General features: G+C 65.1%; 116 protein-coding genes and 3 pseudogenes (1 of these 119 cut by a window edge). 76 read left to right on the plus strand and 43 right to left on the minus strand.

All coding sequences use genetic code 11. The features are described from left to right. A partial coding sequence (locus FHR20_RS20325; RefSeq protein WP_243857689.1) for an integrase occupies nt 1-1,046 on the plus strand: 1,046 nt, incomplete at its 5' end. 121 nt (nt 1,047-1,167) lie between these two features. On the opposite strand, the gene FHR20_RS20330 is transcribed toward FHR20_RS20325, so the two are convergent. From FHR20_RS20330 to FHR20_RS20360, 7 genes are all read right to left on the minus strand, one after another. After that, nucleotides 1,168-2,430, minus strand: coding sequence for a hypothetical protein (locus FHR20_RS20330; RefSeq protein ID WP_007683327.1), 1,263 nt, complete (start codon nt 2,428-2,430; stop codon nt 1,168-1,170). A 281-nt stretch (nt 2,431-2,711) separates the two neighbouring features. Next, the gene (locus FHR20_RS20335; protein ID WP_007406376.1) at nt 2,712-3,116 is read right to left on the minus strand and encodes a copper-binding protein; all 405 of its coding nucleotides are present in this window, start codon (nt 3,114-3,116) and stop codon (nt 2,712-2,714) included. Then, on the minus strand, nt 3,113-6,256 hold the full coding sequence (locus FHR20_RS20340) for an efflux RND transporter permease subunit (protein ID WP_007406408.1): 3,144 nt from the start codon (nt 6,254-6,256) through the stop codon (nt 3,113-3,115). The genes FHR20_RS20335 and FHR20_RS20340 overlap by 4 nt, the downstream gene beginning before the upstream one ends. After that, nucleotides 6,253-7,743 (minus strand): efflux RND transporter periplasmic adaptor subunit, encoded by a 1,491-nt coding sequence (locus FHR20_RS20345; protein WP_007406384.1) that lies wholly within the window; start codon nt 7,741-7,743, stop codon nt 6,253-6,255. The genes FHR20_RS20340 and FHR20_RS20345 overlap by 4 nt, the downstream gene beginning before the upstream one ends. Beyond that, on the minus strand, nt 7,740-9,002 hold the full coding sequence (locus tag FHR20_RS20350) for a TolC family protein (protein WP_013039107.1): 1,263 nt from the start codon (nt 9,000-9,002) through the stop codon (nt 7,740-7,742). The genes FHR20_RS20345 and FHR20_RS20350 overlap by 4 nt, the downstream gene beginning before the upstream one ends. A gap of 63 nt (nt 9,003-9,065) precedes the next feature. Further along, nucleotides 9,066-9,323, minus strand: coding sequence for a hypothetical protein (locus FHR20_RS20355; RefSeq protein ID WP_007683334.1), 258 nt, complete (start codon nt 9,321-9,323; stop codon nt 9,066-9,068). 77 nt (nt 9,324-9,400) lie between these two features. Then, on the minus strand, nt 9,401-9,763 hold the full coding sequence (locus FHR20_RS20360; protein ID WP_007406428.1) for a hypothetical protein: 363 nt from the start codon (nt 9,761-9,763) through the stop codon (nt 9,401-9,403). A 261-nt stretch (nt 9,764-10,024) separates the two neighbouring features. Here FHR20_RS20360 and FHR20_RS20365 point away from each other — a divergent pair, with 261 nt between their 5' ends. From FHR20_RS20365 to hutC, 20 genes and pseudogenes are all read left to right on the plus strand, one after another. Continuing rightward, a complete protein-coding gene (locus FHR20_RS20365) occupies nt 10,025-10,363 on the plus strand; it encodes a hypothetical protein (RefSeq protein WP_007406371.1) in 339 nt (112 codons plus the stop codon). Nucleotides 10,364-10,503: 140 nt separating this feature from the next. Further along, nucleotides 10,504-10,983, plus strand: coding sequence for a heavy metal-responsive transcriptional regulator (locus FHR20_RS20370; RefSeq protein WP_007406417.1), 480 nt, complete (start codon nt 10,504-10,506; stop codon nt 10,981-10,983). Then, nucleotides 10,980-11,201, plus strand: a complete 222-nt coding sequence (locus FHR20_RS20375) for a hypothetical protein (protein WP_007406426.1) — start codon at nt 10,980-10,982, stop codon at nt 11,199-11,201. Before FHR20_RS20370 ends, FHR20_RS20375 begins: the two co-directional genes overlap by 4 nt. Nucleotides 11,202-11,260: 59 nt before the next feature. Continuing rightward, a complete protein-coding gene (locus FHR20_RS20380; RefSeq protein WP_007406382.1) occupies nt 11,261-11,581 on the plus strand; it encodes a hypothetical protein in 321 nt (106 codons plus the stop codon). A gap of 23 nt (nt 11,582-11,604) precedes the next feature. After that, the gene (locus tag FHR20_RS20385; protein ID WP_030089529.1) at nt 11,605-13,515 is read left to right on the plus strand and encodes a 2Fe-2S iron-sulfur cluster-binding protein; all 1,911 of its coding nucleotides are present in this window, start codon (nt 11,605-11,607) and stop codon (nt 13,513-13,515) included. Beyond that, nucleotides 13,515-14,243, plus strand: a complete 729-nt coding sequence (locus tag FHR20_RS20390; RefSeq protein ID WP_126001929.1) for a hypothetical protein — start codon at nt 13,515-13,517, stop codon at nt 14,241-14,243. The genes FHR20_RS20385 and FHR20_RS20390 overlap by 1 nt, the downstream gene beginning before the upstream one ends. Beyond that, nucleotides 14,240-14,962, plus strand: a complete 723-nt coding sequence (locus tag FHR20_RS20395) for a hypothetical protein (protein WP_007406380.1) — start codon at nt 14,240-14,242, stop codon at nt 14,960-14,962. The genes FHR20_RS20390 and FHR20_RS20395 overlap by 4 nt, the downstream gene beginning before the upstream one ends. Beyond that, complete coding sequence (locus FHR20_RS20400) at nt 14,949-15,392, plus strand: DUF1622 domain-containing protein (protein WP_007406411.1); 444 nt, start codon at nt 14,949-14,951, stop codon at nt 15,390-15,392. The genes FHR20_RS20395 and FHR20_RS20400 overlap by 14 nt, the downstream gene beginning before the upstream one ends. Nucleotides 15,393-15,406: 14 nt before the next feature. Further along, the gene (locus FHR20_RS20405; RefSeq protein ID WP_015449267.1) at nt 15,407-15,847 is read left to right on the plus strand and encodes a four-helix bundle copper-binding protein; all 441 of its coding nucleotides are present in this window, start codon (nt 15,407-15,409) and stop codon (nt 15,845-15,847) included. A gap of 254 nt (nt 15,848-16,101) precedes the next feature. Further along, entirely contained in the window at nt 16,102-17,403 is a 1,302-nt protein-coding gene (locus FHR20_RS20410) for a glycoside hydrolase family 130 protein (RefSeq protein ID WP_438830636.1), read from the plus strand. Between the two features lie 228 nt (nt 17,404-17,631). Next, nucleotides 17,632-17,922 carry a hypothetical protein gene (locus tag FHR20_RS20415; protein WP_007406388.1) on the plus strand — a complete coding sequence of 97 codons (291 nt, stop codon included), beginning with the start codon at nt 17,632-17,634 and terminating at the stop codon, nt 17,920-17,922. A 318-nt stretch (nt 17,923-18,240) separates the two neighbouring features. After that, nucleotides 18,241-18,642 carry a hypothetical protein gene (locus FHR20_RS22735; protein WP_015449265.1) on the plus strand — a complete coding sequence of 134 codons (402 nt, stop codon included), beginning with the start codon at nt 18,241-18,243 and terminating at the stop codon, nt 18,640-18,642. Between the two features lie 147 nt (nt 18,643-18,789). After that, nucleotides 18,790-19,118 (plus strand): annotated as a pseudogene (locus FHR20_RS23255) (hypothetical protein). A gap of 252 nt (nt 19,119-19,370) precedes the next feature. After that, a complete protein-coding gene (locus FHR20_RS20430; protein ID WP_037447974.1) occupies nt 19,371-20,891 on the plus strand; it encodes an aldehyde dehydrogenase family protein in 1,521 nt (506 codons plus the stop codon). A 26-nt stretch (nt 20,892-20,917) separates the two neighbouring features. Then, the gene (gene adhP, locus FHR20_RS20435) at nt 20,918-21,943 is read left to right on the plus strand and encodes an alcohol dehydrogenase AdhP (protein WP_004212676.1); all 1,026 of its coding nucleotides are present in this window, start codon (nt 20,918-20,920) and stop codon (nt 21,941-21,943) included. Between the two features lie 25 nt (nt 21,944-21,968). Beyond that, nucleotides 21,969-23,675 (plus strand): copper resistance system multicopper oxidase, encoded by a 1,707-nt coding sequence (locus FHR20_RS20440; protein ID WP_015449263.1) that lies wholly within the window; start codon nt 21,969-21,971, stop codon nt 23,673-23,675. After that, nucleotides 23,672-24,658 (plus strand): copper resistance protein B, encoded by a 987-nt coding sequence (locus FHR20_RS20445; protein WP_015449262.1) that lies wholly within the window; start codon nt 23,672-23,674, stop codon nt 24,656-24,658. Before FHR20_RS20440 ends, FHR20_RS20445 begins: the two co-directional genes overlap by 4 nt. Continuing rightward, the gene (locus FHR20_RS20450) at nt 24,652-25,893 is read left to right on the plus strand and encodes an MFS transporter (RefSeq protein ID WP_015449261.1); all 1,242 of its coding nucleotides are present in this window, start codon (nt 24,652-24,654) and stop codon (nt 25,891-25,893) included. The genes FHR20_RS20445 and FHR20_RS20450 overlap by 7 nt, the downstream gene beginning before the upstream one ends. A gap of 68 nt (nt 25,894-25,961) precedes the next feature. After that, nucleotides 25,962-26,399 carry a DUF411 domain-containing protein gene (locus FHR20_RS20455; RefSeq protein ID WP_004213035.1) on the plus strand — a complete coding sequence of 146 codons (438 nt, stop codon included), beginning with the start codon at nt 25,962-25,964 and terminating at the stop codon, nt 26,397-26,399. A gap of 140 nt (nt 26,400-26,539) precedes the next feature. Beyond that, on the plus strand, nt 26,540-27,280 hold the full coding sequence (gene hutC, locus FHR20_RS20460; RefSeq protein ID WP_004213136.1) for a histidine utilization repressor: 741 nt from the start codon (nt 26,540-26,542) through the stop codon (nt 27,278-27,280). A gap of 3 nt (nt 27,281-27,283) precedes the next feature. Here hutC and FHR20_RS20465 read toward each other — a convergent pair whose 3' ends face one another. From FHR20_RS20465 to FHR20_RS20515, 11 genes are all read right to left on the minus strand, one after another. Further along, nucleotides 27,284-28,018: a PepSY domain-containing protein gene (locus tag FHR20_RS20465; RefSeq protein ID WP_037447984.1), complete on the minus strand. Its 735-nt coding sequence runs from the start codon at nt 28,016-28,018 to the stop codon at nt 27,284-27,286. Beyond that, a complete protein-coding gene (locus tag FHR20_RS20470; protein ID WP_243857691.1) occupies nt 28,015-28,491 on the minus strand; it encodes a hypothetical protein in 477 nt (158 codons plus the stop codon). The genes FHR20_RS20465 and FHR20_RS20470 overlap by 4 nt, the downstream gene beginning before the upstream one ends. A gap of 1 nt (nt 28,492) precedes the next feature. Next, on the minus strand, nt 28,493-28,900 hold the full coding sequence (locus FHR20_RS20475; RefSeq protein ID WP_016743851.1) for a response regulator: 408 nt from the start codon (nt 28,898-28,900) through the stop codon (nt 28,493-28,495). Between the two features lie 81 nt (nt 28,901-28,981). After that, the gene (locus FHR20_RS20480; protein ID WP_037447987.1) at nt 28,982-29,605 is read right to left on the minus strand and encodes a response regulator transcription factor; all 624 of its coding nucleotides are present in this window, start codon (nt 29,603-29,605) and stop codon (nt 28,982-28,984) included. Continuing rightward, on the minus strand, nt 29,595-31,130 hold the full coding sequence (locus FHR20_RS20485) for a PAS domain-containing sensor histidine kinase (RefSeq protein WP_030089528.1): 1,536 nt from the start codon (nt 31,128-31,130) through the stop codon (nt 29,595-29,597). The genes FHR20_RS20480 and FHR20_RS20485 overlap by 11 nt, the downstream gene beginning before the upstream one ends. A 58-nt stretch (nt 31,131-31,188) precedes the next feature. Continuing rightward, on the minus strand, nt 31,189-31,662 hold the full coding sequence (locus FHR20_RS20490) for a DUF305 domain-containing protein (RefSeq protein ID WP_015449253.1): 474 nt from the start codon (nt 31,660-31,662) through the stop codon (nt 31,189-31,191). 90 nt (nt 31,663-31,752) lie between these two features. Further along, nucleotides 31,753-32,940: a copper resistance protein B gene (locus FHR20_RS20495; RefSeq protein ID WP_167301444.1), complete on the minus strand. Its 1,188-nt coding sequence runs from the start codon at nt 32,938-32,940 to the stop codon at nt 31,753-31,755. Then, complete coding sequence (locus tag FHR20_RS20500) at nt 32,937-34,889, minus strand: copper resistance system multicopper oxidase (RefSeq protein ID WP_015449251.1); 1,953 nt, start codon at nt 34,887-34,889, stop codon at nt 32,937-32,939. Before FHR20_RS20500 ends, FHR20_RS20495 begins: the two co-directional genes overlap by 4 nt. Nucleotides 34,890-34,956: 67 nt before the next feature. Then, nucleotides 34,957-35,523, minus strand: a complete 567-nt coding sequence (locus FHR20_RS20505) for an RNA polymerase sigma factor (protein ID WP_017501305.1) — start codon at nt 35,521-35,523, stop codon at nt 34,957-34,959. Continuing rightward, nucleotides 35,520-35,960, minus strand: coding sequence for a periplasmic heavy metal sensor (locus FHR20_RS20510; RefSeq protein ID WP_026109207.1), 441 nt, complete (start codon nt 35,958-35,960; stop codon nt 35,520-35,522). Before FHR20_RS20510 ends, FHR20_RS20505 begins: the two co-directional genes overlap by 4 nt. Beyond that, complete coding sequence (locus tag FHR20_RS20515) at nt 35,960-36,229, minus strand: hypothetical protein (protein ID WP_037447996.1); 270 nt, start codon at nt 36,227-36,229, stop codon at nt 35,960-35,962. The genes FHR20_RS20510 and FHR20_RS20515 overlap by 1 nt, the downstream gene beginning before the upstream one ends. A gap of 132 nt (nt 36,230-36,361) precedes the next feature. Between FHR20_RS20515 and copC the strand changes: the two genes are divergently transcribed. From copC to fabI, 9 genes are all read left to right on the plus strand, one after another. Continuing rightward, a complete protein-coding gene (copC, locus tag FHR20_RS20520; protein WP_007406420.1) occupies nt 36,362-36,739 on the plus strand; it encodes a copper homeostasis periplasmic binding protein CopC in 378 nt (125 codons plus the stop codon). 4 nt (nt 36,740-36,743) lie between these two features. Next, nucleotides 36,744-37,688 (plus strand): copper homeostasis membrane protein CopD, encoded by a 945-nt coding sequence (copD, locus tag FHR20_RS20525; RefSeq protein WP_037448002.1) that lies wholly within the window; start codon nt 36,744-36,746, stop codon nt 37,686-37,688. Nucleotides 37,689-37,724: 36 nt separating this feature from the next. Continuing rightward, complete coding sequence (locus FHR20_RS20530; RefSeq protein ID WP_020820524.1) at nt 37,725-38,399, plus strand: class I SAM-dependent methyltransferase; 675 nt, start codon at nt 37,725-37,727, stop codon at nt 38,397-38,399. A gap of 107 nt (nt 38,400-38,506) precedes the next feature. Continuing rightward, complete coding sequence (locus FHR20_RS20535) at nt 38,507-40,864, plus strand: heavy metal translocating P-type ATPase (RefSeq protein ID WP_167301445.1); 2,358 nt, start codon at nt 38,507-38,509, stop codon at nt 40,862-40,864. Then, the gene (gene cueR / locus FHR20_RS20540) at nt 40,861-41,259 is read left to right on the plus strand and encodes a Cu(I)-responsive transcriptional regulator (protein ID WP_007406402.1); all 399 of its coding nucleotides are present in this window, start codon (nt 40,861-40,863) and stop codon (nt 41,257-41,259) included. Before FHR20_RS20535 ends, cueR begins: the two co-directional genes overlap by 4 nt. Before the next feature lie 403 nt (nt 41,260-41,662). Then, nucleotides 41,663-43,384: a PHA/PHB synthase family protein gene (locus tag FHR20_RS20545; RefSeq protein WP_037448009.1), complete on the plus strand. Its 1,722-nt coding sequence runs from the start codon at nt 41,663-41,665 to the stop codon at nt 43,382-43,384. A gap of 3 nt (nt 43,385-43,387) precedes the next feature. After that, nucleotides 43,388-44,815, plus strand: a complete 1,428-nt coding sequence (locus tag FHR20_RS20550; protein WP_021245224.1) for a bifunctional enoyl-CoA hydratase/phosphate acetyltransferase — start codon at nt 43,388-43,390, stop codon at nt 44,813-44,815. Continuing rightward, a complete protein-coding gene (locus tag FHR20_RS20555) occupies nt 44,808-45,998 on the plus strand; it encodes an acetate/propionate family kinase (RefSeq protein WP_037448015.1) in 1,191 nt (396 codons plus the stop codon). Before FHR20_RS20550 ends, FHR20_RS20555 begins: the two co-directional genes overlap by 8 nt. Further along, nucleotides 45,995-46,768, plus strand: coding sequence for an enoyl-ACP reductase FabI (gene fabI / locus FHR20_RS20560; RefSeq protein ID WP_037448018.1), 774 nt, complete (start codon nt 45,995-45,997; stop codon nt 46,766-46,768). The genes FHR20_RS20555 and fabI overlap by 4 nt, the downstream gene beginning before the upstream one ends. 27 nt (nt 46,769-46,795) lie before the next feature. Here fabI and FHR20_RS20565 read toward each other — a convergent pair whose 3' ends face one another. Continuing rightward, nucleotides 46,796-47,161, minus strand: a complete 366-nt coding sequence (locus FHR20_RS20565; protein WP_125964309.1) for a hypothetical protein — start codon at nt 47,159-47,161, stop codon at nt 46,796-46,798. Between the two features lie 329 nt (nt 47,162-47,490). Here FHR20_RS20565 and atpD point away from each other — a divergent pair, with 329 nt between their 5' ends. The 10 genes from atpD (at nt 47,491) to FHR20_RS20615 (ending at nt 55,728) form a co-directional block, all read left to right on the plus strand. After that, nucleotides 47,491-48,903, plus strand: coding sequence for a F0F1 ATP synthase subunit beta (atpD, locus tag FHR20_RS20570; RefSeq protein WP_037448022.1), 1,413 nt, complete (start codon nt 47,491-47,493; stop codon nt 48,901-48,903). Next, the gene (locus tag FHR20_RS20575) at nt 48,900-49,310 is read left to right on the plus strand and encodes a F0F1 ATP synthase subunit epsilon (protein ID WP_037448025.1); all 411 of its coding nucleotides are present in this window, start codon (nt 48,900-48,902) and stop codon (nt 49,308-49,310) included. The genes atpD and FHR20_RS20575 overlap by 4 nt, the downstream gene beginning before the upstream one ends. Then, nucleotides 49,307-49,582: an AtpZ/AtpI family protein gene (locus tag FHR20_RS20580; protein ID WP_021245229.1), complete on the plus strand. Its 276-nt coding sequence runs from the start codon at nt 49,307-49,309 to the stop codon at nt 49,580-49,582. The genes FHR20_RS20575 and FHR20_RS20580 overlap by 4 nt, the downstream gene beginning before the upstream one ends. Beyond that, nucleotides 49,579-49,845 (plus strand): ATP synthase subunit I, encoded by a 267-nt coding sequence (locus FHR20_RS20585; protein ID WP_017501319.1) that lies wholly within the window; start codon nt 49,579-49,581, stop codon nt 49,843-49,845. The genes FHR20_RS20580 and FHR20_RS20585 overlap by 4 nt, the downstream gene beginning before the upstream one ends. After that, complete coding sequence (locus FHR20_RS20590; protein ID WP_021245230.1) at nt 49,842-50,543, plus strand: F0F1 ATP synthase subunit A; 702 nt, start codon at nt 49,842-49,844, stop codon at nt 50,541-50,543. Before FHR20_RS20585 ends, FHR20_RS20590 begins: the two co-directional genes overlap by 4 nt. Beyond that, nucleotides 50,540-50,782, plus strand: coding sequence for a F0F1 ATP synthase subunit C (locus FHR20_RS20595; RefSeq protein WP_017501321.1), 243 nt, complete (start codon nt 50,540-50,542; stop codon nt 50,780-50,782). The genes FHR20_RS20590 and FHR20_RS20595 overlap by 4 nt, the downstream gene beginning before the upstream one ends. Nucleotide 50,783: 1 nt before the next feature. Further along, nucleotides 50,784-51,533, plus strand: a complete 750-nt coding sequence (locus FHR20_RS20600; protein ID WP_037448029.1) for a F0F1 ATP synthase subunit B family protein — start codon at nt 50,784-50,786, stop codon at nt 51,531-51,533. Next, complete coding sequence (locus tag FHR20_RS20605; protein WP_306303067.1) at nt 51,505-53,037, plus strand: F0F1 ATP synthase subunit alpha; 1,533 nt, start codon at nt 51,505-51,507, stop codon at nt 53,035-53,037. Before FHR20_RS20600 ends, FHR20_RS20605 begins: the two co-directional genes overlap by 29 nt. After that, nucleotides 53,034-53,882, plus strand: a complete 849-nt coding sequence (locus tag FHR20_RS20610; protein ID WP_021245233.1) for a F0F1 ATP synthase subunit gamma — start codon at nt 53,034-53,036, stop codon at nt 53,880-53,882. The genes FHR20_RS20605 and FHR20_RS20610 overlap by 4 nt, the downstream gene beginning before the upstream one ends. Before the next feature lie 79 nt (nt 53,883-53,961). After that, on the plus strand, nt 53,962-55,728 hold the full coding sequence (locus FHR20_RS20615) for an oleate hydratase (protein ID WP_037448033.1): 1,767 nt from the start codon (nt 53,962-53,964) through the stop codon (nt 55,726-55,728). Nucleotides 55,729-55,871: 143 nt separating this feature from the next. On the opposite strand, the gene FHR20_RS20620 is transcribed toward FHR20_RS20615, so the two are convergent. The 5 genes and pseudogenes from FHR20_RS20620 to FHR20_RS20640 form a co-directional block, all read right to left on the minus strand. Further along, the gene (locus tag FHR20_RS20620) at nt 55,872-56,492 is read right to left on the minus strand and encodes a response regulator transcription factor (RefSeq protein WP_030541612.1); all 621 of its coding nucleotides are present in this window, start codon (nt 56,490-56,492) and stop codon (nt 55,872-55,874) included. Nucleotides 56,493-57,085: 593 nt separating this feature from the next. Next, a pseudogene (locus FHR20_RS20625) lies at nt 57,086-57,282 on the minus strand (hypothetical protein); the annotation flags it as partial. 169 nt (nt 57,283-57,451) lie between these two features. After that, nucleotides 57,452-58,336: a ribose-phosphate pyrophosphokinase gene (locus tag FHR20_RS20630; RefSeq protein WP_062787958.1), complete on the minus strand. Its 885-nt coding sequence runs from the start codon at nt 58,334-58,336 to the stop codon at nt 57,452-57,454. Further along, nucleotides 58,333-59,871, minus strand: coding sequence for a thymidine phosphorylase family protein (locus FHR20_RS20635; protein ID WP_126001928.1), 1,539 nt, complete (start codon nt 59,869-59,871; stop codon nt 58,333-58,335). The genes FHR20_RS20630 and FHR20_RS20635 overlap by 4 nt, the downstream gene beginning before the upstream one ends. Continuing rightward, the gene (locus tag FHR20_RS20640; protein WP_206431194.1) at nt 59,868-61,328 is read right to left on the minus strand and encodes an MBL fold metallo-hydrolase RNA specificity domain-containing protein; all 1,461 of its coding nucleotides are present in this window, start codon (nt 61,326-61,328) and stop codon (nt 59,868-59,870) included. Before FHR20_RS20640 ends, FHR20_RS20635 begins: the two co-directional genes overlap by 4 nt. Nucleotides 61,329-61,601: 273 nt before the next feature. Between FHR20_RS20640 and FHR20_RS20645 the strand changes: the two genes are divergently transcribed. From FHR20_RS20645 to FHR20_RS23260, 3 genes are all read left to right on the plus strand, one after another. Continuing rightward, complete coding sequence (locus FHR20_RS20645) at nt 61,602-61,844, plus strand: DUF2933 domain-containing protein (protein ID WP_241213494.1); 243 nt, start codon at nt 61,602-61,604, stop codon at nt 61,842-61,844. Continuing rightward, the gene (locus FHR20_RS20650; protein WP_126001926.1) at nt 61,841-62,584 is read left to right on the plus strand and encodes a methyltransferase family protein; all 744 of its coding nucleotides are present in this window, start codon (nt 61,841-61,843) and stop codon (nt 62,582-62,584) included. Before FHR20_RS20645 ends, FHR20_RS20650 begins: the two co-directional genes overlap by 4 nt. Nucleotides 62,585-62,985: 401 nt before the next feature. Continuing rightward, nucleotides 62,986-63,333 (plus strand): winged helix-turn-helix transcriptional regulator, encoded by a 348-nt coding sequence (locus tag FHR20_RS23260; RefSeq protein ID WP_126001925.1) that lies wholly within the window; start codon nt 62,986-62,988, stop codon nt 63,331-63,333. 67 nt (nt 63,334-63,400) lie between these two features. On the opposite strand, the gene FHR20_RS20660 is transcribed toward FHR20_RS23260, so the two are convergent. Beyond that, complete coding sequence (locus tag FHR20_RS20660; protein WP_126001924.1) at nt 63,401-63,811, minus strand: hypothetical protein; 411 nt, start codon at nt 63,809-63,811, stop codon at nt 63,401-63,403. A 502-nt stretch (nt 63,812-64,313) separates the two neighbouring features. Between FHR20_RS20660 and FHR20_RS20665 the strand changes: the two genes are divergently transcribed. Further along, nucleotides 64,314-64,652 carry a hypothetical protein gene (locus tag FHR20_RS20665; protein WP_341786490.1) on the plus strand — a complete coding sequence of 113 codons (339 nt, stop codon included), beginning with the start codon at nt 64,314-64,316 and terminating at the stop codon, nt 64,650-64,652. Nucleotides 64,653-64,664: 12 nt separating this feature from the next. Here FHR20_RS20665 and FHR20_RS20670 read toward each other — a convergent pair whose 3' ends face one another. Next, a complete protein-coding gene (locus tag FHR20_RS20670) occupies nt 64,665-65,960 on the minus strand; it encodes a hypothetical protein (RefSeq protein ID WP_126001923.1) in 1,296 nt (431 codons plus the stop codon). Nucleotides 65,961-66,068: 108 nt separating this feature from the next. Between FHR20_RS20670 and FHR20_RS23090 the strand changes: the two genes are divergently transcribed. After that, nucleotides 66,069-67,049, plus strand: coding sequence for a lytic transglycosylase domain-containing protein (locus tag FHR20_RS23090; protein ID WP_277600216.1), 981 nt, complete (start codon nt 66,069-66,071; stop codon nt 67,047-67,049). Here the strand turns inward: FHR20_RS23090 and FHR20_RS20680 are convergent. Together FHR20_RS20680 and FHR20_RS20685 are read right to left on the minus strand one after the other, a co-directional pair. Continuing rightward, entirely contained in the window at nt 67,036-67,623 is a 588-nt protein-coding gene (locus FHR20_RS20680) for an XRE family transcriptional regulator (protein ID WP_206431193.1), read from the minus strand. The two genes, FHR20_RS23090 and FHR20_RS20680, sit on opposite strands and share 14 nt — an antisense overlap. 102 nt (nt 67,624-67,725) lie before the next feature. Then, nucleotides 67,726-68,190, minus strand: a complete 465-nt coding sequence (locus FHR20_RS20685) for a hypothetical protein (RefSeq protein WP_206431192.1) — start codon at nt 68,188-68,190, stop codon at nt 67,726-67,728. 381 nt (nt 68,191-68,571) lie between these two features. Between FHR20_RS20685 and FHR20_RS20690 the strand changes: the two genes are divergently transcribed. From FHR20_RS20690 to FHR20_RS20785, 20 genes are all read left to right on the plus strand, one after another. Beyond that, entirely contained in the window at nt 68,572-68,892 is a 321-nt protein-coding gene (locus FHR20_RS20690) for a TrbC/VirB2 family protein (RefSeq protein WP_126001922.1), read from the plus strand. Between the two features lie 61 nt (nt 68,893-68,953). Continuing rightward, entirely contained in the window at nt 68,954-69,244 is a 291-nt protein-coding gene (gene traL / locus FHR20_RS20695; RefSeq protein ID WP_010339788.1) for a type IV conjugative transfer system protein TraL, read from the plus strand. Nucleotide 69,245: 1 nt separating this feature from the next. Beyond that, the gene (locus tag FHR20_RS20700; protein ID WP_126001921.1) at nt 69,246-69,812 is read left to right on the plus strand and encodes a type IV conjugative transfer system protein TraE; all 567 of its coding nucleotides are present in this window, start codon (nt 69,246-69,248) and stop codon (nt 69,810-69,812) included. Next, complete coding sequence (locus FHR20_RS20705; protein WP_126001920.1) at nt 69,809-70,612, plus strand: type-F conjugative transfer system secretin TraK; 804 nt, start codon at nt 69,809-69,811, stop codon at nt 70,610-70,612. The genes FHR20_RS20700 and FHR20_RS20705 overlap by 4 nt, the downstream gene beginning before the upstream one ends. Nucleotides 70,613-70,615: 3 nt before the next feature. Beyond that, nucleotides 70,616-71,935 (plus strand): TrbI/VirB10 family protein, encoded by a 1,320-nt coding sequence (locus FHR20_RS20710; protein WP_126001919.1) that lies wholly within the window; start codon nt 70,616-70,618, stop codon nt 71,933-71,935. Beyond that, the gene (locus tag FHR20_RS20715; RefSeq protein WP_126001918.1) at nt 71,922-72,791 is read left to right on the plus strand and encodes a DsbC family protein; all 870 of its coding nucleotides are present in this window, start codon (nt 71,922-71,924) and stop codon (nt 72,789-72,791) included. Before FHR20_RS20710 ends, FHR20_RS20715 begins: the two co-directional genes overlap by 14 nt. Next, nucleotides 72,788-73,834 carry a TraV family lipoprotein gene (locus FHR20_RS20720; protein WP_241213490.1) on the plus strand — a complete coding sequence of 349 codons (1,047 nt, stop codon included), beginning with the start codon at nt 72,788-72,790 and terminating at the stop codon, nt 73,832-73,834. Before FHR20_RS20715 ends, FHR20_RS20720 begins: the two co-directional genes overlap by 4 nt. A gap of 1 nt (nt 73,835) precedes the next feature. Further along, nucleotides 73,836-76,427, plus strand: a complete 2,592-nt coding sequence (gene traC, locus FHR20_RS20725) for a type IV secretion system protein TraC (protein ID WP_126001917.1) — start codon at nt 73,836-73,838, stop codon at nt 76,425-76,427. 3 nt (nt 76,428-76,430) lie between these two features. Then, nucleotides 76,431-76,790, plus strand: coding sequence for a hypothetical protein (locus tag FHR20_RS20730; protein ID WP_126001916.1), 360 nt, complete (start codon nt 76,431-76,433; stop codon nt 76,788-76,790). Continuing rightward, nucleotides 76,783-77,445 (plus strand): type-F conjugative transfer system protein TrbI, encoded by a 663-nt coding sequence (locus FHR20_RS20735; protein WP_126001915.1) that lies wholly within the window; start codon nt 76,783-76,785, stop codon nt 77,443-77,445. The genes FHR20_RS20730 and FHR20_RS20735 overlap by 8 nt, the downstream gene beginning before the upstream one ends. Next, nucleotides 77,426-77,962, plus strand: coding sequence for a S26 family signal peptidase (locus tag FHR20_RS20740; protein WP_126001914.1), 537 nt, complete (start codon nt 77,426-77,428; stop codon nt 77,960-77,962). The genes FHR20_RS20735 and FHR20_RS20740 overlap by 20 nt, the downstream gene beginning before the upstream one ends. Continuing rightward, nucleotides 77,959-78,615, plus strand: coding sequence for a type-F conjugative transfer system protein TraW (gene traW, locus FHR20_RS20745; protein WP_126001913.1), 657 nt, complete (start codon nt 77,959-77,961; stop codon nt 78,613-78,615). Before FHR20_RS20740 ends, traW begins: the two co-directional genes overlap by 4 nt. Continuing rightward, nucleotides 78,615-78,884, plus strand: coding sequence for a hypothetical protein (locus tag FHR20_RS20750; RefSeq protein ID WP_167301446.1), 270 nt, complete (start codon nt 78,615-78,617; stop codon nt 78,882-78,884). The genes traW and FHR20_RS20750 overlap by 1 nt, the downstream gene beginning before the upstream one ends. Next, entirely contained in the window at nt 78,884-79,900 is a 1,017-nt protein-coding gene (traU, locus tag FHR20_RS20755; RefSeq protein WP_126001911.1) for a conjugal transfer pilus assembly protein TraU, read from the plus strand. The genes FHR20_RS20750 and traU overlap by 1 nt, the downstream gene beginning before the upstream one ends. Before the next feature lie 10 nt (nt 79,901-79,910). Further along, on the plus strand, nt 79,911-80,654 hold the full coding sequence (gene trbC / locus FHR20_RS20760; protein WP_126001910.1) for a type-F conjugative transfer system pilin assembly protein TrbC: 744 nt from the start codon (nt 79,911-79,913) through the stop codon (nt 80,652-80,654). Further along, the gene (locus FHR20_RS20765) at nt 80,654-82,492 is read left to right on the plus strand and encodes a conjugal transfer protein TraN (RefSeq protein WP_208413792.1); all 1,839 of its coding nucleotides are present in this window, start codon (nt 80,654-80,656) and stop codon (nt 82,490-82,492) included. Before trbC ends, FHR20_RS20765 begins: the two co-directional genes overlap by 1 nt. Before the next feature lie 24 nt (nt 82,493-82,516). Continuing rightward, the gene (locus FHR20_RS20770) at nt 82,517-82,912 is read left to right on the plus strand and encodes a hypothetical protein (protein WP_241213493.1); all 396 of its coding nucleotides are present in this window, start codon (nt 82,517-82,519) and stop codon (nt 82,910-82,912) included. Nucleotides 82,913-83,143: 231 nt separating this feature from the next. Then, a complete protein-coding gene (locus FHR20_RS20775) occupies nt 83,144-83,968 on the plus strand; it encodes a conjugal transfer protein TraF (RefSeq protein WP_167301447.1) in 825 nt (274 codons plus the stop codon). A gap of 65 nt (nt 83,969-84,033) precedes the next feature. Continuing rightward, nucleotides 84,034-85,434 (plus strand): conjugal transfer protein TraH, encoded by a 1,401-nt coding sequence (locus FHR20_RS20780; protein ID WP_037448255.1) that lies wholly within the window; start codon nt 84,034-84,036, stop codon nt 85,432-85,434. A gap of 23 nt (nt 85,435-85,457) precedes the next feature. Further along, nucleotides 85,458-88,289 carry a conjugal transfer protein TraG N-terminal domain-containing protein gene (locus FHR20_RS20785; RefSeq protein WP_126001907.1) on the plus strand — a complete coding sequence of 944 codons (2,832 nt, stop codon included), beginning with the start codon at nt 85,458-85,460 and terminating at the stop codon, nt 88,287-88,289. An 8-nt stretch (nt 88,290-88,297) separates the two neighbouring features. On the opposite strand, the gene FHR20_RS20790 is transcribed toward FHR20_RS20785, so the two are convergent. Continuing rightward, nucleotides 88,298-88,501 carry a hypothetical protein gene (locus FHR20_RS20790; RefSeq protein WP_126001906.1) on the minus strand — a complete coding sequence of 68 codons (204 nt, stop codon included), beginning with the start codon at nt 88,499-88,501 and terminating at the stop codon, nt 88,298-88,300. 69 nt (nt 88,502-88,570) lie between these two features. Here FHR20_RS20790 and FHR20_RS20795 point away from each other — a divergent pair, with 69 nt between their 5' ends. Continuing rightward, nucleotides 88,571-88,891, plus strand: coding sequence for a hypothetical protein (locus tag FHR20_RS20795; RefSeq protein ID WP_126001905.1), 321 nt, complete (start codon nt 88,571-88,573; stop codon nt 88,889-88,891). Nucleotides 88,892-88,920: 29 nt separating this feature from the next. Here FHR20_RS20795 and FHR20_RS20800 read toward each other — a convergent pair whose 3' ends face one another. From FHR20_RS20800 to FHR20_RS20815, 4 genes are read right to left on the minus strand one after another with little or no spacing between them, the layout of a single operon-like run. Further along, entirely contained in the window at nt 88,921-89,787 is an 867-nt protein-coding gene (locus tag FHR20_RS20800) for a restriction endonuclease (protein WP_167301448.1), read from the minus strand. Continuing rightward, a complete protein-coding gene (locus FHR20_RS20805) occupies nt 89,784-90,668 on the minus strand; it encodes a Shedu immune nuclease family protein (protein WP_126001903.1) in 885 nt (294 codons plus the stop codon). The genes FHR20_RS20800 and FHR20_RS20805 overlap by 4 nt, the downstream gene beginning before the upstream one ends. A 47-nt stretch (nt 90,669-90,715) precedes the next feature. Further along, nucleotides 90,716-91,105 carry a type II toxin-antitoxin system VapC family toxin gene (locus FHR20_RS20810; protein ID WP_126001902.1) on the minus strand — a complete coding sequence of 130 codons (390 nt, stop codon included), beginning with the start codon at nt 91,103-91,105 and terminating at the stop codon, nt 90,716-90,718. Continuing rightward, entirely contained in the window at nt 91,102-91,344 is a 243-nt protein-coding gene (locus FHR20_RS20815; protein WP_126001901.1) for an AbrB/MazE/SpoVT family DNA-binding domain-containing protein, read from the minus strand. Before FHR20_RS20815 ends, FHR20_RS20810 begins: the two co-directional genes overlap by 4 nt. Nucleotides 91,345-91,669: 325 nt before the next feature. On the opposite strand from FHR20_RS20815, the gene FHR20_RS20820 reads away from it, so the two are divergent. From FHR20_RS20820 to FHR20_RS20830, 3 genes are read left to right on the plus strand one after another with little or no spacing between them, the layout of a single operon-like run. Then, nucleotides 91,670-93,349, plus strand: coding sequence for a Mu transposase C-terminal domain-containing protein (locus FHR20_RS20820; protein WP_093064536.1), 1,680 nt, complete (start codon nt 91,670-91,672; stop codon nt 93,347-93,349). Continuing rightward, entirely contained in the window at nt 93,346-94,272 is a 927-nt protein-coding gene (locus tag FHR20_RS20825; RefSeq protein ID WP_093064538.1) for a TniB family NTP-binding protein, read from the plus strand. Before FHR20_RS20820 ends, FHR20_RS20825 begins: the two co-directional genes overlap by 4 nt. 12 nt (nt 94,273-94,284) lie before the next feature. Further along, entirely contained in the window at nt 94,285-95,427 is a 1,143-nt protein-coding gene (locus FHR20_RS20830) for a TniQ family protein (protein WP_137862505.1), read from the plus strand. A gap of 150 nt (nt 95,428-95,577) precedes the next feature. On the opposite strand, the gene FHR20_RS20835 is transcribed toward FHR20_RS20830, so the two are convergent. The 7 genes from FHR20_RS20835 to FHR20_RS20870 form a co-directional block, all read right to left on the minus strand. Then, nucleotides 95,578-96,138, minus strand: a complete 561-nt coding sequence (locus FHR20_RS20835) for a hypothetical protein (RefSeq protein WP_137862506.1) — start codon at nt 96,136-96,138, stop codon at nt 95,578-95,580. Between the two features lie 467 nt (nt 96,139-96,605). After that, nucleotides 96,606-96,875, minus strand: a complete 270-nt coding sequence (locus FHR20_RS20845; protein ID WP_042469217.1) for an HU family DNA-binding protein — start codon at nt 96,873-96,875, stop codon at nt 96,606-96,608. Between the two features lie 207 nt (nt 96,876-97,082). Further along, on the minus strand, nt 97,083-97,859 hold the full coding sequence (gene arsH / locus FHR20_RS20850; protein WP_042469215.1) for an arsenical resistance protein ArsH: 777 nt from the start codon (nt 97,857-97,859) through the stop codon (nt 97,083-97,085). Then, complete coding sequence (gene arsN2 / locus FHR20_RS20855) at nt 97,859-98,293, minus strand: arsenic resistance N-acetyltransferase ArsN2 (RefSeq protein ID WP_042469214.1); 435 nt, start codon at nt 98,291-98,293, stop codon at nt 97,859-97,861. The genes arsH and arsN2 overlap by 1 nt, the downstream gene beginning before the upstream one ends. Further along, nucleotides 98,290-99,576, minus strand: a complete 1,287-nt coding sequence (locus FHR20_RS20860; protein ID WP_042469213.1) for an arsenic transporter — start codon at nt 99,574-99,576, stop codon at nt 98,290-98,292. Before FHR20_RS20860 ends, arsN2 begins: the two co-directional genes overlap by 4 nt. Continuing rightward, nucleotides 99,576-100,004 (minus strand): arsenate reductase (glutaredoxin), encoded by a 429-nt coding sequence (gene arsC, locus FHR20_RS20865; RefSeq protein WP_042469211.1) that lies wholly within the window; start codon nt 100,002-100,004, stop codon nt 99,576-99,578. Before arsC ends, FHR20_RS20860 begins: the two co-directional genes overlap by 1 nt. Nucleotides 100,005-100,015: 11 nt before the next feature. Further along, nucleotides 100,016-100,348 (minus strand): ArsR/SmtB family transcription factor, encoded by a 333-nt coding sequence (locus FHR20_RS20870; protein ID WP_042469209.1) that lies wholly within the window; start codon nt 100,346-100,348, stop codon nt 100,016-100,018. 247 nt (nt 100,349-100,595) lie between these two features. Here FHR20_RS20870 and FHR20_RS20880 point away from each other — a divergent pair. Then, nucleotides 100,596-100,904: pseudogene (locus FHR20_RS20880) on the plus strand (efflux RND transporter permease subunit); the annotation flags it as partial. 60 nt (nt 100,905-100,964) lie between these two features. Here the strand turns inward: FHR20_RS20880 and FHR20_RS20885 are convergent. Continuing rightward, nucleotides 100,965-101,882, minus strand: coding sequence for a cation diffusion facilitator family transporter (locus FHR20_RS20885; RefSeq protein WP_064311253.1), 918 nt, complete (start codon nt 101,880-101,882; stop codon nt 100,965-100,967). Nucleotides 101,883-102,327: 445 nt separating this feature from the next. Between FHR20_RS20885 and FHR20_RS20890 the strand changes: the two genes are divergently transcribed. From FHR20_RS20890 to FHR20_RS20915, 6 genes are all read left to right on the plus strand, one after another. After that, entirely contained in the window at nt 102,328-103,671 is a 1,344-nt protein-coding gene (locus FHR20_RS20890; protein WP_167301450.1) for a TolC family protein, read from the plus strand. Further along, nucleotides 103,668-104,840 (plus strand): efflux RND transporter periplasmic adaptor subunit, encoded by a 1,173-nt coding sequence (locus FHR20_RS20895; RefSeq protein WP_064311257.1) that lies wholly within the window; start codon nt 103,668-103,670, stop codon nt 104,838-104,840. The genes FHR20_RS20890 and FHR20_RS20895 overlap by 4 nt, the downstream gene beginning before the upstream one ends. Nucleotides 104,841-104,843: 3 nt before the next feature. Next, nucleotides 104,844-108,125, plus strand: a complete 3,282-nt coding sequence (locus FHR20_RS20900) for an efflux RND transporter permease subunit (RefSeq protein WP_084445250.1) — start codon at nt 104,844-104,846, stop codon at nt 108,123-108,125. Between the two features lie 14 nt (nt 108,126-108,139). Continuing rightward, on the plus strand, nt 108,140-108,487 hold the full coding sequence (locus FHR20_RS20905) for a DUF190 domain-containing protein (protein WP_064311318.1): 348 nt from the start codon (nt 108,140-108,142) through the stop codon (nt 108,485-108,487). After that, on the plus strand, nt 108,484-109,773 hold the full coding sequence (locus tag FHR20_RS20910; RefSeq protein ID WP_198161971.1) for a sodium:proton exchanger: 1,290 nt from the start codon (nt 108,484-108,486) through the stop codon (nt 109,771-109,773). The genes FHR20_RS20905 and FHR20_RS20910 overlap by 4 nt, the downstream gene beginning before the upstream one ends. 125 nt (nt 109,774-109,898) lie before the next feature. Next, on the plus strand, nt 109,899-110,480 hold the full coding sequence (locus FHR20_RS20915) for a class I SAM-dependent methyltransferase (RefSeq protein WP_232318420.1): 582 nt from the start codon (nt 109,899-109,901) through the stop codon (nt 110,478-110,480). A gap of 74 nt (nt 110,481-110,554) precedes the next feature. Here the strand turns inward: FHR20_RS20915 and lspA are convergent, their stop codons facing one another. Continuing rightward, nucleotides 110,555-111,079, minus strand: coding sequence for a signal peptidase II (gene lspA / locus FHR20_RS20920; RefSeq protein ID WP_064311259.1), 525 nt, complete (start codon nt 111,077-111,079; stop codon nt 110,555-110,557). A gap of 96 nt (nt 111,080-111,175) precedes the next feature. After that, on the minus strand, nt 111,176-112,579 hold the 3' portion of the coding sequence (locus tag FHR20_RS20925) for a cytochrome c/FTR1 family iron permease (protein ID WP_151954923.1). The gene runs 558 nt beyond the window's last position; 1,404 of the gene's 1,962 nt are visible here — the last part of the coding sequence; its start codon lies off the right edge, out of view; the stop codon is at nt 111,176-111,178.

Consider the following 112,579-nt stretch of genomic DNA (forward strand, 5'->3'; position numbering starts at 1 on the left):
TCAAGTCCGACGTCGAGGCGTTCGATGCGTGGTGTAGGCGCAACAACCGGATTGCACTGCCGGCGACGGCCGAGACGGTGGCCGACTATCTCGACTCGCGGGCAGGCAAGGGGAGCCGCCCAGCCTCGCTATCCCGCTACAAGGCGTCGATCGCCAAGATCCATCAGTTGCTCGAACTCAAGGACCCAACCCCCGCGCCGCTGGTGAAGCTGCGGCTGCAAGCGGTGCGCCGTGAGAAGGGCGCAGCGCAGAAGCAGGCAAGGCCGCTGCGGTTCAAGGGGCCGGTGCGCGACGTGGAACGCGACAAGGCGCGTGGTCTCAACGTCCGGTCGCTGCTCGAGAGCTGCGGAAACGATCTGCCGGGGCTGCGCGATCGCGCGCTGCTGTCTGCCGCCTATGACACCGGCCTGCGTGCGTCCGAGTTGGTAGCCGTGGCCATCGAGCATATCGAAGAGGCGATCGATCCCGAGGCGCGGCTGCTGCAGATCCTGCGCAGCAAGGGCGATCAAGACGGGGAGGGGGCAACCGCCTATCTCAGCCCGCGTACCGTGTCGGCGATCGCGGCCTGGACCGAAGCGGCCGGGATCACGGCGGGGCCGCTGTTCCGGCGGGTGCAGGTGCGGCGCTACAAGGCGCGCGCCGCCGTGCGCGGTCGGCCGATCGACAGCATCTCGGGGCGGGAGACCTGGGATCTGCGCAAGACGCTGCCCAGGCCTGCGGTGAAGGCGCGGGTCGAATATGACATCGGCACCGTCGCGCTGCACCCGGGTTCGATCGGGCCGATCTTCCGCTCGATCATCCAGCGCGCGTTCGATCGTGGCGCTCTGCCCGACCTCACAGCCGAGGATCTGGCGCGGCTGCTCAAGGGCATCAGCGCGCACTCGACGCGGATCGGGCTGAACCAGGATCTGTTTGCGAGCGGAGAGGATCTGGCTGGGATCATGGATGCATTGCGGTGGAAGTCACCGCGAATGCCACTCGCCTATAATCGCAACCTTGCTGCAGAGCAGGGCGCAGCGGGCAGGCTGATGGCGAAGATCGGCTGATGGGGTCGCTGGTCGACTCGATTGCAGGAGGGCGTCGCTCCCCAAGCAACCTCATCGGACCGGCATGAGCTTATGGAGCTGGCCGGTGGCCCTTGCCAGCAGCGGCACAATGGTCCGTGTTTCAGGGAAGGGGGCTTGAGATCGCCTTGATGGCCTTCAATCCCGTTCCAAAACGAGCGATCGCGTCCCTGTTTCTCTCCAGCTCGCCATAGGGCAGATAGGCGAAGTCGAGATCGGCAATACGGCTGAAAGCCGGGCGACGGAGTTGCGCGCGAACGTCCTGCTCGCGCGCATTCGGTGCGACCAGGAATAGCCCGGCGGCAGCGTGCAGATCGCTCCCCGACAGCGCCAGATCGAGCATGCGCACGATCCCCGAGTAGATCGAGGTCGAATGTTCAACCTCGAACGCGGCGGCGACGCCGTCGCCACCCTTCGCCAGCCACAACACGTCGATGAGGCGGATCGAGTCCGCTCCGGGAGAGGTCGCAATGGCGTCTGGAAGGCGCTCGAGGCATCCCTGTCCAAGCGGGCAGCCAGCGTGAAGTCGACCGCGGTCATTGGCGGCGATCCACACATCGTAACCGAGGGCATGGCCGAGGTCGCGCAGCCAGGCCTGGATTTCGGCGTGCGTGCGATCGGTTTCGCCCTGCGCGGCGGCTGTCTTGTCGAGCCGGCTTGCCTCCGCTCTGGCATGTTCCAATCTGCCGAGCCAGTCGTCGGCCGCCGTTGCGTCATCCTCCAGCGGTGGCGCGGGATAGCGGCCCGAGCCAATGTCGAACAACAGTCCGCCGATCGCGCCGAGATCGTTGGAGAGCAACTCGCGGTAACGGTCGTTGAGGTCGAGGATGCCGGCGCGCATGGCGAGAAAATGATCCCATGACCCGAGCTTCACCTTGGCGCCGGTGACGGCATTGTAGCCCTTGACGATCGCGGTATTGAAGGGCGGCACCAGCGTCGGGTGAAGGAAATAGAGCAGGTTGGCCGCCGCCGGCCCCAGCCCCTTGATCTTGAGCGCGTCTATGCTGCGGATGTGGCTGATGATCTCCTCGGCGGTATCGCAGCACGAGCAATTGTCGAGCAGGCGACCGAACGCCCGCTGGTTGTCCGGGCTTTCGTAGATGTCTGGAATGCGCAGCTTGGGCTTCCACAGCCAGGCATGGTCGGCGCCCTTGAAGATCTGCCGCTGTTCGGCGATCGAGTGGACAACCGTTTCCAGTGACGAGCCGCGATAGGCGACGCCGAACCGCCCACTTTCGATTTCTGCGACCACCTGCTGCAGCCCGCGACGGATGGAGCGGAAGTTTTTCAGCCGTTCGTCCCACAGAAACCAGGAGCGATAGGTGGCGCCGGGATCGTCTCGCCAACGACGGACAAGCTCGCTCACGAGATCATGATGTGTCGCGGGTAACAAGGTCATACTGGCTGGGTCATCTAAACTGGGCTCCTTGCCGTTCAGGCTATCGCGAGCAAGGGCGGCTTGCACGTTCAATGTGCGATCCGCGAAGCGTGCTCAAATTGTCGGTGATCGCGCAGGGAAACGCCGCTGGCATTGGGCGTTGCCGGTCGCAACCGTCGACCGGGCGCACAGCCAGGCAGACGGCCGGCACGGGCGTCGCCGCCCGGGAGCGGCGACGCAACCAGCTTTTTCCGGTCGAACTTAGCGGATCACTGCTTTGCGATCGCGGTGACCTCGCCATCGCTGCCCTTGAGCGAGAGGTCGAAATCGACCTTGTCGCCGACCTTGACCGCATCGGTGATCGACGGCGCGGCCTTGAACGCCATCGTCATCGCGGGCCACTTGGCCTCCGGGATCGGACCATGATCGAGCGTGATCGTGCCTGCCGCCTTGTCGATCGCGGTGACGGTGCCATGGCCCTTGGCCTTGATCGCGGCGTTCGCGTCAGGCGCCATCGACATGTTGCCCATGTCGCCGCTCATGGTCGCGGCGGGCGCCGCCTCGTTGGTCTCAGTCGCAACGGGGGCCTCCGCCTTCTTGCCGCACGCGGCAGTCAGGGCGGCGAGGCCGAGGGCAATGGTCAGTCGTGCATGGTTCATCGTCTTCTCCTTCATGATGAAACGGGTTGAGGGATGGGATCGGTCTTGGGCCGGCGCAACAGCAGGTAGGCGGCGGGCAGGACGAACATTGAGAGCAAGGGCGCGGTCAGCATGCCGCCGATCATCGGCGCGGCAATCCGGCTCATGACCTCCGAACCCGCGCCTGATCCCAGCAGGATCGGCAGCAGGCCGGCCAGGATCACCGCCACCGTCATCGCCTTGGGACGGACGCGCAGCAGCGCGCCTTCGCGCACGGCGGCCTCGACCTCGGCAGCGTCCGGATGTGCGCCGCGCTCGGCCAGCGCGTTCTTGAGATAGATCAGCATCACCACCCCGAACTCGGCGGAGACGCCGGCGAGCGCGATGAACCCGACCCCGGTGGCGATCGACTGGTTGAACCCCAGCAGATAAAGCGTCCAGATGCCGCCGGTCAGCGCAAACGGCAGCGTCCCCATGATCAGCGCCGCCTCGTCGAAGCGGCCGAAGATGAGGTAGAGCAGCACGAAGATGATCAGCAGCGTCGCGGGCACGACCAGCTTCAAGCGGTCGACCGCGCGCTCGAGATATTCGAACTGGCCAGAGTAAGCGATGCTGACCCCAGGCGAGAGCCTGACCTGTTTCGCCACCGCACGCTGCAGATCGCCGACCACCGAGGCAAGATCGCGCCCGCGCACATCGACGTAGACCCAGGTCGAAGGCCGGGCATTCTCGGTCTTGAGCATCGGCGGTCCCTCGGCGATCGAGACGTTTGCCACGGTGCCCAAGGTGATCTGCTGGCCCGCGGGCGTCAGGATCGGTAGCGCCCGCAGCCTTTCGAGGCTGTCGCGCAATTCGCGCGGATAGCGCACGCTGATCGGATAGCGGGCGAGGCCCTCGACCGTCTCGCCGATCGTCTCGCCGCCGATCGCGCCGGAGACGATGGCCTGGACGTCGGCGATGTTGAGCCCGAACCGCGCGGCGGCGGCGCGGTCTATGTCGACATCGACATAGCGTCCGCCGGTCAGCCGCTCGGCGAGCGCCGAGCTGACGCCGGGCACGCTCCTGGCCACGGTCTCGACATCATGCGCGATGCGGTCGAGCTCGGCGAGGTCACTGCCCGACACCTTGACCCCGATCGGGCTCTTGATGCCCGTCGCGAGCATGTCGATGCGGTTGCGGATCGGCGGCACCCAGATATTGGCGAGACCCGGAAGCTTCACCCGGCGATCGAGCTCGTCGACAAGGCGTTCGGGCGTCATGCCCGACCGCCACTGGTCGCGGGGCTTGAATTGGATTGTCGTCTCGAACATTTCGAGCGGCGCGGGATCGGTCGCGGTCTCGGCGCGGCCGGCCTTGCCGAACACGCTTTCGACTTCGGGCACGGTCTTGATCAGGCGGTCGGTCTGCTGGAGCAGCTCACTCGCCTTGGCGGCCGAGAGGCCCGGCAGCGCCGAGGGCATGTAGAGCAGGTCGCCCTCGTCGAGATTGGGCATGAACTCGCCGCCGAGCCGGCTGAGCGGCCAGGCCGTGGTGGCGAACACCAGAGCCGCGATCAGCAGCACTGCCTTGGGCCGCTTCATCGTCCAGTCGATCGCGGGCCGGTAGATATTGGTGAGCCAGCGATTGACCGGATTGGCCTGCTCGGCCGGAATGCGGCCCCGGATCAGCCATCCCATCAGGATCGGCACCAGGGTCACCGACAGGATCGCGGCCGCGCCCATCGCATAGGTCTTGGTGAAGGCGAGCGGCGCGAACAGCCGGCCTTCCTGCGCCTCCAGGGTGAAGACCGGAATGAACGACAGCGTGATGATCAGCAGGCTGAAGAACAGCGCCGGCCCGACCTCGGCCGCCGCCTCGGTGACGACGATCCAGCGCATCTCGCCATCGAGATGTCTGTCCGGGTGATCCTGCTCCCAGCGTTCGATCCTCTTGTGGGCGTTCTCGATCATGACGACCGCCGCATCCACCATCGCGCCGATGGCGATGGCGATGCCGCCCAGCGACATGATGTTGGCGTTCACCCCCTGGAACCGCATTACGACGAACGCGGCCAGCACACCGAGCGGCAAGGTCAGGATCGCGACCAGCGCCGAGCGGACGTGCCAGAGGAACAGGGCGCAGACCAATGCGACGACGATGAACTCCTCGACCAGCTTGCGGGTGAGGTTCTCGACCGCGCGATCGATCAGCTGCGAGCGGTCATAGACCGTGACCACCTCGACGCCCGGCGGCAGGCTTTTCCTGAGATCGGCGAGCTTGTCCTTGACCGCCGCGATGGTCTCACGGGCGTTCTTGCCTGACCGAAGAATAACGACGCCGCCGGCGACCTCGCCTTCGCCGTTCAGTTCGGCGATGCCGCGCCGCATCTCGGGGCCGACCTGGATCGTGGCGACATCGCCGAGCCGGACGGGCACGCCGCCCGCCGCAGTCTTGAGCGGGATTGCCCGGAAATCGTCGAGCGTTTTCAGATAGCCCGAGGCGCGGACCATATATTCGGCCTCGGCCATTTCCAGCACCGAGCCGCCGGCTTCCTGATTGGCTTGGCTGATCGCCTGCACTGCCTGGGCGTGGGTTACGCCGTAGGCCGCGAGCTTCACCGGATCGAGCAGCACCTGGTACTGCTTGACCATGCCGCCGATGCTGGCGACTTCGGCCACGCCGGTCACGGTCTTCAGCTCGTAGCGCAGGAACCAGTCCTGCAACCCGCGAAGCTGCGAGAGATCGTGCCGGCCGGTGCGGTCGACCAGCGCATATTCATAGACCCAGCCGACCCCGGTCGCGTCCGGCCCGAGCGCGCTGCGGGCGCTGGCCGGCAACCGACCCTGGACCTGGTTGAGATATTCGAGCACGCGGCTGCGCGCCCAGTAGAGATCGGTGCCGTCCTCGAAGATCACATAGACGAAGCTGTCGCCGAAGAAGCTATAGCCGCGCACCGTCTTGGCGCCGGGCACCGACAGCATGGTGGTGGTGAGCGGATAGGTGATCTGGTTCTCGACGATCTGCGGCGCCTGACCCGGATAGGAAGTGCGGATCACGACCTGCACGTCGGAAAGATCGGGCAGCGCGTCGATCGGGGTCGAGCGCACCGCCCACAGGCCCGCGCCGACCAGCGCGAGCATGCCGAGCACGACGAAGAAGCGGTTCCTCACCGACCAGCGGATGAGATGGGCGATCACTGGCCCGCCACCTTCGCCATATGCCGCAGCGTCGGTCCCGCCGGGGGCCGGTCGAACCCGAACCGGACCCGGTCACCCGCCTTGAAGCCGCGCGCGATGCCCGGATTGGCGAGCGCGAAGGTCATCGTCATCGCCGGCCAGTCGAGCGCGGGAACGGGCTCGTGGCTGAGCGTCACCGAATTGGCCGTGATCCGCTCGATCTTGCCCGTCGTCTCGTACAGCGTGGCTTTCGACGCCGGCGCGGCGATGGTCGCCGATGCCGCACCGCCGCCGATCGGCCGCGCCTCGATTCCCGACAGGCTCGCCTCGGAATCGATCAGGAACTGCCCCGAGACGACGACGTTCTCGCCGGGCGACAGGCCGGCAAGGATCTCGGTCTCGCCGCCTGCCTCGCGGCCGATGCGGACCTCGGCGGGATGATAGCGCCCGTCGCCTGCGGCCAGCATGACGAGCGTGCGCCTGCCCGTGCGGATCACCGCTTCGCTCGGCACCAGCAGCGCCGGCTTGGCATCGCCGCCAAGCGCGACGCTGGCGAACATGCCCGGCCGCAACCGGCCGTCCCGGTTGGGCAGCTCGATCCGCACGGTGAGCGTGCGGCTGTCGGCCTGCGTGGTCGGCAGGATCGCGATCACCCGGCCGGCGAAGCGCTCGCCGGGGAAGCCCGCCAGCGTGGTGCTGGCATTCTGGCCGACCCGGACATCGCCCGCGCGCGCTTCGGGCACCGCGGCATTGAGCCAGACGGTGCCGAGCCCGCTTACCTGGGCGAGCGTCTGGCCCATGGCGAGCGTCACGCCGGCACGGGCGTCGAGCGTCTGGATCGTGCCCGAGATCGGCGTCGTGATCGTCACCACGCCGTTCGGGCGTCCGCTCCGCTCGACGCTGGCGATGAGGCCGTCGGACATGCCCATCAGCCGCAGTCGCTGGCGCGCGGCCGCGGTGAGGTCGGGCTTGCCGAGCCGCCTGACGCTCAGATATTCGGTCTGCGCGCCGCCCCATTCGGGCAGGAGCAGGTCCGCGATCGGCGCGCCGGCGCGGACCACGTCCCCGGGCGCTCGCGCATAGACGCGGCTCACGAACCCGCCCGAACGCGCCTGGATGACGGCGACGTCGCGCTGGTTGAAGTCGATCGTGCCGGTGACCTCGAGGGCCGAGGCAAGGCTGCCCATCTTCGCCGCGACGACCCGCAATCCCAGGCTCTGCCGCGCGGCGGGATCGACGGCGACCGTGGGGGCCGCGCCGGCGCTTCCTCCGTCCGCGTATCGCGGCACGAGCTGCATATCCATGAAGGGCGACTTGCCGGGCTTGTCGAACTTCTGGTTGGGGAACATCGGATCGTACCAGTAAAGGACTTTGCCTGCCCCGGCGGGCGTGGTCGCCTCCGATTGCGGTGCCTGGCGATGGCCAGCCCAATAGCCTGTGCCGCCGGCCAGCAGCGCGACAGCCAGGATCGATGCGCCCCAGCGCAGCGCGGATTTATCGAGCGTCATGGCCGCTCCTCCCCATAGGTGATAGTGATGCGGACCGCGTCGCGCGCGACGTCGGCTTCGCGGTTGAGCGCCTCGACCTCGGCCTCCGCGAGCCCGAGCGTCGTGAGCAGCGCGGCGCCAAGGTCGAGCTTGCCGGCGCCATAGCTGTCGCGGTCGAGCTCGGCGCGGTGCCTGGCGAGTGGCACCAGCGTCTCGCGGGCATTGCGCAACCGGGAGAGATGCATGGCATGGTCTGCGAGATCGGCGTCGAGCTGCGCCACCAGCTCGCGGCGGATCGCCTCGCGGTCGAACCGACCCCCTTGCGCAAGGCTCTCGCTTGCAGCGATCCTGGGGTTCTGGCGCTTGCCGGCGAACAGCGGCAGGTCGATCGACACGCCGACCGAGGCCATGTCGCCGTACATGGGATCGCGCCGGCCATAGGTGACGCCGACCTTCCAGTCGGGGCGCTTGTCGGCGCGCGCGAGACGCACGTCCGCTTCGGCGACTGCGATCCGCGCGTCCTGCGCGCGCAGGGCGGGAAGCGCATCGATCCCGGCCCGTAGCCGGATCGGATCGACATCGAGCATCGGCGGGTCGCCCGTCGCCTGCGGGTCGGGGTCGCCGGTATAGCGCGCGAGCCGGGCCCGCGCCTGCGCCACCACCGCAGCCATCTCGGCGCGGCGATCGGCGATGGCGGCGCGGAGCTGGTCGGGCTCGAGCGCCTGGCTCGGGCGCGCGCTGCCCGACGCCAGGCGTGCGGTCACGGTCTTCTGCAGGTCGTCGAGGCTGGCATCGAGCAGGTCGAGCTGCCGGAGCCGGCGTTCTCCATAATAGAGATCGACCCAGGCGAGGGCGGTCTCGAGCCGCACGTTGCGGCCTTCGACCAGCTCGCCCGCCTCGGCGATACCGATATCGGCCGCGGCGCGCGCGGCGCGTGCATGGCGCTTGGCGAGATTGGGGAAGGTCTGGCTGAACCCGATCGTCGCCATAGTGAAATCGTCGCGCGTGAAGCTGCCGGCATTGGGGCCGCTCACCGGGAAGTTCTGCAGGCCCAGGTCGAGCGTCGGATCGGGCAGGCGATCGGCCGCGACCGCCGAAGAGCGGGCGCCGGCTGTCGCCGCCGCGCGCGCCTTGAGGCTTGGCGCGTTGGCGGCAGCGAGCCTCACGGCCTGCTCGTAGGTGAGCGGGCCGGCCGACACCGGCACGGCCCAGGCGCTCGCAAGCGTCGCACCGATAGAGAGCAACAGGCGTCGCACAGCGCGCCTCGGCATCATGATCATGGATATCATCCCCTCATGACAGATGCGGCGCGCCAAGATGTGACGCGCCGCTCCGGAGCGGGTTTAGCCCTTGTCCGACCTGACTGCGCCGCGCATGCAGTCGGCGGCGCTTGCCTGCATCATCGCGCAATCGCAGCTGGCCATGTCCCGGCTGTCGGGCACCCATATGCGGACACGCGCAGGGCCAGTCGCCCGCGGACCATATTGCGGCGCCGACCGCCATTCCCAATGGCCTTGCGGCGTGCGGCTCGCGTCGGTTGCAAGCGCAGGCGCGGCGAGACTGAGGGCCGCCACAAGGGCGGCCGGAAGCAGTTTGATCATCACGAAAACCTTTGACTGAAAAGAAGGAAACCGGGCGCGCACGCATCGATCGATGCGCGCAGCCCGTGCTCGTTCAATCAGGCAAGGCTGGTGGGAGGATCCGGCTCGGGCGCAACCGCCTTGCCGGTCAATATCGTGTCGGTCGTCCAGAAGCTGGGCGCGTCGTAGAGACGCGCAGGCGCAACGCCGCCTGCCAGGTCCGCTGCGACCAGCGGGATCACGCACCCCATCGCGGCGATGCAATCGAGCGTCAGGCCCTTGCAGGGCTTTTCGCTGGGCGCAGGCTGCTGCTTGGCCATCATCGCCATGCAGTCCGCATCCATGCCCTTGGCCAGCGGCGCGCCTGCCGCCTGCGGCACGCTGTGCGCGGCCGCCATCTGGGCTCCGAAGAGACCGGACAGCGCTCCGATGACGAGCAGGAGGGCGAGCAGGCGTTTCACGGGCCTCGATATCTAGCGGGTTTCGCGGGCGCAGCCAACCAAAGTCTCGCGCCGCGCGGATTTTGAAGTGCTGACGGCTGATTCCGTCAACTCCGCGTCAATAAAGATCCGGCCCGGGGAAGAAGATCGGCTGCGGCCTCTACGTATATCGAGGCTGGACCCGGGACCGTAGTCCCAAGCCTGAAGAGACGCTCTTCCCCTCGGCAAAGTCCGGGCGGTGGCTTACCATCCAAGGAGGTGAATATGGTCAGAAAAACTCTCATGGTCGCGCTTGCCGGCATTTCGATGCTTGCTGCCGTCCCCGCTATGGCCCAGGGCATCGGGCACAGCCTGTTCATGCGCGGCTCGATCGTCGACACGGGCAGCAACGGCACGGTCGTCTGCATCGGCAAGGCCGATGGCGCCGAGGTCGGCCAGAAGCTCGAGGTCTATCGCGTCGTGACCCATCCGGGTCCGTCCAAGGGCGTGGCGCCGACCTATCACCGCCAGCTCGTCGGCCATGTGACGATCGACCATATCTTTGACGATCACTTCGCGCACGTGTCCGTCGCCGACGGCACGCCTGCCAGGCACGACATCGTCGAGCTTCGCAAGAACTGACAAGCCGGTGGCCCGGCGGCACGGGCTGCCCTGCGACGCGTCGGGGCAGCGGGCCGCCGGCGACGAGGAGACCGTTCGGGGTCAAAGCGAAACCGCTTGACCCTGGACCATGGTCCAACCGGCATGATCGAGCGGATGACATGGGCAATTTCAAGATCGGCGAACTGGCCGCGGCCGCAGGCGTGGGGCGGGATACGATCCGCTATTATGAGCGGATGGGCCTGCTGCGCGAGCCCGCGCGCACGGCAGCGGGCTACAGGCTCTACGACGCGACCGACCTCGAGCGCGTCAATTTCATCCGCTCGGCGCAGGAGCTTGGTTTCACACTCGAACAGGCCCGGCAGCTGCTGGCGCTCAGGGCGTCGGACACCGCGCATGCCCAGGCCGTGCTCGATATCACGCTTGCCAAGATCGCGGACGCCGAAGCCCGGCTCGAGCGCCTGTCGGATATCCGCGACATGCTGCGGATGCTCGCCGACGAATGCCCGGGCGAAGTGCCGGTCTCCGATTGCCCGATCCTCGCCTTCCTGACGGCGCGGCGGAAAGACCAGCAGCATAACAAGAAACATCAGGCAGCGCAGGACGAACGATCACCACGAGCGAAAGGGGTTTTGTCATGAAGAAAATGCGTTTGATCGCCGTCCTCACGCCGGCGCTGCTTCTAGGCGCCTGTGTGACCACGCGGCCGACCTCGGCGCAGGTCGAGAGTTGCCGGGCGATGGAGGGCAATATGGGTCTCCAGACGCCGCATGATCATGGCGAGATGAAGGGGCAGGGGCGCAACCCGATGAACCTCTCGCACGACCGGTGTCTCCGGATTCTGCGCAGCGCGCAATGAGCCGGTCCGGACGCCAGGGATGGCGCCCGGACACAGTTTTCAAGCCAAGGAGCAAAGCCATGATCGACCATGCGAAGAAAGCCCTTCCACTTGTCGGCGGAAGCCTGTTGCTGGCGCTCGCGCTTTCGGGCTGCGACCGCCAGGCCGACCAGACGGTGCCGCCCGCGGCGAACAGCGTCGCCGCCACCCCGGTCCTGACCGACAGCGGCAACGCTGCAGACGCGGCGCCGATGGACGCGATGAGCAACCAGGCCGAGATGGAGCGGCATCACCGTCAGGCGATGGACCATGACGCGATGCGCGCCGGGGCCGGCAACCAGACCGCGCCGGCACCCGATCCCGCGCCGGGCAATGCGGCGATGCCGATGAAGGATATGTAGGCTCGCACACTAAGGGGATGAGGATGTCCAGGCGGATCAGCCTTCGACGCTTGAGCCTCGGCTGCGCAATCGCTCTCAGCCTGTCCGCGAGCGCGGGCGCGCAGGAGGGCGAGGATCATGCCGCGCATCATGGCGCAGGCATGCCGGCCGGCGGGGGCATGTCCGCACCGGCAGAGCCGGGGTCGTCGGACATGGCGAAGATGATGAACCCCATGATGGATCGCATGATCAATGGGGAAGGGGAGAATGAGCACGGCCACGAATCGCGCCGGACCGGCTTCATCTCGCAGCTGCTCGCCTTTCCCGCGCTTGACGAAGCGGCAAGGCAGCGGGTCGCTGCGCAGGCCGGCGAACGGGTAAGCACGGGTCTGGCGATGATCAACGCCGCCTCGGCCGACGGCGCGCGTGCGACCACGGTCTCGGCCCGGCTCGATGCGGCGCGGCGCCTGCGCGAGGGAACCGACCTGTTCCGCTCCGGCACCGCCGCGCAGGGCGCGATCGGGGGCTTGCAGCCGCCCCGGGAGGTCGGGCTTGCCTGGCTGCGCGATCAGCTCGACATCGACCAGGCCGCGCCCGGCCATGCCGATCACTGGTTCGGCATCTCGCCCTCGCACCTCCTTCTCATGCTGTTCCTGGGGCTGGTGAGCGCCACGCTTATCGCGCTGCAGATCTTCCGCCTGCGGCGGATCGGGGCGATCGCCGGCGGTGTCGCCACCGCCAAGGTTCCAGCAAAGCCGGAGCCGAAGGCTGCCCCTCCCGCTACCAGGGTTGCGCCCGCGCCTGCACCCGTTGCCGACAGCGCCGGGCTCGCGCCGAGCAATGCGGCCGCACCCGCTGGGGCGTCGCTGCGCAAGCCCAAAAGCTGGGCGGGGCAGCTGCGCGTGGTCCAGATCGTGCGAGAGACGCCGAGCGTGCTGACCTTCCGGCTCGCGGACCCGACCGCCGACCGGCTGCCGTTCGACTTCCTGCCGGGCCAGTTCCTGCAGGTCGAGGTAGAGCCCGAAGCGGGCAAGACCGCGCGCCGTTCCTACACGATCGCCTCTTCGCCGACCCAGCGGGCCTATGTCGAACTGACGGTCAAGCGCGAGGAGCAGGGCGTGGTCTCGCGATACCTGCACGACAAGGTCGTCGCCGACGATCTGCTGAAGGTCAGCGGACCGTTCGGCGCCTTCACCTTCACGGGAACGGATGCCCAGAGCATCGTGCTGATCGCGGGCGGGGTCGGCATCACCCCGATGATGTCGGTGCTGCGCTATCTCACCGACACCGCGTGGAAGGGTGATATCTTCTTCTTCTACGGCGCACGGTCGACCGAGGAATTCGTGTTCCGCGACGAGCTCGAGCGGCTCGAACGCCGTTTTCCCAACCTCCATGTCGTCGCCGCGATGCAGCGCGCGCCCGGCACCGTCTGGATGGGCCCCGAAGGGCCGATCACGCGCGAGATGATCCTGGCCGCGGTGCCGGAGATCGCGAGCCGGCGCATCCATATGTGCGGCCCGCCGGCGATGATGGGCGCGATGCGCGGCGTGCTGGCGGAACTCGGCGTCCCCGAAGCGCAGCTGCACACCGAGGCGTTCGGTCCGGCCTCGCTGCCGGCCGACCACGAGGATCTCGAGGTCAAGCCCGCGCCCCCGCCAGCGGATAAGCCGGCCCCGAGCGCCGAGGTGGCGCCGAGCACGGTGACCTTCTCCGTGTCGGGGGTGTCGGCGGCCTTGCCCGCGGACGAGACCGTGCTGGAGGCGGCCGAGGGCGCGGGCGTCGAGATCCCCTATGCATGCCGTGCGGGCACATGCGGCGCCTGCGTGGTCAAGCTGCTGCAGGGCGAAGTGACGATGGAGGTCGAATCCGGCCTTGCGCCCGCCGACAAGGCGCAAGGCTATGTGCTCGCGTGCCAGGCGAAGGGGACGGGCACGCCGCTCGTGGTCGAAGCCTGATGCGCGAACGCAGCGACATTGCCGTGGGCCTGCTGGTCGCGTTCCTGCTGCTGTTCCCGTTCGGCTATCTCGTGCATGTGTCGCCCCGCTTTCCGGGTAGCCTGGCCGGCGGGATCATCGGGATCGCAGCGCTCGTGCTGATGCTGCTGACGCTTCCTTATGTCGCGGCCAAGCACATCGCCTGGGTCGACAAGGCGCTCTCCCGGGTCGTCAGCAAGCCAACCCTGCTCGCCATCCACGTCTATGCCGGCGTGCTGGCGCCGATCCTGGGTCTGGTCCACGCCGCGCACAAGCTCGAAAGCCCGGTCGGCCTGCTTCTGACCGTCCTCCTGCTGATGACGGTCATCACCGGCTTCATCGGCCGCTACCTGCTTGCCCAGCTTGGTCGGGCGCTGCGCGGACGCAGGTCAGAACTGGCCTCGCTTCGCGCCGCCTTCCTCGAGGAGCCGGCGGCGCCGACGCAGGCCGATACCGCAGCCCCGCCGCTGTCGGGCTGGAAGCGCTATCTGTTCGTCGCCGGGGATGCGTCCGCGGGCCAGCGCCCCCAGGACAAGGCGGGGATCGCCGCAGCGCTGGCCGATACCGAATTCGCGATCCGTGCCGAAGAGGCAACCAACACCCTGTTCGCGCGGTGGCGGTTCCTGCACATCCTGCTGGGCTGTCTCATCTTCGCGCTGCTCGCGCTCCACGTCGGCGCGGCGATCTATTACGGGCTGCGCTGGCTATGAGCTGGCAGCGTCTTTCCTACGCCGTCTTCATCGCAGCCCTGCTGGTGATGGTCGCCGCGGTCGCGATCCGGATGCGATCGGACGCGCCGAGGGATGCCGGCCTGGTGGCGCAGCTCGTCTCGCCCGGCCCGCTCTCGAGCGCGCACCAGTCCTTTGCCGGCCAATGCACGGCCTGCCACACGCCGGGCAAGGGCGTCGAAACCCGGACCTGTCTCACCTGCCATGCGGGCACCGATTTCGGGACGAAGCAGTCGACGCAGTTCCACGCGAAAGCGACGCAGTGCACCTCCTGCCACGTCGAACATGAGGGAGAGCGCGGCATCATCCGCATGGATCACGCCGCGTTGCTCGACATGGCGAAGTGGCGGCAGCCTTTGGCGGGCATGTCGACAAACACTCGAAGCCTGACCCCCGAGACCGCGCTCAATTGCGCGAGCTGCCATGCGTTCCGCGATCCGCACCAGGGCCTGTTCGGCACCGACTGCGCGAGCTGCCACAAGACCGACAGCTGGAAGATCGCCAATTACCGCCATCCATCGGTCAATTCGACGCAGTGCGCCGAGTGCCACAAGGCGCCGCCGAGTCACTTCATGGAGCATTTCAGCATGGTCTCGCAGCGCGCAGCCGGATCGAAGGCGCGCGTCGACCAATGCTATGCCTGTCACGCCACCGACAGCTTCAACAATATCCGCAAGCGAGGCTGGTATGATCACCATTGAGGCCGACTGGCTGAGCGCCTTCTTCCGGCTCGCGGTGATCGGCCTGGAACTGGCGGGCACGCTGACCATCCTGGTCGGCGCGGGGCTCGCAACCTTTCTGTTTGCGCGGCGGGCGAGGGCGGGCGACCGAACCGAGGCCTATAGCGCGTTCCGCTCGGCGCTCGGCCGCAGCATCCTGCTCGGCCTGGAATTTCTGGTCGCCGGCGACATCGTCAAGTCGCTGGTGATCAACCCAACGCTCGACGATCTCATCGTTCTGGCCGGGCTGGTGCTGGTGCGGACCTTCCTGAGCATCTCGCTCGGGGTCGAGATCAACGGCCACTGGCCCTGGGAGGAAACCCGGATGGCGCGGGAGAAGGCGCGTGCGGCGTCGGATGGGTCGCCTGCGACGGCTGAGGCCGCCGGATGCGGCACAGCGCTCAAGGGATAGCAGATGGGAGGTGCATGATGATCGAGAGACGCGAATTGCTGATGGCCGGCGCCGGCCTTGCCGCCGCCGGAACGCTGGCTGTGCCGGCGGCGGCGCAGCAGCATCGAATGGAAGGGATGGCGATGTCGATGACGGACTGCATCGACGATTGCGTGGCTTCGCACCGCATGTGCCTGGAAACCGCCGCTTGGCTGACGAAGCAAGGCGGCGCGTCAGCTACGGCGTCGCTGATCGCCATGCTGAACGACTGTGCGGAACTGTGCCAGGCGACCGCCAACTCGATGCTGCGGGAATCTGCCCTGCACCGCATCGTCTGCCGCGCCTGCGCCGACGCTTGCGAGCGCTGCGCCGAGGAATGCGGACGCCATAGCGCGGACCAGCGGATCGCGCGTTGCTCGGCCACCTGCAAGAAATGCGCGGCGAGCTGCCGAACGATGGCGGACATGTCGAGCTGAGCGGCGCGCTTCGCACGTGCCCCACATAGTCACGTTCAGGCCAGAGCCCCCGGTCACAGCTTGTGTGTCCGACAACTACGCCAGGACAGCGATCATGGCACGTGGCACAAAGTCCGAGTATCCGGCAACGGCGGAAATCATCGCACCCGCCATCGCCGGAGCCTTCCGTGCCGCCACCCGATAGTCGGGTAATGCCGAGCACCATCTTTACGATTGCGTGAACGCTCCACGGTCGATCTGTATTGGAGAAGTCAGTGTCAACCGCCGAATTTGTCAACCGGCTACCCGAATTGCTCCGCCCCAATCCAGCAAGGGTAGTGATCAGACCCTATATGCCGTCGACGGAAACCTATAAATATGCGGTACCGGATCAGCCACGTGCGCAGCGCATCGCCGACCGCGTCCTGGCGCTCGACCCAGCATCGCTCCACGATGAGTTGCAACGCATTCTTGATGATTTCTCGGGAAGGCATCGTGAGGTTCCGTCCCTGTTTTTGCGGCGGTTCCACGAGGTTGATGGCATCATCGTCTGTGATTGCGAGGTCACCCATGAACAGGCGCTCTTGATCGGTGCCCATTTTTGCAACGAATATTCCTATGAGGCAGCAGCGCTTTTCAATCCGAGCATCGTCCTGCATCCTGATCAGTCTGCTGTACCTGAAAACTCTCTCCGATTCATTCTTTCCCTGCGAGGCGTGGGCGAGGGGCATATCTCCTCCGTCACCTTTCGCACCGGGTTTTGCGCCGCGGACGGAACCATAGCAATCAATCCTCCGAGCCCCATGCCGCTCGTGCTGGAGACTGAAAACATCTCCGGCGAGGACGGGCCGGACGCGGGCATTCGGATCAAGTGCGATGGCAGCCACGATCTCTCGGAGATCGTGATCTTTCCGACAACCCCCAGCCAGCGTGGTGGCATCGAAGACCTTCGCTTGGTCCGCTTCCTGGACGACGATGGCCGAGCCACCTATTTCGGTACATATACGGCATTTAGCGGCCAGTCCGTCCGGCAGGAGTTGTTGTCCACGCCGGACTTCCGGACATTCGAACTCAGACCGCTGCGTGGGGATGCCACCGGTAGCAAGGGCATGGCGCTTTTCCCCCGACGCATTGCCGGGCACTTTGCCATGCTTGGGCGCGAGGATAACGAAAATATCTGGTTCCTGACGTCCGCGGACATTCACGACTGGAGTGGCGGAGCGAAAGCCATCGAACCTCGCTGGCCTTGGGAGTTTGTCCAGATCGGTAATTGCGGATCGCCGATCGAGATCGACGAAGGCTGGCTGGTCGTAACTCATGGAGTCGGCGCCGTTCGGAACTATTGCATCGGGGCGTGCCTGCTGGACCGTGACGATCCCTCGAAGCTGCTGGCGCGGACGAAGCTACCGCTTTTGCGGTCGGACATGGATGAGCGCGAAGGTTATGTGCCAAACGTAGCCTACAGCTGCGGCGCGATGGTACATAATCGGGTGCTGGTACTGCCTTATGCCATTGCTGACAGCTTCACCACTTTTGCCACTATTCCTCTCGAGCGTCTGCTGGCCGCCATGGATTAGTCACTGTTGCCGACCTGTCCTGCTCTCGAGTCCGAACCATAGTTACACATCGGCACAACAACGATGCCAGTGCGATAATTTATGGCCATCTCAGAGACGGACTTCGCACATTACGTATACAGCAAGGCGGAAGGTGACACCATTTCACGGGCAAGCTCCGGAAGGGGCGACAATCGACCGGGCATATGCTCGATCGAACGGGAAACCCAGACTTGAAGGAATGGATACTTGCGCAAGAAGACGGCAATGATCGCTTCGCTCGCAGCTCTCGGCTTCCTCGCCGTCAGTGCCGGACCGGTGCTGGCGGACGGGATGCCGCCGGGCATGCCCGATCTTGAGGAGACCCTCAAGGCCAGGCCGGCGCCTGCCCAGCCCGATCCTGCCCACATGCAGGGCATGGCTCACGGTAAGGAGCAGATGCACGGCCAGATGATGCAGGGCCATCGAATGGCGATGCGGGATTCGCAGGACCAGGACGGCGCCTCCGGCATGTCACACAGGTCGGACGGTGGTTGCTGACCCTGCCATCATTCCATCAGACGACAAGGTTGACGGACAAGATCATGGCCGCTTTCAACCGAAGCCTTGGTCCGCCGTTCCCACGGCGGGCCAATCGCTTTTCTGGCCGGTCTCAGGACGAGAAAACCAGGCCGGGTCACATTTTTGATCGATCCCGGATCATCATTTTACGCGCCTGCTCCAGCAGGCACACGGCCGATCGGATTTCGATTCGTAACTTACGTATACAGACAGCGTCTCGCTAGCAGCATTGAAGCTTCGGAATTGCCGGGATCGGAACGTCGATCGGGCAACAGGAAGAACACTCGGAGACCCTCAATGCGACAGACGACATTTCTCGCGGCGCCCGTCAGCCTCTTCGCGACGCTAACCTTCGCCGCCGGCACCGCTCTCGCCCAGTCGACGCCCGCGCCCGCGCAGGCTGCGCCGGCCCATGCCCACCAGCAGGGCATGGATCATGGCGGGCAGCAGATGCACGATCAGATGATGAAGGATCATCAGGCCGGCGCGCAGAAGCAGCAGGGGCAACCGGCCCAGCAGGATCAACAGGGCATGTCGGGGATGGCCGGCATGTCCGGCGGCTCGCCTGCATCGAACGGCTCGGGCATGGCCGGTAAGGCGAAGAGTGGCTGCTGCAAGATGCCGATGAAGAAGGCCAAGCCGGCGGCGAAGAAGAAGACCGCCAAGCCCATGGCCGACAAGCCGATGAGCGACATGTGAGGTTTCCAGCCCCGAGAACAGACCCCAGGGGCTGAGGGCCCGCCGTTCCCCCGCGGCGGGCCAGTTCTTTGACGATGCCCAGCGTCGCCCCGTGCTCCCAGCTTTCAAAACCGGGTCCGAGCGTCTGACTTGACAGAGGAAACAGCGATGCGAAAACATCTTGGCGTCGGTGCTGCTGTTGGCTTCTGCTCTTTGGCAGCACGCCGCTCCTCGCACAGGGTATCGGCCATAGCTTGTTCATGCGCGGCAAGATCGTCCGTATGGATGCGGGCGGCACAGTGGCCTGCCTGGGTAAGGCCGATGGCGCGCACATCGGGCAGATACTCGAAGTCTATCACGCAACGCCGCGCCACCGCCGTCTTGTCGGTCATGTCGAAGTCGACCAGATTTTCGACGACCATTATGCTCATTTCCGCGTGAGGGACGGGACGCTTCAGAAAGGCGATTGGGTGAGCCTAAAGCGCGTCCGGGCGTAACGCCAGAATTGGAATGCCAAGCGCCGCCCTCGCCAAAAGAAGACTCGGCCGAGTAACGCCTGTCTCGGCATAATTCCGATCAGGCGTGCGCGAATACGTTCAGGAGTCGATGAATAGTCATCGGCTCTGTTGGCGTGTCTGACCCTCAAGCCCGCGACCCCGATACCAGACTACCTTCTGCGGAACTTACTTATAGGCCACCCGGGCAAAGAGATTACTCCGTCAGGCCATCGATAGAGATGGAGTCAGGTTATGTTCGAGAAGGCGATCGGGACCATTAACGCGGCGGCCTCCTTCCGACACCGCTATGATAATTTCATCGGAGGCCGCTGGAGCGCTCCTGCGGGCGGCGAGTATTTCGCCGACACGAGCCCGATCAATGGCGCCCAGATCGCAGAGTTCGCGCTGTCGACGCCGGAAGATGTCGAGCGCGCGCTCGATGCGGCGCACGCCGCCAAGGATCAATGGGCAAGGATCGCGCCCGCCGAACGCGCCAGGATTCTCAATCGCGTCGCCGACCGGCTCGAAGACAATCTGGAGTTGCTGGCACTTGCCGAGACGATCGACAATGGCAAGCCGATCCGCGAGACGCGCGCTGCCGACGTGCCGCTCGCGATCGACCATTTCCGCTACTTCGCCGGCTGCATCCGGGCGGAGGAAGGCGGCATCTCGACGATCGATGCGGACACCATGGCCTATCATTTCCGCGAGCCGCTCGGCGTCGTCGGCCAGATCATCCCGTGGAACTTCCCGCTGCTGATGGCGGCGTGGAAGATCGCCCCGGCGCTGGCGGCGGGCAACTGCACCGTCATCAAACCCGCATCCCAGACGCCGCTCACCTTGCTGATGTTCGCCGAGCTCACCGCCGACATCCTGCCGCCCGGCGTGCTCAATGTCGTTACCGGCCCGGGACGGACCGTTGGCCAGGCGATCGCCGCCAATCCGCGCATCGCCAAGGTCTCGTTCACCGGCGAGACCGTCACCGGCAAGCAGATCATGCACGCCGCGGCGGACCATCTGATCCCCCAGACGATGGAGCTTGGCGGCAAGTCGCCCAACATCTTCATGGCGGACGTGCTCGACGAGGACGATGCCTTCTTCGACAAGGCGCTCGAAGGCTTTACTTTGTTCGCCTTCAACAAGGGCGAGGTCTGTACCTGCCCGTCGCGCGCCCTGATCCATGAGTCGATCTTCGACCGCTTCATCGAGCGCGCCGTGGCGCGCGTCGCCGCGATCCGCCAGGGCGATCCGCTCGACCCGTCGGTCCAGGTCGGCGCGCAGGCGTCGGAGGACCAGCTCCACAAGATCCTGGGCTATATCGATATCGGCAAGGCCGAGGGCGCGCAGTGTCTGGTCGGTGGCGCCAGGGCGCTGCCGGGCGGTGCGCTCGACCAGGGCTATTTCGTGCAGCCGACCGTGTTCGTGGGTCAGAACCACATGCGCATCTTCCAGGAGGAGATCTTCGGTCCCGTCCTGTCGGTCACCACGTTCAAGACGGTCGAGGAGGCGATCGCACTTGCCAATGACACCGCCTACGGTCTTGGCGCGGGCGTCTGGACCCGGAGCGGCAACACCGCCTACCGGCTCGGCCGCGCGATCGAGGCCGGGCGGGTCTGGACCAACTGCTATCATCAGTACCCCGCCCATGCCGCCTTCGGCGGATACAAGGCATCGGGCTTCGGGCGTGAAAACCACCGGATGATGCTCGATCATTATCAGCAGACCAAGAATCTGCTCGTCTCCTATGACGAGCACGCGCTCGGCCTATTCTGACCCCCCGCTTAAAAGGAGAAACGGACATGGCGAAAACCATGAAGGCGGCGGTCGTCCGCGAATTTGGCAAGCCCCTGGTCATCGAGGACGCGCCGATCCCGACGGTCGGCCCCGGGCAGGTCCTGGTCAAGATTGCGGCAACCGGCGTGTGCCATACCGACCTGCACGCGGCAGAAGGGGACTGGCCGGTCAAGCCCAACCCGCCCTTCATTCCTGGCCATGAGGGCGTCGGGCATGTCGCCGCCGTTGGTGCCGGCGTCACCCATGTGAAGGAAGGCGACCGGGTCGGTGTGCCCTGGCTCTACACCGCCTGCGGGCACTGCGTGCATTGCCTGGGTGGCTGGGAGACGCTTTGCCACGAACAGCAGAACACCGGCTATTCGGTCAATGGCAGCTTTGCCGAATATGTCCTCGCCGATCCCAACTATGTTGGTCACCTTCCCGACAATGTCGACTTCCTCGACATTGCGCCGATCCTCTGCGCGGGCGTCACCGTCTACAAGGGATTGAAGGCCACCGAGGCCCGACCCGGCGAGTGGGTGGTCGTCTCCGGCATTGGCGGGCTCGGCCACATGGCGGTGCAATATGCCCGAGCCATGGGTCTCAATGTGGCCGCGGTCGACATCGACGATAGCAAGCTCGACCTCGCTACACGCCTTGGCGCCACACTGACGGTCAACGCGCGCAACGAGGACCCTTCGGCAGCGCTCAAGAAAGCCATTGGCGGCGCGCACGGGGCGCTGGTGACCGCCGTTTCGCCCAAGGCGTTCCAGCAGGCGCTCGGCATGGTCCGGCGCGGCGGCACGGTCGCGCTCAACGGCCTGCCGCCGGGCGACTTCCCGTTGTCGATCTTCGACACCGTGCTGAACGGCATTACCGTGCGCGGCTCGATCGTCGGCACGCGGCTCGATCTGCTCGAGGCACTGGCGTTCGCCGGCGAGGGCAAGGTCAAGGCCACGGTCCATGCAGACAAGCTGGAGAACATCAACGACGTCTTCTCCCGCATGCATCATGGCGACATCGAGGGCCGGATCGTCCTCGACCTCGCCTGAAGCCGACTTCGCGAAAGTACAGTTCATGTCTCCCTTACATATCCGGCCGATCGCGCGGCGCCGTTTCGTCCAGGGGCTGGCGATCGGCGGCGCGGTCGCCGGTTTCGCCCCGGCGCTTCTCGCGCGATCCGCACCAACCTTGCCCGCTGAGCTGAGCGGGACCGAGTTCGACCTCGAGATCGCCGAGCTGCCGGTCAACTTCACCGGCAAACGCCGTATCGCGACCGCCGTGAACGGCAGCGTGCCCGCGCCGGTCCTGCGCCTGCGCGAAGGCGACACGGTCACGCTGCGCGTACGCAACGGCCTCAAGGAGATGTCGAGCATCCATTGGCACGGCATCATCGTGCCGGCGGAGATGGACGGCGTGCCCGGCATCAGCTTTGCCGGCATCGCGCCGGGCGAGACCTTCACCTATCGCTTCGAGGTCCGCCAGAGCGGAACCTACTGGTATCACGCTCACACGCTCGCCGAGCAGACGGGACTCTATGGAGCGATCATCGTGGAGCCAAAACAGGTGCCGACGGCGCGGGCGCCCGATCGCGACTATTGCATCGTGCTCAGCGACTGGTCGGACGAGCCGCCGCTGCAGATCTTCCTCAATCTCAAGAAGCAGAGCAGCTACTATAATTTTGCGCAGCCGACCGCCGGCGATTTCCTCAAGGATGTCGGCACCATGGGCTTGGGCAAGGCGCTCGAGCGGCGGCGGATGTGGAACAGCTCGCGGATGAACCCGACCGACTACAGCGATGTCTCTGCCGCGACCTACACCTATCTGATGAACGGCGCGCCGCCCGCCGGCAACTGGACCGGTATCGCCGCGCCCGGCGAGCGCGTGCGCCTGCGCTTCGTCGGCGCGGGGACGGCGACGTTCTTCGACGTGCGGATCCCCGGGGTCGAGCTGACGGTCGTATCGACCGACGGGCAGCCGGTCGAGCCGGTCACGGTCGAGGAATTCCGGATCGGCCCGGGCGAGACCTACGACGTCGAGTTCACCATGCCCGAGGGCGGCGCCCGCACCATCTTCGCGCAGGCGATCGATCGGAGCGGCTATGCGCGTGGCACGATCGCACCGGCCCCGGGCATGGCGGCAGCCGTGCCGCCGCTCGATGCCCGGACCTGGCTCGAGCCGGTCGACATGATGGGCGCGATGGCGACGATGGGCGCAATGGGAGGCGACGCGCATGCCGGGCACGGCATGACCGAGATGCCGGCCAGGGCACGGCACGCCCGCACCGAATATGGCGCCAATACCGACATGCGCGTCGACTATCCGCGCACCAATCTCGACGATCCCGGCGCCGGGCTGCGCGGGCGCGGCTGGCGCGTGCTGACGCTGGCCGATCTGCGCACGCCGGGCGGCGATCCCGACCCGCGCGAGCCCGAGCGCGACATCGAGCTGCATCTGACGGGCAATATGGAACGGTTCATCTGGTCGCTCGACGGCATCAAGCTCAACGATTCCAGGCCGCTTCATTTCAAGCCAAACGAGCGGCTGCGCGTCACCTTCGTCAACGACACGATGATGGCGCATCCGATGCATCTGCACGGCATGTGGAGCGATGTCGAAGGCCCGGACGGCGCCTTCCAGGTCCGCAAGCATACGGTCGTGGTCCAGCCCGCCCAGCGGGTGAGCTTCCGCGTCACCGCCGACGCCATGGGCCGATGGGCCTTCCACTGCCATCTGCTCTATCACATGGCGGCCGGCATGTTCCGGGAGGTGGTGGTCGCATGATCCGGATTTTCCCCTCGCGCGGCATCGCTCTTGGCGCTGCCCTCTTCCTGGCGCCGGCGATCACGGCTCCCGCCCTCGCGCAGGATGCCTCGCCCCCGTCGCCCGCCGCCACCCCTGCCCAAACGGCCACTCCCGCTCAGCACACCCCTTCCGCGCAAGGCTCTCAGGACCATGCGGGCATGGACATGCCGGGCATGGATATGACCGACACGAAGGCGTCCGGTAACGGCGCCACGATGGACATGGGCTCGATGCAGGGCGGCCAGGCCCCGCCGGACGCGCGCAACTCGGACGATTATGCCGACGGCTACCGCAACTCGACGCTGCCGGGCTATGAGATGGCCGACAAGCTCTCAATCCCCAAGATACTTGTCGATGAGCTTGAGTTCACCAGCGGCAACGAGGGTCAGGGCGTGGGCTGGACCGTGCTCGTCACCAAGGGTCAGGACAATGACAAGCTCTGGCTGCGCAGCCAGGGGCTCAAGAACTCCCGCGACCAACGTCTCGATCCGGAGAGCAGCGTCGAGGCGCTGTGGTGGCACAGCAAGAACCCGTTCTGGGGCACGCTGCTCGGGGTCAGGCAGGATCTCGGCAAGGGTGCGACCACCTGGCTGGCCGCCGGCGTCGAGGGACTGGCGCCCTATTGGTTCGACGTCCAGCTCACCGGCTATGTAGGAACCGATGGGCGTCTCGCGGCGCGCGCCAAGGCGTCCTATGAGGTCTTGTTCACCAATCGGTTGATCCTTACGCCGCAGGTGGAGACCAATATCTATTCGAAGCGGTCGAGCGATCGGCAGCTCGGCAGCGGCTTCAGCAATGTCGAGCTGAGCGGACGGTTGCGCTACGAGGTGTCGCGCAAGTTCGCGCCCTATATCGGCTTCGTCTGGGAGCGCGCATTTGACGGCACGGCCGATTTCCGTCGCCTGCGCGGGGAAGGGCCTTCCGAACACAGGCTGGTGATCGGCTTGCGCGCCTGGTGGTGATCCGCGGATGGCCACTCGAGGGGTCGACCGCGAACGCGCCGCGTGACAAGGCTGGATCGCAAGCCAACGGTCGCTGGCCGGCCTCCTTTTTCGTCTTGTTGCTCGCGGCGGCTGCGGCGTCGGCGGGACAGACGGCCATTCTCGCCTTCCTTCCGGCACTGGTCGACCCGGCTCGTGGCGCGCTATCGTCAAGCGCTCATGATTTTCATGTCGCGAGCCTGACCGCGGTCCATCCCCTGGCAGCCTTGCTGGCGGCGCCGCTCTGGGGCTGGATCGCGGACCGGGTCGACTATCGGGCGATGTTGCGCGCAGCGCTGGTCATCCTCGCCCTGGTGACCGCGCCGATCGGCCTCGTCGGGCTGCCTGAGCTTTATGCATTGCGCCTGGTGGCGGGGATGGCGTCGGCCGCCATCATACCGTTGGGCTTGCTCTGCGCGAGCTTTGCCGCAAACGAGCGCGCGGACCAGGCGCGGCGCTTCACCTGGCTGACCGCCTTCTTGTTTCTGGGCGATCTCGCCGGTCCGCTGGTGGCGGAGGTCTCGGCCGCGATCCTGCCCCGCGCTCCCCTCATGATCCTCGCTTTCGGCATCGGTGCCGTCGGGGCGGCGCTTTGCGCCGTGCGTCTGCCGCGCTGGTGTGCACCTTGCATCGATGGCGGAGACCTGCCCGCGCCGACGCTCGGCGCGACGCTGATCCTGCTTTTCGTCACGATCGTCGCGGGCGGCGGGCTGGCGGCGATGCATGTCAATCTCCTGGTGACGCGGAGCGTCATTTCGCTGAGCCGCGAAGAGATCGCCTGGATGCTCAGTCTCTGCGGATTGGGCATGCTGGCAGCACAGATCTTCCATGCGAGGCTCGATTGGCTGGTGACCATGCCGAGGCGGCTTGCGGGGCTGACGCTCGGCCTGCTGGCTGCGGCGCTCTTCCTGTTCCCTGTCGCCGCGAGCATGGCCGAACTCAGTGGGATCATCGTTGCTGCCGGCTGGAGCTCGGCAACCCTTCGATTGGTCACCAGCTTCTGGATCAGCGGTGCGGCAGCCCCTTCGGGTCTGAAGCTCGGTCTCCAGCATTCCGCCGCCAGCATCGGGCAGGCGCTCGCGCCGCTGGCGATCGCCGTCGTCGCTCCCGGGGCGCAGCACTTAGTCTTGTGGGGGATTGGTGGTCTGTCGCTGGCGCTGCTTGTGTCCTTGCCGCTCGCCTGGAGGCCGCGCGCCATCGTGAAATCTTCAGCGTGATGAGGGGTAGGGGGCATCAATGCGTATAGATCATTAGGAACCCTATCGCATGCTTCCGGGAGCCGTTCATGAAGACCCGTCTTTCTGCCGCCTTGCTGTTCCTCGCCCTGCCCGGCGCAGCGCTTGCGGCGAATGATGTCGTCGTCCACCGGGACCCGGGTTGTGGATGCTGTGAGAAGTGGGCCCAGGCGCTTCGCGCGAAGCTGGGCCGCACGGTCGTCATGCGCGACGATGCGTCGCGCGGGGCGCTTCAGCGGAGGGCCGGCATGCCGGGCACGCTGGCATCCTGCCACAGCGCGATGGTTGATGGCTATCTGATCGAGGGCCATGTCCCGGTCGCCGATATCAAGCGCCTGCTGGCAACCCGTCCCGTAGGCGTCAGAGGCATTGCGGTGGCGGGGATGCCGATCGGCTCGGAGGGCATGGAAGTGGCAGGCGCCGCCCGCCAACCCTATGCGGTGGTGTCGTTCGGCAGTTCGGGCCAGAAGGTCTTCGCGCGGCATTGATCACGCACGCCTCGGCTCTCGCTGGTGATTTCCTGTTTGAATGACTGGGACTTGCTCGCCCCCACCTGTATAGTCATTTGATGCATGCTCCCGCTCGCCCCCATAGCCGCGCATCCGCTCCCCGGACGAAAGCTGCTTCTGTGGGCGAACCCGCGGTCGACGCTGCCGGTGCGGAGAAGCAACCTCGCTATGTGGCGATCAAAGACAGCATTTTCGAGGACATCCGGGAAGGTCGCCTGAAGCCCGGCGACCAGACGCCGTCAGAGGCCGAGCTCGTCGAGACGTTCAAAGTCTCGCGCATGACCGCAAACCGGGCGTTGCGGGAACTGCAATCGGCCGGTGTCGTGGTACGGCGGGCGGGGCGGGGCAGCTTTGTCGCCGAGCCCCGGCCGATCGGGCAGCTGATCGAGATCCGCAACATCGCGGAGGAGGTGCGCGGCAGGGGCCACGCCTATCGCGCGCGCGTCATTTATAATATCGAGATACGGGCTGATGCGGAAAGGGCAGCTCTGCTGGAAGTCGGCTTGGGCACGCGCCTCTTCCATTCGCTTATCGTCCATCACGAGACCGAATTCCCAATTCAGGTCGAGGAGCGCTTTGTGCTGGCATCTGCTGCGCCACGCTACGGAGAGAGGGATTTCAGCGCCTCGACGCCGAATGAATATCTGACACGTGTTGCCCCGCTCGAGCGAGTAGAGCACCGGGTGTGCGCGGCGATGCCGGATACAGCCATGCGAACAATGCTGGGCCTCGCTGAAGGAGAACCAGTGCTAATGATGACGCGCAGAACCTGGAGTCGCGGACGTCTCGTATCGCACGCTTGGCTCACGCACCCGGGCAATCGGTTCGAGCTATCGGCGGCTTTTTCTGTTGGGACCTAGCGATCAGCCCGCGCCCAACTTGACGGCCGATTTGCGCCTGCGCCGCAACCATCGCACGTCGGCGCGACTGAAGCTCTTAAACAGCAGGTAGAAGCCCGTCCCCGACAGCCACAAAGTACCGAACGCAACGAAGACGATCAGCGGGTGATTGAAGCTGGTGCGGTTCATATAGTCCATATTGTGGAGCATCCAGAAGAAATCCCAGGTGCGCCATGTGTCGCCGCGCATGACCAGGAATCGGCCGGTGTCGGCGGAGATGTAGGCGCTGCTGTTCTCTGCGTCCGCGAAATCCAGTCGCCACATGGTGCCTTCGTGCTCGCGCGCTTCCACATTCGGTTCGGCGAGCAACGTTGCCTTGCGGATCGGTGCTTCATTCACCATCGTCGCGACGTCGCGCGCGACCTGCTCGTCGACCCGAACCGGGGCGCCGCTCGTCGCGTCGATTAGCCGCGTGCCCGTGGTGGATCGAAGCTCGTAGACGGGGCGTGTGGCAAGGGACCGCAAGGCGATGCCGAGCACGGGACCATCAAGAGCGAGCTTTGCCGGCGCAATATAGTCACCGGCAGGTAGGGCGTGCTGATGGCTGGCCTGCGCACTGTGTCCGCCGACCTTCTCCTGATCGAGCAAGGCCATCATCGAGCCGCTCAGAGCCCAAAGGAGAAACTGCACGCCCAGGATCAGGCCGACCCATTTGTGGATGCGCCGAAAAATGAGCGGGGTGAACCGGATTTTCTTCATGCCTTCTTCCTGCGCCGCGGGAACGACCAAAGCAGCAGCCAAGCCCCGGCCAGCGCCATGGCAAGGGCACTCCAGGTCGCCACGCGCAGCAGCGGATTGTTGACGTCGGAGCGATCGTCATAGTCCATGATGTGCAGCATCCACGCGAAATCGAACACGCGCCACAGCGCATGGCGGCGCGAGATCAGCTCACCGGTCTGCGGAGAGAGATACAGGGTTGGCCGGTTCCAGGCATCGAATTCGACCTGCCAATAGGGAGGCTTGCGCGCCTGCATTTCCAGTGGCGCCGTCGTCAGCAGCCGGGCTGCGACGATGTCCCCGGTGCCGCTGTAGATGCGCCGAGCGGCGGCGCGGATTTGTGCCTCGCTCAAATCGGGGATGGGCTGTCCCGAACCTGCATCGAAGAGTCTGACGGCGCAGATCGGCTTTCCACATCGCGCCGGGCTGAGGCTGCCGGGGGCCGGCCGCCACAATTCAATGCTTTCGAAGCGTCTCGATGCGGTGCCGGTCCAACGCTTCGAGCAAAGCCCTGCCGATCAGCGGCTTTGCGAGAACATGATCGAAGCCCGCCTCAGCGGCCCGCGAGGCCAGCAGCGTGTCATGAAAGCCTGAGATCATGATCGCGCGTCCCGACCATCCGATCTCGCGAAGGTGACGCAGCATCGCGAATCCGTCGATGTCGGGCATGCGATAGTCGAGGATGACGCAGTCTGCCTCCTTCGCGCGGGGGTCGGCCAACAGCGCGTGGCCGGTCGTATATCCCCACACGGCATAGCCGCGCGATCTCAGCAGCAGCTGGAGGCCACGCCGCACGCCGGGATCGTCGTCGGAGACGAGGATGGTGTATCTGCCATCATGCTGAGTGGAACGGACCGATGGCATTGCGAGAAGCGGACACCCGTGTGACGATTGCACCATCGATCGCATATCGCGCCTCGTCCCGTCGCTACGTAGAGGTCGCAGTCACTTCGGCTTGCGGCCCATGCCCGCGGCAAAGGCGATCCGCAGGGCTTCGGACAAATTGCGGACCTCGAGCTTGGCCATCAGGCTCGCGCGATGGACCTCGACCGTTCGCGATGAACAGCCCAGGTCATAGGCGATCGTCTTATTGGGCAGGCCGTTCGCCAGCCCTTCCATCACTTCACGCTCCCGGGGCGTCAGTGCAGCGACCCGCACGCCGGCTTCAGAGGTTTCCAGAGTGCGAAGGTCGACATCGTCGAGACGCGCGAACGCGCGGCTGACGGCGCCGAGCAGGGCGGCTTTCTCGAAGGGCTTCTCGAGAAAGTCGACCGCGCCGCCTTTCATGGCCTGCACCGCAACCGACACGTCGCCATGGCCGGTCAGGACGATGACCGGCATATTGACCCCGCGTGCTGCCATGGCGGCCTGAATCTCGAGACCGTCCATCTCGGGCATGCGCACGTCGAGGATGACGCAGCCGACGGCCGCCGACTTCGCCTCCTTGAGAAACTCCACGCCCGAGGCATAGGTCACGACGTCGTAGCCCGCGGTCTTGAGCGCAAAGCTCGCCGCCTTGCGGATGCTCTCCTCGTCGTCGACCAGATGGATGACGCGTCTATCCCCCATGTTCCTCCTCCGCCCGCGCATGGATCAAGGTAAAATGAAAGCGCGCGCCGCCGCGGTCGGGGCGCTCCATCCAGATACGGCCCCCATGCGCTTCGATGATGGTCCGGCAGATCGAAAGGCCGAGGCCCATGCCGTCGGCCTTTGTCGACTTGAACGCCGTGAAGAGCTGCTCCCGGACCTCGTCGGCGATGCCGGGGCCGGTATCCTCCACGGTCACCTCGATCAGCCCGTCAGGGCGCAACCTGGTCGCTACCTTGAGGTCGCGAACAGGACACGCCGCCATCGCCTCGATGGCGTTGCGCATCAGGTTGACCAGCACCTGCTGGATCTGCACCCTGTCGACGAGAACCGGCGTCGCGGCGGGATCGACCGCGAAGAAGCTGCGGATGCCGCGCTCGCGTGCACCGACCAGCGCGAGCTCGCTCGCCTCGGCGACAACCTGCGGCAGATCGTGGAGGCTCTTGTCGACCTCGCCGCGGGCGACGAAATCGCGCAGGCGCCGGACGATATGGCCGGCCCGCAGCGTTTCCTGTGCCGCATCATCCATCACCGACCGTAGCGACACGAAGGGTTCGTCGTCCCGCTCGTCGAGCATGTCGCGGATCGTCTCGAGATAGAGCGCGACCGCGGCAAGCGGCTGGTTGAGCTCATGCGCGAGGGTCGAGGCCATCGTGCCCATCGCGCTCAGCCGGGAGACATGGACCAGCTCTGCCTGCAGTTCCTTGAGCCTGAGCTCATCCTGCTCCTTGGCGGTGAGATCCCGGATGAAGCCGGTGAACAACCGCTGCCCGTCTTCACCGGCCTCGCCAACCGACAGCTGCATCGGGAAGGTCGAGCCGTCGCGGCGCTGGCCGACCACGACGCGGCCGAGGCCGATGATCCGGCGCTCGCCGGTCTGGAGATAATGCGCGATATATTCGTCATGCCGGTCGCGATCGGGCTGGGGCATCAGGCAGGAGACGTTGCGGCCGACGAGCTCGGTTTCCGAATAGCCGAACAGGCGTTGGGCGGCCGCGCTGAACGACGTGATGTCGCCGGTCTCGTCGATGATGATCATCGCATCGGGGACGGTCGCCAGGATCGACTGGAGATGCTGCTCGCGGGTCTCGATTGACGCCCGGACCGCCGCCTCGTCGGTGACATCGCGACTGATGCAGGCAAAGCCTCGATGTGCGTCGCCTTCGAACAGGGCGCTGATCGTCAGGCGCGCGAGATACTCCGCTCCGTTCTCGCAGACCCGCCACGCTTCGCGCTCCAGCGTGCCTTCGTGAAGGGCGGCCGCCAGGTCTGCGCACGGGCGGCCGGCCGCAATCTCGTCGGGCGGGTAGAACAGGTCATGGGGCTGTCCCAGGACGCGATCGAGGGGCCAGCATTCGGCACGCTCGCCTTCTTCATTATAGCTCAGCACGATCCCGGCAGGATCGAGCAGCGTCAGGACATGGCCGCCAGCCTGTCGCAGGAACAACGGCGCAAGCCGCACCACCTCCCTGGCAATCTCGTCCGCCCCGCGCCTCGTGTCGACCATCGGCCGGCTCACATACCTGGCCGGGCGCACGTATCCGGGCGTAGCCCGACCGTGCCACTCAGCGCCGCGCGAGTATGGCCTTCATCTCGTCGATTTCCTGCCGCTGCGAGCGCTTGATCGCTTCGCAAAGCCGGATGACTTCCGGATCGCTGAGCTTTGCTTCCTGGCACATCAGGATCGCCCCGGAATGATGCGGGATCATCGAGCGCAGAAAGGCCGTGTCGCCGATCGTGGTCTGGGTGCGGATGAGTGCAAAGCTGCCGAAGAAGGCGACCAGCGACGCGGCGATCAGCGCGATGTTGGCGGCCTTCGACACGAACATGTGTCGCATGGCGAGGATCATCAGCACCACCATCGGTGCGACCATCATCAGCGTCATGTAGAGCATGTTGAGGTTGTTGTAGAAGCTGTCGAGCCCGTCGATCATGACGAACATCACCAGATACATGATGACGCCGCTGATGACGGTCTGAACGGCAAGGCTCCAATAGGCACCCATCTTCCGGGTGTTCATGTGGGACGAATGGTCCATGGCGTATCTCCTTCGCTCGGCGCCGGCCGACCTGGGTATGAGTGTAACGCCCCGCTCTCTTGTTCGCCCCCGCCATCAGCCGTCCTGATGCTAAAACCAGAAGCGAACGCCGGCGACGAAGCTGGTGGCATGGACGTCCTCGCCCGCAAGCCTCGACAGCCGCGCCGTGTCTCCGGCTTTGCGCAGATAGGAAACGCCGATGTAAGGTGCGAACTGGCGGCTGAATTCGTAGCGCAGGCGCGCGCCGAGCTCTATGTTGACCAGCCCCGAACCGATGTCGTTCTCCGGAATATCCTGCGCGGCGAAATTGACCTCGGCGCGCGGCTGCAAGATCAGGCGCTGGGTGATGCGCTGGTCGTAATAGCCCTCGACCCGGCCCAGAACATCGCCCTTGGTCGAGAGGAACAGCGCGCCTTCGACCTCGAACATGCCAGGAGCCAGGCCCTCGACGCCGATCGTCGCGTAGGTGCGGTCGGGCCCGCGGCCGAAGTCCTGGCGGATACCGCCCTGAAGATTGAAATAGGGGTCGATGGCCCGGCTGTAGAGCACCTGCACCTCGGCGCTGTCGATGCCGCGGCCGAACTCGCCTTCGCCCTCGCTCTTGAGCCAGAGGCGGTTGATGTCGCCGCCGTAAAAGCCTTCGCCATCCCAGCGATAGCCATCGCGGCCGCTATGCGCCTGATACTCGAACAGGTTGAGCAGCACCTGCCCGAAATTGTTGCCGCCGCTGTCCTTCATCATGATGTCGCGCGAGCGCGCCATCTCGCCGCCGGGAAAATCCCGATCGGCGAAGTGGTCGCCTGGGAGCGGCGGCGGGGGCGCATTGCCGGCCGGAAGTGCGGTGCCGGTCATTTGCATGCCGGGCATGGCGGGCGTTCCCGGCGTCGCTGTCTGGCCATGCTGCGCATGGTCCATCCCGGGCATGTCGGGCATCGCGCCGTCCTGATGCTGGGAGTGGTCCATGCCCGGCATCTCCGGCATTGCGGGAGACGTGGATTGCGGCTGACCGGCCGCATTTGCTTGCGCCGCGGGAGTGGTCTGGTGCTGCGAATGGTCCATTGCCGGCATGGTGTCCGGCGCTGGCTTCTGAGCGCGCGGCCTGGCAGTGGGCTTGGGGCGCGGCGCGGCGGCCTTGTCCTTCTTTTTCTCCTGCGCCGGCCGCGCCCCGCCCGGCGGCGCCATGCCGGGCATGTCGTGCATCGAATGATCCTGGGCAAAGGCGGGTGCGGCGGCGAGAAGGGCGATCGCGCTCACCAGCGGCGTGAGGATGCGGGTCATTGCGCGTCTCCCTTCGGACGCACGCTCACGACCCGCATCATCCCTGCATGCATGTGGTAGAGGAGATGGCAGTGGAAGGCCCAGTCCCCGACCGCGTCGGCGGTGAAGTCCCAGCTCACCTTGCCGCCGGGCTGGACGATGACGGTGTGCTTGCGCGGCGCATGGTCGCCATGCCCGGTCACCAGCTCGAAGAAATGGCCGTGGATGTGGATCGGATGCCCCATCATCGTGTCGTTGATGAGATTGACGCGCACCCGCTCGCCTTCGATGAACGGGATCGGCTCGTGATGGTCCGACATTTTCTCGCCGTCGAACGACCACATGAACCGCTCCATGTTGCCGGTGAGGTGGATGTCGATGCTGCGGCTCGGCGCGCGCACGTCTGGATTGCGCTCGAGCGCCATCAGATCCTTGTAGACGAGCACCTTGTGGCCGACGTCGGTGAGGCCCTGGCCGGGCTCGCCGGTGCGGTCGACGGGCATCGGCGAGATGGTCTGGACGCTCGGATCGCGCTTCACCTGCGGCGCGTTCGAGAAGTCGCGCATCTTCATCGAACCCATCGCGTGCCCGCCATGATCCATGCCCGCCATCTGGCCATCGGCGCCCATCGCGCCGTGGTCCATGCCGGCCATCGATCCATGATCCATCCCGCTCATCGCGGAATGATCCATCCCCGAATGGTCCATGCCCGCCATGGCGCTGTTGTCCATGGTCGCCATCGCTGCCGCCGCGCCGGTCGCGAGGCGCGCGGACGCGTTCTTCTCGGCCGTCGGATCGACGCCCCGCATAGCGCCGCCCGACATGTCCATGCCTTCCATGCCCGGCATCGAGGACATGTCCATGCCCATGTCCTTCATGTCGGCGAGCGGCCGTTTGCGTAAGGGAGGCACCTCGCCAGCCATGCCGGCGCGCGGCGCGAGCGTGGCACGCGCCATACCCGAGCGGTCGATGGCCTCGCCGACAAGAGTATAGGCCTTGTCCTCGCCTGGGCTGACAACGACGTCGTAGGTCTCGGCGACACCGATCTGGAACTCGTCGACGGTGACGGGCACCACATTCTGCCCGTCGGCCTGGACGATGCTGAGCGGCAGGCCGGGTACGCGGACGTTGAAGGTGGTCATCGCCGACGCATTGATGACGCGCAGCCGCACCCGCTCGCCCGGGGTGAAGAGCGCGGTCCAGTTGTCCATCGGACCATGGCCATTGACGAGATAGGTGTAGGTCGATCCGGTGACATCGGAGATGTCGGCGGGGTCCATCCGCATCTGGCCCCAGTCGAGCCGGTCCTTGAGTGGCTGGTCCTTGCCCGAGAGCAGCCCGGCCAGCGTCTGGCGCTGGAAGTTGAAATGGCCGGGGTTGACCTTGAGACGCCGGAAGATCGCCTGCGGCGAGAGTGCGCTGTGATCGGCGAGCACGATGACATGCTCGCGGTCATAGGCGACCGGATCGGCACCGGCGGGGTCGATGATGATCGGGCCGTAATGGCCTTCCTGCTCCTGCAGGCCCGAATGGCTGTGATACCAGTAGGTGCCGCTTTGCACGACGGGGAACTGGTAGAGGTAGTTCGATCCCGGCTTGATGCCCGGAAAAGACACGCCCGGCACGCCGTCCATATTGGCCGGCAGGATCAGCCCGTGCCAGTGGATCGAGCTGTCCTCCTCGAGTTGATTGACGACGTTGAGCCGCACGCGCTGGCCTTCGCGCAGCCGGATCAGCGGGGCGGGGACCGTGCCGTTGAGACCGATTGCGCGGAACTGGCGCCCGTCGATGCTCATCGACTGCCGGGCGATGGTCAGCGTGATGTCTTCGCCCGACACGGTCGGTAGCGTCGGTCGCATCCCCGGCGAGATGGTCTGCGCCCAGGCAGGCAGCCAGGCTGATAATGCGGCGCCACCACCGGCGAGGGCCGCGCCGCGAAGGAACTGGCGGCGGTCGAGGGCAGAAATCATTCGGTTTGTCTCAGCTTGCGGAAAGAGGGCGGACCTATTGGAAATACGCAGCCCACCCGCCTGCCCCTCAAACTTTCTTCAAACTTTCCGCGAGGCGCGCCCGGGCGCGGTAGAGGCGGGTCTCGACGGCCTTCTGGGAGATGCCGAGGATCTCGGCGGTTTCGGCTTCCGATTTCTCGTCGATCGTCCGCAGGATGAGCGTGTCCTTGAGCGAGGCGGGCAGGGCGGCGATCGCCGTCATCGCCTCGGCGAGTTGCTGTTCGGCATCCAGGGCGCGGTCGGCCGAGGGGGCGTCGTCGACGATATGTTCGGCTTCGCCCAGAGGAAGGGCGAAGGAAAAGAAATTGCGGACCGCACGGCGACGGCGCCAGTCGTGGCATTTGTTGATGACGATCCGCGACATCCAGACCGGGAAGGGCCGCGTCCCATCATAGCGGCTGAGCGCGGAAAAGGCGGCCACGAAGCTCGCCTGAGTGACGTCGAGCGCCTCGTCGGGGCTACCGACATGGCTGCGCACGAGACGGTGTACCCAGCCCTGATGCCGGCGGACCAGCTCGCCATAGGCCGCTTGCCGGCCCCCCAGCGCCAGAGCCGCAAGCTCCCCGTCCGAGCAGTCGGGGAGGTGGAGCGTCATTTTTTCTCGGCCGTCAGCGCTTTCACGACGGCGTCGTCGAACTTCACCGTCTGGTCGGGGCGGAGCACCGCACGCATCGCGAAGATATGCTCGAGCGTTTCCTTCTGCAGCGCGCCCATCGCCTGGTGTGACCGGTCGACGGCGGCGGAGACCTGAGGCCCATAGCCATGTTCCGACCTGATGGCCTGCGCGAGCCATGCATTGTCGGCGCGCAGTTCCGCTTCCAGGGCCTGTCGGCGGATGGCGTAGCGGGCTTCGATAGCCTCGAGCCGTGCATGTTGCGCGCTATCCAGCTTGAGATCGCGATGGAGCAGGTCGTGCAGCTCATTCTCGACAGGGGGCGCCGGCACGACATAGAGCCGGCCGATCACGACCCCCGCTACTGCCGCAACAAACGTCAGCAGCACGAGAAGGAGAAGGCCGCGGCGATCGCGCATCATTGCGCGCTCAGCAGCGTCGAAGGAGCGAGCGCGAGCCGCGCGTCGAAGGGCGATGCCGCAGCATCTGCCGAACGCACTGGCACCGCGGAACCGGCGATGCCGATGAAGAGCGCGACCGCGGCTGCGACACCGAAGGTCGTGGCGCTCAGGCGCGGCATGGCCTGGAGCCGGGCGATCTCGGCCATGACGCGGCTGTCCAGCCCGGCAAGCCGGGGATCGAGGGGGGCTTCCCGCAACCGGCTGAGCATGTCGTCGAGGTGGTCCATGATGTTTCTCCGTCTTCTCTTCTCAATACGCAGGGTGGTCTTCTAACCCTTGTCCGGGAACAAAAAGAAAATTGCGAGGGGTGCAGGTCGCGGCTGCGTATTCTCTCATGTCACTGACAGGAGAATGTCCAAATGCGCTTCTTTTCGCCGCTCGCAGCCATCGCCGCCGTCGGCCTGAGTGTTTCTGCTCCGGCCTACGCCCATCCCAAGCTCGTGTCCTCGACGCCCGCCGCCAACGCCAGCGTCCCGGCGCCGTCGCGTATAACGCTCACCTTCAGTGAAGGTCTGATGCCGAAGCTGTCGGGCGCCGAGATCGTGATGACCGGCATGCCCGGCATGCCCAACCACCGCATGGCGGTAACCGGCTTCAAGACGTCCGTCGAAGGCGACAAGACGCTCGTGCTGACGCTCGCCAAGCCGCTCATGGCGGGCAGCTATCAGGTCGCCTGGCACGTCGTCTCGACCGACACGCACCGCATCCAGGGCAATCTCGCCTTTACCGTCAAGTGACGCCATGAACGACGTGGCACTCGTCGCCGTCCGCTGGGCGCTCTACGTCGATCTCGGCCTGCTGTTCGGCCTGCCGCTGTTCGCGCTCTATGCGCCCGGCGGCGGCCGGATGGTGCAGCGGCATCTGCCGATGGCGGCAATGGTGGCCGGTCTCGCATGTCTCGCCCTCCTGCTGTCGGCGCTGGGGTTCGCGTTGCAGGCTGCGGCGATGACCGGGCTGCCACTCGCCCAGCCTGATCTTTCCATGGTCGCAGAGCTGTTCAACGGCACTTCCATGGGAACGGCGCTGAAGGCGCGCCTCGTCGCGCTCCTCGTTCTTCTGCTCTGCATCCCCTTCTATCGCCGGCAATCCCGTCCTGCCTTCATCGCCTCCACTCTGGCGGGCGCGGTCGCGCTCGCGACCCTCGCCTGGAGCGGGCATGGCGCGGCCGGCGAAGGCGAGGCGGGCTGGCTGCAACTGCTGGCCGATCTCATCCATCTGCTCGCCGCCGGCGCCTGGGTCGGCGCGCTTGCCGCCTTCCTCGCGCTGGTTCTTCCCAGGCTCGCAACCGATGATGTCGCCGCTGAAGACATGGACCAGGTCACACTGGCCGAGGAAGCCCTGCGGGGTTTCTCCCTCGTCGGCACGATCATCGTCGCCCTGCTGATCCTGACCGGGACGGTGAACGGCTGGTTTCTGGTCGGCCCGGGCAACATCGCCTCGCTCGGTCAGTCGAGCTACGGCCTGCTGCTCATCGCCAAGCTGGTGCTGTTTGGGGGCATGCTGGGCCTTGCCGCGCTCAACCGCTACCGCCTGACCCCGGCACTGGCACAGGCGATCGAGGAAGAGGACGCGCCACGGGCGCAGGCGCTGTTGCGCGCGAGCCTCTTCGTCGAAGGCGGGCTTGCGATCGTCATTCTCGGGCTCGTCGCCTGGCTGGGGACACTATCGCCGCCCATGTCGATGTAGCTTATCGTTTCGGACGCCTCGCGTTGGGAGAAGCCAATGCAATCCTACACCCCGCCGCTCGGGACCGGATCGACGAAAGACTATGATCGCGCGATCCGCCTGTGGACGCGGGAGAAGCGGTGGCGTGCCGCCATGCTCGCCGCCCTGGCGCCCAAAGCCGGTGAGACGGTCGTCGACGTCGGCTGTGGCACCGGCAGCTTCGCGCTGATGCTCAAGCAAGCCGAGCCCAGGACGCAGGTGATCGGTCTCGATCCCGATGCCGAGGCGCTCGACATCGCGCGGCACAAGGCCGCTGCGCGGCAGGCCGATATCGACTGGCGTCAGGGATTTGCCAGGGACGTGGCCCCGGGCACCGCCGACGCTGTCGTATCGAGTCTCGTGCTGCATCAGATGCCGGTCAGGGAGAAGGCGGCAACCCTGCGCGCCATGTTCGCCATGCTGCGCCCGGGTGGCCGCCTGGTGATCGCAGATTATGGCCGCCAGCACGGTCTCATGCGGCTCGCCTTTCGCCTGACCGTGCAGCGACTCGATGGCATCGATGATACCCGACCCAACGCCGACGGCGTGCTCCCCGGCCTGATCGCGGCGGCCGGCTTCAGGCATGTGGCCGAGACGTTTCGGCTCTTGACCATCACCGGCGCGATCGAATTGCTTACCGCGCATCGACCGGCGCAGGCCCAGGGCCTTACGGTTGCGAACGACCTTGGCTGATCCCGGCCGAGCGACCGGGTACGCCGATTTGGCCGCTTAGGCGATTACGTATTGACCCTGACACGGTGTCAGACCCTAGATCGTCAGGCGTCGAAAGGAGCAAGGCGATGAACGAGACACATGGAGCGGCGCATGGCGGCGGTTGCTGCGGCGGCCACGGCGGCGCGAAAGCGGCGACCGGCATCAAGGACCCGGTCTGTGGCATGACCGTCGATCCGGCGACCACCGCGCACCATGCCGATCATGGCGGTGAACGCTATCATTTCTGCAGCGCGGGCTGCCGGGCAAAGTTCATCGCCGATCCCGAGCGCTATCTCGGCCCGCCGGCACCGCCGTTCGCAGCGCCCGTGGGCACGATCTGGACCTGCCCTATGCATCCCGAGATCCGGCAGGACCATCCCGGGTCCTGTCCGATCTGCGGCATGGCGCTCGAACCCGCGACCGTGACCGCCGACAGCGGTCCCAGCCACGAGCTGGTCGATTTCACGCGGCGTTTCTGGGTTGGCCTGGTGCTGGCCCTGCCGGTGCTGATCCTCGAGATGGGGGCGCACCTGTTTCCTGTGATCCATCGCCTCGTGCCGATGTCGACCTCGGTATGGATCCAGTTCGTGCTGGCGACGCCTGTCGTGCTCTGGGCGGGCTGGCCGTTCTTCGAGCGTGGCTGGGCCTCGCTCAAGACCCGCAACCTCAACATGTTCACCCTGATCGCGATGGGGACGGGGGTCGCCTGGATCTACAGCGTCGTCGCGACGCTCGCGCCTCAGCTGTTCCCGCCTGCCTTCCGCGGCGAGGACGGCATGGTTGCCGTCTATTTCGAGGCCGCCGCGGTGATCACCGTTCTCGTGCTGCTCGGCCAGGTGCTCGAACTGCGCGCGCGTGAGCGGACCTCGGGCGCGATCAAGGCGCTGCTCAACCTCGCGCCCAAGACCGCGCGCCGGATCGCCGCCGACGGGAGCGAAGAGGAGATCAGTCTCGATCTGGTCGCGGTCGGCGACCGCCTGCGCGTGCGGCCGGGCGAGAAGGTGCCGGTCGACGGCGTAGTCGAGGACGGCCGCTCCTCGCTCGACGAGTCGATGGTCACCGGTGAATCCATGCCCGTCACCAAGGCCAAGGCCGACACGGTGATCGGCGGCACGCTCAACCAGACCGGTGCGCTGGTGATCGTCGCCGACAAGGTCGGACGCGACACCATGCTTGCGCGGATTGTCCAGATGGTCGCCGAGGCGCAGCGCTCGCGCGCGCCGATCCAGCGCATGGCCGATCAGGTGTCGGGCTGGTTCGTGCCCGTGGTCATCGCGGTTGCGGTGGTCGCGTTTATCGCCTGGGGTATCTGGGGCCCCGAGCCGCGCTTCGCCTATGGGCTGGTGGCGGCGGTCGCCGTGCTGATCATCGCCTGTCCCTGTGCACTGGGTCTCGCCACGCCGATGTCGATCATGGTGGGCGTCGGCCGCGGCGCCGGACTCGGCGTCCTTATCAAGAATGCCGAAGCGCTCGAGCATATGGAGAAGGTCGACACGCTCGTCGTCGACAAGACAGGCACGCTGACCGAAGGCCGGCCTGCCGTCACCCAGATCGTGCCGGCGCCCGGCTTCGACGAAGCCGAACTGCTGCGGCTTGCCGCCTCGGTCGAGCGGGCCTCCGAGCATCCGCTCGCGCTGGCGATCGTCGAGGCCGCGAAGGATCGCGGCATCCCCACGAGCGACGTCACCGACTTCGATTCCCCCACCGGACGCGGCGCGCTCGGCACCGTCGACGGCCGCCGGATCGTGCTCGGTAATGCGCGGTTCCTCTCGGAAGAGGGCATAGCAACCGACGCGCTGGCGGAGCAGGCCGACGCCCTGCGCCGGGATGGCGCCACCGCGATCTTCATCGGCGTCGACGGCACCGTCGGCGGCGCCTTTGCAATCGCCGATCCCGTGAAGCAGACGACGCCGGAGGCCCTGGCCGCACTCAAGGCCGAAGGCATTCGCGTGGTGATGTTGACCGGCGACAACCGCACCACAGCAGAGGCGGTGGCAAGGCGGCTCGGCATTGACGATGTCGAAGCCGAGGTACTGCCCGACCAGAAGAGTGCCGTCGTCGCGCGGTTGAAGAGCGAGGGGCGCGTGGTGGCGATGGCCGGCGACGGGGTCAACGACGCCCCCGCACTGGCTGCCGCCGATGTCGGTATTGCCATGGGCTCGGGCACCGACGTCGCGATCGAGAGCGCGGGCGTGACGCTGCTCAAGGGCGATCTCATGGGCATCGTGCGGGCACGGCGGCTGAGCCAGGCGACCATGTCCAACATCCGCCAGAACCTGGTCTTCGCCTTCATCTACAATGTCGCCGGGGTGCCGGTGGCGGCGGGCGCGCTCTATCCGCTGTTCGGCATCCTGCTCTCGCCGATCATCGCGGCCGCCGCCATGGCGCTCTCCTCGGTCAGCGTGGTCACCAACGCGCTGCGCCTCAACCGGAAAGCGCTGTGAACATCGGGGAGGCGTCGAAGCAAAGCGGGGTCTCGGAGCGGATGATCCGCCATTATGAGAAGATCGGCCTCATCCCGGCGCCGCCGCGCCGGGGAGCGGGTTATCGCGACTATGGCGAGAGTGACCTCCATCGCCTGCGGTTCATCGCCAATGCCCGCGATCTCGGTTTTCCGATCGAGGAGATCCGGACCCTGCTCGGCCTGTGGGCCGACACGGGCCGCAGCAGCGCCGATGTAAAGCGGGTCGCGTTGGCGCGGGCGGAGGAATTGCAGCGCAAGGCCGAAGCGCTGACGACCCTGCGCGAGACCCTCGTCGATCTCGCCGAGCGCTGTCATGGCGACGAGCGGCCAGATTGTCCCATCATCGCCGAACTGAGTCTCGACAGAAAATGTTAGCGCCGGCCGCCTCTCGGACCAGACCCGCTCTGGCGGCCGGGGTGCTGATCGCACTTGGCATTCTCACGACGGGCCTCGCGATATATTTCCTCGCAGTCCGCCCGCCACTGCTGGCGGAGGATCTTCGCCATATCGGCGGCAACCCGCAGACCCTTTCGCCGGTATTGCGGGACTGGTTCGGCGGGATAGCTGGCTCGCCCGGGCGACCGCACTGAGCCTCCTGATCGTATTTGGCCGCTTTTCATACAGCAATGTCGTGCTGAGCTCTGACTTCTGGGGCTGGCATATGCGAGGCAATCCCTCCGTAGGACTACGGAGTGCGCAGAGGCTTCCTGCGCTTCAGGGCTTGTTGCACCGCAGCAGGAGCGAAAATGTGCAGAGTCGAAGCAATATCCCTGACCCGTTGGACGGTCTGGCCACGACGCTGGATCGGTCGAGCTTCGCCGCCATCGCGCAGCTGACTTCAGGCCAGTCGCCCGCCACTTTGGCGCAGTCTTTTTCCGACTGGTGGACGCACATTCTCTGCTCGCCAGGCAGGCAGCTGCAGCTCGCCGCCAAGGGCGGGCGCAAGCTGATGCGGCTCGCCGACTATGCCATGCGCAGCGCATCCGGCAGCGATCCCGAGCCGGCGATCAATCCGCTGCCCCAGGATCGGCGCTTCGCCGACGCAGCCTGGAAGCGCCATCCGTTCGACCTGATCGAGCAGGCCTTCCTGCTCCAGCAGCAATGGTGGCATGCCGCGACGACCGGCGTGAGCGGCGTCACCGGGCACCACGAAGCGATCGTCGAGTTCGCGACCCGCCAGATGCTCGACATGGTGTCCCCGACCAATTTCATCCCGACCAACCCCGTGCTCCAGCAGCGCATCCTCGAAACCGGAGGACAATGCCTTGTCGAGGGTGCGCGATTTTTTTGCGACGACCTGGAACGCCTGGTACGCGGGGAGCCCGCAGCGGGCACGGAGGCCTATCGGGTCGGCGAGAAGGTCGCAGCCACGGCTGGCAAGGTCGTGTTTCGCAACAGGGTCATGGAACTGATCCAATATGCGCCCGCAACCGAGACGGTGCGTCCGGAGCCGATACTGATCGTGCCGGCATGGATCATGAAATATTACATCCTCGACCTGTCGCCGGAAAATTCGCTCATCCGCTGGCTGGTCGGGCAGGGCTACACCGTGTTCTGCATCTCCTGGCACAATCCCGACAGCGCCGACCGCGATCTCGACATGGAGGATTATCGCCTGCTTGGGCCGATGGCCGCCGTGGATGTCATCCAGGTGATTACCGGCACCGAGAAGATCCACGCGGCCGGCTATTGTATCGGCGGCACGCTGCTCGCCATCACCGCGGCCGCGATGGCGCGCGATGAAGATGAGCGTCTGGCGAGCGTGACGCTGTTCGCCGCCCAGACCGAGTTCAGCGAGCCGGGCGAACTTGGTCTGTTCATCGACGAGGCGGAGATCAACCTGATCGATGCGATGATGTGGGCGCGCGGCTTTCTCGACAGCAGCCAGATGGGCGGCGCCTTCCAGATGCTGCGGTCCAACGATCTGCTCTGGTCGCGCATCCTCTCGACCTATCTCATGGGCGAGCGCGAGCCGATGACCGACCTCATGGCATGGAACGCCGACGGCACCCGCATGCCCTATGCCATGCACGCGCAATATCTTCGGCGCCTGTTCCTCGACAATGACCTGTCCGAAGGGCGCTACGAGGCCGGCGGCCACCCGGTCTCGCTCTCGGGGCTGAGCATGCCGATCTTCATGGTGGGCACGGAAACCGACCATGTCGCGCCGTGGCGCTCGACCCACAAGCTCCACATGCTGACGGGCGCGGAGATCCGCTTCGTGCTGACGAGCGGTGGCCACAATGCCGGGATCGTCTCCGAGCCCGGGCATCCTCATCGCCATTATCGCATCGCGACACGGATGCAGGATGGCCCGGCGCCAGGTCCCGATGCCTGGCTGGAGCGGGCCGAGGTGCGCGAAGGGTCGTGGTGGCCGGAATGGAGTTCATGGCTTGGATCGCACTCGGGCGAGGCGGCGGCCCCACCGGCGATGGGCGCGCCCGAACGGAACTATCCGCCGCTCGGTGATGCCCCCGGGCGCTACGTGCTGGAGCGCTGAGCCATGGCCGCCGCCAACCTCATCGAGAACCGCACGTTCGACGAGATCGCCGTCGGCGATACGGCCAGCCTCACCCGCACGCTGACCGCCGACGACATCCAGCTCTTCGCGGCGGTGTCAGGCGACGTGAATCCGGCGCATCTCGACCCTGTCTATGCCGAAACGGACATGTTCCACAGGGTCATCGCTCATGGCATGTGGGGCGCGGGGCTCATCTCGGCGATCCTGGGAACCGAGCTGCCAGGGCCCGGTGCGATCTATCTCGGCCAATCGCTTCGCTTCACCCGCCCGGTGGGCGTCGGCGACACCATCACGGCCTGCGTCACCGTCGCGCAGAAGCGCGCCGAGCATCATGTCATCGTTCTCGACTGCACCTGTGTGAACCAGAAGGGCGAGACCGTCATCAGCGGCCAGGCCGAGGTCAAGGCGCCCACCGAGAAAGTCAGCCGGCCCCGCATGCCGCTTCCCGACGTGCGGATCGCCAGCCACGACCGCTTCCGCCAGTTGATGGCGCGCGCCAAGGACGGATCTGCGTGCGTCACGGCCGTGGTCCATCCGTGCAGCGCCGACGCCATGCGCGCAGTGGCTGAGGCCGCCGACGCCGGCATCGTCGTTCCGATTCTCATCGGCCCTGCGGCGCGTATGACGAATGCGGCGAAGGACGCCGGTGTCGATATTGCGGCCTTCCGGGTGATCGACGTCCCGCACAGCCACGCCGCCGCCGCCGAAGCCGTCGCGCGCGTGCGGGCCGGCGAAGCCGCGCTGCTGATGAAGGGCTCGCTTCATACTGACGAGCTCATGGGCGCGGTCGTATCGTCCGACACGGGCCTTCGGACCGAACGCAGGATCAGCCACGCCTATGTGATGGACGTGCCCGGCTATCCGCGCCCGCTCATCATCACCGACGCCGCGATCAACATCGAGCCGACGCTTGAGGACAAGGCCGACATCGCGCGCAACGCGATCGACCTTGCCCATGTGATCGGGATCGAACAGCCCAGGGTCGCGATCCTCGCCGCCGTCGAAACGGTCAATCCGAAAATGCGCACCACATTGGATGCCGCGGCGCTCTGCAAGATGGCGGACCGGGGCCAGATCGAAGGCGCGCTGCTCGATGGCCCGCTCGCCCTCGATAATGCGATCAGCGAGGCGGCCGTGCGCGAGAAAAGTATCGTCTCGCCGGTCGCCGGCCAGGCGGACATCCTGCTGGTGCCCGATCTGGAGGCCGGCAACATGCTCGCAAAGCAGCTGACCTTCCTGGGCGGCGCCGATGCCGCAGGCGTGGTGCTCGGCGCGCGCGCTCCGATCATCCTCACCAGCCGGGCAGACAGCGTGCGCACGCGCCTCGCCTCCTGCGCGCTCGCGGTGCTGCTGGCGCGGGCTGCGACCAAGGCGGCTCCCGGCGTTGCGGGACAGCGCCGCGATGGCTGAAATCCTGTGCCTCAACGCCGGTTCGTCGAGCCTTAAGTTCGCGCTCTACGCCGAGCCGGGCACTGATGAGCCCTCTTTGCTGGCGAGCGGCAAGATCGAGAATATCGGCCTTGAGCCGCACCTGATCGCGCGCGATGCGAAGGGGGATGTCCTTGCCGAGCGGCGCTGGACGAAAGACGGCACGATCACGCACGAGACGCTGCTCGAGGATTTGCTGCGGGAGATCGAAGCCTCGGTCGGCGACGATCTGATCGCGGTCGGCCATCGGATCGTTCATGGCGGCACCGACTATTCAGCGCCGGCGCGGGTCGACGCGCCACTCCTCGCCGCGCTCGAGGCGCTTTGCCCACTGGCGCCATTGCATCAGCCCCATAATCTCGCCGCGGTCCGCGCCGTCTCCAGGCTGCGCCCCGCTGTGCTGCAAGTCGCCTGCTTCGACACCGGCTTCCATCATGGCCAGCCCCCGATCGCGACGCGCCTCGCGCTGCCGCGCGCGCTTGGCGAAGAGGGCATGCGGCGCTACGGTTTTCACGGCATCTCCTACGAATATATCGCGCGGCAGCTGCGTTCGATCGATCCCGATACAGGCGGTGGCCGCACGATCGCCGCGCATCTCGGCAACGGGGCCAGCCTTTGCGCGATGGCCGGGGGGCGCAGCATCGACACGACGATGGGGTTCACCGCGCTCGACGGGCTGGTGATGGGTACGCGCTGCGGCGCGCTCGACCCGGGCGCGGTGCTCTATCTTTTCCAGCAGAGGGGCATGACGGCGCGTGAAGTCGAGCATCTCCTCTACAGTGAGTCCGGCCTTTTGGGCGTGTCCGGCGTCTCCAGCGACATGCGCGCGCTTCTCGGCAGCGAAACGCCCGCCGCTGGGGAAGCGATCGAGCTCTTCGTCTGGCAGATCGCGCGCCAGGCCGGCGCTCTCGCGTCCTCGCTCGGGGGTCTCGACACATTCGTGTTCACTGCCGGGATCGGCGAGAATTCGCCTGAAATTCGCGCCCGCGTCGCCGGTCGGCTCGGCTGGCTCGGCGTGGACCTCGACGCGGACGCGAACCTCCGAGGAGATGCAGTCATCAGCGCGCCGTCCAGCCGTGTCGCCGTCCGCGTCATCCCGACCGATGAGGAAAGGATGATCGCTATCCACGCCGCCGATCTGCTGCGTGAGGAGCCGAAAGCATGAAACCTCTCGTCGATCTTACTGGCAAGCGCGGCCTGGTGATCGGTATCGCCAACGCGCATAGCATCGCGGCGGGTTGCGCCCAGGCCTTTCACGACTGTGGGGCGAGACTGGCGGCGACCTATCTCAACGGAAAGGCCGAGCCGTTCGTGGCGCCCGTCGCGGAGACCCTGGGAGTCGAATGGCTCGCCGCGTGCGATGTCCGGGTGCCGGGCGAAGTGGAGGCCCTGTTCGAGCGGGTGAAGTCCGAATGGGGCGGCCTCGATTTCCTGCTTCACTCGATCGCTTTCGCGCCGAAGGAGGATTTGCACGGCCGCGTCGTCGACAGCTCGGCCGAAGGCTTCGCGCTGGCGATGGACGTCTCGTGCCACAGCTTCCTGCGCATGGCGCGTCTCGCCGAGCCGCTGATGTCGGATGGCGGCTGCCTGCTGTGCGTCACCTTCTACGGGTCGGAGCGGGTGGTCGAGCACTACAACCTGATGGGGCCGGTCAAAGCGGCCCTCGAAAGCGCGACCCGCTATGTCGCGGCTGAGCTTGGCCCCAAGGGCATTCGCGCCCATGCGATCTCGCCAGGCCCGATCGCGACCCGCGCTGCCAGCGGCATCGACCGCTTCGACGAGCTGCTCGAACGGGCCGCGGCGACGGTCCCGCAGCACCAGCTCGTGACCATCGAGGATGTCGGAGGGCTCGCCGCCTTTCTGGTGAGCGATGCCGGCCGCCATATCACCGGCACGATCATTCCGGTCGATGGCGGTCAGCACCTGCTCGGCTAGGGCGGCTCGCCGCGATCGGGGGCTATCCTATTTGTCGCTGGTGGCCTGCTTCTCGCCGTCGCCCGGGCTTTTCTGCCCGAACCATGGTCCGACAATGGCAGCAAAGGCATCCAGCGCCCCGGGAGCCGTCGGAGCGCTCGCGACGGCCTGCCAGGCCTGCTGCCATTCCTCGAACGCCGATCTTGTGCCGGCAATCATATGCTCGCGGACCGTGGCCATGTCCTCGAACAGTGCCCGCGGTCCGGCCGGGCTGACCGCGCCGGCGTCCGACGTCTTGTCCGTCGCGCCCGCAATCGAGGCACGCGCCTCTTCGGCGAAGCGGCCGGCGGCGCGGTTGCCGACCTCGAGCGACTCTTCGCCACCTTTCCGGGCGACTTCGGCGAGCTTCAGCATCAGGCCGACATTCGCTTTGGCGAGCGCGGCGAGTTGATCAACGGGATAGGGCATGAAACGGTGAACCTTTCTCTTCGCGTTTGAGCTCTGGCATATCGGGCATAGCGCCCTGGCCTGAGGCCCATCGCGTCGCGCCGCCGTTATTCGGCGAGGCTGAATCAGAGAGAATCGGTAACTCTACGTATGCCGAATCTGCGGCTTGCCTGCGACGCTCAGCCAATGCACTTTTGGCTTGTCGTCCATGTCGTGCCCGCGGGCAGCGACTTCTACCCGTCCCGTCATGATCGCGGCACGGTCGGGCATGATTATGGTCTGACCCGGCAACCGGCATGGGCGTGATACCGTCCATAGCCAGGCTCGGCCGGATTGCGGCGCTGCGCGGTCCCGTCCTCGACGTCGAGTTCGACGAAGGGCCGCTGCCCGCGGTCAATGAAGCGCTGCGCGTCGATGCATCGTCAGGCCCGCTGGTCGCGGAAGTGCAGAGCCATATCGATGACCGCACCGTCCGCGCCGTCGCGCTTCAGCCGACCTCCGGTCTCGCTCGTAATGTCGGCGTGACGGCCTTGGGCGCCCCCATCGCGGTCCCGGTCGGAGACAAGGTTCTGGGGCGGCTCCTTACGCCGACCGGGCAGGTGGGTGACGGCGGCGCGCCGCTTGGGCCGGATGTTCCATTGAGGCCCATTCACCGCGCACCCCCGCCGCTCGAAGACCAGAACGCGGCGACGGCGATGTTCGAGACTGGCATCAAGGTCATCGATCTGCTCGCGCCGCTCGCCCAGGGTGGCAAGGCGGCGATGTTCGGGGGCGCGGGGGTGGGGAAGACCGTGCTGGTGATGGAACTCATCAACGCGATGGTCGCGCGCTATGAAGGTGTTTCCGTCTTTGCCGGCATCGGAGAGCGATCGCGCGAGGGCCATGAGCTGCTCACGGACATGCGCGGCTCGGGCGTGATCGACAAGACCGTGCTCGTTTTCGGGCAGATGAACGAGCCGCCGGGCGCGCGCTGGCGGGTAGGGCTGACCGCGCTCACCATCGCCGAATATTTCCGCGACGAGCAGAAGCGCAATGTCCTGCTGCTCATGGATAATGTGTTCCGCTTCGTCCAGGCCGGCAGCGAAGTCTCCGGCCTGCTCGGACGCATGCCTTCACGCGTCGGCTACCAGCCGACGCTGGCCAGCGAAGTGGCCGCGCTGCAGGAGCGCATCGCCTCGGTGCATGGAGCGGCGGTGACCGCGATCGAGGCGGTCTATGTGCCCGCCGACGATTTCACCGACCCTGCGGTCACCGCCATCTCCGCCCATCTCGACAGTTCCATTCTGCTCTCGCGCGCCATGGCGGCCGAAGGCATCTATCCCGCGGTCGATCCCCTGGGATCCTCGTCGATCCTGCTCGATCCGCAGGTCGTGGGCGATCATCATTACGCGCTCGCCCAGCAGGTCCGGGAGACGATCGCGCATTATCGCGAGCTCCAGGACATCATCTCGCTGCTCGGTATCGAGGAGCTGGGCCGCGAGGATCGGCTGATCGTCGGCAGGGCGCGGCGGCTGCAGCGCTTCCTGACCCAGCCCTTCATGGTGACCCAGGCCTTCACCGGGCAAGCCGGCCGTTCTGTGGGGCTGGCCGATACGCTGAAGGGCGTCGCGGCCATCCTGGCCGGCGCGACCGACGACTGGCCCGAGAGCGCCTTCTACATGGTAGGCGATATTGAAGAGGCACGCTCTCGCGTGGGGCAGGGCGCATGAAGCTGCGGATCACCGATCCGACCGCGATCCTCGTCGACACGGACGTCAGGTCGGTTCGCGCCGAGGATGCCAGCGGCAGTTTCGGCATCCTGTCGGGCCACGCCGATTTCCTGACCGCGCTTGGCGTCTCGATCGTCTCCTGGCGGGGCGCCGATGGCGCTCCAGGCTATTGCGCGGTGCGCAACGGCATTCTGACCGTAAGCCACGGCACGGGGGTCGCGGTCGCGACGCGCGAAGGCCATGTCGGCGATGACCTCGGAACGCTCGAGCATGACGTGCTCGCGCGCTACCGCGAGCGCGACGAGGGCGAACGATCCGAACGGACCGCGTCGGCGAAGCTCAGGATGCAGGCGATCCGCCATATGGTCGAGGCCCTGCAGGGTGGTGGCCGGGAGCTTGGTCTGTGACCGCGGACAAGCCCGAGCAGCCGATCGTCGAAGCCATCCGGACCCGCGCGGAACGGCGGCGGCTTGCGCAGCGGCTTCCTTCCGTCGCCCGCAATCTCGGCCAGATCGGCGTGCTCGGCTGGCAGATCGTCCTGCCCGCGCTGGTCGGTCTCGCGATCGGCCGCTGGCTCGACCACCGGCTGGATAGCGGCATCTTCTGGACCGCGCCGCTCCTGCTCGTCGGGCTCGCCCTCGGCTGCTGGTCGGGCTGGCGCTGGATGCACCGGCAATGAGCCAGCTCTCCCCCATCCTGTTCCTGGCCCTCGGATTTGCGGTCGGCCTCGCCCATTTCGCGGCCATCGCCAGAGAAGCCGACCTCGTCACCCATGGCGGCCCGGCATCGCGCGCGATCCTGCTCAGGCTCGGGCGTCTCGCCGTCACTATTCTGGTTCTCGTCATCGCCAGCCGGCAAGGGTGGCCGGCGCTTCTTGCCGCAACAACCGGCTTCATGGGCGGGCGCCAGATCATGCTCCACCGGCTCGGAGGCGCCCGATGAAATTCGCGTCACCACTTGAAAGCCATGTGCTGTTCGCGATCGGTCCGGTGCCGATCAGCCAGCCGGTCGCCACGACCTGGGGCATCATGGCCTTCCTTACAATCGGAAGCTGGCTGCTGACCCGCCGCCTTGCGTTACGCCCAACCCGAGCCCAAGCGGCGCTCGAGCTGGTCGTCGAGACCGTCGCCGGCCAGATCCGCGAGACGATGGAGGCGGAACCGCAGCGTTATCTGCCGCTGATCGGCACGCTGTTCCTGTTCCTGCTGGTCGCCAACTGGTCGTCGCTGATCCCCGGCGTCGAGCCGCCGACCGCGACCCTCGAAACCGACGCGGCGCTGGCGCTGATCGTCTTCGGCGCGACGCTCTGGTTCGGCGTCCGCGCGCTCGGGCCCAGGGCCTATCTCGCGACCTTCGCGCGCCCCTCGATCCTGCTCGCCCCGCTCAATATCGTCGAGCTCTTCACCCGCAGCTTCTCGCTGATGGTGCGCCTGTTCGGCAACGTCATGAGCGGCGTCTTCATGATCGGCGTCGTGCTGAGCCTCGCCGGGCTGCTCGTCCCGATCCCGCTCATGGCGCTCGAAATGCTGACCGGCGCGGTCCAGGCCTACATTTTCGGCGCGCTCGCCATGGTCTTTATCGGGAGCGCTATCAGCGAGAACGGCGCCCGCCCGCCATCCAAACAGGAGTCCCCCGCATGAACTGGATCCATCTCGCCAGCATCCTCGGCGCCGCTTTCGCGATCTCGATCGGCGCAATCGCCCCGGCGCTCGGGCAGGGCAGGGCCGTCGCCGCCGCGATGGACGCGATCGCGCGCCAGCCCGAAGCCGCCAACACCGTCTCGCGCACGCTGTTCGTGGGCCTCGCGATGATCGAGACGATGGCGATCTACTGCCTCGTGATCGCGCTGCTGCTGCTCTTCGCCAACCCGTTCGCCTGACATGCGGATCGACTGGTGGACGCTCGCGCTGCAGGCGGTCAATGTCCTCATCCTCGTGTGGCTGCTCGGACGCTTCCTGTTCCGTCCGGTGATGGATGCCATCGCTGCCCGCCAGGCATCGGCCCAGGCGCTGCTCGACGAAGCGCGGGAGGCAAAGGACCGGGCACAGGCCGAAGCGCAGGCGCTCAAAACGCAGAATGACGGCTTCGTCGCGGATGCGGCGGCTCGCCGCGCCGAGATCCGGACCGAGGCCGAAGCGGAGCGCCAGCGCCTCCTCGCGCAGGCCAGGCTCGAGGCGGACGCCGTCGTCGAGCAAGGCCATGCGGCGATCGATGCCGAACGCGGGCGGGTGGCGGCGCAGTGGCGGGAAAAGGCAGCGAACCTCGCCGCCTCGATGGCAGGCACGTTGCTCGCTCGTCTCCCGCCCGAGCAGACGGTGCAGGCCATGGTCGACGCGCTCAAGGCGCGGCTCGGAGACCTTTCCGAGGCGGATCGCCGCAGCCTGGCGGCCGCCGGGCCCGTCACCGTCGCGACGCCCGCGCCGCTGACGGCCGATCTGCAGACGCAGGTAGCGCGCGCGCTTGCCGAAATCCTGCCGGATACCGCGACCCCGATCTTCGCAGTCGATCCAGATCTCATCGCCGGCGCGGAGCTTCGCACGCCCCACGCCGTCGTGCGCAACAGCTGGCGCGCCGATCTCGACGCCATGGTTGAGAGCCTCAATGAAGACGATCATGCCCGGATCGCCTGAAGACTGGCTGACGCAGGCCCAGAGCTGCATCACGCGCGCCAATCTCGGGCCGCGTGTCGATGCAATTGGCCGGGTGGAATCGATCGGCGACGGCGTTGCCATGGTCTCGGGCCTTCCGGACGCGCGCCTCGACGAATTGCTCTATTTCGCCCGGGGCCAGACCGGATTCGTCCACACGCTCGACCGGGACCGGATCGGCTGCGTGCTGCTCGACGATGCCGCCCAGGTGGAGGCAGGAGACACCGTAACCGGCTCGGGCGAGGTGGTGCGCGTGCCGGTTGGCGAGGCATTGCTTGGCCGAGTCGTCGATCCGCTCGGCCGTCCGCTCGATGGGGGCGCGCCGATCCGGGCCAGGCGCTTCGATCCTGTCGAACGGCCGGCGCCGGCGATCATCGAACGCGACCTCGTCGTCCAGCCGGTGCAGACCGGCACGCTCGCAATCGATGCGATGTTCGCCATCGGCCGGGGGCAGCGCGAACTCATTCTCGGCGACCGCGCCACAGGCAAGACGGCGCTCGCGGTCGACACGATCATCAACCAGCGCACCAGCGACATGATCTGCGTCTATGTCGCGATCGGCCAGAAAAGCTCGGCGGTCGCGCGCGTGGTCGACCAGGTGCGGCGGCATGGCGCGCCGGACCGCACCATCTTCGTCGTGGCGAGCCCCGCCGCGGCGCCGGGGCTGCAATGGATCGCGCCGTTCGCGGGCTTCACGATGGCCGAGTATTTTCGGGATGGTGGCGGCCATGCGGTGGTGGTGCTCGACGATCTCACCAAGCATGCCGCGACCCATCGCGAGATCGCCCTGCTGACCGGACAGCCGCCCGGGCGCGAGGCCTATCCCGGCGACGTCTTTTTCCTCCATTCCCGCCTGCTCGAACGTGCGGCGCGTCTCTCGACGGAGAAGGGGGGCGGTTCGCTCACGGCTCTGCCGATCGCGGAGACCGATGCCGGCAACGTCAGCGCCTATATCCCGACCAATCTGATCTCGATCACCGACGGTCAGATTATTCTCGACGCGAAGCTGTTCGCGCAGGGGCACAAGCCCGCCATCGATGTGGGCACGAGCGTGAGCCGGGTCGGCGGCAAGACGCAGCTTCGCGTCCTGCGCGACGCGAGCGGGACCATGCGCCTCGACTATGCGCAGTTCCTCGAGCTCGAGATGTTCACCCGCTTCGGCGAGCAGCCCGAGCCGCGTGTCCGCGCCCAGATCGAACGCGGCAAGCGCTTGCGCGCCTTGCTCGTGCAACCGCTGTCGAGTCCACTACGGGTCGTCGACCAGGTGGCGCTGGTCGTGGCGCTCGGCGAAGGGTTGCTCGATGGCATGGCGGTCTCGGAGATATCGTCGCTCCGCACGCGGCTGCCCGCCTGGATCGACGATCACGTCCCCGATCTATGCGCGCAGATCGAGCGGACTGGACAGATCGACACCGCGCAGCGGTCCGCTCTGATGACGACCGTGAAAGCGCTGATCGAAAGTCAGCCGGCCGGTTCTGCATCATGAGCGATCGCCTCGCCGAGATCGGCCAGCGGATCGAGACCGTCCGCCAGCTCGGTGCGGTGGTCAACGCCATGCAGGGCATCGCCGCGCAGCGGGCGCATCAGGCGCGCGCGCTGCTGCCTGCGGTGCGACGCTATGCGGAGACCGCCCGCACCGCCATTGGCCAGGCGCGCCGCCTTGACGAGCCACTGGCGCGTTTTCCGGCGCGGGCGGTCGGTGGTGCGAGAGGCGGCCTTATCCTGTTCGGTGCGGAGCAAGGCTTTGCCGGGGCCTTTCCGGAGCAGCTGCTCGACGGCGCCGCGGCCGACATGCAGGACAGGCATATTCTTCTGATTGGCGCGCGCACGGCCACGCTTGCGGCCGAGCGCGGTCTGCGCATCGCATGGAGCGCGAGCATGCCGAGCAAGGCCGATGCGCTGCCCGCACTCGCGACAAGCATCATCGACGCGCTGTACGACTATCTGGACGAGGTCGGCGCGGTGCCCATCACCATGGCTTATCCGGTCTGGAGCAGCGGCAAGGGCGTCTCGATCGTGCGCGCGAGCCTCCTGCCGCTCGACCTCGACACTTTCCCCGCGTCCACGGCGGATTTGCCGCCGCTCGTCAATATCAACGCGGCGGACCTTATCGGCGACCTGACCGCGGAATATGTCTTCGCCCACATCTGCGCGGCTGCGGTCGAGACGTTCGTCGCCGAGAATGAGGCACGGCTGCGCACCATGGCGACCGCCCGCAGCCACATCGATCGCAAGGGCGAGGCCCTGCGCCTCGAGGAGCGCCTCACGCGTCAGGATCAGATCACCAGTGAAGTCGTCGAACTGAGCGGCGGGCGACATCGGCGAGAATGAATGCAGGGCAGGCATTTCTGCTGTTCAGCAAGAAACCGCAGAACCGCCATTGTCGTCGGGATCAAGGATGGAGTTGAGCATGCACTATAGTAGCGGGAACTACGAAGCTTTCGTGCGGCCCCGCAAACCTGAGGGCGCTGACAGGAAGACGGCCTGGTTCGTCGGCTCGGGTCTTGCGGGACTGGCAGGCGCGGCGTTCCTGATCCGCGACGGCGGCGTCGCCGGCGAGCATATTACCATCCTTGAGGAGCTGCATGTTCCCGGCGGCGCGCTCGACGGCCTCGACGTCCCCGAAAAGGGGTTCGTCATCCGCGGAGGGCGCGAGATGGAGGAGCATTTCGAATGCCTCTGGGATCTCTATCGCTCGATCCCTTCGCTGGAGATCGAGGATGCGAGTGTGCTCGACGAATTCTACCGGCTCAACAAGGACGATCCCAATTTTTCGCTTCAACGCGTGACGCAGAACCAGGGCCAGGATGTGCCCGACAAGGCTTTGCTGACACTCGGCGGTCGCGCGCAAAAAGATCTGATCTCCGTCTTCCTCGCGACGCGGGAGGAGATGGAGAACAAGCGGATCAACGAAGTCTTCGGCGATGATTTCCTCAGGAGCAATTTCTGGCTCTACTGGCGCACCATGTTCGCCTTCGAGGAATGGCATTCCGCGCTCGAGATGAAGCTCTATCTGCATCGCTTCATCCACCATATCGGCAGTCTGGCGGATTTTTCCTCGCTCAAGTTCAACCGCTACAACCAATATGAATCGATGGTCCTGCCGTTGGTCAAATGGTTGCAGGATCGCGGTGTCAGATTTCGCTACGGCGTCGAGGTCACCGACGTCGATTTCGACATCCAGCCCGGCCGCAAGCAGGCGACCCGGATTGCCTGGATCGAAAACGGCGTCGAAGGCGGCGTCGATCTCGGCGCCGATGATCTCGTCTTCATCACCATCGGATCGCTGACCGAAAATTCCGACAATGGCGATCATCATACACCGGCCAGGCTGAATGAGGGGCCGGCGCCGGCCTGGGACCTGTGGCGCCGGATCGCGGCCAAGGACCCGGCCTTTGGTCGTCCCGACGTGTTCGGATCGCACATCCCGGAAACCAAATGGGCGTCGGCGACCATCACCACGCTCGACGCGCGCATTCCGGCGTACATTCGCAAGATCGCCAGGCGCGATCCGTTCAGCGGCACGGTGGTGACTGGCGGCATCGTCACGGTCAAGGACTCGAGCTGGCTGCTGAGCTGGACGGTCAGCCGGCAACCCCACTTCAGGAAACAGCCGAAGGACCAGATCGTCGCCTGGTTCTATGCCTTGTTCGTCGACCGGCCGGGCGACTATGTGAAGAAGCCGATGCAGGACTGCACGGGCGAGGAGATCACGCAGGAATGGCTTTATCATCTCGGCGTGCCGGTCGAGGACATCCCCGGCCTCGCCGCGACGGGGGCGAAGACCGTGCCGGTGATGATGCCCTACATCACCGCCTTCTTCATGCCGCGCCAGGCCGGCGACCGGCCGGACGTGGTGCCCGAGGGCGCGGTCAACTTCGCCTTTGTCGGCCAGTTTGCCGAGTCGAAGCAGCGTGATTGTATCTTCACGACGGAATATTCGGTGCGCACGCCGATGGAGGCCGTCTACACCCTGATGAAGGTCGAACGCGGCGTGCCGGAAGTGTTCAACTCAACCTATGATATCCGCACGCTTCTGGCCGCAATCGGGCCGCTTAGGGATAGCAAAGGGATCGACATTCCCGGCCCGTCCTTCCTGCGCAAGCTGTTGATGAAGAAGCTTGAAGGCACAGAGATCGCCCAGCTGTTGGAAGAGTTTCATCTCCTTTCGCGATAGCAATCAAGCGCGACCCTTCGCCTGGGCTCACGAAAATTCCGCCAAAAGCTGATGAACAACGTCGATGCATCCCGGCAGGCACTATGTCCGCGCCATCAGGTGACACGCAGAGATTCAACCGCAGCAGCCCTGGCCGCCTTTACCTACAGCGGCCTTCCCATTCCAGCCGCAAAGGCGATCCGCAAGGTTTCGGCAAGGGTACGGACTCCAAGCTTGGACATGATGCTCGCGCGATGGACTTCGACCGTCCGTGAAGAAATGCCCAGATCATAGGCGATGGTCTTGTTCGGAAGGCCTTGCGCAAGGCCTTCGAGAACATCCCGTTCGCGCGGTGTCAGTAGATCGACCTGTCGGCATGCCTCGGCTTCTTCGAGAGCGCGCCCCTCGGCCGTGTCGATGCGCGCGAACGCTCGGTCTATCGCATCGAGCAGCAGCGCCCGTTCGATAGGTTTGGCCAGGAAATCGACAGCACCCGCCTTCATCGCTTGGACAGCAAGCGCAATGTCTCCGTTGCCGGTCAGCATCACGACTGGCATGCTTATATCCATCTGCGTCAGCGCTGCCTGAACCTGTAGACCGTTCATGTCCGGCATGTGCATGTCGAGAACGATGCTACCTCTTTCAGCTTCATCTGCAATTTTCAGAAAGTCGACTCCCGAGCCATAGGTCTCGACGGCAAATCCCGCTGTCCTTAATGTGAATCCTACAGCTTTCCTGATTGTTTCTTCGTCATCAATGACATGAACGACGCGCTTGCTCTCCATGGCCCCCCGGACGTGTTGGCATTGCTGCGCACCCCAGCGGGCACAGCTTCAAAGGGGAGACCTTCTACGGGTAGGACCATGGTCCAAGGTCAAGGTCGAAATACCGCCGCATCACAACAGGCAAGGCAGGTGCTCGGCGAGAGGGGGGTAAGCGACCCGGCATCATGTGCCGAACTTTGCGAGATGACCGCTCTTGCGAACGGGGCGGCGCTCCCTCTGGTCTCCCGGCGGCAAGGCGCCGCAAGACGCTGCCGCCGGGAGTGGGCACGCCTCTTGGGGGATGAGCGCGCTGGTTGCTCCTAAGCTCGACGCGTCATGTTGTCATGGCAAGAAGCTGATAATCGCTATTCTGTGTCAGCAGCGCGCCGTAACGCCGATGTCCGGGGCGGATCGCAGCTCCGCTCGCGCGCCGCTACGGCACGGCGAATCCGATTCAGCACGAACCGGTGATCATAGGGTTGTGAGATCGAAGGCTGATCATCGCAGAGATCGCCCGCCTTCCGTGTCGCAGTTTCGATATTCCCGGCGAGGATGGCACCGATACCGGGTTGTTCCTGACGAACCAAGGATGCCAGGCCCGCGCCGCGCTCAGCGCGATCGAGCCAGCGCAGCGCTGCCATCACATCGTCGACCGGCACCGGGATGCTGGCGGGCGACGGAGGGCCGGTTGGCCCTCGACGGCGGAGCGATCGGACGCCCAGGATGCAAGGATGGCGGGCTTCACTTCGGGCTCAAGCTGCGGGTGCCGAGCAACGATGAAGGGATAAAGGAACGAGCGTGTGTGCGACATGACATATCCTCCTTTCCTGCCGCGACTTTCTCCGAAAGCGGAGTTCCCGGAAGATTGGTTCGGACTCGCTTAGGTTCAATGAATGGGAATGCGCCCGGCGTTTGCCGGGCGTTCGTTTTCATCGTGCATTGAGCATTGAGTACTGAAGAACTGACGCGCAGCGCACCGTTCAGATCCCGCGGCGAACGGACTCCGCAATCGCCGGCATCACGTCGATATCATTCGAAGTATGTGCAACAGCGTTCGTGCTGACGATCCTCTCGACGAGCCCACCCAGGACTTGCGCTGCATCGCCGGCGAAAAGCGGATGCACGACCACGCAATCCGGTCGCGTGAACCCCATGTCGACCAGCTGGCGCGCCGCCTCGGCGAGGGTTCGGCCGGATGAGGCGATATCGTCGACCAGCACCGGCTGGCGATCGAGAAACGCTGGGGCATTCGGAATCGAGATGGTGACGTCACGGTCGCCGGACCGGATTTTCTCGCACACGAGAAACGGAGCATCGGCATCGGCCGCCACCTGCGAGACCCACTGTTCGCTTTCCAGGTCCGGACCGATGATCAGCGGACGAGCGACATTGCGCTTGATCCACGAGGCCAGAAGCGGCGCGGCATGAACGACCTGGGTCGGGATGCGGTAGATTTCCGACAACGCATGATAGCGATGGAGATGCGGATCAACCGTCACCAGCCAGTCGAGATGGCGAGACAGGATCGCGGCAAAGGTTCGCGACGTCACCGCCTCGCCGGGATGGAAGCGAATGTCCTGGCGCATGTAAGCGAGGTAGGGGGCGACGAGCCCGATCCTGCGAGCGCCCAGATCGCGCGCGGTGTCGGCTGCGAACAGCAGCGGCAACAGCTTGGCGTCCGGATGATCGAGACTGCACAGCAGGATGACCTCGCGGTCGCTGATGTCGCTTACGACCCTGAGATAGGTTTCCCCGTCAGGAAACTGACGATGCTCGATCGTGCCGACCTCTGCATCGAGCGCGGCGGATAGCGGCTGTGCCAGGGCCTCGCTGCCAGACAGCGCGAACAGCACGGGACGGTTCATAGCGCTTCAATCCCGAAGATCGGCCCGTCGCTCACCGCATAGGCCGCCGCATAGTCGAGCTCGCCCGGGCTCTCGGCATGAATGGTGCACAAGGGAGCCCCGGCATCCACCATCTGGTTCAGCCGACACTGCAGCGCGACGCCGGCGGCCTTGGCCATCGGCGCGCCGGCAAGCTTCGCGACCGTCGCGAGCTTGCGATTGTCGATACTCACCAGGCGGCCGCTATAGGGAGCGATCATATCCTGTTGGAACCGGGCGACCGGTGGAGCCCGCATGCCGCCCTGCGCTTCGCAGATACGTTGGAACTTGGCCCAGGCCCGGCCGCTTTCGAGGCACGCCCGCGCACGCGCATAACCTTCGCGGGCCGGGGCTGCGTCCGCGAGCTCAAGCAGTCCTCCCGCCAGCTCGCAGGCCCGGTGGGCGAGATCCTCGGCGCCCGGCTGCCCCTGGAGCACGGCAAGGATATCCTGCGCCTCGAGCGCCGGACCGATGCCCCGTCCGATCGGCTCGGCGCCGGGGCCGCGCATCACGCGCGTGCGAAGCCCGAAGGCTTGGGCGACAGAGCTCAGCGCCCGCTCGAGCGTGTCGGCGGCATCGGCGCCGCGTACCTTGGCGGTCGGCCCGACCGGGATGTCGATGACCAGATGGGTCGCACCGGCCGCGATTTTCTTGGACAGCACCGAGGCGACCATCTGCCCGACGGCATCGATATCGAGCACCCGTTCCACGCCGATGATCACATCGTCGGCAGGGCTGAGGTTGACGGCGCCGCCCCAGGCGATGCAGCCGCCTTCGCGCTCGACCACCTTGCGGATTGCGGAAACGTCGAGGTCGACAGGTGCCAGCACCTCCATCGTGTCCGCCGTGCCGGCCGGTGAGGTGATCGCCCGCGACGATGTCTTGGGCATGATCAGGCCCTCCGCGGCCATGATCGAGACGATGATCGGCGTGGTGCGATTGCCCGGCAAGCCACCGACGCTATGCTTGTCGACGATGACCGTTCCGGGCCACTGCAATCGCTCGCCGACATCGACCATCGCCCTGGTCAGGCTGATCGTTTCGTCCGTATCGAGCGGGACCGCTGAGCAGGCCGTGACGAACGCCGAGAGATGGACATCGCTATAGCGTCGCTCGGCGATGTCGGTGATGATCGCTGAAAAAGCCCCGTCACTGAGACGATTGCCATAGGTGCGCCGACGCACTTCGGCGAGCGAGGCGAGAGGCTGGGCGTGCGCGATCTCGACCGGATCGCCATCGCTGACGCCGAGCCGCTGCCATGCGGATTCGGAGAGGCCGATCTCGCCGGGCGCTGGAGTCTCCGCGGAGCTGTGCAGCAGCGAGACGACGATTTCCCGCCCGCCGGCGCGCAGCGCGACCTGCGCGCGGGACGCAAGACCTTCCGAGCGGCAGACGGGACAGTCGTGGCGCATGACCGCGATCAGATCGCTTCCGGCAGCCGACAGGCCGATGCGGCGTGCCCGCAGCGTCGTCGCGACAGGCTCTGCTTCGGCGTCCTCGATGATCCCGGGCTTCACGCGAGCATGCCCCAGCTACCCAGCGCCGGTACGCTGCATGCCCAACCCAGTTCCTCCGAGACACGCTTCGCCAGGACCTGGGCGCCGGTCGGCTCGCCATGGGTGACATAGACGTGGCGCGGGGCCTCGTGCAGCGACCCGAGCCAGCGCATGAGTTCGTCGCTGTCGGCATGCGCCGAGAGCATCGTCAGGTTGGCGACCTCGGCTTCGACCGGGATATACTCGCCGTGGATCTTGATCGTCCGGGCGCCGCCGATCATGGCGGCGCCGCGGGTGCCCGCCGCCTGGAAGCCCGAGAAGAGGATGAGGTTCTTCCCATCCGGCGCGAAGCGCTTGAGATGGTGGAGCACGCGGCCGCCCGTTGCCATTCCACTGGCCGAGATGATGACCTTGGGGGCGGGGTTGGCGGTGAGTTCCTTGGATTCCTCCACTTCGCGCACATAGTGCGCGACGCTGCACGCCGCTTCGCACTCGGCGCGAGCCAGGCGATGCTCGTCCATGAAATCGCACATCAGCCCGCTCGCGTTGATCGCCATCGGGCTGTCGAGGAAGATCGGGATGTCGCGGAGGCGTCCCTGCGCGCGCAGACGCGAGAAATGATAGAGAAGCGACTGAACCCGTCCCACGGCGAAGGCCGGGATCACCACCGTCCCGCCTCTCTCGACGCATCGCTCGACATGATCTCCAAGCGTCTTTGTCGGATCGACCTGCTCGTGGCGCCGATCGCCATAGGTCGATTCCACCAGGACATAGTCGGCGCGCGCGGGCGGCTCGGGATCCTTCATCACCGCATCGCCGTAACGGCCGATATCGCCTGAGAAGAGGATTGTCCGCCCCTTCCAGTCGATCTCGATCGACGCCGCGCCGAGGATGTGGCCGGCGCGATGATAGCGCACCCTGATGCCGTCCGTGACTGCATGCCACGCTCCGAACTCGATCGGGCGGAAGAGCTGCAATGCCAGACGCGCGTCGGCCTGGGTGTAGAGCGGCAGCGCCGGCTGGTGCCTTGAGAAGCCGTGCCGGTTGGCGAACTCCGCATCCTTTTCCTGCAGATGGCCGCTGTCGGGAAGAAGGAGCTCGCACAGGGCCGCGGTCGCCCGCGTTGCAAGGACGGTACCGTCCCAGCCCAGGCGCGCCATGCGCGGCAGCGCCCCCGAGTGATCGAGATGAGCGTGGGTCAGCAGGACCTGGCCGACATCCGCGACTTCGGGTGGAATTGGCGCCCAATTAAGGCGGCGCAGATCCCTGGGTCCCTGAAACAGGCCGGAATCGACAACGATCTGAGTTTCACCATCGTCCACCAGATAACGCGACCCTGTGACCGTTCCCGATCCGCCGAGAAAGGCGACGCCGAGACCATCGGCCGGGCGCTTGGCCAGATCGATCCTTGCTTCGCGCTCAAGGACGGTCACGCCGGACTGGTTGCGGGAATAGTGCCGTTTCTTTCTCTTGTGCATGGACGCGGGCCTGCCTCTCACGATTATGTTCGTGAGCGCAGCATTGGTTCGCGGACGCCGCACGCCTATACGCAAAAGCCGCAGCACGACTGCTGCTCCCCGACAGCTGCGTCGCGCGAACGCCGGTGGCCGATCCGATCGATCACCTTACCCATGCTTGCGCGATGCCCGGCGGACTTCGGTCTCTACTTATACCTTGCTCCTTGGACTCGAGCCTATGCTGGCTGGACGTTGACCAGAAGAGGACGGCATATGGGCGAACATGACCATCGCATGCGCAAGCGCGGCAAGATCGTTCTGATCGGCTTCCTGCTCGTCGCCAGCTTCTTTCTCCTCACCGAGCACACCGCGCACTTCCTGGGTGTGCTGCCCTATCTCATCCTGCTCGCCTGCCCGCTCATGCACCTGTTCATGCACCACGGCCATGGTGGGCATCAGCATGGCCATGAGGCCGGTCAGGCACCCGCCGGCTTGCCGGCCAATCCCAACGGCCGCATCGAAGGAGAGCCGCGATGACGCACGCCGACTATGGCTATGGTCTGTGGGGGCTCGCGCTGGTCAATGCCGCCGTTTTCATCCTCTTTGCGTTCAGCTTCTTCAAGCCGGCAACGCGGCGCGACTGGCGCAGCTTCGGCGCGTTCAGTGCGTTCATCGTCGCGCTCTTCGCAGAAATGTATGGCTTCCCGCTCACCATCTTCCTGCTGTCGGGGTGGCTCCAGTCGCGTTTCCCCGGCGTCGACTGGTGGAGCCACGATGCCGGCCACCTCCTGGAGATGATGTTCGGCTGGAGGGTCAACCCGCATTTTGGCCCGTTCCATCTTGCCAGCTTCGTGCTGATCGGCACGGGCTTCTGGCTGATCTCGGCCGGATGGGCGCCGCTTCACGCAGCCCAGCGCGCTCACAAGCTCGCGACGACGGGAATCTATGCCAGGGTCCGCCATCCGCAATATATCGGGTTCATCCTCGTGATGCTCGGTTTCCTGCTGCAATGGCCGACGTTACTGACGCTCGCCATGTTCCCCGTGCTGGTCGTGATGTACATCCGGCTAGCCCGGCATGAAGAGAAGGCGGCGCTCGCAGAATTCGGGAGTGAGTATCGCGACTATATGGCACGAGTGCCAGCCTTCGTTCCCCGGCTAATGTCTCGGACAGCGCGTCCTTCCCGTTCATGCACGCCCATGGAGAGGCAAGGCGCGGCTCGATCGGGGGCGGAACAGGCTTTAGCCAAAAAGCACGATTGGCCGCGCCGAGGCTGAGGGGTTGGGCGTCGGGGTGCGTATTACATTCGAGCGATGGAGCTTACGCCGATGGCCACCGCATCTCGGCACGTTGATTTGAGATGCGGCTCACGCTCGTTTCGGCGGATCGCACGGAGGGAAATCTGTTATGCCTTTCGATGCGACGTTGTTCATCAAAACTCGGGTTGCGCCGGCCGTCGAGAGGTGCGCCCGCGCCCCGAAACAGTCCGCCGTCAGCCGGATGAACACATGCCGAGGCGCCCTTAACCTCCGGTTGGAACTAACGCTCTCGCGGCTCGCACTCTCGTCTCAGCACTTTTTCCGTAGCGGATAACCAGCCCCTCTGCCGCACCAGGATCGGGTGCCGCGGAAGATCTGGCGCAGTCCCGCCGCCTCCTTGATGTTAAGAGAGTAATTGGATGGGTATCGAGTCACAGAGCCAAGTTCATCGATCAATAGACCCCGCTGCAGCCGACGCGATATTTCAAACCCTGAGTGCACGTTGGGTGTTGCACATCCTGGTAGCGCTGAGCAAAGACGATCTCCGCTTCACGTGCCTTCGCCGAGAGATACCGAGGATCAGCGCCAATGTGCTTACGGTCCGCCTGAGGGAACTGGAAGCGGCATGTCTGGTCTCGAGGACGACTTCGCCGCCACCGGATTCCTATCAACTTTACGGACTGGGGCCGTTGGCACATGGGTTGCGACCGGCGCTGCAACATCTGGAGCAATGGAGAATACAGCTCGCTGTATTCGGCAAGACCTAGAGCTCCGATGATTCCATCGTGGATCGGAGTCGATTGCCGCGCCTGCGGAATGCTCGCCGCCTGTCACTCAACGCTCGGGGAGAAGGACCGCCGCAACCTCGCGATAATCGACAGGGTGGATGCGGTCTTTTGATTGAAAGCGCGCAAGATCCAGGGTTTCATCGCCAAACGTCACCGCGATCGAGTTTATGAGATAGGCGCGCGTCCGTGAATATGGCAGGATCCAGATCGCTCGCTGGGTGGGAATATTTTGGCGAAGTCTGGTAAGTTTGAGTGCCAGCAGCCGGCTCGGCTCATCATTCGACCCGACAGCGAGCAGCGTGGTCCCGTAGAACTTGTTCGGGGTTCGCCAGGACAATATCTGGCTGGCCGTCGCCCGCTCCTCGACCAGCTTATCACATTGCCCGGCATATCGGTCACCGATCGCCCGTGACATTCCGACACCGATGCTGTCGCCAATGATAAGGCACGCGAACATCGAACATCCTAATAAAGACAGGTTTCAGGGCCACCGCCACGCCCGTCATCGACCGTGCAGGTGAGCCAGCACCTCTTAGTCTTTCATGGGCAGAACGCGCGCTGCAAGCGCTGAAATATCGGCTTCCCCAAGAATGTAGGAGGCGCCCGTTTCGGAAAAGAATAGTTGTACGCGCTCTTCCTCTGCGGTGGGCGGGCAGATTGGCGCCGTAGAATGACTGTCACTCCAGGAAGCGTCGACAAACTGAACAAGCTCAGACCAGGCCTTGATACCGTCGTCGTGAATCGTGATGCGTTCCCGTCCACGAAATAGGATAACAAGCACTGATACCTGCATGATACCTTAACGGTTGATGTGTATGGTCGATGGCTTGGCACGGTCCTCAGGCTCCTGACCGTGGTAGGCCGAGTACAGGCCGAGATCGCCGAAAATCGTCTCCGATTTGGAGCGATGCTGCATTATCGGTCGCTTCCCCTCGTGAAGGGAAGGGTGTTTGTGAGCCATGGAAGATGGCGGGAACGAGACCATTCCGTCGAATGTTACAAGCAAAGCGGATGGAGATTTGTGGATCGTGGCACATCTTTCGGCCGTGGAACTTCACAACTGGATCGCGCTCTATGCGGCGGCAGGGGTCTGCTGCGCGCTCGCGATGATCATGTCCCTGGGGCTCATTCTCGTCCAACTTTACCGCGAGCAGGCGTGGGCAACGCTCACTACAGGGCGCGGCCTTCTCCTTTTCATCCCTAGTACCTGGTGGCGATGGCAGAAGCTCTACCTGCTTTCGACCCCGGTAACGCTTGGAATTGTGGGCGCCTTCGCCACGACATTGTCGTGGACTTAGCGCCATGCAGTCTTAGTTAAGTCGGTGCAGCGCTTCGGCGATGAGCCGCGCGACCTGATCATCCTCAACATCCCTCGGGGTGATCGGAAGGGCGGGGGCGATCTGCTCGAGTGCCCGCTGCGTAGCCGGCGTCGATCCGATGCCAGCGTTACGAGGCATTGCCTGGATCACAAGCTGTCGGATTTCGCCCGTCGCCTGCGAGCGCGCTTCTACAAGAAAATCCGGCCGACAGGCCCCGAGCGGGGTCAGACGATCAAAGATCGGCTTCTCGAGAGCCAGATCGACGCCCCCGCGTGCGAGAACGCGCCTTGAGCGGAGAATCGCTTGCAGCACGGCCCGCTCGAAATTGCTCTCGACCGGTATGAACCGCACGCCCGAATAGATTGGTTGGGCATAGGCACGCAGGGGCGCATAGCCGTGAGCTTCTGGATACTGTCCTATTACAACAATGACGAGATACGGCCCGTGGATCGAATTGTCGCGCACCGAGGGCGACTGGACGCGATTCGCGACGTCGATCGGCTCCGAACCAGCCGGGAAGATTGTCGAGCCCTGAAATGCCTTGGCAAAGAGGGCCAGAAACCCTTGCGGAGCGTGTCCGCGTGGCCATCGACGGCCGAGTTCGCGAATGCCGGCAAGGGCCCTTCTGCTGTGCAGGGCGTCCCCATGTGTCCAGAGCACTCGTCCCAGCTCGATGCCTGGCGCCACCTCGATCTTTGCCGCCGCGCGCGTAAGCGCCCTGAATTCCTCGCCGATCGTCCGCTCGGCGGTATCCTCCGAATATGGCGCCACCAAGTGCAGGCTAGCATTGTTCATCAAGCGCCAGAGCAGTCTTGCCAGCCGCGGTATGGACGCGTTGCGCGTGCGATCGTCACTCGCGTCGTTATCGGGGCGCTGTGCCAGCTTCTCCGGCGCAGGGCGGAGCACCTCAAAATAGCCGACCGGGGGATCGGCCGGCGTCAGCGGGTTGCGGGTCTGGGTGATGCGGTTGGTGACTTGGTCGCGGAAGAAGGGGCAAGTGGCGACGTGCTCCGGTCGTTTGGCGCTGGTGAGGCGACGCAGATAATAGGTCTCAGCCTCCGATAGAAATGCCGGCGTAAGAACAGGCGGAGTGCAATCGACACCGAGACAGTCGCAGGCAAGCCATTTGCCGCCGATGCGCGCCTGCTGCACCAAGGTGATTCCAGCATCCTCATCTTGGCGTGAGCCTTCGCCGACATACCAGCGGATCAGCGCGGATTGAAGCGTTGGGGGCAAGGGAATACGGGCGCCACCGAGCCCGCTGCTGTGTCGGTCAATCAACCACATGAGGCTGCCAATCGAAGCATAGTCGATAAATGCTTTCCCAGCTCGGCTCGGTTGACAACAAGAAACGGTTCGATCTCCACTTCGGTGATTGGTCAATCGGAGGTCGTTATGAGAGCGATACTGCTAATAAGCGCTGCCCTGATCAGCGGATCGTGCGCGACGGAAGCGGGTGCGCGTCCAAGCGAAAAATCCTCGAGAACGGCTGAAGTCATCGTGATGTCGACGGCGGCGGCGCCTACCAAGCGCCAAGGCGGGATCCCGCTGACGACCGGGACAGATCCGGATGGCGGCGAGCTCGTCCAGACGCTGGCTTCGGCACCGCTTCCTCCCGCGTTTAAAACGCATGATCTGAGCCGGCGCTGGGTAGCCTTTGAAATGGCCAGCAGCTTTGCTGCATCCGCTTTGCCGGTCGCAACCGAGACAAGGGATTCAGACCCATTCGCGCATGTCGGCGTCGCCACGATCCCAACCGATTCCGGCTTGTCGGCTGCTCCGATTGCCATCCCACAATGGATGAACGGGGGGGCGGCATTTGCGACCGCCCCCCGACGCATTTCGGCTCGCTGTCCCGCGTACGGCTATCAACCTGCCGGGTTTCTCGATGCAGGCACCGAGCTGAGACGGTCCGGCTACTACGGGATGATGAGCAGCATCGCCTGTGAATATGGAATACCGGTCGGCCTGTTCGACGCGATGATCATCAGAGAAAGCCGGTACGACGCGGGCGTCTTTTCCCCAAAAAGGGCATTTGGGCTGACACAGCTCATGCCCGACACTGCGGCGGGGCTTGGCGTGAATCGCTATGATGTCGAGCAAAATCTCCGCGGTGGCGCTCTCTATCTGCGTCAGCAACTCGACAGGTTCGGACAGGTGCATCTGGCGCTGGCGGCCTATAACGCCGGTCCGGGGCGGATCAGGAACGGAGCCTTGCCCAGGATCGCCGAGACACAGGCCTACGTCGAAAACGTCCTGCTTAACTGGCGCCGCTTGCTGGGATTCACGCCACCGAATTTGTCCCAGGACGTGAGGGCTTTGTCGGGCATGCAAAGGCCGACGATAGCCCGAGCGGCGACGGTCACGTTATATTAGGGAGCAGCGGCTCGAACAAGTCCGTCGCCATTGCCGACATCCAGAGCAGAAGGCTCAGCGTTGATATGTGGGCAAGATGAGCGCGTCTCGCCATGACCGCACCCACCTCCTTGACCAGTTTCTCCACAACGGCCTGCCGCAGCGGGCCAGCCCATTCCTTGCGCACTTCGGTCCCGTCCATGCCCTCTATCTCGTCGAGCGCAGCCACCAGCATCGACGGCAGACCCTCGAAGAGTTCCGCGAGCATCGCGATTGATGTCTGGAAACGCTCGTCAAGGAAGAGCTTTGGATTGCGATAGGTCTCTACAGCGATGATGGCTTGGATGATATTGATGTCCAGCGCGTCGAGGATCTGCTGGAATTCAAATAGATACATGGCTGCCCGTTTGGCGGGATCATGATGAAGCAACAGTCCTAAGCGGGTCTTGCTGATACCTGTCTTGAGCGCCAGCTTACGCTGTCCGATGCCATGCTCCGACATCGCTTCAAGGATCAGCGGGATGAAGTCCCGCTGATCGGCGCCGGCTGAACAACAGCCTTCGTCCGAGGCCTCGATATGGGCAAAGGATGACAAATTACCGTCTCCTGTTGCACGTTCGGTATGAAACGAAACACAGGGGCAGCTACTAATCAACCCTCGGCATGGATGTGCGGTTACGATCAGCGTGGCCGTTAACTATCTGAACGGGACCACGTTATCTGGCGGATCGTCGTCGCCGGCGGGCTGTGAGGAGGAGACGCAAGCGGAACTATCCAGCCCAATTCTCTGAAGTATTTTCGCCGCCTTCTGATCGACAATGTAAAGAAACAGCATGATCGAGAGGGTGTCGCCCAAGCTGATCTCAGAGCCTAAGCCCTCAGAAATAAGACGTTTTGCTGCATCGAGGCTGTCTGCGCTCGACTTCGTGATTGTGAGATTGATACGGATATCACCGGTAGTGGGTATTGCCGACAGATGATCACGAATCGTCTTCGGATCGTGGGACTCCAGCGCACAAGGTAAGTGGACACGCTCCGCCAACAGGCTCTCAAGGGTCTGGTAGCATCGGGTCTCGTTCGAGCGGAGGCGCAGGCTCTCCGTCGTCAGATTGAACAGGTGCTCCGAAATGTTGAGCGCGAGCGTGCACTGATCTCCCGTCATCGAACCTGCACCAGGCTGTCCTTCATCAGCATGTCTTGAGTGCTCATATCGTCGACAAGAATTCTGCCCGGCCGACGGGAATTCACCGACTCCGGTTAGCGAATCTAACCTGAGCCATCGATGACGGCAATTATCAGCGCATATGCCGACTCGGGAAGTGGCCTGCCCCGGAAAAGGGGGCGGCTTGCCCCGACGTCTGGGGCATTGTGCCCCGCAGGCAGGGGCGTGCCGCCCCGCAAGGCGGGGCGCCTCCTTGAACCGTTCAAGATTCTTTCGCGAGTCGAACATGGCTGGGGGGAAGTGCGTTGCCGCCCGCCGTTTGACCTGACCACCTTTTGATTGGGCGCGGATCAGTCGCGTTCCGTTTGAAGGGAAACTCTGATGCAGACTGTCCTCAAGTACAGCGGTCGTGCGGAGCTGGCGGTTCTCGCCCTCATCGCATTGGTGATCGCGCTATTTCTCCTTGCCGGACCGGCCTTCGCCGGTGCTGACACCACGTTCGATACCGCCCTGACGAAGTTCACCGACTTCCTCGAAGGGTCGGGCGGCAAGATCATTACCGTCCTGTCGCTCGCCGGCGGCATCGTCGCGCTGGCATCGGGCCGCTTTTCGATGGGCCAGATCGCAATTCCGGTCGGCGTCGGCGTCGGCGCCGGGACCGGCATTCCGATCGTCACCTCCACGGTGACGGCGACGATCTGAAGCATCCGCACGGCTCGGTTGGGGTGGCAGCCCCGGTCGCGCTCGCGGGGAGGGTGGTGCAATGGCCGCAGACAAGTATGCGATCCCATCTCATCTGGACGATCCCGAGCTGATCGGGCTGTGGACCCTGGATGAGTTCCTGGCGATGGTAATTCCCTTCGTCTGGGGGATCATGACCCAGCACATCCTTATTGGCATGGCGGCAGCGTTCGCCGGCTGGTGGGGACTTAAGAAAGCGAAAGCGGGTCGTGCAGCATCTTGGCTGCTTCACTTGGCCTATTGGCATCTTCCGGCCGGCTTCACCGGCCTGAGAGCCACGCCACCCTCGTACCTCCGATTGATGGCGGGGTAAGATGGACCTTTCGTACAGCCATGCGCACAACCAGCGCGTTCTGAAGCAGCGCAACCTGTTGGTGATTGTCGCAGTGGGGCTCGCTGGGCTGACGGCGCTCCTCCTCCTGTTCGGCATCTCGCGCGACCGCGAGATCGTGCTGCAACCCGTTCTTCGCTCCTCCGTGACGGTCAGCAGCGCCGGCGTGTCCCGAGAATATCTCGAGATGATCACGCGTGACGTCGTCGTGCTCACGCTCGACCGGAGCCCGCAGAACCTCGAATATTGGATGAACTCGGTACTCGCGATCACCGCGCCGAGAGCCCAGGGCAAGATCAAGGGCGATCTTCTCAAGATCGTCAACGAGCAGCGTGGCTCTTCGATTTCACAGTTCTTCACGATCCAGTCGATGGAAATCGATCCGAAGAACCTTCGGTCCGAGGTGACCGGGGAGCTCCACACCATCGTCGGAAACAAGGTGATTTCGAATGAGCGCCGGACCTTCCGCTACGACTGGGAGTACCAGGGCCTGTCTCTGCGCCTGATCGGCTTCGGCATGGTCCGTATCGGCAAGGAGCAAGATCAATGACGGCTATCTATGCCTTAGGCAGCGCCGCAGCTGGCACGATCCTCATGTCTCGGATCAGTTGCATCCTGAGCCGGATGATCGGCGCTTGCCTGGTGACGCTTGCGGTCTTCCTGTTCGCGCCGCCGGCGTGGGCCGATCAGACGATCATGGCCGCTGACAGCGCGCAGGTGGACTGCCAGGCGTCCGCCAAGGATTTGACCCGCATCAGTCTCGTCGAGGACGAGTTCGCTAGCGTGTCGAAGATCTCGACGGGTAACCCGCAGGACGACTTCTCGGTCGTAAACGAGCCGGTGCGCGGTGACATCTACCTCAGCGTGCCGGAGGGCTATAATCGTCCGGCGCTGTCGTTCTTCGGCACCACCAAGCGTGGCTACGTCTACAAGTTTGTGTGCCGGATCGCCGGAGATCAGGCCGCCCAGGTGTTTGTGTCGAATCCCGCGATCGCCAAAGAGAAGGCGGCCGAGGCATCGCCACAGCAGGTCGCTGCCGGCCCGCAGGATGCGGCGGTCGAGCTTGTTCAGGCCATGTACTCGAATAGCGTCGCGGACGGCTACGAGATGCGCCAACGGGCCCTGAAGCCGGTCTACGTGGGCAAGCTGAAGGTCCAGATGATCGCGGAATATCGCGGCCAGGACCTCACCGGCAAGGTGCTGCGCATCGAGAACACCGGCGATGCACCGACCGAGTTGACGGAACGCACGGTCGCGCCGGCCAGCGCGCTCGCCGTTTCGATCGCCGAGCCCAGGCTCGCCCCGGGGAAGGTCACCACGGCCTACCTCGTCTCCCAGAACGTGAGGTAAACCATGGCCTTTGCGGACATCTTCAATCGTAAGCGCAAGCCGCTCGACGAGGCCGAAGGGGAGAGCGTCTCGCCGGTCGGCGGCGAGCTCGCCGGAAACGAAGCGGTTCGCCGCAAGCAGCGGATGCTGCTCGCCGGCGCCGGTGGTGTGGGGTTGCTCCTTTCCTCGCTTTGGATCTTCAGCAGCGACGACGGCGCAAAGACCGCGGACGGCGACGACGCGGAGAAAGTCGAGGTCTCCACCAAGGATCTCGTCAATCGCAATCTCTCCCAGCAGGAGTGGATGGCACTCTCGGAAAACCGCTTCGCCTCGACGGAGAACCAGCTCAAATCGGTGAATGGCCAGACGGCGCGCGTCGACAACCTCGCTGAGCAGATCGAAGCGCTGAAAGGCCAGAACCAGGCGATGCAGGCCGATGGGCAGCGGGTGCTCTCGGCGTATCAGGCGGAGAACGAGCAGCTTCGCAAGCAGCTGAATGAGCGCCCGACGGCGCCTCCGCCTCCCCCCGGCCCCTCGGCGATGTATGGTCCCAATGGGCCACAGGCGTACCAGCGACCCGATGCGGCGGCAGCCGCTGCGATGCCGGTGGGCCGGTCCGCCGAGGTCAAGATGGTCAGCTTTTCGACGGGCGACGCAGGCACCGCGTCCAAGGTTGCAAAGGGCAACACGGTCTACACTGATAGTCCGAACTATCTACCGCCCAACAGCTTTGCCTCGGCCAAGGTGATCGTCGGCGTCGATGCGGCAGCCGGAGTGAATAGCCAAACAGACCCGCTCCCGGTCGTACTGCGCATCACCGGTCCGGCGCGATCTGTGCTGCAGAACGGCAAGCTCCTCACGACCAAGATCCAGGGCTGCCTCATCAACGGCGCAGCGCGCGGGGAGCTTTCGAGCGAGAAGGTTTACGTCAAGCTGCAGAAGATGACCTGCCCGCAGCCCGGCGGGCGCTATGCGGTTTCCGAGGTCAAAGGCTTCATCGCCTTCGGTGGCAAGACCGGCGTGCGTGGACGGGTCGTCTCTCGGGAAGGCGGCCTCGTCAGCCAAGCGTTCATCGCCGGCCTGGTCGGCGGTTTCGGGCGCGGCTTTTCGGCGAACGCCAATTCCTTCCTGACGCAGCCCAACGTGACCGTGAACGGTCAGCGTCAGAAGCTCGGGCTCGGAGACATTGCTCAAGGTGGGTTCGGGGAAGGCGTCGCCCAGAGCGGGGACATGGTCTCGAAATATCTGATCGAGCGCGCCGAGCAATATCAGCCGGTGATCGAGATGCCGACCGGCATCGATGTCGAAATCGTCTTCCTGGAGGGTGTCTATGTTCGGAATTGATCGTCTGCGCCGGCGCTTGTCACCGAAAGCCATGATGGTGCTGGCCGTGCCGCTCGTGGGAGTCGCCAGCGTTGCCGTCGCTGCACAGATCGCCAGCCCGGGCAGCGTAGAGGTGGCCAGTCTCCTGAAGACCAGGCTGCCCAAGACGCCGCTAACCAAGGTCGACTGCGAGAAGGTCAAGGGGCTTTGCGAGGTAACCGCTGGAGCGAACCTCTTCTATGTCGACACCAAGGCCCGCTACCTCATCATCGGCCGGGTCTATGACATGGAGACGCGGCAGGATCTCACCGCCGCCCGACTCCTCGAAATAAATCCTGATATGCTGGTGGGCGGGGCTGCGAAAGCCAATGCCGCCGCGGCGGAGGGAGACGAAGAATCACCGATCTCGCCGACTAAGGGCCGGGTCGAGAAGGCGTCGCTCCCGGTTCGGCCCGCCACCCTTTCGCTTGATGGCCTGCCGAAGGACGGCGCGATAGTGTGGGGCAATCCTGCGGGGCAGACGGTCACCGTCTTCACCGACTTCCGCTGCGGCTACTGCCGGGCCCTTACGAACGTGCTGCGCAGCATGAATGTGCGGGTCGTGGAGCGGCCTATCTCCGTTCTGGGTAGCCGCGACATCGCCGATCGCGTCTATTGCGCGAAGAACCGGGAGGAGGCGCTCCACGCCGCCTATGCAGGCGAACCGTTCAAGGGCGGCGCGTCGTGCGATACCTCCGGCCTCGACGCGAACGAAGCGTTCGCACACAAGCATGGCCTGACCGGGACGCCGGTGATCGTCCGGAGCGATGGCGCGGTCCTCGAGGGCTATCGCCCCAAGGAGTTCCTGCTCAGCTGGTTCAAGGACGCGCGGTCGTGAGCGCCCGCGTACGCTCGTGCCGCTCCGCCCTGTGCGTCGCAGGCCTGTTGGCAATGACGGGGTGCGCGACCCTCGGTGGCAACGTCAAGGGCAGTTTCTCGTGCCAAGCGCCCGACGGGATTTGCGCGCCCTCCTCGACGATCGACGATCGCGCGCTGGCGATGATCTCGGGCGAGGCAGGTGACGTGATGATCCCGGCCGGACCATATCAGGCGCCACGTTCGCCGCGAGCAACCCGTACCGCGCTCGCGCCGGCCCCGGTCGCGGCCGGCGAACCGGCCGCGGCCCGCACGCGGGAGAAGGTGCTTCGGATCGTCTTCCAGCCTTATGTCGACGAGCGCGGCCGCCTCCACGAGGCCAGCGCGGTTCACACCGTGGTGCAGTCCGAATGGCAGGCACAGGCGCTCGCCGACGCAAGACCCATCCCCGACCGCAATGCCGCAACAGCCGAGCCTGCGCAGCTGAGCCTCGTCGAGGCCGTCGATCGTCAGGCGTCGGGTACGGTCGATGTCGCCGCGTTTGATCCCAATCTGCCAGATCCCGCCGTTGTGGCTGCGGCTCGCGCGCGAGGAACGGACCCGGTTGCCGCGATCAAGGCTGACGTCGCGAAGCGTCTGACAGCGAAGCCGGAGCGGAGCACCGCCCGGTCGAACGTAGCTGTCTCCGATGATGCTCGAGTGTCTTCGGGCGCATCGACGACCGCAGCGGCGGCTTTGGCTCCGCCGCCCGGCGGCGTCGAGGCCAAGCCTCCTTTGGACCCCGCCCGAGGCGCCGCGGCCCCGCCGCCGGCCGTGAATAGTCAGACTTCATCGCAGACGCCGGACGCGAAGCGCGCTGCGCTGGAAGGTGTCGGCAAGGCCAGCTCGGGCGTCGAGGCGATGGCCCGCGTGAAGGCGAGCCAAGCCTATGAAGACGCCCAAGCCCGCCTGGAGGGCGCGGCGCAGGATGCTGCGACTAGCACCGAGACGCCGGGCCTGAAGCCGCTGACCAGCCCCACCATTCGCGCCGCGAGCTTTCCGGCGTCCGTCCCGGAGGACAAGTGAGATGAGCGGCAAGCCCGGCTTGTTCGACAACCTGCTGTCAGGGGTGTTTGGCGACAGCAAGCGCCCGGATGCGCAGCGGCCGGATCTGGCGGTGCCGATGCTCGCCCATTGGCTGCCGTATCGGAGCTACGATCCCAAGACCGGCATCTTCTACAACTCCTCGTCCCGCGGCTTCGTAATCGAGGTCTCGCCCTTGGTCGGGGCCGATGAGCGCACTGGCGAGATACTCACCCAGTTTCTCTCGGAAGGGATTCCAGCGCCGGGTTGTTTGCAGTTCCACGACTGGATGAGTCCGCGTGTCGGCGAGCGGCTCTCGAAATGGTATCTGCCACGCTATTCCGCGAGCGGCGTCTACGAGCGGATGGCCAAGCATCGCGTCGACTTCCTAACCGAAGGGGTCTGGAAGTCGCTCTCGGCCGACGCGCCATTCTGTCTGCGCAACCATCGCGTCGCGATCTCCTATTCGACACCTGAAAGCTCGAGCGTTTCGAACGAGGAGATCGTCGCCGTGATGGACGGCCTGGTCTCCGTGCTCGGCTCGATCGGTGTCTCGGCGCGTAAGATGGACCCGATTGCGCTGATAGGCTGGATCGACGACATCACCTCGCCGACCACCGCGGCAGGCGAGGACGTGGTCAGCTACAACCCGCTCGACCCGATCGCCGACCAGGCGGTCCGGCGCGACATCGAGATGCGCGTCGATCCGGACCGGATCCTGCTGCGGACGGAGCGCTTCCGCCCAACCGGCAAGGAGGTCGATGGTGCGCCAGAGATCGGCGAGATCTACCCCGACGTCTTCGACGTGCGCTCCTTCTCGGTTCGCAATTTGCCGCAGCGCTGGGCGCCTTGGGATTGCGCACGGCTGATCGGCGACATGTTTGCCGACAAGCTGCGGATGCCGTGCCCGGTAGCGACGAACCTTTGTTTGGATTTTCCCGATCCGCAGGCGTCCAACAACAAAGCCAGCTTCAAGTTCATGCGGACCACGAGCCTGGCAGACTCCAAGTCCGCCCGGTTCCTGCCCCAGCTCCGCGATCAGTCGCAGGAGTGGAAGTTCGTCAACGACGAGATCCGACAGGGGCGCAAGCTGGTGCGCCTGTTCTACAGTGTCACCTCCTTCTCCCCGAAGGGCAGGGGGGACTCGAACGAACGCATCCTGAAATCCGTCTACCGGGCAGCGGGATGGGACCTGCTCGACGATCGCTATCTGCAGGTCATGGGGCTGCTCTGCGCCATGCCCATGACGATGGCGAACGGCCTCTCGCGGGATCTCGAGCGCATGAAGCGCATGCGGACGATGCTGAGCACGACCGCGGCAAACCTTGCGCCGATCCAGGGCGAATATCTGGGCGGTCACACGCCGCACCTGCTGCTGATCGGGCGGCGCGGCCAGCCCTTCTTCTGGAGCCCGTTCGAGAACGCCGCCGGCAACCACAATGTCGCGGTATTCGGGAAGAGCGGCAGCGGTAAGTCCGTCGCACTGCAGGAGCTATGTGCATCGCTGTGCGGCGCGGGGTCCAAGGTCGTCGTGATCGACGATGGCCGGTCGTTCGAGCACTCGGCCAAGCTGCAAGGCGGCGCCTTCGTCGAATTCACGATGTCGAGCGGCTTCTGTCTGAACCCATTCTCGATGATCGACGAGCGGCAGGCGGCCGAGGACGAGGACTATCTTCTCGACTGCATGGCAATGCTCAAGGCGATCGTGAACCAGATGTCCCGACACATCGACCGGCTGACCGACACCGAACGAGGCCTGATCGACGGTGCCGTCAACCGGGTCTGGGAGGCCAGCGGCCGGAACGGCTCGATCGACGACGTCATCGCGGCATTGAACGATACCGGCAACGAGCTGGCATCCCACCTTGCGATCGCGATGATGCCGTTTTCCAGTGCGGGCACCTACGGCAAGTTCTTCAAGGGCGAGGTCTCGTTCGAGCTGCAGGCGCAGCTCACCGTCTTCGAGCTGTCCGACCTGTCGTCGCGCGAGGAACTCCGCAGCGTCGTCCTGACGGCGATCATGTTCATGTCGCAGCAGATGATGCGCAAGGTCGATCGCTCGATCCCCAAGGCGCTGCTCCTCGACGAAGCCTGGCAGATGCTGCGCGGCGGGGCGATGGCGGACTTCATCGAGACCTATGCGCGCACCTGCCGCAAATATGGCGCCTCGCTGGTCACCGCGACGCAATCGCTCAACGACTATTACAAATCAGCCGGCTCGATCGCGGCGCTCGAGAATAGCGACTGGTTCGTCATCCTCCAGCAGAAGCCAGAGACGATCGCGGACTTCAAGAAGCACGATCGCTTCGAGATGGATGATTACACGGACGCGTTGCTCCGGTCTCTGAAGCGCAACGGGTTCGAATATTCGGACATCATGATCAAGGGGCCGGATACCCTGGCCGTCGGCCGACTTGTCCTCGACCCTTTCTCCGCGGCGCTCTTCTCGTCGAGCCCCCGCACGTTCGCCGCCATCGAGGAGATGGTCGCGGACGGACTCACCATGGACGAGGCGATCGAGCGGATCGCGTTTCCCAACAACCCCGAGAAATGGGCGACGCCCGCCGAAGATCCGGCGGCGATCGCGGCGGAGTGAACGATGGCGACGATCCAAGCCCAAGCCGAACCCGGCACCACCGCGCAGAGGCGTAAGATCGACGTCCGCTTCCTGCTCTACTTCTACCTCCACATGGCAGGGTTTCTCGCCTCGACCCTGCTCATGACCTGGGGGCTGTTAGTCCTCTTCTTCCTCGCGATCGGCGGTCTCTCGTTCGACGGGATGATGCACCAGCTCAACAATATGGCGAGCCGTTATGTCGCCGCCGATGCGGCGCGCGTGGAGTCGTTCAAGCACGTCCTCGTCGTCGCGCACATGCTGCTTGCCACCGCGATCATCGTGTTCCGCCGCAACAGCATCCTGCCCTCGCGCGACCCCAAGCGGAGCAACGTCAATGGCTGATCAGCCCGAACTCGACCTTCCCCCGCCTGTCGTTGCGTCCGCACCCGCCGCGGCCTCCCGCGCGCGCCGCGGCTTCGCCGGGTTTACAAGGGCTCAGTTGCTGATCGGCCTCACACTCATCCTGGCGCTGGTCTGGTCGATGTGGGTCACGAAGGCGCTCATCGCCCCACGCGAGGAACACATCGTCAAGGCGAGCCTGTCCAACATCGTCGGCGAGTATGTGTCCGCACAGGCCCGGTCGGCGTCGCCGCCTGCCCAGGTCGAGGCCGAGATGCGCGCCTTCATGTCGTCCCTCGACCACGAACTCCAGCGCCGCAGTGCGAGCGGCCAGGTGGTGCTGGTCGGTGAGGCGGTGCTGACCAAGAATGTGCCCGACATCACCGACAGCCTCAGAAAGGCTGTGTATGCGAGCGGGGTGCATCCGCCCAGGCAGGCGAGCGCGCAAGAACTCCAGCAGCTCCAGCAGCAAATGGCGCCTGCGGCGGCACCCCAGTTGTTTGCCGGACCTGCCGCCACGATCGACCCGATGGCTGCCGCGCCTCAAAACCTTGGCGCGCAGCCGGCGATGCCCGGTCGAATGCCAGCGGCACCGGCTGGCGTCCCAGGTGCTTCGATCTCGACCTTTGGAGGCCAAGATGGCGGCAACGGCCAATAGCGCTCCTGCGCCAGCATGGCGGCCGCGCAAGCGGTTATGGGGGCTGTTGGGAGCCTTCGTCGTCGGCAGCTTCATTCTGGGCGCGATCAGCGACTGGCGGGACGATCATGCATTGCTGATCAACACGACAGACTCACTGCCGAACTGGGCATTCATCATCCATCGCAACAAACTGCCGGCTCGTGGTGAGTATGTCTTTTTCGACCCACCGGCGAGCGATCTGGTGCGTGCGCATTTCGGTGCAAAGCCGCAGTTGTTCGGGAAGATCGTCTACGGCATGCCGGGAGACGTTGTTGCGCATTGGCATAGCGCTGTCACTGTCAACGGTCGGGTCGTCGCGTACACAAAGCCGAAAACGAAATTGGGCGAGGCGCTGGCTATCGGCCCGAGCGGCGTGATCCCGGCCGGCTGCTATTATGTCGGTACGCCCCACAAGGACGGCTTCGACTCCCGTTACGCCGCGATCGGCTTCGCGTGTCAGCGACAGATCGTGGGAACCGGGGAGGCGATCCTGTGATCCGCCTGTTGGCCCCGCTCGCCGGCATCGCCAGCTTGGGCGTGGCTGTGCTGCTCACGGGATCCGAGCGGGGCGAGGCACGGGATTTTGGTCAACTGGGGCAGACATATCCGGTCGTCGAGGCAGACTTGCTCTCGACGATCGAGACCCGGCTCAAGCGAGCCCAGGCGACTGGTGAGATGGACCGCGTGAACGCGGCCTTTGCTAAGCGAGCGGAAGCCAAGGTCAGGCGGCCTTCGCCAGTGGCAGGGATTTCGCCGGCCGAGCTGGCGCGAACCTGGAATTATGATCCGACAATCACGCTCGAGCGCGAGATCCGGGATCATAAGGGGCAATTGATCGCCGCCGCCGGCCAGAGGATCAATCCGCTCGACTTCGTGTCGATGCGCCAGACCCTGGTCTTCGTCGACGGCGACGACGCCGGGCAAGTCGATTGGGCGACGGAGCGCTTCACCGAGCTCAACGCGAAGATCATCTTCGTCAACGGCTCGCCGATCGAGTCCATGACGACGCGTAAGCGCCGGTTCTTCTTCGACCAGGAGGGTCGCCTCACCAGCAAGTTCGGCATCCGCCATACTCCGGCCGTCGTCTCGCAGGCTGGCAAGCTGCTCCAGATTTCCGAAACGGTCCTCAAATCCGGAGGCCGCAGCTGATGCCGTTGTGGCTCGATCTGCTGCGGACGCCGATGGCGGCTCCGGAGACGCGGGCACTGCGCCGCATGCGCCTGTTGTGGCAGGCCCTCTGCCTCTCGCTCGCCCTCGTCACAGCCTTCTTTGCGCAGGTCCACGCCATACTGGGACGCGCGGCGCCCTGCCTCGCGTTGGCGTTGCTCGTCGCAGCCGGGCTGTACACTTGGCTCTACCTTCACCGGAAGAATGCCGCCGACAACGCTTTCCTCGAGCGGATGGGGGAGGGGCGCTAATGCGTTGGCTACGAGCCTTTCTGGGCGCTCTCGCCCTGCTGACGGTTACGGTGGCGCTGACACCACGCGCCGAGGCGGCGCCGACCTGCACCGGCAAGTTCGTCAACCCGATCACCGACGTCTGCTGGTCATGCCTCTTCCCGCTGTCGATCGGCGGGGCGAAAATCTGGCCGGGCAGCCGGCCAGACACCAACAATCCGGCTTCGCCAATCTGTGCCTGCGCCGATCCGCTCCCGCGCATCGGCATTTCCGTCGGGTTCTGGGAGCCTGTGAGGCTCGCCGACGTCACGATGAAGCCCTGGTGCTTCCCCAATCTTGGAGGCACGCGCATCGCGCCAGGCTTCGACATCGGCCAGGGCTACCTAGCAGGACCGTCTATGGTCGGTGGGCGGTCGCAGAGCACGGCCAAATGGCATGTCCACTGGTACGTCTATCCGCTCCTATACTGGATGGAGATCCTGACCGACTTCCTCTGCTTCGAGCAGGCGTCGTTCGACATCGCCTATATGACGGAGATCGATCCGCTTTGGCAGGATGACTCCCTCACCGCGATCATCAACCCAGAGGCGATCGTCTTCGCCAACCCTATCGCCCAGGCGGCCTGCGCGGGCGACTGTATCGCCGGAACAGCCGCGCTCCCGCTGGACGCTCTGTTCTGGTGCGCGGGCTGTCAGGGCAGCATGTATCCACTCAACGGCAACATCCCCGCGTCGATCGGGCATGTCCAGTCGTCCCGCCTGGCGCTGTCCCGCTTCGCCTACAAGATGCACCGCGAAGGCCTCGCGTGGGGGACGATGGGGTCTGAGGGACTCTGCAAGAAATACCTCATGCCGATCATGCGGAAGCAGCAATACCGCTTCCAGATGGTGAACCCGATACCGACGGTCAGCGGGCGCTTCGCCTGTTCCGCGATCGGCGCATCGACCATGCCGCCGGATGCCGGCCGAGCCTTCCCCGCCGGTGGCGAGGACATGGGCTACCTGGTTTGGCGCAAACGCAACTGCTGCGTGTTCTGAGGAGGGAAGCATGCGCCTTTTGGCTTTCGGCATCACCGCGCTTCTCGCCACTGCCGGCCTCTCGGCACTGGCCCAAACCGTCGACGGGCTCGACGTGCAGACGGTCAAGAAGAGGGCGGCGGACCTCGCTGCGGAGGCGCAGGCTTTCGTCGACCAGGTGAAGGACCGCGGTGACGAATTCCGCGAAGAGGCGACGGTCGTTCGCAAATCGGGCATGGACAACATGCAGCGGGTCGCAGCGACGGACCTGCCCAAGGGACCGGACGGCAAGATCGACTTCGACGAGCTGGTCCAGGGTGCGGCGAAGAATGCCAATGTGCCGGGCGGAGATGCGCCGCAGTTCATCGTGTTCGCCAGCCTGTCCATGCCGCCGGCTTCGCTCAAGCAGCTGATCGCCGACACAGCGAAGGCCGGGGGCGTTGTCGTCTTCCGCGGCTTCCCGAACAACTCGGCCAAGGAGTTCGTCAGCCGCCTTGGGCAGGTCGTTCAGAAGGACGACATGCCGAACATCGGGATCGATCCGCGCCTCTTCCGCGCATTCAACGTACAGGCGGTCCCGACCTATGTTGCCGTGTCGTCGACCTTCGATCTGTGCGCCGGCTTTTCCTGCGAAAGCAAGGTCCCACCCCATGACCGCATGGAGGGCAACGTCACGGTCGACTATGCTCTCAGCACCTTCGCCGATGCGAATGGCCCAGGGGCCCGGATTGCTTCAGTCGCGCTCGCGAACCTCGCGCGGAGCCGGCGCCGGTGATGCTCCGGACTCTTGTGGCCGCCCTCGTCGGCGTCTCCCTGGTCGCCAGCCCTGCCGGTGCTCAGCAGATGACGGTTGAGCAGGCGCGCGAGGAGGGAAAAGCCCTCGGCAACGCCAAGCGGCAGGACGAGAGCCTCGTACCGACGTCTGATGCTCAAGCCGCGGCCGTGCCCGGCTATACCGGCACCAGCCAGCCTCAGAGCACCTATTTCGAAGATCCGGACGCGCTGGTCGCCGCAGGAACCGCTCAGCGTTCCACCAATGATTCCTATCGGACTGTGACCGATCCAGACCATACACGGGCCACCTTCAGCAATGCCGAGATCCTCGCAACCACCAATCGCGCGACGACGGTCGAAAATGATCCCGAGGCATACCTGCAGGGCGAGAATATCGGCTCTGAGAGTGGCCAGTGTCAGCCGCTGCCGCCCGGATCCGGCGCGGCTGGCTATTACGAGGCGACCTGCAACACCGGCACCAAGGTCGACGAGACGGCGCCGGTGTGCCGCGTGCCACTGGTGGTCGATGTCACGCCTGGCGTGAACAAGTTTGTTTATACCTGCGAGAACTGGTCGCGCTCGGCCGCGCAGGGTGGCGACAACCGGAGCCGCCGCTGTGTTCCGGCGTTCAACGCCCCCGTCGCCAACGGAGTCTGTCGCGAGCGCTCGCGCGAGACCGTCATGTACGACGTCTGCCTGCAGGGGAATCCGCGCTTTTGCACCGAACCGGACATTCGCGAAGGCGAGATCATCACTTACGAGTGCGACAGCGCCGCGGTCACAGGCAGGCCGTATACGATCGAAACTGTCGGCCAGGTCATCAACGAGCATCGGGACGAGGGCATCTGCATCGGCGCGACCTCAGGGCAGACTTGTGAACTCACCTCCGAGACCTGCGTCGACAGCGAGCCGACCACGCGCACCATCAACGGCGTGGCCGTCACGCGGGCCTGCTGGCAGTGGGAGCGGCAGTATTCGTGCCATCGGCTTTCGCAGGGTAACGATTGCGGCAATCTCGAAGGAAATCGCCAGTGCACGTTTCTGCGCGAGGAGTGCCTTGACGACCCGCAGCAAGGCGAGTGCAAGGTAAAGGAGAAGGTCTACCGCTGTCCGACACCGGACGCGCCTACCTCGAATGCGCCGCAATATATCTGCGGCAACGATGTCTACTGCATAAACGGCGACTGCGAGCCGATCACGCGCGAGGCATCAACAGAGTTCAAGGACGCGCTTGTCGCGCTTCACGCGATCGATGACGCCTCGAAGGGGTTCGATCCGAACAACCTGACGGTGTTCTCCGGAACGCGGGATACCTGTCACAAGCCGGTCTTCGGCCTCATCAATTGCTGCGCCGGCAAGGTGTCCGGCGCGTTGACGCTGGCGGCCGGTGGGGCGGCGCTTGCCGGCGGGCCCGCAGCGATCGCAGCGCTCGCCACGCCCTTCCTCGCGTTGTTCGCCTGCTCCCAGGACGAGATGAAGCTCGACATCAAGGACCGCATGGGGCTGTGCCACAAGGTCGGAACGTGGTGCTCGTCCAGCTTTCTGGGCATCTGCAAGACGAAGAAGACAGCCTATTGCTGCTTCGAGAGCAAGCTCAGCCGCGTGCTGCAAGAACAGGGCCGCGCCCAGCTCAACAAGCCTTGGGGCAGCCCGAAGTCCGAGCAATGCAAGGGCTTTACCATCGCCGAGTTTCAGCTGCTCGACTTGTCGAGGATGGATTTCACAGAAGTCTACGCCGACTTTCTCGACGCGGCGAAGCTGCCGGATGAGGTCCAGACGATGACCGAAATCCAGGCGAAGATTCAGAATTACTACGACCTGCATGGAGGCACTCCATGACGATCAGAGAACCGGGTGATCGACATGACGGCCGTGGCGAATGATCCGCGCACCGCTGACTCTCCCGGCTGCGACTGGAAGATGACGGTGTTCGAACTGGCGATCTTCATGTGCGTGTTCCGCGCCGGGCGAGCTCCTGGCTTGGAGGAGATCTGCCACGTGATCGGCGAATGGTTCGAGTGCGCGGTGGATCCGACTTCGGCTGCCGCGCCCATCGAGCACATGCTCGCCAACCGCTGGGTCGCGGAGGAGAGCCACTGCTTTCGCGCCACCGAGGAGGGCCGGAGTGCGGCGCGACCTTTGATGAATGGGATCATCCGCATGCTGGATCAGGGAACCCGGCTGATCGACGTCGCCCTGATGATGTCCGTGCTGCGCTTATCGAAAGGAGAGTTGGACCATGGGCTTCGCATTCTTTGAGCCGGCGATGATCGCATCCCTGCTTGCTAGCCCAATGCTACCCGGCCCCGTAGGGCAGGCCCAAACCTCGCCTGCTCGGTCCTTGTCGGCCTGCAGCGCCGCCTCCTCCTCCACGGCCCCGATCGACTGCTGCCTCCACATCGCGGCCTGGGACAGGCCACCGACCACCCCATCCAACCACCCCGCGCAATCCCAGGATGGTGCGGCTGACCCCGAGGAAGGACGATAGACATGTCGAAGATGGCAACGCTGGCGATGGTCCTGCTGACGGTCGCGCCGGTAGCTGCCCCGTTGCGGGCGCAGGACGCAGGACGAGCCGACGATAGTGTCGAGGCTCTGGGTGGCGGTGACGATTTCTACTGCGGCGAGCGCAGGCTCGGCCAGTGGTTCTATTGTACGAGGCCGAAGCCGGCCGAGACGGTCAATAGTCAGCCGCCGGCGCCTGAACCGAGCGCGGCCGAGCGTCTCGCCGCGATCACGCGGCAACTGGACGAACTCAAGGCGCGTGCTATCCTCGATCCATCGGAGGCGAATGTCATCGCCTATGTGCGCTTCCAGCGCGAGCAGCTGGACCGCGCATCCACGTTCTCCGACACTTGGCAGCGCGCCCTCTGGCAAAACCCGGATATCGACTACACGCTACAGCGCCCGGTCAACACGGTGGCGAAGCGGACATGGCTCGACAACCGGAAGGCCGATCGCGACCAGGTCCTCACAAACCTCAGCCAGCGATACGGCCTGTTCTATTTCTACGCGCAAAGCTGCGGCGCTTGTGAGGTGTTCGCGCCGATCCTGCGCTCGGTCGCCGACAGCCACCGCATGGCGGTGATGGCTGTGTCCATGGACGGGGGCCCGAGCCGGGACTTTCCGAACTACGTCGTTGATTCCGGGCAGCGGGCGCGGATGGGTGTTTCGGGCAACGAAACGCCCGCCCTCGTTCTGTTTGACACCGCGACGAAGCGAACGATCCCGGTCGGCTACGGCATCCTGAGCGCAGATGAGATCATGGATCGCATCTTCATGCTCACCAACACCAAAGTGGGGAGCGACTACTGATGCCCGGCTCTCGACAGAAGGGACTGCTCGGGAGGCTGGCTCACCGCGCCGGCACCGCTCTGGCCCTGGTCGCCGCATCCCACTTCGCGCTGATCGGCGTAGCGCGCGCCGATGTCGCCTCGGAGATGAACGGCTTCTTCAACGACGCCGGCGGCGCCGCGAACGTGACCGGGCCAACGGCCTTTCAGGGACAGTCGGCCGGATACTATTCGCTGGGCAACGTGTGGACACGCTTCCCGCAGAAGAGCGTATCGCCCTTCAACCTGCAGCTACCGAGCGCGCGTGCGGGCTGTGGCGGCATCGACCTGTTCTCTGGGTCCTTCAGCTTCATCAACGCCAGCGAGATTGTGGCGATGTTAAAGGCGACCGCCAACAACGCCCTGGGCTTTGCCTTCAAGCTGGCGATCGACAGTGTGTCGCCCGAGATCGGCAAGGTCATGGACGAGTTCAGCCAGAAGGCGCAGCTCCTCAACCAGATGAACATTTCGAGCTGCGAAACGGCTCAGGCGCTTGTCGGGGGCATCTGGCCTCAAATGGAAACCACCCGGTCGACGATTTGCGAGGCGGTCGGCAACAGCCAAGGCGTGTTCTCGGACTGGGCCGCTTCCCGGCAGGGCTGCAATAACGGCGGTCAACGGGACGGGACGCTGGCCGGCAACACTGATCCTCACATGAAGGAGCAGATCGTCGGTGATCCCCATAATTATACCTGGGAGGCGCTGAAGAAATCCTCGAAATTCGGTGCCTTTGACCAGGCGTTTTCCGAGTATGTGATGACGCTGGTCGGGACGATCGTCACCACGCCCCCGACAGGCAGCGATCAGGGGCCGAAGGTGGTGATTTACGGTCCTGCCGAAGAGGCGGTCGTCACGGCGCTGTTGGACGGCACCGCCAGTGCGCCCCAGGTGAAGATCCTGAAGTGCAACAACGAGCTTTGCACGGACGTGTCCGACCAGACGTTGAGCGTGCCCGAGGCGAGTGCACTTCGGCCGCGGATCGCGACGATGATCAAGAGCATGAGCTCGAAGATCCGCAGTGACACGGCGCTCGACGCGGCCGAAAAGCAGCTCCTGAACATGGCCACCGTGCCGATCTACAAGATTCTCGCGGTGCAGGCTTATGCCCACTATGCGTTGACCGACGGCGAGATTCAGACGCTCTCTGAGATCGTCGCGGTCGACCTTCTCAACGCGATGCTCGACAACATGCTCGACCGCGTCGAGCAGGCGAAGGTCTTCTACCAGACTGCGGACCAGGAGACGGCCGGGCAATGGCGCCAGCAGATCGCCGCCACGCGCGCCAAGTTCGCGCAGCGCGACGTCAAGCTTAGCAACAAGCTCCAGGTGACGATGCAGATCATCAACCGGAGCATCATGCTGGAATCGACCCTGCAGAACAGCATGACGCCGGGCATGTCCTCGGCGCTCAATTTCTCGCGGGGCTTGAACGCGCAGGGCCTGCTCTAGGCGCGGGAGGGGAGGGTTGCGGCGTGCTCGAAGTCTTCACCGTCGGCGGGGGCGAGTATCTCGTCAACACCTTCAATGCAGTGGCAGCGTGGGCCGGGGGAGGGGGCTACAAGTCGCTCATCCGGGTCGTGATGGTCATGGGCCTGACATACTCGCTGCTCGTCGTCGCCTTCACCCTCAACTTCCGCGCCTGGATGAACTGGTTTTTGCAGGCGACCGGCATTTATCTGTGCCTCATGGTGCCGACGATCGACGTGAAGGTCACGGATCGTATCAATCCGAGCCTCGCGCCGGCGACGGTCGCCAACGTACCTCTCGGACTGGGCGTCCTCGCCAGCTTCACAACGCAAATCGGCGACTGGCTCACGCGTACCGCTGAGACCGTCTTCGTGATGCCCGGCGAGCTCAACTACACCACTAACGGAATGGTTTATGGTGCGCGGCTGTTCGACGCGACCCGCAACTTCGCGATCCGAGATGCCGAGTTCTCGACGAACCTCGAGAGTCACTTCAAGAACTGCCTCTTCGGCGACGTGATGCTTTACCAGAAGTCCCTCACCAATCTGGCGCGGGCAACGGACCTATGGGCGGCCATCGGACCCGGCTCAGAGGCGCGGTCGCAGGAGTGGCTGGAGCGCCAGGGTGATGGGACGGTCCAGAACTTCATCGTCACCTGCCGACAGGCCTATGACAGCCTCAACGGCCAGTGGGCCGGGATGATCGAGGCCAATGCCGAGCCATGGGCAAAGGAGGTCTATCCCAAGCTCAGCAACGCGGTCGCTGCCGCCAAGCTCAAGCACGACGTGCCGATCGTGAACTCGGCGTTCACGGGATCCGGCGACGACTTCATCGGCGTCATGCGGCAGAACACGGCGATCAATGCCTTCATGCAGGCACGCAACTCGATGGCTGGCGGGAGCGGGGCGGCAACGATCGATACCTTCGCGCAGACACGCGCCGACGTTCAGGCGCGCAACACCTACAACTCGATCGCGCAGCAGGCCATGGCCTGGGTTCCGATCTTGAACATCGTGCTCACTGTCGTGTTCTTCGCGATGTTCCCCGTCATCTTTCCGCTGTTCCTGCTGCCCCAAACTGGGCTGGGGACGCTGAAGGGCTATGCGATGGGATTCTTCTATCTCGCGTCCTGGGGCCCGCTTTACGTCATCCTTCACATGATCTGCATGACGCGCGCCGAAAGCGCGGCGAACGGCGTGGCTGGCGGCGGAATGTCGCTTGGGAGCTATGCCGGCATCGGAGCGGTGAACGGGGAGACGGCGACGATCGCGGGCTTTATGCTGATGAGCATCCCATTCCTCGCGGCCGGCCTAGCCCGCGGTGCCATGTCGATCGCCGGGCAGGCAACATCGATGCTGGCCCCGGCGCAAAACGCGGCGGAGGCGGCCGCGCTGGAGCAGACGACGGGCAATTATTCCTACGGGAATGTCAGCTGGGCGAACTCGACTTCGAACATGCGGCAGGCCGACCAATGGTCAACTGCCCCCAGCTTCATGGGGGGCGCGGCGAGCATCGGGTGGCGCCAAGATAACGGAGCGCTCATCAACGGGTTCGGCAACGGCCAGGAGGTGTTCGATACAGGCGGCGCCATCTCGCGGCTTTCTTTCACCCCGACCGCCACGACCGGCACGGTTGCGGAGTGGCGGCAGATGGCCAGCGAGGCCCACCGTCAATCCCAAGCGTACGACAACGCGGCGCAGGAGATGCTCACCTGGACCAAAACTGACCGCAGCGCTTACGGCACGTCGAGCGAGCGATCGTCGGGATGGGATTCGAGCAGTGGCCGCGCGGCCAACACCTCGATCGAGCAGTTCGACCGCACGACAGGCAGTAGTTCGCAGGGGCTGGAGGATCGGTCGTCGACGGGCCAGAGCCTGACGGTCTCGAACGGCCACGATCGGTCCGCGGGCACTCTCAACCAAGTGACAGGATCTTTGTCGGCGGGAGTGGGCGGTGGCGGTTCTAGCAGTGGCAGTGGCAGTGGCGGCGGCGGCCGGAGCGGGATCGGCAAGGTTCTCGGGCGCCTTCCAGGCGTTGGCGGCAGCGTTTCGGCGCAGGGTCAGCAGAACGACTTCCTACGTCACGGCACGTCAGATACTCGATCATCGGACAGCTCGAGCACGGCAAGCAGTGGGGTGCGGGACGAGCACGCTAATGGAACGGGCGCCACGTCCTCTGACGGTACCTATGAACGCTCAGGCGTGTTCAGCCGCGCGTCGACCTCATCTAGTTCCTCGCTGACCCACGAGCAGGCGCTGGCGCGGGCCCGGTCTTACACTGAAACAGCACGCAAGCTCGAGGAATTGTCGCAGCAGCTGTCGCGCGACGCCAGTTACGCCGAAACACATGGCATGCAGCTAAGCGAGAATATGAGCCAGGATCTTGCGCAATGGTATCGCGCGCAGCAGGCTTCGAACCCGGGCCTTGACGCCCCCGAGCTCTGGGCGACCGATCTCAGCGACCATCAGCGCGCCGTCCGGCAGGAGATGGTGACACGCTGGATGCGCGAGAAACAGGATTCCATTCGGGAGGAGATTGCCGGCAAGTTGCATGAGCCAGACCTTGTCCAGGTCGATAGACCAGGCGTCGACAGCGCAGCGGATGTCGCCGGTTCGTACCGCCCGCTTGGCGTATCGGGTATCCCATCAGCTCCGACCGGAGGCAATCCCCGCGCGGCGCAGGCGGTGATCGAAAGCGGAGAAGCAAGGCTCAACGATGATCGGACAGCGGCCCAGGCGACGCGGGCCAGCTCCGTGCAGGGATCTCTAGGTGTGCAGCAGGAAGTCCACCGCGACCACAATCGCGGCTTCTTCGACGATCCGAAGCTGCGGGAATGACCGCCGCCTTAAAGAGCGAAAATGAGGTAGCCCACAAAGCCGGCCAAGATCGCATACGCCACCAGGTAGGCAGCAGCGCTCGCTTTGCTCACGTTGCCGTCGGCGTCGGTCACGGGGCCGTGCGGCTCGACGCCATCATCTACAAGGAGCATCACAGGGCCACCAGGATTATCCTTGGTTGCCGCGAATGTCGCAGTATCCAGCGTCAGCATAAGAACCTCCGAACCGTTCAAACATACTAGGTTCGAGGTTTGTTCACAAGGCATTGAGGACACGGCCAAATGACGAGAAATCAGCTGGGGCGAATAGAAGTAGAAAGCGAAACGCCTGAGCTGGACATGGCTGATCGGGCAGTGTTCGGGTTCTCATGGATGCTGGTGATGGCTCTCGGCTTGATGCCGATCATCGATACGAGCCTGAGGCGATCGCCTTCCATCTCAATACCCGTCGTGATCGCCTTCTTTGTAGCAGTCGCAAGCGGCCTTGCTCTCCGGCGGCGCTATAGCTGGATCGGGTTCGTGCTTCACATTGTCGGTCAGATAGCAATCTGGCTGTCGATTTTCTGCATGTCGTTGGCGGCCATGTTGTACCTGTCCGGCTGAAACGGGGCTATCTCAGCACCGGCCGGCTTTCACGGAGAAAGATCGCTAATCGGCACGAACACCTCGCCGGTCTCGGCCGCGCGGCGGACCTTGAGGGCGAGCAGCCGGTCAATCCCGATGCCGCGATCGAGTGCATCGTATAGGTCCTTGCCCTCAACTCCGATCACGCGCTTTCCGCGGCCGAACGCTCGAAGCCCCTCGTCGGTGAAGCCGCCGAAGCTGATGAAGACACCCCGGGCCCAAGAAGCCTTTTGCTCAATCTTGCCGTGAAAGGTATGTAGCTCGGCGACGCCGATCTTGCGGTTGAGCCACTTGGCTTCGAGCAGATAGGTTTCGTCGGCCAGTTCGAAGCTGCCGTCGATCTGCTCGCCGTCAAGCCGGAACGGCTCGCGCGCCTTGAGCCGGAAGGCGTCGAACAGGTCGGTCAGAAAGCGCTCGAAATCATAGCCACGGCGATGCGCCTCGAGGTCGCGGATCGCGAGCAGCCGGTCGCGCAGCCGGGCAAAGTCGATTGCGTCGAGCATCGGCGACGGCACGACGTTGGCGGGCATCGGCGGAGCGGAGCCTTCGAGTTTGGCGATCAACCCAGCGATCTGAGCGGCTGCCCGAGGCATGGGATCCGGCGTCCCGCGCCCACGGAGCGCCTCACGCTGCTCCCACAGAACGCGCAGCGTCCGAGCCGCGGTGCCGTCGTCGACCTGCGCCAGAAAGCAGCGCAATCGCTTCGCCTTCGATGTCCCGTCGACGGCATATTGGGGAGCGTCGATGTCGATATCGAGCTCGCGGACGAAAAACTCGCTGAAGGTCCGGTTTGAGAAATCGAGAACATAACCCTTCTCGCCGCCCCGGAAGACCTCGTCGACCAGGCCGAGCTCGATCGAGCGCAGGCTGCTCACCGCCGCTTCGCCTTTGACGGACGGGCTCGGTCGGCCGCGCGGATGACGCTGAGCACTGCGGGGTGTACGTCGCCAGCTTCCTCGTCGGTCGGCTCGGTTGCCCATTTCTCGTTGAAGCGCAGCAGCTGATTGTTGCGCCAGGCGTCCATCTGGTAGCCCTCCGCCTTCAGCCGTGTTTCGATCGGCACCGGCACCGAAAGGTGCTCGGGCAGGACATAGGCGAAGAGCAGCTTGGGTAAGCCGTCCAGCCGCTTGATGGCATAGCCGGTCGAGCGCGGCGACAGCACGCATTTCTTCTCGCCCCATCCGGACCGGTAGCTGCGCAGAAGCGAGTCATAAGTCAGGATCTTGATCTTCTGATCCTCCTCGATGCTGGCGATCCGGTCGCGCTGTGCCTGGCTGAAATCCTTGCCGGTCGAGCGGCCGATGATCAGCACCCGGCGCAGCTCGATGCGATTGCGCGCCATGGGAGAAGGAACGAGCAGTGGCAGGAGACGCTCGCGCACCTCGGATTGGTGCTGTTCCCAATAGTCGCGCCAGACCGCTGTCTGGGCGAGTGCCTCGTTGAACGCAGAGGAGCTGCCGACGTGTTTGCTGCTGGTGGTGAACAGCGACTTGTTGGCGCGCTCGATCTCGACCAGCACCAAGATCCAGCGATCGGACGATTTTGTGAGATATGCGAAGTCGGCGGTGCGCCCAGCGATCGGAAATTTCGCAATCACGCAGTTCATATGGAGGCGGTGGTTCAGCAGCCAGGGGCTCGTGTCGAGCAGCTCGGTATGCTGTTCCAGGAAGGCCTGAATGTCGTTCTCGTCCTGACCGTCATCAGCGAGCAATTGCGCGAAGGCGGAGGCGAGCGCTTCGTCCGGCGGTTGTCGCATCAGTGGCCTTTGTCTCTTTATGAATGGTTGATCCGAGGCGGCCGGGGTCAGCGGATTGCCACCACTTTCGCGCCAACGTCTGTGGCCACATCCTTCCAGGCGCGGTCCGCGGTAAAGGCTGGGACCCCTAACCGCTTTGCAAGCGCCAGGCAGAAGCGGTCGCCGAGCGACAGCCCGGCCGCGCTGGTCGCAGCGCGCAGCGCTCCCGCCTCCCAACCCAGCGCCTCGTCAGCGGGCACGACGGTGTAGGGCAAGGCACCCAGCATCGCCCTGATCTCGTCAAGCGGAGCGCCGAGGTGAACGAAATGGCTCACAACCTCGGCCTGATTGAAGACCCCAACCGCCGCCTCACTCACCACGCCGGCGACCTTGCTTCCTCCGCGCTCCCCTTTCAGCAGGGCCAGGATGGCGGAGGCATCGAGAACCGCCTCCGTCACTCGCCGCTGTCCGTCCGGCGGCCGGCGAGGAAAGCGTCCACGGATGCGTCCGGATGCCCGGCATATTTCTTGGCGATCGCCTGCGCTCGCGCCACCGCCTGATGAACGGTCCTAAGAACCACCCCGTCCTCGGTTTCCTCCAGCAGCACCGCGCCGCCGCCCACCAGACCCAAGCGCTTGCGGATGCTCGCGGGGAGGCTCATGCGTCCGTTAGGGGTGATGTTCACTTGAACTGTCATGAGTCGCATTACTCCGGATGTGGCAAGCGCTCGACGATATACCACATCTGGCGATTTGAGGCCAGCATCGTCGAGCAAGCCCCACTACGCGCCGCTTGCCAACGATGTAATTAGCGATAACTGTGATTCCCGCTAAAAAGATGCTGGCCGAAATTCGGGGGCTTCGATACGATCCTGACCATGATCATCGACATCCTGTCGGTTGTACTGAATCGGTGGACGCACACGGCGAGCGTCACCTAGGGTCCGTCCACTCCTGAAATAGTGGACATTCTCCTCAAAAGAGCGGACGCTCGCCAAGCTGGATCAGCCGAGGCGTCGTATCATGCGAACCGCGGACCTGAAGACGGCGAGCGACGCTGACTGGGCAGAAGCGCACCGCCGCGAGAAGATCATCCGCCCACTAGCTGCCCTGGCCCGCGTCCCGGGCAACGCAGCCGCCGAAGCGCTGGATCATCTCGGGCTCGGTCGCGCCCGTTTTCACGAACTTCTCCAGCTTTATCGGGCGTCGCCAGTCGCCGCCTCGCTGTTGCCGCGCCCACGGGGCCGGGAGAGGGGAGAGCAGCGGCTTTCATCTGCTGCCGAGCAGTTGATCTCCCGAGGCATCGCGGAGTGTTACCTCACCCTCGAGAAGCCAAGTGTCCAGGCGCTCCGCCGCTGGCTCCGACATGAGGGGCAGAAGATCGGGCTGAAGGTGCCCAGCACCAAGGCGATCCAAGCGCGATTGGACAGACTGGCTCCCAAGACCGTCATGGCGCGCAGGCAAGGGTCGAAGGCCGCTGCTGACAAATGGGAGCCGACGCGAGGCGTGTTGAACGCCAGCTACGCGCTGGAGCTCGTCCAATCGGACCACACGCTGGTCGACGTGATCGTCGTCGACGATCTGTATCGCAAGCCAATCGGTCGGCCGTGGCTCACCCTGATGGTTGATATCGCGAGCCGCACGGTACCGGGGTTCCACCTCGATATGCTCGCACCCTCGGCCGTGTCGGTCGGCATGTGCATGCGTCAAGCCGTTCTCCCCAAGGCCGATTGGTTGGCCGAGCGCGGCATGAAGGCACCTTGGGACAATCAGGGTCTCATGGATCGGCTGCATCTCGACAATGCACGCGAGCACCGCTCCGATGCTTTGAAACGTGGTTGCCGTGCCCACTCGATATCGATCGAATACCGCCCGGTGCGTCGCCCGCACTTCGGTGGCCACATCGAGCGGCTGATCGGGACGGTGATGGGCACCGTCCATCTTCTGCCCGGCACTACCTTCTCCAATGTCGCGGAGCGCGGCGATTATGACTCCGAGGGTGAAGCGTGCATGACGCTGGGCGAGTTGGAGGTCTGGCTCGCCGCGCAGATCATCGGTCCATACCACGCCGAACGGCACCGCGGGATCGGCATACCGCCGGCGCTCGCTTGGGCCGAGGCGATGGACCGCCGACCGGAGCTGGGCCGCCTGCCGGTGGATCGCGCCACGTTCCTGTTTGACTTCCTGCCTTGCGAGCTGCGTGCAGTGACCCCGCACGGCATCGAGCTGTTCCACACGCATTATTGGCATGATGCGCTGTCGTGCTGGTACACGCGATCCGGGCAGACGATGCCAGTCCGCTGGGATCCGCGCGACCTTTCCCGCATCTGGCTCGAGCTGCCGCACGGTGAGCACCTCGAGGTGCCCTACCGCGACTTGCGGCGTCCCGCGATCACCCGCTGGGAACAGAGGGAGGCGGTTCGCGCCTTGCGCGAGCGCGGCCAGCAGGCCGTAGACGAGACGCTGATCTTTCAGGCGGTAGAGACGCAGCGGCTGATCGTCGCGGAAGCGGCTCACAAGACCAAGGCAGCACGGCTCGCACTTCAGAAGACTAAGGCGGCGCTGAATGACGCGCGCCGGGCCAGGAGCAGCGGCAAGCTCCCGCTCGAGCAGGGTAAACCTGCCACTCTGCCAAGGTCGACAGATAATGGGGCGAGTGATCGGCAGGCGCTTCCATATCTGGTGGAGGAGATGCCCCGGTGAGCGATCTGTCCCATCTCGCCGAGGGGTACCGCGAGCGCGCGATGTGGGCCGACAAGGAGCGGATCGCCTGGATCCGAATGGATCGGTGGCTCGGCTTTCCCAAAGCAGAGGTCGTGCGCAAGACCTTGGACGGTATGCTGCGCTACCCGCCGCGCACCCGTATGCCGTGTCTGCTGATCTACGGGCAGACGGGGATGGGCAAATCTCGCATCGTCGAGCGCTTCGAGGCAGAAAACCCGAGGGGCTTCAACGAGGCGACAGGCACGGCGACGATCCCGGTTGTGGCCGTTCAGCTGCCGCCGCAGCCGACCGATGGCGAGTTCTACGGCGAGGTTCTCGAGAAACTCGGCGCCGGCTTTGCGGGTCGCGGCGATGTTCAGCGAGCCCGGCAGCTCACTCGCCGGCTCATGGGGCAGGTGGGGGCTCGGATGCTGATCCTGGACGAGATCAACCACATGCTGGCCTGCACGCCGCGCCAGCAGCGTGTCTTCCTCAACACGCTTCGCTATCTAGCCAACGACCTGCAGATCCCGCTCGTCTGCACCGGCAACCACGAGGCGCGCGCGGCGCTGCTCACGGATGCGGCACTGGCCGAGCGGTTCGACGCGGTCGAGCTTGTCCGGTGGCAGAACGACGAGCCGTTTCGGCTGCTGATGGTCACGCTCGCTGCGATCCTCCCTTTACGCAAGCCATCTCAGCTGGAGGAAGAGCGATGCCGCACCGCCATCCTCGACCTCAGCGATGGGAACACCGGCCGCATCTTCCGGCTCGCCGAAACGCTGGCCGTACGAGCGATCGAGAACGGCACCGAGCGGATCGAGGTAGGAGACCTCGACGCCGACGATCTCGTGCTCCCCTCCGTCAGCATGAAGGCGTTGGCTCAGCGCCGCGGCCGCGGGCGAGCGAAGGCGGCGGTCGCTTGAGCCGTGGCTGGGTTGGCGCTGCCGATCGCGCCCCGTCCTCGTCCCGACGAGTTGCCGTCGTCCTGGCTCGGGCGGACCGCGGCCTGCTACGATGTATCGGTCGCCGAGTTCCGGCAGGTGCTATGGACGGCCGGTCCGAGCATGAAAGCGCGGCCGGATGTCGAGTGGGATCCGCACGAGGCGGAAAGCGTCGCAGCCGGTCTGCGGGTCGCGTTGGAGGTCGTGCTCAGCCTCGGGCTCAAGCGCCGCTGGCGGGGGCTCGCGGTGGACTGGTTGCCAAGCACTGACGGCTCCGGCCGAGCGCGAGGTGATCTCGATCTGGCCTGGTGCCACCATTGCCTTGCCGAAGCGCACGAGGCTGGCGGAGCTTATCTCGAAGCGGAGGCGGCGCTGCCGCTCGTCTTCTGTCATCGTCATGGCGCTTGGCGTCAGGATTATTGTCGGCGCTGTCGGCCAAAGCACGCGCCGCGGTTCACCTGGCCGAGCAGCATCGAGTTCGTGTGCGGAGACTGCGGCACGCCGCTCAGGGCGAGCCGCTGGGAGCAGCCGACACCAGCGGCTTATTTCGAGCCGGAGGAGACGGCCGCGGCGCTTCCAATCCTACTTGCGTTCGACGGGGAGGTTCGTAACGCGCTGCTCGGCCATCCCGCATGCTTGCCAGGGATGGAGCCTGTGCCCGCCCGCCAGTTCCTCACCGTGCTGCGCGATCTTACCCGAGCGCTGCTGGCGCCAAGCGCCCTCAAGACCAGTTACATCAACCTGTTCGACTGCCCCTTGCTTCCGATCATGCCGGAGCACAAACCGCACACATGGGGCGAACAGCCTTATTATGAGCTTTCGCCATCCGGTCGAGCTCACGTTCTGAGCGCGGTGGCAGCGCTCCTCGCCGACGAGCCCGTCAGCCGCCTGATGTCGGGCGCACATCTGCCTTTCCGCGAGCGCCTCACGCTGGAAAAGCTGCTCAACTATGTGCCTCGCTGGGTACAGGCATTGCTGATCCGAAGCAGTGCGGGCTGGCCTGCGCGCCTGCGCGTCCGCGTCGATGCCCATCAGCGACAAACGGGTATGGACGCGAACGACGTTCTGGCGCAGTTTAATGCGTGGCGGGCCGAGCGCGAGCAACGGCAACGCGAACGCACGTCGCTGATCGGGTAGTTTCGGCGGCGATAGGGCAGTAAGTCCCTCCAGCAACACGCTAATCAGCCAGTTCGATAATATACATTATGTTAAATGCAGAGCTTTTTGGATTTAGACTTTATGGATGGAGACAGGTCTGACGGACGTCTGACGATCTCGAACGCCGCGTTATGAACCCGCGTCTTCAGCCTCGATTGCCGCAACATCCATGTCTGGCGCCCGTACTACCTCAAGCGCGACGTTGGCGATCTCGACCGCGGTGATCTGAAGCTGCGTGATCGGCGTCGACGGCGCGTCCACACGCTCGAGGCCGTTCTCAGATATCTTGACGAGGAATCGGTCGACGTCGTTCAGGACGACGAACCTGATCGATTGTTCCTCGTCCAGCGCGAGCTGCTGGACGGTGCCCTCGTATGCGATCGTGAAGCACTCGTGGCTCGTCTTTGTCAGCACATAGGCGACGACAAACGAGTCTCCCTTCTTGACCGCTTGGACGGCCGGGTTGAGCCAGCCGAACGCGATCGCGTCGGTCTTCCCGCTAACTGCTTCCCGCTGCACCAACCAGTGCGCGATCGAGCCCGTCGCGGCTCCGATGAGGAGCATCGCGAAAAGCCACATTTCCAGCGCGAGGTCGGACGCATCGCGTGCCCCAGCGCCGCCGCGGCGAGCGCGCGATAGATATTTGGATCGAAGCCGGGGTCGAAACAGACGCTTGTCGCCCGGCACCATGCCGCCTGGGCGGCGAAGAAGCCGGTTCCCAGAAGGTGCCCTGCGATGGTGCCGAACACCACGATGAACAGCGTCACCGTAGAGTTCGGCCGGTCCGGGGTTGGGCTGAGGAAATCGGTGCGCTCGCCGACGCGCCACCCTGCCCAGAAGCAGAGCCCCAGGAAAAGCAGCAGCAGTGCGAGGAACAGCGAGTAGCTGAACGTCACGGCCGTTACGCCGTGGCGGGAACCGCTACATCCTTGCTGTCGCGGTCACCGCCAGCGCTTGGATCGACCACATATACGCCGTTCTCGACGCGCGAGGCCTGACGCACGGCCGCCCACGTGCCGAACCTCCCCTTCACCTGCCGGGCCAGCCGCATAGATTTGGCAGTGTTCACGCGCATGTCATTCTCCAACGCCTTAGATAGCGAATAATTCGTGAACATCCAACACGTGGCCGGGCGACGCCGGCCGGTGCTGTCGAGCCTACAGTCGGTCCTTAAGCGCCTTGGCCGGCGTGAATGTGATTTTCTTCGACGCCGCGATCGTGATCGCCTCGCCGGTCGACGGATTGCGCCCGGAGCGCTCGGGCGTGTCCTTCACCTTGAATTTGCCGAAGCCGGGAAGCGATATCTCCTCACCCTTGGCGGCCGCCTCCGCGATACCCTCGAGGAGCCCAGCCATGACCTCGAGGGCCTGCTTCTCGGTGACGCCCCGCTTGGCGGCAACGTCCTTGGCCAGATCCTTGGTGTTCATCGTCAAGCACGCTCCCCTTCATCTGTCGCTGTAGCGACCTGAAGCGATAATCGCGTCAGCGCAAGACAGGTAGCGCTCGACGATCCAGCTGACGCCTGGGGAGGCCGGCCACGCAGGTTGAAACCCGTAGGTTTCTCAAAGCGCAGAGCACAAGCCGGATTAGCCGGCGGGACCACATTAGCGTGGCTCGCTTCGGCAAACGTCGCATCAGCCGCCTGCCTTGACGGCGTGCCGGCCACGCGGTTTGGCCGCAATCGCTATGCTCGACAGATCGGTCGCGCGGTCGATTGGCACGCCCGCCGCTTTCCGCTCTGAGTAGCGATCAACAAGCTGAACCGCGTGCGGGCGCAGCAGCACCGTGAACCGCACCAGTTCCTCCATCATATCCACGATCCGGTCATAGTAGCTGGACGCCTTCATGCGCCCCGCGTCATCAAACTCGTTGAACGCCTTGGCAACGCTCGATTGGTTCGGGATCGTGATCATTCGCATCCAGCGACCCAGCACGCGCAGCGTGTTGACGCTGTTGAACGATTGCGATCCGGCCGACACCTGCATGACCGCCAGCGTGCGCCCCTGTGTCGGACGCATCCCGCCCATAGAAAGCGGCAGATGATCGATTTGAAGCTTCATAATGCTCGTGATCTGGCCATGCCGCTCCGGGCTGCACCACACCTGCCCTTCCGACCATAAGGACAGCTCGCGCAGCTCGTGGACGGCCGGATGGTCGTCGCCAGCATGTTGGTCAGGCAGCGGCAGGGTCGATGGATCAAAGATGCGCGTCTCGCAGCCGAAGAACCGGAGCAGGCGTGCCGCTTCCTCAACGCACAGCCGGGAGAAGGACCGTTCGCGCAGCGAACCGTAGAGCAGAAGGATACGCGGCGCGGGATCGAGCGGGCCGAGCCTCACGGCGGGTCGCTGGATGGCATAGGCCGGATCGAGCGCCGGCATGATATTGGGATCGGCGAGCGTGCGGAGCGGCATCAGAGGGCTTTCACGAGGTAGGCGGCCGACGCGGGGCACAGTGCGGTGAATTCGCGCGATGCGGCGATGGCCGAGGGAGCAGCGCCGCGATCGGCATCGGCATAGCCGAGCGCCCGGAAGAATGGTGCGGCCGTGGTCGTCAGGAGGTGCAGGCGCTCCACCCCGAGGTCGTGTGCCTGTCGTTCGAGGGCGGCGACCAACACCCGCCCGAGGCCATGTCGACGTCGATCGGGGACGACGACGATCGAGCGGAGCAAGCGGTCGGACCCTTCTCCCTCGAGCCCACCGAAACCGACGAGGCTATCGGCCTCAATCCGGATGATCAGGCGGCCGGGATCGGCGATATCGGCACTCGGCAGGTCCGCGGCATCGAGCAATTGTGCCAAGCCAGCCAGACCGGCAGGTTCGAGCAACGTGGCGACCGTTCTGGTCATGCGATGCTAATCCTGATTGCAAGCGCCGCGAGCGTGATGAGCAGCACCGGTACGGTGAGCGTGACGCCGACACGGAAGTAATAGCCCCATCCGATCCGCACGCCCTTTTGCCCGAGGACATGGAGCCAGAGCAGCGTCGCGAGTGAGCCGATCGGCGTCAGCTTGGGGCCGAGATCGCAGCCGATCACATTGGCGTAGATCATCGCTTCCTTGATCGCGCCGCTCGCGTGCGTGGCGTCGATCGAGAGCGCGCCCACCAGCACCGTCGGCATATTGTTCATAACCGACGACAGGACCGCTGCGATGACGCCCGTTCCTAGCGCCGCGCCCCACACGCCGCCTTGCGCGGTGCGATCCAGCAGTGCTGCCAGATGGTCGGTCAGGCCGGCGTTTCGCAGGCCATAGACGACCAGGTACATGCCGAGCGAGAAGATCACGACCTGCCAGGGTGCGCCGCGCAGCACCTTGGCCGTTGGGATCACATGGCCTCGCCCCGCGATCACCAGCAGCAGGATCGCGCCGGCAGCGGCGACGGCGCTGACAGGGACGCCGAGCGGTTCGAGCAGGAAGAAGCCGGCGAGCAGCAGTGCAAGAACGATCCAGCCCGCGCGGAATGTCGCGGCATCGCGGATCGCGTCACGCGGCGCGCGCAGCGCGCCTACGTCATAATCCGCCGGTATGTCGCGCCGGAAGAACAGCAGCAGCGCGCCAAGCGTCGCTGCGATCGACACCAGGTCGACCGGCACCATCACGGACGCATAGTCGCCGAACCCGATCCGGAAGAAGTCGGCCGACACGATGTTGACGAGGTTCGACACGACCAGCGGTAGGCTGGCGGTGTCGGCGATGAACCCCGCCGCCATGACGAACGCCAGCGTCGCCTTGTCGTTGAAGCCCAGCGCCCGCAGCATGGCGATGACGATCGGCGTCAGGATCAGCGCCGCGCCGTCGTTGGCGAACAGCGCGGACACCGCCGCACCGAGCAGCACGATCAGAACGAACAGCCGGCGACCATGCCCCCTCCCCCAGCGCGCGACATGGAGCGCCGCCCATTCGAAGAATCCGGTTTCATCGAGGAGTAGGCTGATAACGATGATCGCGACGAACGCGGCTGTCGCGTTCCAGACGATGCCCCACACCACCGGCACGTCGGACAGCGTGACGACGCCTGCAAGCAGCGCCACGACGGCCCCGCCCATCGCGCTCCACCCGATCCCGAGGCCTTTGGGTTGCCAGATGACGAGCGCGATCGTCGCAACGAAGATCAGGACAGCAAGGAGCATCAGGCGACGCGCTGGCCCGATGCGTCCACCACTTGCTCGCCGTCTTCCTTTGCGAACGCTCCGAGCTGATTGGTCGGCAGCAGGTCGAGCACGGCTTCGGAGGGCCGGCAGAGCTTCACGCCGAGCGGCGATACGACCAGCGGCCGGTTGATGAGGATCGGATGCGCCATCATCGCGTCCACCAGCGCGTCGTCGGATAGCGACGTGTCGCCCAAGCCCAACTCCGCATAGGGCGTCCCCTTCTCGCGCAGCAGTTCGCGGGGTGTCATGCAGGCGCGATCGATCAGCTCGACCAGCAACGCGCGGGCTGGAGGGGTTTTCAGATACTCGACCACGTGCGGCTCGATGCCGGCGTTGCGAATAAGGCCGAGCGTGTTGCGCGACGTGCCGCACTCGGGGTTGTGATAGACGACGACATCGACGGCCACAGGGCGTCCTTTCAGCAGCAGGGGGTGAGTTCGGCGACGAGCGGCGCGCACAGCTCCGCATTGCCGGCGCAGCAGTCCTTGACGAGGAACAGCGTCAGCGCGCGCAGGCCGTCCAGATCGACACGGTAGATGATCGAGCGGCTATGCCGTGCGGAGCGGACCAGGCCAGCGCGGGCGAGGATGCCGAGGTGCGCCGACAGGGTGTTCTGCGGCACGTCGAGCTGACGCGCGATATCGCCGGCAGCCAAACCATCCGGTTCGTGCCGTACCAAGAGGCGGAACGTGTCAAGGCGCGTTCCTTGTGCAAGAGCACCCAGCGCCGAGATGGCATCCTCGTTTTCCATATATCCAGCATAATGGATATGCTTGGTGTGTCCAGCCCCGTATACCCTGCCTTACCGGTCGTTGGCCGGGATGGTTGGGGCCAGGGCTTGGTTGATGCGACAAGCAGCGACCCTGTTGCGGCTACCAGTATTTTGAGATTGCGCGGAATTGCTCCACCGCGACTTTCGTGCCCTCACCTTCTTCGGCATGAACAGGGCAATGATCGATATGATCGTTGATAAACGCTTGCTTGGCGCTGGCGATGATCTCGTAATGATGAGCGCGATCGGGAAGCATCTGGAAGATGGTCAGGACGAGGAACAGGCCATCGCCGATGGCGCGATGGAACGGGTGCGTCCGGTCCTGATGACCGCGATGGTGGCGTCGCTCGGGTTGTTGCCGATGGCGCTTGCCACTGGAACTGGCGCCGCGGTGCAGCGGCCCTTGGCGATCGTCGTGATCGGCGGTCTAATCACATCGACCGTGCTGACCCTGCTGGTGCTGCCGGCGATCACCGCCTGGGTGTCGCGGTTGAGGCCGCGACGCCGGACGGACACGGCCTTATCCTCGGCCTGACAGTCGCGAGAGTGGGAGGCGTTGCGGTTCTGTTCCGCGACGCCTCCCATCCTTCACCGACTAACGATGAAGATGGTCCTCGTCCCCGCATTGACGATCTGACCCTTCGGTCTGGATCGTGCTATGCTCGATCTCGTATTTTTCCAGAAGGACGGCCTGGACAGCGGTGCGAGTGGCATCGACGTCCGCGCCCTCCTTCAGCACGACATGGACCGTGCAACTCACATCGTCGTTGCTCATCGACCAGACGTGAAGATCGTGGAGGCCGGCGACGCCGGGAACGCCGGCGATTGCCGTGCGGACCTCGCCGAGCTTCAGTCCACCCGGCACGCCTTCGAGCAGCACGTTGGTCGTATCGCGGAGCAATATCCACGTCCGCGGCAGCACCCACAGCCCGATCGCTACTGCGACGATGGGATCGATCCAGGTAAAGCCGGTGAACTTGATGGCGAGCGCGCCAAGAATCACGCCGATCGAGCCGATCATGTCGGCCCACACCTCCAGATAGGCGCCCTTCACGTTGAAGCTGGCGTCCTTGCCCGCTGTCAGCAGCCGCATCGAAATCAGGTTCACGACGAGACCGATCGCCGCGACCGCCATCATGCCCCAGGACTGGACTTCCTGCGGCGCATTGAAGCGTTTGATCGCCTCCACGAACACATAGATAGCGATGACGAACAGCAGCACGGCGTTGAACGCCGCCGCCAATATCTCGAACCGCCGGTAGCCGAACGTCCGCTTTTCGTCGGCTGACTTGCCGCCGAGCTTGATCGCCATCAGCGCGATCACGAGCGCCGCGACATCGGTCATCATGTGCGCGGCGTCGGAGAGCAGCGCGAGACTGTTGAAAACGAACCCGCCGATTACTTCGGCGACGAGATAGGTGGCGGTCAGCCCCAGCGCCCAGGTGAGCATCTTCGCGTTGGCGCCCGCCGTATGGTCGTGGCTATGGCCGGCTGCGCCATGATCGTGCGGCATCAGGAAGTTTCCCAAGTTTCAGAAATGAACGGCCCCACAACCCGTTCGAGAAGGGGTGCGCAGATTGAGTTACGATAAACCCTCACGTTGTAACGCTCCGGGTTCGATAATCATGACCAGAGCGATACTCGTCGTCCGGTTGCACCGAACAGCCGCGCAAGGGGCCGCCGACCGAACAGGAAATCCACGCCGGCGACAGCGGCGTCGCGAGCCGAGTGCCCGGCCGCCATCTGTTTCGCTGCACCGATCGCCGTGAGCTCCTAGTCGATTTCAAGGATGAAGGATTGGCAATCGCCGGCGTGCAGGCCGTGACCGCACGCCGGGTCGTCGTCGCCCTTCGCCCCAGTTTCGAGATGGGAAAGCACAGCAGCGAAATTAGGGCTTGCTCCTCTAGAGACTGTAGGTTGCATGAGCGCAACCTGCGACATGAATCGCGGGAAATCGGATGAGCAAGCACCAAGTTCGACAGAAAAGCTGGAAGAGGAAGAGCCTAGTCGCAGTTCTGCTCCTCGCATTCCCCGTGTCGGGATCACTGGCGCAGACGTCCGCACCGTCATCGGCCGTGCCTTCGGAGCCTCCCTTCACCCTTGAGCGCGCTCTGGCGCTTGGCGGCGCCGTTTCTCCTTCGATTGCGGCCGGAACTGCAGGCGTACAGGCCGCGACGGCTGGTCGCCGCGTGGCGGCGCTTCGCCCCAACCCCGAGATCGTCGTCGAAACCGAGAACGTCGCCGGCAGCGGCGAATATCGCGGACTCCGCAGCGCGGAAACTACCGCGGGCTTGGCGCTTCCGATCGAGCTTGGCGGCAAGCGATCGGCGCGAGTCGCGGTCGCGGACGCGCAGATCGACCGGGCGCGGATCGGCGCGGCCATCGCGATCGCCGACCTCACACTCTCAATCACGCAGAGCTACATCGAGGCTGCGGCGGCCGAGCGGCGGTTGATTGTCGCACGCGAGCAAGCCGGCCTTGCGGCTGAGGGCGCGCGGGCGGCACGGGTGCGTGTGACAGCAGGCGCGGCGTCGCCGATCGAGCAACAGCGCGCCGAGGTGCTTCGCATCAACGCGGAGACCGCGGTGGAACGGGCCGCGCGCACTGCCGAGGTGGCGCGCGCGAACCTGGCGAGGCTGATCGGCCAGCCCGTGACCGGGCCGCTGGATACGGCTTGGTTCGAGCGGATCGGCGGCTACGGACCCACCCAGCTTATCTCGGCCGAGGGCACGCTGGCGCTGGCAGCGGCCAATGCTGACGCGCGCACCGCGAGCGCCCAGGTCCGGCTCGCGCGGGCGCAGCGCATCCCCGACGTGACGGTGAGCGCGAGCGCGCGCCGACTTGAGGCAACGAACGATGTGGCGGCGGTATTCGGCGTGTCGGTCCCCTTTCCGGTGTTCAACAATGGTCGCGCGGCCATTGCCCAGGCCCAGGCACAGGCAACCCAGGCGGAGGCGCTACGCCGGGTGGCGTTGCTAGAGGCCGATCGGTCGATCGCGAGCGCGCAGGCCGAGCTTGCCAATGCCGCGACGACCGCGCGCACGGCGGGAGGACCGGCGCTGACCGCAGCCGCGGAGGCCGCCCGCATCGCACGCCTCGGCTACGCGGCGGGCAAGTTCAGCCAACTCGATCTTTTGGAGGCCGAGCGGACGCTTCGCGAAACGCGCGCCGCAGCGATCGACGCCCTTGCCACATACCGCGACGCGGAGGCCCGCCTGGCGCGGCTCACCGCGCCAGCCACCCTATCGGCCGAGCAGACGCCCTCGAGTGCGCGCCTCGCCATCCCCGGAGATATTCGATGATCTTATCTGACAAGCGTTTGTTGGGCGGCGTGGCAGCGGCGGTGCTCGTTGCGGCGGCGGGCGGGTTCACCGTCGCACGATGGACGGCCGACACCCCGGCCGCGCCCGCGCCCGAGGGTGGCAAGTCCGAGGCGGCCGAAGCGGAGGCGGCGCCGAGCGATACGCTCCCGATGAGCGCCGAGATGATGAAGAGAACGGGCGTCACCACCGAAACCGTCAATCCAGGCGGGTTGGCGGCCGAGATCGTGGCCCAGGCGACGGTCGCACCGTCGCCCACGGGCGAGGCGATCGTGACGGCGCGCGCGGGGGGCGCGGTGACGCGGGTATTCAAACGATTGGGCGATCCTGTCAGACGCGGCGAGGCGCTGGCGATCGTCGAAAGCCGCGACGCCGCCCAGATCGCGGCCGACCGGACAGCGGCCGCGGCGAAAGCGACTCTTGCCCAACGCAACCTTGCGCGCGAACGCTATCTTTACGGCCAAAAGGTCTCGCCGCGTGTTGACCTCGAAACGGCGCAGGCGGAAGCCGCATCAGCGGCGGCCGAGGCGCGGCGTGCGAGCGTCGCGGCAGGAGCGGCCAATGTCACCAGCGACGGGCGCGGCGTCGTCGTCGCCTCTCCAATCGCGGGACGCGTGACATCGGAAAATGTCAGCCTGGGCGCGTTCGTGCAACCGGAGACCGAGTTGTTCCGCGTCGCCGATTCCAGTCAGATACAGATCGAGGCGGCGGTTGGACCTGCGGACGCGCAGCGGCTCGCGCCTGGTGACAGGGCGATCATCGACCTGCCAGACGGATCCACGACCAGCGCCCGTGTTCGCGCCGTGACGCCGACCTTGAGCGGCGAAACTCGCGCTGCGACCGCGGTGCTCGACGTGATCGGCGGTCGGCTTCAGCCGGGCTTGGCCGTGCGCGTGCGGCTGTTTCCGAGCCGCAGCGGTGCATCGACCGCGATCGTGGTGCCCGAGGAGGCGGTGCAATCGCTCAATGCTCGCGACGTGGTGTTCGTCCGCACGCCCAAGGGGTTCAAAGCCGTCCCCGTCACCACCGGGCAGCGCAGCGCCGGCCGCATCGAGATCGTGTCCGGTCTCGCATCGGGTCAGACCATCGCCACCAAGAACGCATTCCTGCTCAAGGCCGAACTCGGCAAGGGCGCGGGCGAGGAAGAATAACAGATGATCGTCAATCTCATTGCGCTGGCTGTCCGCGCGCGTTGGGCGGTTCTGTTCATAATTTTGGGGATCGCCGGCATCGGTGTTTGGCAGCTCACCAAGCTGCCGATCGACGCCGTGCCCGACATCACCAACAACCAGGTGCAGATCAACACGGTCGATCGGCGTCTTTCGCCGGTCGAAATGGAAAAGCTCGTCACTTATCCGATCGAGACCGCGCTTGCCGGCATCCCCGGCCTAGAGACGACCCGATCGATTTCGCGCAACGGTTTCAGCCAGGTCAGTGCGATCTTCTCCGAAGGCACTGACCTCTATTTCGCGCGGCAGCAGGTAGGCGAGCGGCTGACCCAGGCGCGCGACACGCTTCCCGATGGTGTCCAGCCGCAGATCGGCCCCGTGACCACCGGGCTCGGCGAAATCGTGATGTATACGGTCCGCTTCGCCAATCCGGGAGGAAAAGGAGCCAGGAGCGCGAACGGCCAGCCCGGCTGGCAGTCTGACGGGAGCTATCTGACGCCGGAAGGCGAGCGGCTGACCAACGAGGTTGAACAAGCCGGATACCTGCGCACCGTGCAGGACTGGATCGTCCGGCCGCAGCTACGTTCTGTTCCCGGCGTGGCCGGCGTCGACTCGATCGGCGGATATGCCAAGACGTTCGTGGTCGAACCCGATCCGGTGAAGCTCTCCACCTACGGCATCTCCTACAGCGAGCTTGGTGAGGCTCTGGAGAACGCCAATCTGGCGGTAGGCGCTAACTACTATAATCGCGGCGGTGAAGGCTATCTCGTGCGCCTCGACGCGCGGGTGCGCTCGGTGGACGAGATCAAGAACGCCGTCGCTGCCACCCGAGGCGGCGTGCCGATCACGGTGGGACAGATCGCCAACGTTGAGAGCGGGGGCGATCTTCGCACCGGCGGGGGCAGCGTGAACGGCAAGGAAGCCGTGATCGGCACCGTTTTGATGTTGATCGGCCAAAACAGTCGGATCGTCGCGCAGGACGTGGCCGCGAAGCTGGATCAGATCGGGAAAACATTGCCGCCGGGCGTCGAAGTCGAGATCGTGCTCGATCGCGCCAAGCTCGTCAGTGCCACGGTCGCGACGGTCGAACGTAACCTGACCGAGGGCGCGATCCTTGTTGCCGCGGCGCTATTTCTGTTGCTCGGCAATTGGCGCGCGGCGCTGATCGCGGTGCTCGTGATCCCGTTCTCGTTCCTGATGATGGCGATGGGGATGAACGCCTTTCGCGTCCCCGGAAACCTGATGAGCCTGGGCGCGCTCGACTTCGGCCTGATCGTCGATGGCGCGGTCATCATCATCGAAAACTGCCTGGCGAGGCTCGCGCACCGGCAGGAGCATGAGGGGCGGCTCCTCACCCTTCGCGAGCGGCTTGAGGAGACCATGCGGGCCTCCCAGGAGATGATTAAGCCCACCGTGTTCGGGCAGGCAATCATCCTGCTCGCGTTCGCGCCGCTGCTCATGTTCACCGGCGTTGAGGGCAAGACCTTCTCGCCGATGGCGATCACGATCATGCTCGCGCTTGTCGCCGCGTTCATCCTCGCGCTGACCTTCGTGCCCGCGATGGTCGCGCTGCTGATCCGGGGCCGCGTCGCCGAGAAGGAAGTGTGGCTGATCGCCAAGACCAAGGCACGCTATCTACCGCTCCTCGACAAGGCAATTGCGCGCCCGTGGCCGTTCATCCTTGGCGGCCTGGCATTCTTTCTGGCGGCGATCCCCGCGTTCGGGCTTCTGGGAAGCGAGTTCATCCCCCAGCTCGACGAGAAGAACATCGCGCTCGCGTCCACACGCGTGCCATCCGTCAGCCTGGAACAGTCGTTGGTGATGCAGCGCGAGGTTGAAGCGGCCGTCACCAAGCTGCCCGAGGTCGAATTGATGTTCTCGAAAACCGGCACGGCCGAGGTCGCGACCGACCCCATGCCGCAGAATATGTCGGACGGGTATGTAATTCTTAAGCCGCAGGATCAGTGGCCGGCAGGCGTCCATACCAAAGCGGACGTGATCGAGCGGATTGAGAAAGCGTCTCGGGGTCAGCTCGGTCAGCTCTACGAGATGAGCCAGCCGATCCAGCTCCGCTTCAACGAGCTGATCGCCGGCGTGCGCGGAGACGTCGCGATCAAGCTCTACGGCGACGATCTCGACAAGATGGCGCAGACCGCTGGCGAGATGGTCCGCATTCTACAGTCGATCCCCGGAGCGGGCAGCGTCAAGGCCGACCAGGTTGGCGGTGCGCCCACGCTCGACGTCAAGCTCGATCGCGCCGCCATCGCGCGCTACGGCCTGACGGTTAGGGAAGTCGCCGATACCGTCTCCGCGGCGTTGGGCGGTCGCGAATCCGGGTTGCTCTACGAGGGCGACCGGCGGTTCGACATCACCGTGCGGGTGCCCGAGGCTACACGAATCAACCTCGATGAAATTCAGGCGCTACCGGTGTTGCTGCCCAGCGAAGCCGGCCAAGCGCGCCAGCAGGTGCCGCTTGCCCAGGTGGCGCAGATACGCGTCACCGAGGGGCTGAATGAGATCAGGCGCGAGAACGGCAAACGTCGCCTCGCCATCCAGGTCAACCTCTTAGGTCGCGATGCCGGGTCGTTCGTCACAGAGGCACAAGCCAAGATCGCGCGGGTGAAGCTGCCTGCCGGTTATTATCTTGAATGGGGCGGACAGTTCCAGAGCCTCCAGGATGCGAGCCGCAGGCTCGCGGTCGTGGTGCCCTTGTGCTTCCTTGCCATCTTCGGGTTGCTTTACATGGCGTTGGGCGGGTTCGCGCGCGCCGGGGCGGTATTCTTGGCCGTGCCCTTAGGGCTGGCGGGCGGTGTGTTCACGCTCGCGCTGACCGGCATCGCCTTTTCGGTGTCGGCCGCGGTCGGGTTCATCTGCCTTGCCGGCGTTGCCGTGCTGAACGGACTGGTCGTGATGACCGCGATCCGGGAGCGTATCGAGAACGGCGCGCCGATCGCCGAGGCGATCCGCAACGGCATGGCGGACAAGATGCGCGCGGTTGTAATGACCGGGTTCGTGCCGGCGATCGGCTTCGTGCCGATGGCACTCGCGCACGGCACCGGCGCCGAGGTGCAAAAGCCTTTGGCGACGACGGTGATCGGCGGCCTAATCGCCGCCACCATCCTGACGCTGCTCGTCCTTCCCGCCATTGCGCGGGTGGTGCTCGGCTGGGGCGAGCGGGCGAGCAAGCGCGGTGATCCCGCACGGCATGATCCCGAACCGCACGACGGCGGGGGAGCGCACCAGCTCCCTGGACCGGGCACGATATGAAAATGGAGCCAAGCATGAACCAGCAAGCCAGACTGCTCCGCATCTACACCGACGAGGCCGCCTATGTCGGAGATCGCAAGGTCTATGAGGTTGTCGCCTCTCGGGCGCGAGACGCCGGGCTTGCCGGAGTGACGGTCCTGGAGGCGCTCATCGGATTCGGCCGATCGGCGCACGTCCACCGTCGCCATGTGCTCGAAAGCGACCGCGCCGTGGTCGTCGAGATCGTCGACGAAGACCCTAGGCTGCGTTCGTTTGCGACCCAGCTCGCCGACGTTCCGGAGATCGGACTGATTACCTTGGAGGCGGTCGAGATCATTACCCCGACGGCCGACGCTGACCACAACGGAGGGGCGAAACGATGATGAGGCAAGTCGATCTCTTCCCTTCGGAGGCGCATCCAGCATCGTTGCGCCGCTTCGTCATGCTGGTCGCGCTAACCGCGCTTGCCATGATCCCAGCCATTATTCTGAGGATCGAGGGGTGGCGGCCAAACCCTCTGCTCGACGCCATGCTGTTCGGCGCTGCCATCCTGGCAGCCGGCTTCTACCTGTCATGGGGAGCGGAAGCCGCGGAGTCGCGCATCTCCGCGGGCCTGATCGTCGCCATCGTGGCGCTGATCACCGTGCTCCCGGAATATGCCGTGGACTTCTACTACGCCTACTCGGCTGGGGCTAATCCAGGGTCCAATTACGTCCACTATGCGGCAGCAAATATGACCGGTGCGAACCGGCTGCTGGTCGGCATCGCCTGGCCGCTTCTGGTGCTGCTTCATTGGCGCAAGACAGGCGAACGCGCAATTTCGCTTTCTAGCGCCAACCGGGTCGAGATCCTCTTCCTCCTCGTGCCCAGCCTTTATGCGTTCAGCGTCCTCTTGAAGGACGCAATCAGCATCGTCGATACGGTCCTGCTCATTGCTTTGTTCGGCCTGTATATGTGGCGAGCGAGCGACAAGGGTGAAGGCGCGGGCAGCGACGACGACGATGATGACGAGCCCGGTCCTGCGGCTGCGCTCACCCTGCTCTCTCCGACGCGCCAATGGCTTGTCATGGGCGGACTGACCTTGGTGGCAGCCGCTGTAATCCTCGCGTCGGCGGAGCCGTTCGCCGAAGCGATGGTCGACTCCGGCCGTCAGCTCGGGTTCGACGAGTTCCTGCTGATCCAATGGCTCGCGCCGCTCGCCAGCGAAGCCCCCGCGGTCACAGTCGCCATTCTCTTCGTGTTGGCGAGGCGGTCCGAACAGGGCTTAGCGACGATGATTTCCGACAAGATCAACCAGTGGACCTTGCTGGTCGGCATGTTGCCCCTCGCCGTCAGTCTAGGTGCGGGCCAGCTTTCGAGTTTACCACTCGACGCGCGCCAGCATGAGGAGTTCTTCCTGACCGCGGCGCAGTCGCTGTTCGGCATCGCCCTCCTACTTCGCCTCGGGCTGAGCTTGCTTGGGGCGGCAGCGCTTGCCGGGCTATTCATCGTTCAGGTCGTGCTCGCTGTAGCCTGGCAGGGTGATGAGGCACGCACTGTCGCCAGCTTGACCGCACTCGGCTGGTTTTACATCGTGCTCGCCGGCGGGCTCTTTGCTTTGAACGCCAAGTATCTGGCGGGACTCGTGGGTGCCATTCGACCTCAAAGGCATCGGGGAGAAAATGCATGATGTTTCGGCAATGACGATGGAACCGTTGGCAGGATGAAACAGCGGCACCCCGTCGTCCTCGATCGCGATTACGTGCCGCGCTGGGCCGCCCCGAGCTGACCGGTCTATACGATCATGCGATAGCGTTGCTGACGCGCGAGCGCCGATGGCGAACCGCGCTGCTGCAATTGGCGGCCCCCAGCCCGAGCGAAACGATTCTAGATGTAGGATGCGGGACGGGCAGCTTCGCAATCATGGTGAAGCGGCAATGCCCGGCCGCGCGCGTTATCGGGGTGGACCCCGACCCGTCCGTGTTGAAGATCGCCCACGCGAAGGCAGCCAAAACGCGCGCCGCGATCGAATGGACCGAGGCGATGGGTGACGAGCTGGCGAGGACCGGGATCGAGCCGGTCGATAAGGTCGTGTCGAGATTGATATTCCATCAATGCCCGCTTGTCATAAAACGGGCGATCCTTGACGCGATATTTGACGTTCTGCGGCCAAGCGGCGCGCGTTTCGTTGCCGACTATGGCGAGCAGCGCAGCCGGACGATGCGGGCTCTGTTTCGGCAGATTCAGCGCCTCGACGGGTTCGCGAACACCCAGCCGAACGCTGATGGCGTGCTACCCCGCATGTTCGCCGCGGCGGGGTTCGATCGCGTGATCGAGCGCCAGTCGATATCAACGCCGACCGGCTCCATTTCTATCTACTCGGCACACAAGCCTTAGCTCGGTATCAGCCGAAAAGGCGGGGGCGGACGGTTGCCTCCATCAAGGGCGCCTGTCGCGAGAACTCTCTGTCATCACGGCCCTCCGTCCGTAGCTGCCGGGCGTTCAGCGCCATTCCGGCGAAACGCTTCTGCCGTCGATCCTCTTGCGGGTAAGTATGGCCCGAGCAGCAGTAGCCCGACCCCGAGCGAAATCCACACGTCGGCGAGGTTGAAAACGAAGGGGTGCCAGCTCCCGAAGTGCAGCCCGAGGAAGTCGGTTACAGACCAGCGTGCGGCGCGGTCGATCAGATTGCCCACGGCGCCGGCCGCGGCGACCGCTAAGGCCGTGCGCTGCCAGCCCTGCGAGCGGTAGGCCCACGCGACAAGGCCGAGGGTCAGGATTGCCGTGAGCCCGATCAGGAGGGCGCGCCCGACGTCGCCATCAGAGGCGAGCAGGCTGAACGACACGCCCTCGTTAAAGGTCAGGCGCAGCGAGACGAAGGGCAGGAAATCGCCCGCCGGCCCATAGGGTTCGAGCGCAGCCCGCGCCCATGCCTTGGTCGCCAGGTCTAGCGCGGCCCCCGTGGCGATCAGCAGCGTGGCCGTGCCCGCTTTCATGTCCGCTGCGTACCCGCGAGGTCCTGGCGCCCGTCGCGGATGCGCGACATGCCGGCCAGTGTGCGCGAGCGAAGCGGGGGCAAATGCGAGCCTCGCCTAGTGAGCCGTCGCCGGGCCGGAACCCGAGCGAGATCGGTTGCGCCGATTCCAGGCAAACCCCACTGCGATGGCGACCGCCATCAGGAGTTGCGCCAGCACCGATTGCCAGGTGGGGAATAACCCTAGCATCGACAGCCGCGGCACGTCCGCGAGCGGTGCGATGTTGATAAGGCCGGCCTCCTGGAGAGCGGCGACGCCCTTGCCCGCAAGCACGACGGTCAGAACGGCCATGAGCCAGGAGCTATAGCGGAAGAACTGCGCGATCGGCAGCTTGCGGCTGTAGCGGAGCATTGCCCAGGCGATCACACCAAGCAGTCCAATGGCCGATCCGGCGCCGGCGAGCAGCATCCCGTTGTCACCTTGCGCGGAGAGAGCGGCGTAGAACAGGATCGTCTCGAAAACCTCGCGATAAACGACCACGAAGGCGAGTCCGAACAGGAACCAGCCCGACCCGCCCGAGAGCGCCCGCGACATCTTCTCGCGAATATAGCGCTGCCACTGATCGGCTTGCGCCTTACCGTGCATCCAAATCCCGACCGAGAGCAGCACGACCGCGGCGAACAGCGAGCCGAACCCTTCGGTCAGCTCCCGGCTCGCGCCGCTGATCCCGATTGCATAGGTGGCGACCGCCCAGGTGATTCCGCCCGCGATGATCGCGCTGACCCAGCCGCCATGAACGTAGCGCAGCGCCTCGCCGCGGTCGGCTTTACGCAGGAATGCGATCATGGCGACGACGATGAGCAGGGCTTCGAGCCCTTCACGCAGCAGGATCGTGAACGCGCCCAGGAACGTGGACGCCTCGGTGGCGGCATCGGGCGCGAGCGCCGCTTCTGCATCATCGAAAAAGCCGCCCAGCACCGTGACCTTCTCCGCGAGATCATCGGGCGATGCGCCCCGGTCGATCGCGGCGCGGAACTCCCCCATGGCGCCCTCGATTCGGCCCATCAGCGTCGCGTCGCGCGCGGTGAGCGTTGGTTCGATCGGCTCGAACCCATCGAGATAGGCTGACAGCGCCAGCTCTTTTGCCATCCGCGCATCGCCACGCCGGGCAGCGGCCACGCTTTCGGCGAGTTTGGCGCGGGCGACCGCGAGCGAGCCGGGAGCCTGTTGCATCACCTGTTCAGGGTGGCGACGCAGGAACGCGAGCACGGCGTCAGCCTTGGCGTCGCCGATCGCCGCGCCGAGCGCGGCCGGGGTGAGTGCGACCAGGGTTTTCAGGTCCGGGATGCGACGGCGAAGGGTCGGATCGGATTTCCACAGCCGCTCGCCTTCGCGCGCCTGCGCGTCCGTGAAGGCGAAGCTCCCGGCTCGGAATGCTACCGCCCAGCGCTGATCGTTCGGCAGATCGGCGAAGCTCTGCATCGCCGTCCCGTCGATGCCCTGCGTCACCACCTGATAGAG

Origin of the sequence: Sphingomonas leidyi (assembly GCF_011761945.1) — a bacterium.
In the GTDB taxonomy this organism is placed as follows: domain Bacteria; phylum Pseudomonadota; class Alphaproteobacteria; order Sphingomonadales; family Sphingomonadaceae; genus Sphingomonas; species Sphingomonas leidyi.

Excerpts from the sequence above, each read along its gene's own strand:
- FHR20_RS20335 (WP_007406376.1), bottom strand. The coding sequence starts at position 3,116 with ATGAAGGAGAAGACGATGAACCATGCACGACTGACCATTGCCCTCGGC.
- FHR20_RS20345 (WP_007406384.1), bottom strand. The coding sequence starts at position 7,743 with ATGACGCTCGATAAATCCGCGCTGCGCTGGGGCGCATCGATCCTGGCT.
- FHR20_RS20350 (WP_013039107.1), bottom strand. The coding sequence starts at position 9,002 with ATGATCATGATGCCGAGGCGCGCTGTGCGACGCCTGTTGCTCTCTATC.
- FHR20_RS20355 (WP_007683334.1), bottom strand. The coding sequence starts at position 9,323 with ATGATCAAACTGCTTCCGGCCGCCCTTGTGGCGGCCCTCAGTCTCGCC.
- FHR20_RS20365 (WP_007406371.1), top strand. The coding sequence starts at position 10,025 with ATGGTCGCGCTTGCCGGCATTTCGATGCTTGCTGCCGTCCCCGCTATG.
- FHR20_RS20370 (WP_007406417.1), top strand. The coding sequence starts at position 10,504 with ATGGGCAATTTCAAGATCGGCGAACTGGCCGCGGCCGCAGGCGTGGGG.
- FHR20_RS20375 (WP_007406426.1), top strand. The coding sequence starts at position 10,980 with ATGAAGAAAATGCGTTTGATCGCCGTCCTCACGCCGGCGCTGCTTCTA.
- FHR20_RS20380 (WP_007406382.1), top strand. The coding sequence starts at position 11,261 with ATGATCGACCATGCGAAGAAAGCCCTTCCACTTGTCGGCGGAAGCCTG.
- FHR20_RS20385 (WP_030089529.1), top strand. The coding sequence starts at position 11,605 with ATGTCCAGGCGGATCAGCCTTCGACGCTTGAGCCTCGGCTGCGCAATC.
- FHR20_RS20390 (WP_126001929.1), top strand. The coding sequence starts at position 13,515 with ATGCGCGAACGCAGCGACATTGCCGTGGGCCTGCTGGTCGCGTTCCTG.
- FHR20_RS20395 (WP_007406380.1), top strand. The coding sequence starts at position 14,240 with ATGAGCTGGCAGCGTCTTTCCTACGCCGTCTTCATCGCAGCCCTGCTG.
- FHR20_RS20400 (WP_007406411.1), top strand. The coding sequence starts at position 14,949 with ATGATCACCATTGAGGCCGACTGGCTGAGCGCCTTCTTCCGGCTCGCG.
- FHR20_RS20405 (WP_015449267.1), top strand. The coding sequence starts at position 15,407 with ATGATGATCGAGAGACGCGAATTGCTGATGGCCGGCGCCGGCCTTGCC.
- FHR20_RS22735 (WP_015449265.1), top strand. The coding sequence starts at position 18,241 with ATGCGACAGACGACATTTCTCGCGGCGCCCGTCAGCCTCTTCGCGACG.
- FHR20_RS20430 (WP_037447974.1), top strand. The coding sequence starts at position 19,371 with ATGTTCGAGAAGGCGATCGGGACCATTAACGCGGCGGCCTCCTTCCGA.
- adhP (WP_004212676.1), top strand. The coding sequence starts at position 20,918 with ATGGCGAAAACCATGAAGGCGGCGGTCGTCCGCGAATTTGGCAAGCCC.
- FHR20_RS20440 (WP_015449263.1), top strand. The coding sequence starts at position 21,969 with ATGTCTCCCTTACATATCCGGCCGATCGCGCGGCGCCGTTTCGTCCAG.
- FHR20_RS20445 (WP_015449262.1), top strand. The coding sequence starts at position 23,672 with ATGATCCGGATTTTCCCCTCGCGCGGCATCGCTCTTGGCGCTGCCCTC.
- FHR20_RS20455 (WP_004213035.1), top strand. The coding sequence starts at position 25,962 with ATGAAGACCCGTCTTTCTGCCGCCTTGCTGTTCCTCGCCCTGCCCGGC.
- FHR20_RS20465 (WP_037447984.1), bottom strand. The coding sequence starts at position 28,018 with ATGAAGAAAATCCGGTTCACCCCGCTCATTTTTCGGCGCATCCACAAA.
- FHR20_RS20475 (WP_016743851.1), bottom strand. The coding sequence starts at position 28,900 with ATGCCATCGGTCCGTTCCACTCAGCATGATGGCAGATACACCATCCTC.
- FHR20_RS20480 (WP_037447987.1), bottom strand. The coding sequence starts at position 29,605 with ATGGGGGATAGACGCGTCATCCATCTGGTCGACGACGAGGAGAGCATC.
- FHR20_RS20485 (WP_030089528.1), bottom strand. The coding sequence starts at position 31,130 with ATGGTCGACACGAGGCGCGGGGCGGACGAGATTGCCAGGGAGGTGGTG.
- FHR20_RS20490 (WP_015449253.1), bottom strand. The coding sequence starts at position 31,662 with ATGGACCATTCGTCCCACATGAACACCCGGAAGATGGGTGCCTATTGG.
- FHR20_RS20495 (WP_167301444.1), bottom strand. The coding sequence starts at position 32,940 with ATGACCCGCATCCTCACGCCGCTGGTGAGCGCGATCGCCCTTCTCGCC.
- FHR20_RS20500 (WP_015449251.1), bottom strand. The coding sequence starts at position 34,889 with ATGATTTCTGCCCTCGACCGCCGCCAGTTCCTTCGCGGCGCGGCCCTC.
- FHR20_RS20505 (WP_017501305.1), bottom strand. The coding sequence starts at position 35,523 with ATGACGCTCCACCTCCCCGACTGCTCGGACGGGGAGCTTGCGGCTCTG.
- FHR20_RS20510 (WP_026109207.1), bottom strand. The coding sequence starts at position 35,960 with ATGCGCGATCGCCGCGGCCTTCTCCTTCTCGTGCTGCTGACGTTTGTT.
- FHR20_RS20515 (WP_037447996.1), bottom strand. The coding sequence starts at position 36,229 with ATGGACCACCTCGACGACATGCTCAGCCGGTTGCGGGAAGCCCCCCTC.
- copC (WP_007406420.1), top strand. The coding sequence starts at position 36,362 with ATGCGCTTCTTTTCGCCGCTCGCAGCCATCGCCGCCGTCGGCCTGAGT.
- copD (WP_037448002.1), top strand. The coding sequence starts at position 36,744 with ATGAACGACGTGGCACTCGTCGCCGTCCGCTGGGCGCTCTACGTCGAT.
- FHR20_RS20530 (WP_020820524.1), top strand. The coding sequence starts at position 37,725 with ATGCAATCCTACACCCCGCCGCTCGGGACCGGATCGACGAAAGACTAT.
- FHR20_RS20535 (WP_167301445.1), top strand. The coding sequence starts at position 38,507 with ATGAACGAGACACATGGAGCGGCGCATGGCGGCGGTTGCTGCGGCGGC.
- FHR20_RS20550 (WP_021245224.1), top strand. The coding sequence starts at position 43,388 with ATGGCCGCCGCCAACCTCATCGAGAACCGCACGTTCGACGAGATCGCC.
- FHR20_RS20555 (WP_037448015.1), top strand. The coding sequence starts at position 44,808 with ATGGCTGAAATCCTGTGCCTCAACGCCGGTTCGTCGAGCCTTAAGTTC.
- fabI (WP_037448018.1), top strand. The coding sequence starts at position 45,995 with ATGAAACCTCTCGTCGATCTTACTGGCAAGCGCGGCCTGGTGATCGGT.
- FHR20_RS20565 (WP_125964309.1), bottom strand. The coding sequence starts at position 47,161 with ATGCTGAAGCTCGCCGAAGTCGCCCGGAAAGGTGGCGAAGAGTCGCTC.
- atpD (WP_037448022.1), top strand. The coding sequence starts at position 47,491 with ATGGGCGTGATACCGTCCATAGCCAGGCTCGGCCGGATTGCGGCGCTG.
- FHR20_RS20575 (WP_037448025.1), top strand. The coding sequence starts at position 48,900 with ATGAAGCTGCGGATCACCGATCCGACCGCGATCCTCGTCGACACGGAC.
- FHR20_RS20585 (WP_017501319.1), top strand. The coding sequence starts at position 49,579 with ATGAGCCAGCTCTCCCCCATCCTGTTCCTGGCCCTCGGATTTGCGGTC.
- FHR20_RS20590 (WP_021245230.1), top strand. The coding sequence starts at position 49,842 with ATGAAATTCGCGTCACCACTTGAAAGCCATGTGCTGTTCGCGATCGGT.
- FHR20_RS20595 (WP_017501321.1), top strand. The coding sequence starts at position 50,540 with ATGAACTGGATCCATCTCGCCAGCATCCTCGGCGCCGCTTTCGCGATC.
- FHR20_RS20600 (WP_037448029.1), top strand. The coding sequence starts at position 50,784 with ATGCGGATCGACTGGTGGACGCTCGCGCTGCAGGCGGTCAATGTCCTC.
- FHR20_RS20605 (WP_306303067.1), top strand. The coding sequence starts at position 51,505 with ATGAAGACGATCATGCCCGGATCGCCTGAAGACTGGCTGACGCAGGCC.
- FHR20_RS20610 (WP_021245233.1), top strand. The coding sequence starts at position 53,034 with ATGAGCGATCGCCTCGCCGAGATCGGCCAGCGGATCGAGACCGTCCGC.
- FHR20_RS20615 (WP_037448033.1), top strand. The coding sequence starts at position 53,962 with ATGCACTATAGTAGCGGGAACTACGAAGCTTTCGTGCGGCCCCGCAAA.
- FHR20_RS20620 (WP_030541612.1), bottom strand. The coding sequence starts at position 56,492 with ATGGAGAGCAAGCGCGTCGTTCATGTCATTGATGACGAAGAAACAATC.
- FHR20_RS20630 (WP_062787958.1), bottom strand. The coding sequence starts at position 58,336 with ATGAACCGTCCCGTGCTGTTCGCGCTGTCTGGCAGCGAGGCCCTGGCA.
- FHR20_RS20640 (WP_206431194.1), bottom strand. The coding sequence starts at position 61,328 with ATGCACAAGAGAAAGAAACGGCACTATTCCCGCAACCAGTCCGGCGTG.
- FHR20_RS20645 (WP_241213494.1), top strand. The coding sequence starts at position 61,602 with ATGCGCAAGCGCGGCAAGATCGTTCTGATCGGCTTCCTGCTCGTCGCC.
- FHR20_RS20650 (WP_126001926.1), top strand. The coding sequence starts at position 61,841 with ATGACGCACGCCGACTATGGCTATGGTCTGTGGGGGCTCGCGCTGGTC.
- FHR20_RS23260 (WP_126001925.1), top strand. The coding sequence starts at position 62,986 with ATGGGTATCGAGTCACAGAGCCAAGTTCATCGATCAATAGACCCCGCT.
- FHR20_RS20660 (WP_126001924.1), bottom strand. The coding sequence starts at position 63,811 with ATGTTCGCGTGCCTTATCATTGGCGACAGCATCGGTGTCGGAATGTCA.
- FHR20_RS20665 (WP_341786490.1), top strand. The coding sequence starts at position 64,314 with ATGGAAGATGGCGGGAACGAGACCATTCCGTCGAATGTTACAAGCAAA.
- FHR20_RS20670 (WP_126001923.1), bottom strand. The coding sequence starts at position 65,960 with ATGTGGTTGATTGACCGACACAGCAGCGGGCTCGGTGGCGCCCGTATT.
- FHR20_RS23090 (WP_277600216.1), top strand. The coding sequence starts at position 66,069 with ATGAGAGCGATACTGCTAATAAGCGCTGCCCTGATCAGCGGATCGTGC.
- FHR20_RS20685 (WP_206431192.1), bottom strand. The coding sequence starts at position 68,190 with ATGACGGGAGATCAGTGCACGCTCGCGCTCAACATTTCGGAGCACCTG.
- FHR20_RS20690 (WP_126001922.1), top strand. The coding sequence starts at position 68,572 with ATGCAGACTGTCCTCAAGTACAGCGGTCGTGCGGAGCTGGCGGTTCTC.
- traL (WP_010339788.1), top strand. The coding sequence starts at position 68,954 with ATGGCCGCAGACAAGTATGCGATCCCATCTCATCTGGACGATCCCGAG.
- FHR20_RS20700 (WP_126001921.1), top strand. The coding sequence starts at position 69,246 with ATGGACCTTTCGTACAGCCATGCGCACAACCAGCGCGTTCTGAAGCAG.
- FHR20_RS20705 (WP_126001920.1), top strand. The coding sequence starts at position 69,809 with ATGACGGCTATCTATGCCTTAGGCAGCGCCGCAGCTGGCACGATCCTC.
- FHR20_RS20710 (WP_126001919.1), top strand. The coding sequence starts at position 70,616 with ATGGCCTTTGCGGACATCTTCAATCGTAAGCGCAAGCCGCTCGACGAG.
- FHR20_RS20715 (WP_126001918.1), top strand. The coding sequence starts at position 71,922 with ATGTTCGGAATTGATCGTCTGCGCCGGCGCTTGTCACCGAAAGCCATG.
- traC (WP_126001917.1), top strand. The coding sequence starts at position 73,836 with ATGAGCGGCAAGCCCGGCTTGTTCGACAACCTGCTGTCAGGGGTGTTT.
- FHR20_RS20730 (WP_126001916.1), top strand. The coding sequence starts at position 76,431 with ATGGCGACGATCCAAGCCCAAGCCGAACCCGGCACCACCGCGCAGAGG.
- FHR20_RS20735 (WP_126001915.1), top strand. The coding sequence starts at position 76,783 with ATGGCTGATCAGCCCGAACTCGACCTTCCCCCGCCTGTCGTTGCGTCC.
- FHR20_RS20740 (WP_126001914.1), top strand. The coding sequence starts at position 77,426 with ATGGCGGCAACGGCCAATAGCGCTCCTGCGCCAGCATGGCGGCCGCGC.
- FHR20_RS20750 (WP_167301446.1), top strand. The coding sequence starts at position 78,615 with ATGCCGTTGTGGCTCGATCTGCTGCGGACGCCGATGGCGGCTCCGGAG.
- traU (WP_126001911.1), top strand. The coding sequence starts at position 78,884 with ATGCGTTGGCTACGAGCCTTTCTGGGCGCTCTCGCCCTGCTGACGGTT.
- trbC (WP_126001910.1), top strand. The coding sequence starts at position 79,911 with ATGCGCCTTTTGGCTTTCGGCATCACCGCGCTTCTCGCCACTGCCGGC.
- FHR20_RS20765 (WP_208413792.1), top strand. The coding sequence starts at position 80,654 with ATGCTCCGGACTCTTGTGGCCGCCCTCGTCGGCGTCTCCCTGGTCGCC.
- FHR20_RS20770 (WP_241213493.1), top strand. The coding sequence starts at position 82,517 with ATGACGGCCGTGGCGAATGATCCGCGCACCGCTGACTCTCCCGGCTGC.
- FHR20_RS20775 (WP_167301447.1), top strand. The coding sequence starts at position 83,144 with ATGTCGAAGATGGCAACGCTGGCGATGGTCCTGCTGACGGTCGCGCCG.
- FHR20_RS20790 (WP_126001906.1), bottom strand. The coding sequence starts at position 88,501 with ATGCTGACGCTGGATACTGCGACATTCGCGGCAACCAAGGATAATCCT.
- FHR20_RS20795 (WP_126001905.1), top strand. The coding sequence starts at position 88,571 with ATGACGAGAAATCAGCTGGGGCGAATAGAAGTAGAAAGCGAAACGCCT.
- FHR20_RS20805 (WP_126001903.1), bottom strand. The coding sequence starts at position 90,668 with ATGCGACAACCGCCGGACGAAGCGCTCGCCTCCGCCTTCGCGCAATTG.
- FHR20_RS20815 (WP_126001901.1), bottom strand. The coding sequence starts at position 91,344 with ATGACAGTTCAAGTGAACATCACCCCTAACGGACGCATGAGCCTCCCC.
- FHR20_RS20820 (WP_093064536.1), top strand. The coding sequence starts at position 91,670 with ATGCGAACCGCGGACCTGAAGACGGCGAGCGACGCTGACTGGGCAGAA.
- FHR20_RS20835 (WP_137862506.1), bottom strand. The coding sequence starts at position 96,138 with ATGGTGCCGGGCGACAAGCGTCTGTTTCGACCCCGGCTTCGATCCAAA.
- FHR20_RS20845 (WP_042469217.1), bottom strand. The coding sequence starts at position 96,875 with ATGAACACCAAGGATCTGGCCAAGGACGTTGCCGCCAAGCGGGGCGTC.
- arsH (WP_042469215.1), bottom strand. The coding sequence starts at position 97,859 with ATGCCGCTCCGCACGCTCGCCGATCCCAATATCATGCCGGCGCTCGAT.
- arsN2 (WP_042469214.1), bottom strand. The coding sequence starts at position 98,293 with ATGACCAGAACGGTCGCCACGTTGCTCGAACCTGCCGGTCTGGCTGGC.
- FHR20_RS20860 (WP_042469213.1), bottom strand. The coding sequence starts at position 99,576 with ATGCTCCTTGCTGTCCTGATCTTCGTTGCGACGATCGCGCTCGTCATC.
- FHR20_RS20870 (WP_042469209.1), bottom strand. The coding sequence starts at position 100,348 with ATGGAAAACGAGGATGCCATCTCGGCGCTGGGTGCTCTTGCACAAGGA.
- FHR20_RS20885 (WP_064311253.1), bottom strand. The coding sequence starts at position 101,882 with ATGCCGCACGATCATGGCGCAGCCGGCCATAGCCACGACCATACGGCG.
- FHR20_RS20890 (WP_167301450.1), top strand. The coding sequence starts at position 102,328 with ATGAGCAAGCACCAAGTTCGACAGAAAAGCTGGAAGAGGAAGAGCCTA.
- FHR20_RS20895 (WP_064311257.1), top strand. The coding sequence starts at position 103,668 with ATGATCTTATCTGACAAGCGTTTGTTGGGCGGCGTGGCAGCGGCGGTG.
- FHR20_RS20900 (WP_084445250.1), top strand. The coding sequence starts at position 104,844 with ATGATCGTCAATCTCATTGCGCTGGCTGTCCGCGCGCGTTGGGCGGTT.
- FHR20_RS20905 (WP_064311318.1), top strand. The coding sequence starts at position 108,140 with ATGAACCAGCAAGCCAGACTGCTCCGCATCTACACCGACGAGGCCGCC.
- FHR20_RS20910 (WP_198161971.1), top strand. The coding sequence starts at position 108,484 with ATGATGAGGCAAGTCGATCTCTTCCCTTCGGAGGCGCATCCAGCATCG.
- lspA (WP_064311259.1), bottom strand. The coding sequence starts at position 111,079 with ATGAAAGCGGGCACGGCCACGCTGCTGATCGCCACGGGGGCCGCGCTA.